83 protein-coding genes and 2 pseudogenes (1 of these 85 only partly in view) are annotated in these 90919 nt (G+C 66.2%); 37 read left to right on the top strand and 48 right to left on the bottom strand.

Going from position 1 to position 90919, the window contains the following annotated elements; all coding sequences use genetic code 11:
* Both dtd and tyrS read right to left on the bottom strand, forming a co-directional pair.
* Nucleotides 1-78 carry the 5' end (the start) of a D-aminoacyl-tRNA deacylase gene (gene dtd / locus LCI23_RS09620; RefSeq protein WP_224946238.1) on the bottom strand. Its footprint begins 390 nt before the window's first position, so the window shows 78 of its 468 coding nt (coding positions 1-78); it begins with the start codon at nucleotides 76-78; the stop codon falls past the left edge of the window.
* On the bottom strand, nucleotides 75-1337 hold the full coding sequence (gene tyrS / locus LCI23_RS09625; RefSeq protein WP_224946239.1) for a tyrosine--tRNA ligase: 1263 nt from the start codon (nucleotides 1335-1337) through the stop codon (nucleotides 75-77). The genes dtd and tyrS overlap by 4 nt, the downstream gene beginning before the upstream one ends.
* Nucleotides 1338-1484: 147 nt before the next feature.
* Between tyrS and LCI23_RS09630 the strand changes: the two genes are divergently transcribed.
* The 3 genes from LCI23_RS09630 (at nucleotide 1485) to LCI23_RS09640 (ending at nucleotide 5431) form a co-directional block, all read left to right on the top strand.
* The gene (locus LCI23_RS09630) at nucleotides 1485-2849 is read left to right on the top strand and encodes a peptidoglycan DD-metalloendopeptidase family protein (RefSeq protein WP_224946240.1); all 1365 of its coding nucleotides are present in this window, start codon (nucleotides 1485-1487) and stop codon (nucleotides 2847-2849) included.
* A gap of 178 nt (nucleotides 2850-3027) precedes the next feature.
* Nucleotides 3028-4203 (top strand): dienelactone hydrolase family protein, encoded by a 1176-nt coding sequence (locus LCI23_RS09635; RefSeq protein ID WP_224946241.1) that lies wholly within the window; start codon nucleotides 3028-3030, stop codon nucleotides 4201-4203.
* A gap of 130 nt (nucleotides 4204-4333) precedes the next feature.
* Nucleotides 4334-5431 (top strand): anhydro-N-acetylmuramic acid kinase, encoded by a 1098-nt coding sequence (locus LCI23_RS09640; protein WP_224946242.1) that lies wholly within the window; start codon nucleotides 4334-4336, stop codon nucleotides 5429-5431.
* Nucleotides 5432-5565: 134 nt separating this feature from the next.
* On the opposite strand, the gene erpA is transcribed toward LCI23_RS09640, so the two are convergent.
* Nucleotides 5566-5934: an iron-sulfur cluster insertion protein ErpA gene (erpA, locus tag LCI23_RS09645; protein WP_224946243.1), complete on the bottom strand. Its 369-nt coding sequence runs from the start codon at nucleotides 5932-5934 to the stop codon at nucleotides 5566-5568.
* 211 nt (nucleotides 5935-6145) lie between these two features.
* Entirely contained in the window at nucleotides 6146-7183 is a 1038-nt protein-coding gene (argC, locus tag LCI23_RS09650) for an N-acetyl-gamma-glutamyl-phosphate reductase (RefSeq protein WP_224946244.1), read from the bottom strand.
* Between the two features lie 164 nt (nucleotides 7184-7347).
* Here argC and LCI23_RS09655 point away from each other — a divergent pair, with 164 nt between their 5' ends.
* Nucleotides 7348-7728 carry a MerR family transcriptional regulator gene (locus tag LCI23_RS09655; protein WP_224946245.1) on the top strand — a complete coding sequence of 127 codons (381 nt, stop codon included), beginning with the start codon at nucleotides 7348-7350 and terminating at the stop codon, nucleotides 7726-7728.
* On the opposite strand, the gene LCI23_RS09660 is transcribed toward LCI23_RS09655, so the two are convergent.
* The 5 genes from LCI23_RS09660 to rplM all read right to left on the bottom strand — a co-directional run bounded on the left by LCI23_RS09660 (nucleotide 7725) and on the right by rplM (nucleotide 10957).
* Nucleotides 7725-8285 (bottom strand): hypothetical protein, encoded by a 561-nt coding sequence (locus tag LCI23_RS09660; protein ID WP_224946246.1) that lies wholly within the window; start codon nucleotides 8283-8285, stop codon nucleotides 7725-7727. The two genes, LCI23_RS09655 and LCI23_RS09660, sit on opposite strands and share 4 nt — an antisense overlap.
* 130 nt (nucleotides 8286-8415) lie before the next feature.
* Entirely contained in the window at nucleotides 8416-9150 is a 735-nt protein-coding gene (locus LCI23_RS09665; protein WP_224946247.1) for a hypothetical protein, read from the bottom strand.
* A 16-nt stretch (nucleotides 9151-9166) separates the two neighbouring features.
* The gene (locus LCI23_RS09670) at nucleotides 9167-9916 is read right to left on the bottom strand and encodes a helix-turn-helix domain-containing protein (protein ID WP_224946248.1); all 750 of its coding nucleotides are present in this window, start codon (nucleotides 9914-9916) and stop codon (nucleotides 9167-9169) included.
* Nucleotides 9917-10126: 210 nt separating this feature from the next.
* On the bottom strand, nucleotides 10127-10519 hold the full coding sequence (gene rpsI, locus LCI23_RS09675; protein WP_027865814.1) for a 30S ribosomal protein S9: 393 nt from the start codon (nucleotides 10517-10519) through the stop codon (nucleotides 10127-10129).
* Between the two features lie 9 nt (nucleotides 10520-10528).
* Nucleotides 10529-10957, bottom strand: coding sequence for a 50S ribosomal protein L13 (gene rplM, locus LCI23_RS09680; protein ID WP_224946249.1), 429 nt, complete (start codon nucleotides 10955-10957; stop codon nucleotides 10529-10531).
* A 296-nt stretch (nucleotides 10958-11253) separates the two neighbouring features.
* Between rplM and LCI23_RS09685 the strand changes: the two genes are divergently transcribed.
* The 4 genes from LCI23_RS09685 (at nucleotide 11254) to LCI23_RS09700 (ending at nucleotide 15131) form a co-directional block, all read left to right on the top strand.
* Nucleotides 11254-12687: an alpha/beta fold hydrolase gene (locus LCI23_RS09685; protein ID WP_224946250.1), complete on the top strand. Its 1434-nt coding sequence runs from the start codon at nucleotides 11254-11256 to the stop codon at nucleotides 12685-12687.
* Between the two features lie 10 nt (nucleotides 12688-12697).
* Complete coding sequence (locus LCI23_RS09690) at nucleotides 12698-13429, top strand: ATP-binding cassette domain-containing protein (RefSeq protein ID WP_224946251.1); 732 nt, start codon at nucleotides 12698-12700, stop codon at nucleotides 13427-13429.
* Nucleotides 13426-14610, top strand: coding sequence for an ABC transporter permease (locus tag LCI23_RS09695; protein ID WP_224946252.1), 1185 nt, complete (start codon nucleotides 13426-13428; stop codon nucleotides 14608-14610). Before LCI23_RS09690 ends, LCI23_RS09695 begins: the two co-directional genes overlap by 4 nt.
* 98 nt (nucleotides 14611-14708) lie before the next feature.
* Nucleotides 14709-15131, top strand: a complete 423-nt coding sequence (locus tag LCI23_RS09700; RefSeq protein ID WP_224946253.1) for an OsmC family protein — start codon at nucleotides 14709-14711, stop codon at nucleotides 15129-15131.
* A gap of 27 nt (nucleotides 15132-15158) precedes the next feature.
* Here LCI23_RS09700 and coq7 read toward each other — a convergent pair whose 3' ends face one another.
* Both coq7 and LCI23_RS09710 read right to left on the bottom strand, forming a co-directional pair.
* A complete protein-coding gene (gene coq7, locus LCI23_RS09705) occupies nucleotides 15159-15803 on the bottom strand; it encodes a 2-polyprenyl-3-methyl-6-methoxy-1,4-benzoquinone monooxygenase (protein ID WP_224946254.1) in 645 nt (214 codons plus the stop codon).
* 52 nt (nucleotides 15804-15855) lie between these two features.
* Entirely contained in the window at nucleotides 15856-16287 is a 432-nt protein-coding gene (locus tag LCI23_RS09710) for a hypothetical protein (RefSeq protein WP_224946255.1), read from the bottom strand.
* A gap of 206 nt (nucleotides 16288-16493) precedes the next feature.
* On the opposite strand from LCI23_RS09710, the gene LCI23_RS09715 reads away from it, so the two are divergent.
* The 4 genes from LCI23_RS09715 (at nucleotide 16494) to LCI23_RS09730 (ending at nucleotide 22541) form a co-directional block, all read left to right on the top strand.
* Nucleotides 16494-17387 (top strand): ABC transporter ATP-binding protein, encoded by an 894-nt coding sequence (locus LCI23_RS09715; RefSeq protein WP_224946256.1) that lies wholly within the window; start codon nucleotides 16494-16496, stop codon nucleotides 17385-17387.
* Between the two features lies 1 nt (nucleotide 17388).
* On the top strand, nucleotides 17389-20979 hold the full coding sequence (locus tag LCI23_RS09720; protein WP_224946257.1) for a M1 family aminopeptidase: 3591 nt from the start codon (nucleotides 17389-17391) through the stop codon (nucleotides 20977-20979).
* A gap of 41 nt (nucleotides 20980-21020) precedes the next feature.
* Nucleotides 21021-21227, top strand: a complete 207-nt coding sequence (locus LCI23_RS09725; RefSeq protein WP_224946258.1) for an addiction module protein — start codon at nucleotides 21021-21023, stop codon at nucleotides 21225-21227.
* Between the two features lie 84 nt (nucleotides 21228-21311).
* Nucleotides 21312-22541 (top strand): serine hydrolase, encoded by a 1230-nt coding sequence (locus LCI23_RS09730; RefSeq protein ID WP_224946259.1) that lies wholly within the window; start codon nucleotides 21312-21314, stop codon nucleotides 22539-22541.
* Here the strand turns inward: LCI23_RS09730 and LCI23_RS09735 are convergent.
* From LCI23_RS09735 to LCI23_RS09750, 4 genes are all read right to left on the bottom strand, one after another.
* A complete protein-coding gene (locus LCI23_RS09735) occupies nucleotides 22492-23043 on the bottom strand; it encodes a hypothetical protein (protein WP_224946260.1) in 552 nt (183 codons plus the stop codon). The two genes, LCI23_RS09730 and LCI23_RS09735, sit on opposite strands and share 50 nt — an antisense overlap.
* Nucleotides 23040-23357 (bottom strand): Dabb family protein, encoded by a 318-nt coding sequence (locus LCI23_RS09740; protein WP_224946261.1) that lies wholly within the window; start codon nucleotides 23355-23357, stop codon nucleotides 23040-23042. The genes LCI23_RS09735 and LCI23_RS09740 overlap by 4 nt, the downstream gene beginning before the upstream one ends.
* A 124-nt stretch (nucleotides 23358-23481) precedes the next feature.
* Nucleotides 23482-25194, bottom strand: a complete 1713-nt coding sequence (locus LCI23_RS09745; RefSeq protein ID WP_224946262.1) for a methyl-accepting chemotaxis protein — start codon at nucleotides 25192-25194, stop codon at nucleotides 23482-23484.
* 241 nt (nucleotides 25195-25435) lie between these two features.
* Nucleotides 25436-28117, bottom strand: a complete 2682-nt coding sequence (locus tag LCI23_RS09750) for a DNA topoisomerase III (protein ID WP_224946263.1) — start codon at nucleotides 28115-28117, stop codon at nucleotides 25436-25438.
* A 283-nt stretch (nucleotides 28118-28400) separates the two neighbouring features.
* On the opposite strand from LCI23_RS09750, the gene LCI23_RS09755 reads away from it, so the two are divergent.
* Entirely contained in the window at nucleotides 28401-29954 is a 1554-nt protein-coding gene (locus LCI23_RS09755) for a dienelactone hydrolase family protein (RefSeq protein ID WP_224946264.1), read from the top strand.
* A gap of 66 nt (nucleotides 29955-30020) precedes the next feature.
* Here LCI23_RS09755 and LCI23_RS09760 read toward each other — a convergent pair whose 3' ends face one another.
* The 3 genes from LCI23_RS09760 to LCI23_RS09770 all read right to left on the bottom strand — a co-directional run bounded on the left by LCI23_RS09760 (nucleotide 30021) and on the right by LCI23_RS09770 (nucleotide 32994).
* Nucleotides 30021-30479, bottom strand: coding sequence for a DUF494 family protein (locus tag LCI23_RS09760; RefSeq protein WP_224946265.1), 459 nt, complete (start codon nucleotides 30477-30479; stop codon nucleotides 30021-30023).
* 259 nt (nucleotides 30480-30738) lie between these two features.
* The gene (dprA, locus tag LCI23_RS09765; protein ID WP_224946266.1) at nucleotides 30739-31878 is read right to left on the bottom strand and encodes a DNA-processing protein DprA; all 1140 of its coding nucleotides are present in this window, start codon (nucleotides 31876-31878) and stop codon (nucleotides 30739-30741) included.
* 12 nt (nucleotides 31879-31890) lie between these two features.
* On the bottom strand, nucleotides 31891-32994 hold the full coding sequence (locus LCI23_RS09770; protein WP_224946267.1) for a LysM peptidoglycan-binding domain-containing protein: 1104 nt from the start codon (nucleotides 32992-32994) through the stop codon (nucleotides 31891-31893).
* Nucleotides 32995-33269: 275 nt separating this feature from the next.
* Here LCI23_RS09770 and def point away from each other — a divergent pair, with 275 nt between their 5' ends.
* Nucleotides 33270-33809 (top strand): peptide deformylase, encoded by a 540-nt coding sequence (gene def, locus LCI23_RS09775; protein WP_224946268.1) that lies wholly within the window; start codon nucleotides 33270-33272, stop codon nucleotides 33807-33809.
* A 10-nt stretch (nucleotides 33810-33819) separates the two neighbouring features.
* On the top strand, nucleotides 33820-34767 hold the full coding sequence (gene fmt / locus LCI23_RS09780; protein ID WP_224946269.1) for a methionyl-tRNA formyltransferase: 948 nt from the start codon (nucleotides 33820-33822) through the stop codon (nucleotides 34765-34767).
* Between the two features lie 92 nt (nucleotides 34768-34859).
* On the opposite strand, the gene LCI23_RS09785 is transcribed toward fmt, so the two are convergent.
* Nucleotides 34860-35090, bottom strand: a complete 231-nt coding sequence (locus LCI23_RS09785) for a BrnA antitoxin family protein (protein ID WP_224946270.1) — start codon at nucleotides 35088-35090, stop codon at nucleotides 34860-34862.
* 254 nt (nucleotides 35091-35344) lie between these two features.
* Between LCI23_RS09785 and metH the strand changes: the two genes are divergently transcribed.
* Nucleotides 35345-39115, top strand: a complete 3771-nt coding sequence (gene metH / locus LCI23_RS09790; protein WP_224946271.1) for a methionine synthase — start codon at nucleotides 35345-35347, stop codon at nucleotides 39113-39115.
* A 159-nt stretch (nucleotides 39116-39274) separates the two neighbouring features.
* On the opposite strand, the gene LCI23_RS09795 is transcribed toward metH, so the two are convergent.
* From LCI23_RS09795 to rsmB, 8 genes are all read right to left on the bottom strand, one after another.
* A complete protein-coding gene (locus LCI23_RS09795; RefSeq protein ID WP_224946272.1) occupies nucleotides 39275-40573 on the bottom strand; it encodes an EAL and HDOD domain-containing protein in 1299 nt (432 codons plus the stop codon).
* Nucleotides 40574-40670: 97 nt separating this feature from the next.
* The gene (locus LCI23_RS09800) at nucleotides 40671-41438 is read right to left on the bottom strand and encodes a class II glutamine amidotransferase (protein WP_224946273.1); all 768 of its coding nucleotides are present in this window, start codon (nucleotides 41436-41438) and stop codon (nucleotides 40671-40673) included.
* 93 nt (nucleotides 41439-41531) lie between these two features.
* Complete coding sequence (locus LCI23_RS09805; RefSeq protein WP_027865841.1) at nucleotides 41532-41789, bottom strand: DUF3567 domain-containing protein; 258 nt, start codon at nucleotides 41787-41789, stop codon at nucleotides 41532-41534.
* A gap of 125 nt (nucleotides 41790-41914) precedes the next feature.
* Nucleotides 41915-42301 (bottom strand): GTPase, encoded by a 387-nt coding sequence (locus tag LCI23_RS09810; RefSeq protein ID WP_224946274.1) that lies wholly within the window; start codon nucleotides 42299-42301, stop codon nucleotides 41915-41917.
* Nucleotides 42302-43039: a response regulator gene (locus LCI23_RS09815; RefSeq protein WP_224946275.1), complete on the bottom strand. Its 738-nt coding sequence runs from the start codon at nucleotides 43037-43039 to the stop codon at nucleotides 42302-42304.
* Between the two features lie 63 nt (nucleotides 43040-43102).
* Nucleotides 43103-45424: an ATP-binding protein gene (locus LCI23_RS09820; protein WP_224946276.1), complete on the bottom strand. Its 2322-nt coding sequence runs from the start codon at nucleotides 45422-45424 to the stop codon at nucleotides 43103-43105.
* 5 nt (nucleotides 45425-45429) lie between these two features.
* The gene (locus LCI23_RS09825) at nucleotides 45430-45990 is read right to left on the bottom strand and encodes a DUF4390 domain-containing protein (protein ID WP_224946277.1); all 561 of its coding nucleotides are present in this window, start codon (nucleotides 45988-45990) and stop codon (nucleotides 45430-45432) included.
* A gap of 52 nt (nucleotides 45991-46042) precedes the next feature.
* Nucleotides 46043-47626, bottom strand: a complete 1584-nt coding sequence (gene rsmB / locus LCI23_RS09830) for a 16S rRNA (cytosine(967)-C(5))-methyltransferase RsmB (RefSeq protein WP_224946278.1) — start codon at nucleotides 47624-47626, stop codon at nucleotides 46043-46045.
* Between the two features lie 176 nt (nucleotides 47627-47802).
* Between rsmB and argS the strand changes: the two genes are divergently transcribed.
* The 7 genes from argS to LCI23_RS09865 are packed head-to-tail and all read left to right on the top strand — an operon-like array spanning nucleotide 47803 to nucleotide 53986.
* Nucleotides 47803-49554, top strand: coding sequence for an arginine--tRNA ligase (gene argS / locus LCI23_RS09835; protein WP_224946279.1), 1752 nt, complete (start codon nucleotides 47803-47805; stop codon nucleotides 49552-49554).
* Between the two features lie 7 nt (nucleotides 49555-49561).
* On the top strand, nucleotides 49562-50260 hold the full coding sequence (locus LCI23_RS09840) for an SPOR domain-containing protein (protein ID WP_224946280.1): 699 nt from the start codon (nucleotides 49562-49564) through the stop codon (nucleotides 50258-50260).
* A 25-nt stretch (nucleotides 50261-50285) separates the two neighbouring features.
* Nucleotides 50286-50951 (top strand): thiol:disulfide interchange protein DsbA/DsbL, encoded by a 666-nt coding sequence (locus LCI23_RS09845; RefSeq protein WP_224946281.1) that lies wholly within the window; start codon nucleotides 50286-50288, stop codon nucleotides 50949-50951.
* Nucleotides 50948-51754 carry an SDR family oxidoreductase gene (locus tag LCI23_RS09850; RefSeq protein ID WP_224946282.1) on the top strand — a complete coding sequence of 269 codons (807 nt, stop codon included), beginning with the start codon at nucleotides 50948-50950 and terminating at the stop codon, nucleotides 51752-51754. The genes LCI23_RS09845 and LCI23_RS09850 overlap by 4 nt, the downstream gene beginning before the upstream one ends.
* Entirely contained in the window at nucleotides 51751-52524 is a 774-nt protein-coding gene (locus LCI23_RS09855; RefSeq protein ID WP_224946283.1) for a biotin--[acetyl-CoA-carboxylase] ligase, read from the top strand. Before LCI23_RS09850 ends, LCI23_RS09855 begins: the two co-directional genes overlap by 4 nt.
* Nucleotides 52525-52527: 3 nt before the next feature.
* A complete protein-coding gene (locus LCI23_RS09860; protein WP_224946284.1) occupies nucleotides 52528-53253 on the top strand; it encodes a type III pantothenate kinase in 726 nt (241 codons plus the stop codon).
* Between the two features lie 13 nt (nucleotides 53254-53266).
* Nucleotides 53267-53986 (top strand): SPOR domain-containing protein, encoded by a 720-nt coding sequence (locus LCI23_RS09865; protein WP_224946285.1) that lies wholly within the window; start codon nucleotides 53267-53269, stop codon nucleotides 53984-53986.
* Between the two features lie 35 nt (nucleotides 53987-54021).
* Here LCI23_RS09865 and LCI23_RS09870 read toward each other — a convergent pair whose 3' ends face one another.
* The 6 genes from LCI23_RS09870 to LCI23_RS09895 form a co-directional block, all read right to left on the bottom strand.
* Nucleotides 54022-55032 carry a septal ring lytic transglycosylase RlpA family protein gene (locus LCI23_RS09870; RefSeq protein ID WP_224946286.1) on the bottom strand — a complete coding sequence of 337 codons (1011 nt, stop codon included), beginning with the start codon at nucleotides 55030-55032 and terminating at the stop codon, nucleotides 54022-54024.
* Nucleotides 55033-55049: 17 nt separating this feature from the next.
* Nucleotides 55050-56165 (bottom strand): rod shape-determining protein RodA, encoded by a 1116-nt coding sequence (gene rodA, locus LCI23_RS09875; RefSeq protein ID WP_224946287.1) that lies wholly within the window; start codon nucleotides 56163-56165, stop codon nucleotides 55050-55052.
* Nucleotides 56166-56168: 3 nt separating this feature from the next.
* On the bottom strand, nucleotides 56169-58163 hold the full coding sequence (mrdA, locus tag LCI23_RS09880; protein WP_224946288.1) for a penicillin-binding protein 2: 1995 nt from the start codon (nucleotides 58161-58163) through the stop codon (nucleotides 56169-56171).
* A gap of 25 nt (nucleotides 58164-58188) precedes the next feature.
* Nucleotides 58189-58707 (bottom strand): rod shape-determining protein MreD, encoded by a 519-nt coding sequence (gene mreD / locus LCI23_RS09885; protein ID WP_224946289.1) that lies wholly within the window; start codon nucleotides 58705-58707, stop codon nucleotides 58189-58191.
* Nucleotides 58697-59857, bottom strand: a complete 1161-nt coding sequence (gene mreC / locus LCI23_RS09890; protein WP_224946290.1) for a rod shape-determining protein MreC — start codon at nucleotides 59855-59857, stop codon at nucleotides 58697-58699. Before mreC ends, mreD begins: the two co-directional genes overlap by 11 nt.
* A gap of 120 nt (nucleotides 59858-59977) precedes the next feature.
* Nucleotides 59978-61021 carry a rod shape-determining protein gene (locus LCI23_RS09895; RefSeq protein WP_027865858.1) on the bottom strand — a complete coding sequence of 348 codons (1044 nt, stop codon included), beginning with the start codon at nucleotides 61019-61021 and terminating at the stop codon, nucleotides 59978-59980.
* A 311-nt stretch (nucleotides 61022-61332) separates the two neighbouring features.
* Between LCI23_RS09895 and gatC the strand changes: the two genes are divergently transcribed.
* From gatC to LCI23_RS09915, 4 genes are all read left to right on the top strand, one after another.
* Nucleotides 61333-61632, top strand: a complete 300-nt coding sequence (gene gatC / locus LCI23_RS09900; RefSeq protein WP_224946291.1) for an Asp-tRNA(Asn)/Glu-tRNA(Gln) amidotransferase subunit GatC — start codon at nucleotides 61333-61335, stop codon at nucleotides 61630-61632.
* 50 nt (nucleotides 61633-61682) lie between these two features.
* On the top strand, nucleotides 61683-63158 hold the full coding sequence (gene gatA / locus LCI23_RS09905; RefSeq protein ID WP_224946292.1) for an Asp-tRNA(Asn)/Glu-tRNA(Gln) amidotransferase subunit GatA: 1476 nt from the start codon (nucleotides 61683-61685) through the stop codon (nucleotides 63156-63158).
* A gap of 101 nt (nucleotides 63159-63259) precedes the next feature.
* Nucleotides 63260-64720 carry an Asp-tRNA(Asn)/Glu-tRNA(Gln) amidotransferase subunit GatB gene (gatB, locus tag LCI23_RS09910; protein WP_224946293.1) on the top strand — a complete coding sequence of 487 codons (1461 nt, stop codon included), beginning with the start codon at nucleotides 63260-63262 and terminating at the stop codon, nucleotides 64718-64720.
* A gap of 378 nt (nucleotides 64721-65098) precedes the next feature.
* Entirely contained in the window at nucleotides 65099-66070 is a 972-nt protein-coding gene (locus LCI23_RS09915) for a transposase (protein ID WP_224946294.1), read from the top strand.
* Nucleotides 66071-66099: 29 nt separating this feature from the next.
* Here the strand turns inward: LCI23_RS09915 and pyrE are convergent, their stop codons facing one another.
* Entirely contained in the window at nucleotides 66100-66759 is a 660-nt protein-coding gene (gene pyrE / locus LCI23_RS09920; protein ID WP_224946295.1) for an orotate phosphoribosyltransferase, read from the bottom strand.
* Nucleotides 66760-66917: 158 nt separating this feature from the next.
* Between pyrE and LCI23_RS09925 the strand changes: the two genes are divergently transcribed.
* On the top strand, nucleotides 66918-67688 hold the full coding sequence (locus tag LCI23_RS09925; RefSeq protein ID WP_224946296.1) for an exodeoxyribonuclease III: 771 nt from the start codon (nucleotides 66918-66920) through the stop codon (nucleotides 67686-67688).
* 3 nt (nucleotides 67689-67691) lie between these two features.
* On the opposite strand, the gene LCI23_RS09930 is transcribed toward LCI23_RS09925, so the two are convergent.
* From LCI23_RS09930 to gshA, 9 genes are all read right to left on the bottom strand, one after another.
* Nucleotides 67692-68666, bottom strand: a complete 975-nt coding sequence (locus LCI23_RS09930) for a pseudouridine synthase (RefSeq protein WP_224946297.1) — start codon at nucleotides 68664-68666, stop codon at nucleotides 67692-67694.
* Between the two features lie 3 nt (nucleotides 68667-68669).
* Complete coding sequence (locus LCI23_RS09935) at nucleotides 68670-69569, bottom strand: M48 family metallopeptidase (protein WP_224946298.1); 900 nt, start codon at nucleotides 69567-69569, stop codon at nucleotides 68670-68672.
* A gap of 141 nt (nucleotides 69570-69710) precedes the next feature.
* On the bottom strand, nucleotides 69711-70334 hold the full coding sequence (gene metW / locus LCI23_RS09940) for a methionine biosynthesis protein MetW (protein ID WP_224946299.1): 624 nt from the start codon (nucleotides 70332-70334) through the stop codon (nucleotides 69711-69713).
* Entirely contained in the window at nucleotides 70331-71500 is a 1170-nt protein-coding gene (locus LCI23_RS09945) for a homoserine O-acetyltransferase (RefSeq protein ID WP_224946300.1), read from the bottom strand. Before LCI23_RS09945 ends, metW begins: the two co-directional genes overlap by 4 nt.
* 49 nt (nucleotides 71501-71549) lie before the next feature.
* Nucleotides 71550-73325, bottom strand: a complete 1776-nt coding sequence (gene ptsP / locus LCI23_RS09950; protein WP_224946301.1) for a phosphoenolpyruvate--protein phosphotransferase — start codon at nucleotides 73323-73325, stop codon at nucleotides 71550-71552.
* 41 nt (nucleotides 73326-73366) lie between these two features.
* A complete protein-coding gene (locus LCI23_RS09955) occupies nucleotides 73367-73636 on the bottom strand; it encodes an HPr family phosphocarrier protein (RefSeq protein ID WP_224946302.1) in 270 nt (89 codons plus the stop codon).
* 59 nt (nucleotides 73637-73695) lie between these two features.
* Nucleotides 73696-74103 (bottom strand): PTS sugar transporter subunit IIA, encoded by a 408-nt coding sequence (locus LCI23_RS09960; RefSeq protein ID WP_224946303.1) that lies wholly within the window; start codon nucleotides 74101-74103, stop codon nucleotides 73696-73698.
* Between the two features lies 1 nt (nucleotide 74104).
* Entirely contained in the window at nucleotides 74105-75055 is a 951-nt protein-coding gene (gshB, locus tag LCI23_RS09965; protein ID WP_224946304.1) for a glutathione synthase, read from the bottom strand.
* Between the two features lie 96 nt (nucleotides 75056-75151).
* Nucleotides 75152-76453 (bottom strand): glutamate--cysteine ligase, encoded by a 1302-nt coding sequence (gene gshA, locus LCI23_RS09970; RefSeq protein WP_224946305.1) that lies wholly within the window; start codon nucleotides 76451-76453, stop codon nucleotides 75152-75154.
* A 240-nt stretch (nucleotides 76454-76693) separates the two neighbouring features.
* Here gshA and LCI23_RS09975 point away from each other — a divergent pair, with 240 nt between their 5' ends.
* Nucleotides 76694-77404, top strand: coding sequence for a LysR substrate-binding domain-containing protein (locus LCI23_RS09975; RefSeq protein WP_224946306.1), 711 nt, complete (start codon nucleotides 76694-76696; stop codon nucleotides 77402-77404).
* Here the strand turns inward: LCI23_RS09975 and amt are convergent.
* From amt to LCI23_RS09990, 3 genes are read right to left on the bottom strand one after another with little or no spacing between them, the layout of a single operon-like run.
* Nucleotides 77370-78770 carry an ammonium transporter gene (amt, locus tag LCI23_RS09980; protein ID WP_224946307.1) on the bottom strand — a complete coding sequence of 467 codons (1401 nt, stop codon included), beginning with the start codon at nucleotides 78768-78770 and terminating at the stop codon, nucleotides 77370-77372. The genes LCI23_RS09975 and amt overlap by 35 nt on opposite strands.
* Before the next feature lie 10 nt (nucleotides 78771-78780).
* A complete protein-coding gene (gene glnK / locus LCI23_RS09985) occupies nucleotides 78781-79119 on the bottom strand; it encodes a P-II family nitrogen regulator (RefSeq protein WP_224946308.1) in 339 nt (112 codons plus the stop codon).
* A 23-nt stretch (nucleotides 79120-79142) separates the two neighbouring features.
* Nucleotides 79143-79883 carry a TorF family putative porin gene (locus LCI23_RS09990; protein WP_224946309.1) on the bottom strand — a complete coding sequence of 247 codons (741 nt, stop codon included), beginning with the start codon at nucleotides 79881-79883 and terminating at the stop codon, nucleotides 79143-79145.
* A gap of 261 nt (nucleotides 79884-80144) precedes the next feature.
* Between LCI23_RS09990 and LCI23_RS09995 the strand changes: the two are divergent.
* The 3 genes and pseudogenes from LCI23_RS09995 to LCI23_RS10005 all read left to right on the top strand — a co-directional run.
* A pseudogene (locus LCI23_RS09995) lies at nucleotides 80145-80372 on the top strand (accessory factor UbiK family protein); the annotation flags it as partial.
* A 129-nt stretch (nucleotides 80373-80501) separates the two neighbouring features.
* Nucleotides 80502-82997, top strand: coding sequence for an adenosylcobalamin-dependent ribonucleoside-diphosphate reductase (locus tag LCI23_RS10000; RefSeq protein WP_224946311.1), 2496 nt, complete (start codon nucleotides 80502-80504; stop codon nucleotides 82995-82997).
* A 37-nt stretch (nucleotides 82998-83034) separates the two neighbouring features.
* Nucleotides 83035-83415, top strand: a complete 381-nt coding sequence (locus LCI23_RS10005; protein ID WP_224946312.1) for a SirB2 family protein — start codon at nucleotides 83035-83037, stop codon at nucleotides 83413-83415.
* A gap of 43 nt (nucleotides 83416-83458) precedes the next feature.
* Here LCI23_RS10005 and LCI23_RS10010 read toward each other — a convergent pair whose 3' ends face one another.
* Together LCI23_RS10010 and LCI23_RS10015 are read right to left on the bottom strand one after the other, a co-directional pair.
* Nucleotides 83459-87040, bottom strand: coding sequence for a M1 family aminopeptidase (locus tag LCI23_RS10010; RefSeq protein WP_224946313.1), 3582 nt, complete (start codon nucleotides 87038-87040; stop codon nucleotides 83459-83461).
* A gap of 9 nt (nucleotides 87041-87049) precedes the next feature.
* Nucleotides 87050-87982, bottom strand: a complete 933-nt coding sequence (locus LCI23_RS10015) for an ABC transporter ATP-binding protein (RefSeq protein ID WP_224946314.1) — start codon at nucleotides 87980-87982, stop codon at nucleotides 87050-87052.
* Nucleotides 87983-88262: 280 nt separating this feature from the next.
* On the opposite strand from LCI23_RS10015, the gene LCI23_RS10020 reads away from it, so the two are divergent.
* From LCI23_RS10020 to LCI23_RS10040, 5 genes and pseudogenes are all read left to right on the top strand, one after another.
* On the top strand, nucleotides 88263-88775 hold the full coding sequence (locus LCI23_RS10020) for an adenine phosphoribosyltransferase (RefSeq protein ID WP_224946315.1): 513 nt from the start codon (nucleotides 88263-88265) through the stop codon (nucleotides 88773-88775).
* Nucleotides 88776-89019: 244 nt separating this feature from the next.
* Nucleotides 89020-89553: a GNAT family N-acetyltransferase gene (locus tag LCI23_RS10025; protein WP_224946316.1), complete on the top strand. Its 534-nt coding sequence runs from the start codon at nucleotides 89020-89022 to the stop codon at nucleotides 89551-89553.
* A 93-nt stretch (nucleotides 89554-89646) separates the two neighbouring features.
* Entirely contained in the window at nucleotides 89647-89961 is a 315-nt protein-coding gene (locus LCI23_RS20675; protein ID WP_224946317.1) for an antibiotic biosynthesis monooxygenase family protein, read from the top strand.
* Nucleotides 89962-90244: 283 nt separating this feature from the next.
* A pseudogene (locus LCI23_RS10035) lies at nucleotides 90245-90349 on the top strand (magnesium chelatase); the annotation flags it as partial.
* Between the two features lie 111 nt (nucleotides 90350-90460).
* On the top strand, nucleotides 90461-90919 hold a 459-nt coding region (locus tag LCI23_RS10040), incomplete at its 3' end, for a hypothetical protein (RefSeq protein ID WP_224946318.1).

Genomic DNA, 90919 nt, shown 5'->3' on the forward strand with positions numbered 1-90919 from the left:
CCCGGCCCCGATCGCGCCGACGGTGTCGCCGTCGACGCGCACGCTGGCCTCGCTGACGCGCTGCAACAGGGCAATCATGCCAGCGTCACGCGCGCGAACTTGCGCTTGCCCACCTGTATGACGAAGCTGCCGGCCGCGACCTGCAAGCCCTTGTCGCCCACCACGGCGCCGTCGATGCGCACGCCGCCCTGGTCGACCATGCGCATGGCTTCCGAGGTCGAGGCGCACAGGCCGGCGGCCTTCAGCAGCTGGGCCACGCCCAGCGGCGCGCCGGACAGGCTGACTTCCGGCACGTCGTCCGGAATGCCGCCCTTCGCGCGGTTGACGAAGTCGGCCAGCGCATCCTCGGCGGCTTGCGCCGAATGGAAGCGCGCGACGATTTCCTTGCCCAGTGCAACTTTCGCATCGCGCGGATTGGCGCCGCCGGCCACTTCCGCCTTGACCTGCGCGATCTCGCCGATCGATCGGAAGGACAGCAGGTCGTAGTACTTCCACATCATCTCGTCCGAGATGCTCATCAGCTTGGCGAACATGGTGTTCGGCGCTTCCGTGATGCCAATATAGTTGTTCTTCGACTTGGACATCTTCTCGACGCCATCCAGGCCTTCGAGCAGGGGCATGGTCAGGATACACTGCTGCTCCTGGCCATAATCCTTTTGCAGCTCGCGGCCGACCAGCAGGTTGAATTTTTGATCCGTTCCACCCAGCTCAAGGTCCGCGTGCAGGGCGACGGAATCATAGCCTTGCATGAGCGGATACAGGAACTCATGGACCGCAATCGGGGTCCCACTCTTGTAGCGCTTGGTGAAGTCGTCGCGTTCCATCATCCGGGCCACGGTATAGCGCGAGGCCAGCTGGATCAAGCCGCGCGCGCCCAGCGGGTCGCACCATTCGGAGTTGTAGCGGATTTCCGTGCGCGCGGCATCCAGCACCAGCGATGCTTGGCGGAAATACGTCATGGCATTTTCCTCGACCTGCTCGCGGGTCAGCGGCGGGCGGGTGGCATTGCGGCCCGACGGGTCGCCAATCATCGAGGTGAAGTCGCCGATCAGGAAAATCACCTGGTGACCCAGGTCTTGTAGCTGGCGCATCTTGTTCAGCACCACGGTGTGGCCAAGGTGCAGGTCGGGCGCGGTCGGGTCCAGGCCCAGCTTGATGCGCAGCGGCTTGCCGCTCTGTTCGGAACGGGCCAGTTTCTGGGCGAATTCGCTTTCGATCAGCAGTTCATCGACACCGCGCTTGGCGATGGCCAGTGCTTCCTGCACCTTGTCGGTCAATGGCATAGGGGCGGAAGACGTCACCGGGGCGCCCTTACCGGACGAGGCAATGGAAGTCATAAATTCGTGTAGGAAATAAGCTAAAACGGTTGTAGGACCAGATCTTTTGGTATAATTCACGATCGTTTTTATGTTTCCTGCAGAAAACTTTGCAGACACATAAAAGATTCGGTCGTGGAAGTTCAGCCGCAAATTTTAACTGATTGCATGAACCCTATACAGAAAATCACCCGTCAAAGCCTGCTCCAGCTGGTGCCGCGGACCCGCAAGGCGCGTATCCTCAGCGCCGGCGCCGCGCTCCTGAGCGTGTGCGCCTTCGGTGCCGTCGCAGTGGCCCCGATCGCTCCCGACGTGGCGGATATGCCGGTCAGGTCGATCGAGCAATCCCTGGAACTGCCGAACCTGGCAGACCAGATCGCCGCCCTCCAGCAAGACGAGCAGCAATTCATCCGTGAAGAGCGTATCCGCCCCGGCGATTCGCTCGGTTCCCTGTTCACCCGCCTTGGCGTCGATGACGCCGATGCCCAGAAATTCGTCCGTACCAACAAGACCGCCCGCCGCCTGCTGTCGCTCAAGACCGGCAAGCGCATCCAGGCCGAGACCGATGAGAATGGCCTGCTGCTGTCGCTGCGCGCCGTGATCGCCGACGGCAAGGCTGGCGAAGCGCGCCAGGTGGAAGTCGAACGCCAGGGCGACCGCTTCGTCGCCACCGATGCGCCAGCCAAGCTGGAACGCCGCGTCGAGATGCGTTCGCGCGTCATCGCCAGCTCGCTGTACTCGGCCACCGACTCGAATGTCGATGGCGGCAGCATGCCGGACTCGGTGGTCAGCCAGATGATCGAGATGTTCTCGACCAACATCGACTTCCGTTCCGACATCAAGCGCGGCGACAGGTTCAATGTGGTGTACGAGACCTTCTGGCTCGATGGCGAACTGGTCAAGACCGGCCGCATCCTGGCAGGCGAGTTCGTCAACCGTGGCGTCGCCTACCAGTCGGTCTGGTACGAAGACCCGGTCACCAAGCAGGGCGGCTACTACAGCCTGGACGGCAAGGCGCTGAAGAAGGCCTTCCTCAAGTCCCCGCTGGAATTCTCGCGCATCTCTTCCGGCTTCTCGATGCGCGTGCATCCGCTATCGGGCAAGTGGAAGGCGCACAAGGGCGTCGACTACGCCGCCGCGCAAGGCACCCCGATCCGCGCTTCGGCCGACGGCACCGTCGACTTCGCCGGCAACAGCGGCGGCTACGGCAACCAGGTCGTCCTCAAGCACTGGTCGAGCTACAGCACCGCCTACGCCCACATGAGCCGCATCGCGCCGGGCATGCGCAAGGGCGCCAAGGTCAGCCAGGGACAAGTGATCGGCTACGTCGGCTCGACCGGCTGGTCGACCGGCCCGCACCTGCACTACGAGTTCCGCGTAGCCGGCCAGGCCCAGGATCCGGGCAAGCTGAAGTCGCTGGTCCAGCAGCCGCTGAACCAGGCCGAAGCGGCCCGTTTCCGCATGGCCGCCGCCGACATGAAGCACCGCTTCTCGCTGCTCGCACCGAGCGGCAATGCGATGGCTGCCCACTAAGCGCTTTCGCTTCATTCAACGCCCCGCCGCATCGAGCATGCCGCGGGGCGTTTTGTTAAGGGGTCGATAAGCCCTTCCATGCAATAGCAATTATTTTGCTATTGCATGGAATTTTTGTTACTTGGCATTGTCCTTCAATGCTAGAGTAAGAAAAGACCAACACTATTGGAGGCTTACCGTGCTCAGGCTCATCGGCATCATCCTGCTCGTTCTCATCGGCGCACCATCCCATGCCCAGCAGGCTTTTCCCTTCCATGACAAGCCGGGCAGCTTCGCGGTGGGCTTCCGCGTGCTCGGGCAGGTGGATCCGAGTCGCAGCTATCCTGCGGGCGCGCCGGCCGGTGCACGCAAGCCACGCCCGATCCAGACCGCCATCTGGTATCCGGCGGTCAAAGGCGGGCAGGCGATGCGCTATGACGATTATCTCCAGTTGCTGGGCTGGGACGACGATTTCGACCGCTCCCCTGCCGAGCGGGACAAGGTGCTCGCGGAATGGCTGAGGATCGTCACCGAAGGTCGATCCACTGAACAGATCGCTGCGGAGCGCAGGCACGTGCGCTGGGCCGTGCGCGAGGCGAAGGCGCTGCCGGGCAAGTACCCGGTAGTGATCTATTCGCCTAGCCTGAGCAGCAATGTGTTCGAGAATGCCGAGATGATGGAACTCCTGGCCAGCCACGGCTATGTCGTGATTGCCAGCCCGGCACTGGGCGTGGACGGGCGCTGGCAGAAGGACGACCTGGCACATGCCGAGACCCAGGCGGCCGACATCCGTTTCCTGGTCGGCTATGCCCAGTCGCTGCCCCAGGCCGACACCAGCCGCCTGGCGGTCGCCGGCTTTTCCTGGGGCGGCATGGCCAATGTGCTGGCCGCGGCCCAGGACGAGCGCATCAAGGCTTTGGTCTGCCTGGACGGCACGGTGCGCTACCGCCATGCCATGCTGGAGAAAGTACCCTACCTGAAGCCGGCGCAGCTGCGCACACCCCTGCTTTACCTGGCCCAGCGCCCGCCGCCCTTCGAGCGCGGCCTGAAGCACAAGCCTGACCACTCCGGCAGCATCCTGCAGAAGATGACGGGCGCCGACGTCTACCTGCTGACGATGTACGCGATGGAACACGTGTATTTCGGCAGCAGCTACCTGCGCCTCGATCCGCTCGACTTCGGCGATTACACCCGTGATGAAGTGGCCCAATCCTATGCGCAGAGTGCGCGCTATGTCCTTCACTTCCTGAACGGCGCCCTGAAGGGCGACCGGGAAGGCTTCGCCTATCTGATGCAGAAGCCCGAACAGCTCGGCATGCCCCGGCACAGCGTCCACAGCCAGTTTTTCGCGGCGCGTCCATGGTTGCCTCCGTGAGCGGATGGGCAAATCCACCGATCCTCGCAGCGCCCCGCCGCTTTCCCTTTCGGGCTCGACCGTTTAGACTGCATGACCGGTCAGCCTTGACCTCAGCTGAGCCAAGCTGCCAATTCAATGTGAGAAGAACATGAGCGAGACCTCTTCCCTGATCATCGGCCTGATGTCCGGCACCAGCCTGGACGGCGTGGACGGCGTGCTGGCCGATTTCGAGGGCGGCGCCATCCGCAGCGTCGCCGCCGCGTTCACGCCCTTCCCGGCCGCCCTGCGCAGCGAACTGATGGCGCTGCAGGCCGCGAGCGAGAATGAACTCGAGCGCGAAGCGCTGGCCGCCAACGGCCTGGCCCTGTGCTACGCCGATTGCGTGCGCCAGCTGCTGCCGGCGGCCGGCGGCCCGGTGGCGGCGGTAGCCGTGCATGGCCAGACCATCCGCCACCGTCCAGAACTGGGTTTCACCCGCCAGACCAACAACCCCGCCCTGCTGGCCGAACTGAGCGGAATCGACGTGATCGCCGACTTCCGCAGCCGCGACATCGCCGCCGGCGGCCAGGGCGCGCCGCTGGTGCCGGCCTTCCACGCGGCCGCCTTCGGCAAGCCGGGGCTGGCGCGGGTGGTGGTCAACATCGGCGGGATCGGCAACATCAGCATCCTGCATGGCGACGGCCGCGTCAGCGGTTTCGATACGGGCCCGGGCAATGTCTTGATGGACTTGTGGATCGGCCGTCACCTGGGCAAAGCCTATGACGAGGATGGCGCCTGGGCCGCCAGCGGCACCGTGCACCAGCCCTTGCTGCAGGCATTGCTGGACGAGCCGTATTTCCGCCAGCCCGCCCCCAAGAGCACCGGCCGCGACCTGTTCCACGATGGATGGCTGGATGCAAAGCTGCAGGGCTTCGCCGCCCTGCCGCCCCAGGACGTGATGGCGACCCTGACACGCCTGACGGCGGTGACGATCGCCGACGCCATCCGTGCCGCGCATGCGGGAATCGACGCCGTCCATGTCTGCGGCGGCGGCGCCTACAATGCGACCCTGCTGCGCGAACTCGGCGCGGCGCTCGATGGCGCCAGCGTGGCATCGACCGCAGCGCTCGGCATCGCACCGAACCGGGTCGAGGCGCTCGCCTTCGCCTGGCTCGGCCATCGCTTCCTGCAACGCCAGCCAGGCAACCTGCCGGCCGTTACCGGAGCGCGCGGCCCACGCATCCTCGGGGCCCTGTATCCAGCCTAAGTGGCGAAAACAGATGTGCAAAAGCAAGGGCCCGGCGAAACCGGGCCCTTGCATGGAAACGGCCCGGACGCACCGGGCCGTTGACTGCCCGGCGTACCGGGCTGCCTGGGGGGATGACTACCGAACAGCGAACATCACGCGGAGAACGACGAACCGCAGCCGCAAGTCGACTGGGCGTTCGGGTTCTTGATCACGAACTGGGCGCCTTCGAGGTCGTCCTTGTAGTCGATCTCGGCGCCGACCAGGTACTGGTAGCTCATCGAATCGATCAGCAGCTGGACGCCGTTCTTTTCCATCGTGGTGTCGTCTTCGTTGACGATTTCGTCAAAGGTAAAGCCGTACTGGAAGCCGGAGCAACCGCCACCCTGCACGAAGACGCGCAGCTTGAGGTCGGGATTGCCCTCTTCCTCGATCAGCTGGGCAACTTTCTCTGCGGCGCTGTCGGTGAAGTTGATCGGGACAGGGATCGTGTCGTGCTCTTGCACTTCGGCGACTGCGGTCATGAATTACTCCTGGTGAAATACGTGAATTACGCTATAGCGGCCATTATAGACCCTTGGCGGAACTCATGCTGCCGGCCGGATGCCCCGGCGCGTGCGGCGTCGGATGGATGAGACACCGGGGCGGGCGTCCTGCCGCCTGCGCGTGATGATCCCATGATGCGGCCGGTCGGCCGCAATTCAAGGCGTCGCCTGCGTTGCCGCGCAGGTGACATCAGGGCAGGAGCGCGATCTGCTTCAGGCCGGTCGCTTCGTCGAGGCCAAACATCAGGTTCATGCACTGCACGGCCTGGCCCGATGCGCCCTTGACCAGGTTGTCCTGCACCACCAGGATCACCACCGTATCGCCGCCTTCCGGACGGTGCAACGCCAGGCGCAGCATGTTCGAGCCGCGCGTCGAGCGGGTTTCCGGATGCGAGCCGAACGGCATCACGTCGACGAACTGGCTGTCCTTGTAAGTCTCCTCGAACAGGGCCTGCAGGGCCGCGTCGTCGATCTCCTTCGTCAGGCGCGCGTACAGGGTCGCGTGCATGCCGCGGATCATCGGCACCAGGTGCGGGGTGAAGATCAGGCCGACCTTCTGCTCCGTGTAGCGCGCCAGCTGGGCCGCCGTTTCCGGGGTGTGACGGTGGCCATGCACGCCATAGGCCTTGAAGTTGTCGCTCGATTCCGAGAACAGGGTGCCGATCTCGGCCTTGCGGCCGGCGCCCGAGACCCCCGACTTGCAGTCGGCGATCAGGTGCGAGGCGTCGATCAGGCCGGCCTTGAGCAGCGGCACGAAGCCGAGCTGCATGGTGGTCGGGTAGCAGCCCGGATTGGCGATCAGGCGCGCTTTGGCGATATCCTCGCGGTTCAGTTCCGGCAGGCCGTAGACGGCTTCCGCGATCAGTTCCGGCGCCGTGTGCGGGATCTTGTACCACTTTTCGAAGGTGGCCTGGTCCTTCAGGCGGAAATCGGCCGCCAGGTCGATCACCTTGACGCCGGCCGCCAGCAGCGCCGGGGCCTGGGCCATGGCGACGCCGTGCGGGGTGGCGAAGAACACCACGTCGCACTGGCTCAGGTCGGCCTTGTCCGGACTCGAGAAGGCCAGGTCGACGACCCCGCGCAGCGAGGGGAACATGTCGGCCACCGGCAGGCCGTCTTCCTTGCGCGAAGTGATCGCGGTCAGCTGCACGTCGGGATGCACGGCCAACAGCCGCAGCAATTCCACGCCCGTGTATCCGGTTCCGCCAACGATGCCAACTTTGATCATGTCTGTTCCTTCGATAAGGGTAATGAGGTTCCTTCGGCATATCCTCCGGGACGAGGCTGCAATTTTAACAGCCTTGCGCCGGGTGGGCTGCGCAGCGCCCGGCCCGGTCGCCAGCCCAGACACTATAATTTCCTGAAGAAAATGATCACACGAGGAGCGTGACGATGCTATCGATCGGTGAACTGGCAAAACAGAGCGGCGCCAGCGTGCGTGCACTACGCCACTATGAACAGTCCGGCCTGCTGGCGTCGCAGCGGGGCGAAAACGGTTACCGGCGCTTCGCGCCCTCGGCGGTCGGCTTCGTCGAGCGCATCCGCACCCTGCTGCGCAACGGCTTCACGCTGGAAGAGATCCGGCCGGTGGTATCGATGCTTGGACCACAGCCGGCCGACCTGCGCAGCATTTGCCCGGAAGTGATTGCCCTCTATCACAGCAAGCTGGATGAACTCGACGGGCGCATCGAAGCGCTGCAGCAAATCCGCGCAAGCGCCGCCGCGCGCCTGGCCTTCCTCGAGGAACAGCGCCGCGATGGCGGGCCAGACTAGCTGCCCGGGCGGTCGAGGGCGGCCGGGATCGGGTGCGCGGCGGTTTCCGCATCCCAGGTAATCGACAGCAAGCACCAGCGCGTGCCGTCGTGCAGCATTTGCAGGCTGTTGACACCGCGCACCCGCACCGGACCGTCTGGCCGGTCGCGCGTTTCATAGCTGCTGTAGACGTGGGCAATGTGGCCGAAGCGGTGCACCTGCTGCGCGACCTCGCGCTCGAAGAAGCCGCGCTGGCCGAGCAGGCGCTCGTTCAGGGCGGCGAACTGGCGCGGCGTTTGCGGCGCGGCCAGGAAACCGTCCGCTTGATGGCTGGTGGGTGTCACCAGCGCGCCCGGCGCGAACAGCCGGTACATCCGTTCCCAGTCCTTCTTGGCGCCGGCCGGTCCGGACACGATGTCGTACAGTGCCTGCACCACGTCCTGCGGCGAGCGGCCGTCGGCCAGGTCCTGCACCGGGCCGCAGGCGGGGCTGACGCCGAGTGGATTGTCCTGGGCCTGGACGGGCAAGGCGAGCGCAAGCAGGATGGATGCGGCGGCGCGGGTCGGATAGCGGAGCATGATGTTTCCTTTTCAAAAAGCGCGATACGCGCGGAAACAGCATGCTCGGGGCTGACGCTAGCGGCAGGGTCAAGCATATTTGCATGCAAATATTCCCTGGATATCGCGCCGCCCAGGCGCGCATCCCGGCTCAGTCCTTCGACTCCGGCGTGATGGACTTGCTGACCTTGCCCTGCTCGTCGAGCATCTGGATTTCCGCCTTGCCATCGGCAGAGACCATCAGCATCATGCGCGTGCGTCCCTTGGCATCCTTCAGCTGCAGGGTCGAGTTCTTGCTGCCAGTGTTGCCAAGCCAGATACGGTTCTGGCTCAGGCGGCCTTCCTCCGCCAGCTTTTTCCAGTAAGCGCGCTGCTCCGCCTCGGGAAGCTTGCCCGCTTCCGCCCCAAAACGCGTCATGTCCGCCATCGAGGTAAGCGAATAATGCGGCACATCGTTGATGCGGATCGCCGTCATCTGGTGGCTCGCGCCGTCGGTGCTGATCAATTGCAGGGCCTGGTCCTGGCGGAAGCGGTCGAAGGAGAGCGCGAGCCCGGCGTCGATCTTGCCGTCGGCGCCGATGCTCCCCTTCTGGATCAGCCCGCCGTTCTCCGTACCTTCCTCGTTGATGAATAACATGCCTGCAAAACTGTTCCGGTCGGGACGCGGGCGCTCCTTGCCCTGCTGGAAGTCGCCCGGAAACTGGGCCTTGTTGGAAATGATGATGCGCCTCGTGCCGTCCGGCTCGACGATGTTGATGCGCCCGACGGTGATTTCGTCGAAGCTGGCGCGGCGTGCCGGATCGCTGGCGCCACTCAAGGTCGTGATGGCGGCGAGAAGCGCGGCCATGGTGGTGGCGCCGGCGAAGAAGGTGCGGATGTGCGACATGGGGTCTCCTTGTTAGTTATTTTGCAAGTTTCGTTTTGAGGCGGCGCAGGCGCCACTCGATGAACAGGCCCACAAAGCCGCAGGCAAACACGATCGCGCCCAGGTATTGCAGGATGCGGTTGCCCGGGAGCTTGACGTGGGTGGTGTCGGCCAGTTCGAAGCGGCGCCGGCCGTTTTCCACTGCTTCGTAATAGCCGGTGCCGCGGTTTTCCGGCGACTCCACCGTGAGCGGCTGCAGCCGGCGCTCGTAGAAGTCCGCCAGCGCCTTCGTCATCTCCTCGTAGGTAATGAGCTTGGCCTGCATCCTGAGCTCCAGGATCTGGCGCTGGTCGCGAAACACGTTCTCGGCCTCGCCGGGCCGGATCACGCCCTGCGACGTGTATTTATAGAGCTTGTTCGGGAAGAAGATACCGTCGTTCGCCGCCAGCATCATGGCGAAGCCGAGCATCCATGCGGCCGCCGAGCCGAACAGCCAGCGCTTCGTATGCTGCACTTGCTGCATCACAGCCTGCGCCTTGAACTGTGTGACCGAGGGTATGTGGCGCAGGGTCGTGTCGATCACCTCGCGGTCGACTTCCTGCAGGAAGGTCGCGGCATCCATCCCGAGGGCGGACACGATGGTATCGAACATCTCGGCCGAGGGCACCGACTTGTCGTTTTCCAGCTTCGACAGGTAGGACTGCTCGATCCCCGCCATCTCCGCGAACTGCGGCTGGGTCAAGCCTTTGCCGGTCCTGATCTGCTTGAGTCTTTCACCAAAATTCATAGCGACCTTTCCTGAACGTCAATGGAATGGCCGTATTCTTGGCGATTCATGCAAGACTTGGAAGATGAATATTCGCGAATAACGATGAATCTGGCAAGTCAGGACGCATGGAAGCACCAATATCCAGGCCCGCAATGCAAAAAGCCGCCCACCTTGCGGAGGACGGCTTTCGCGACAGCGCCCGGAGGCGCTGCCAGGCAGCGAGGCGAATTAACGCTTCGAGAACTGCTTTGCGCGGCGTGCTTTACGCAGGCCGACTTTCTTACGCTCGACTTCACGGGCGTCACGGGTGACGAAACCGGCACGTGCCAGGTCGCCCTTGAGGCCTGCGTCGTAGTCGATCAGTGCGCGGGTGATGCCGTGACGGACGGCGCCAGCCTGGCCCGATTCGCCACCGCCGTGCACGTTGACCTTGATGTCGAAACGCTCGACGTTGCCGGTCAGTTCCAGCGGCTGACGGATGACCATCAGGCCGGTTTCGCGCGAGAAGTATTCGTTCGCAGGCTTGCCGTTCACGACGATCAGGCCGGTGCCGGCTTTGATGAACACGCGAGCGACTGCACTCTTGCGACGGCCGGTGCCGTAGTTGTAGTTACCGATCATGTCAGTTCCTTAGAGGGTCAGTGCTTGTGGTTGCTGTGCTGCGTGCGGGTGCGAACCTTCCGCGTACACTTTCAGCTTCTTGATCATTGCATAGCCCAGCGGGCCCTTCGGCAGCATGCCTTTGACAGCCTTTTCCAGGGCACGGCCCGGGAAGCGCTGTTGCATTTTCAGGAAGTTGGTTTCGTAGATACCGCCCGGGTAGCCCGAGTGACGGTAGTAGGTCTTCTGGGTGGCCTTGGTGCCGGTCACGCGCAGCTTGCCTGCATTGACGACGATGATGTAGTCGCCGGTATCGACGTGCGGAGTGAACTCCGGCTTGTGCTTGCCGCGCAGTCGGAGTGCCACTTCGCTGGCAACACGTCCGAGGACCAAGTCCGTCGCGTCAATCACCAACCAGTCGCGCTGGACTTCATGGCCCTTAGCGGAAAAAGTTTTCATGATGACTTCCTAAATAGGTTAAATGCTCACTGTGGTGGTTCCGCCCTTGCTGCAGCGGACTCTGCCTTATTATCTTCCCCGAGCAAAGGGAAAGCCCACGATGATAGCCGAACAGGGCCATGCCCGTCAATGCGGACAAGGTCCTGCTGTCGCATTTTCCCTGCCCCGGCCATGCCCGCCGCGCATTCCCTCGGCCAGCCCGCCCGTTCCGCATAAATTCATGCGAGTGCGCAACTAATTCGTTGACCGCCAAAACGATGCCACTCTACTATGCAGGCGTCCTTTGAGGAGATTGTGTGAAGACAAGATCGTTACTCCCGCTCGCCGCCTTCTGGCTGGCAGCCTCCACGGCCGGTGCGGCGCCCGCCGCCGGTGCCGGCGCCGTTCGCAACTGCCACCTGCCCGGCGTCACCGCGACCCTGCGCTGCGTCGGCATCGACGTGCCGCTCGACCATGCCAAGCCGACCGGTCCCAAGCTGAAGCTGCACGTCACGATCGCACCGGCGCATCGCCAGGGCGTGCGCGGCGACCCGCTGTTCGTGCTGGCCGGCGGCCCCGGCGAGGCGGGCAGCGACGTCGCGCCCCTGCTGGGCACCGCCTTCAGCCGGGTGCGCGCCACCCGCGACATCGTGTTCATCGACCAGCGCGGCACCGGCCGCTCGGGCAAGCTCGACTGCAAGAGCAAGCCGGAACACGAGCGCATGAGTGAAGACCAGCTGGAAGCGGAACTGCTTGCCTGCATCGCGGCCGCGAAAGTGCCGTTCGGCGCCTATACCACCGAGGCCGCCGCGCGCGACCTGGAACTGGTGCGCCAGGCGCTCGGCTACCGCACGGTCAACGTGTTCGGCGGCTCCTACGGCACCCGCCTCGGCCAGGCCTATGCGCGCCTGTATCCGTCCAGCGTGCGTTCGCTGGTGCTGGACGGCGTGGCCGCGCCCGACCAGGTCATCCCGGCCGGCGCGCGCGACGGCCAGGCCGCTCTCGACAAGATGTTCGCCCAGTGCGCCCAGGACGCCGGCTGCAGCAAGGCCTTCCCCAAACTGCGCGCCGAATTCGACGGCCTGGTGGCCAAGCTCGAAGCGGCACCCCTGAAACTGTCGCTGCCCGATCCGCGCACCGCGCAGCCGGCCGAGTACACCATGACCGCCGCCCGCTTCCTCGGCACCGTGCACGGCATCCTGTATTCGCCGGCCGACGCGCGCCGCCTGCCCTTCCTGATCCACAATGCCGCGCAGGGACAATGGCGCCCCTTCGTCGCGCGCCAGAACCTGGCGGGCGACTTCGGCGGCGAAGGCCATATCGCGACGCTGCTGCATTTCGCGGTCGTGTGCGCCGAGGACGTGCCGCGCATGACGCCCGAGCTCCTCGCGGCCGACGCCGGCAAGCTGACCAAGACCCTGGCCGACAAGATGCCGGCCCTGTGCAAGTCGATGAACGTGCCCGCCGTGCCCTACAAGGAGCCATCGCGGATCGAGGCTCCTGCCCTGCTGCTGTCCGGCGCGCTCGATCCGGTCACCCCGCCGCGCCGCGCCGAACGCGCCGCCAGCTACATGGCCCGCGCCCAGCACGTGGTGGTGGACAACGTCGGCCACGGCGTCTCGCAGCTCGGCTGCGCGCCGCGCCTGCTGCGCGCTTTCCTGGACAAGCCGCAGGACAAGCTGGACGCCAGCTGCCTGAAACAGATTCCGCCCCCGACCTTCCAGCTCGGCAGCGCCGGCCCGCAACCATAAGGCAACGACCATGATCGAAGTTCACGATGTACGCAAGAAGTTCGGCGCCGTCCAGGCGCTGGGTGGTGTCAGTTTCACCGCGCGCGATGGCCAGATCACCGCGCTGCTCGGCCCGAATGGCGCCGGCAAGACCACCCTGCTGCGCACCCTGGTCGGCCTGCTCAAGCGCGACGAAGGCACGATCTCGATCGACGGCGTCGATCCGGAAAAGGACCCGATGGAGGTACGCCGCAACATCGGCTTCCTCACCGACCAGTTCGGGCTGTACGAGCGCCTCAGCACGCGCGAATACCTCGTCTATTTCGGCGAGCTGAACGGCATGAAGCGCGCCGCGCTCGACCAGCGCATCGAGGAAGTGTCGGCGCTGCTCGGCATGGAAGAGATCCTGGAACGCCGCACCAAGGGCTTCTCGCAGGGCCAGCGCATCAAGGTCGCACTGGCGCGCACCCTGCTGCACCGGCCGCGCCACCTGCTGCTCGATGAACCGAGCCGCGGCCTGGACGTGATGAGCACGCGCGCGCTGCGCACCGCCCTGCACTCGCTGCGCGCGGATGGCTGCTGCGTGATCATGGCGACCCACGTGATGCAGGAAGTCACCGCCCTGTGCGAAGACGTGATCGTGATCGCGGGCGGCCACACGGTGGCGCAGGGCTCGCCCGAAGAACTGTGCCGGCGCACCGGCATCGCCAACCTGGAAGACGCCTTCGTCAGCCTGGTCGGCACCGAGGAAGGAATCGCATGAAGACCAAGCTGTGGGTCATCTACTGGAAAGAGCTGCGCGAGACCCTGCGCGACAAGCGTTCGCTTGGCATGCTCGCCATGTTCACCCTGTTCTACCCGCTGATGATCGGCTTCATGCTGCACACGGGGATCGCGAAGAGCACCAAGACCGAGCGCGAAGGCATCGAGCTGGCCGTGATCGGCGGCGCCAGGGCGCCGACCCTGATGTCGCAGCTGGCGCAGAAGAACATCACGGCGAAGGAAACCGCGCCGATGGACGAAGAGGCCATCGGCGAACTGCTGCGCTCCAAGAAGATGGCGGCCGTGCTGCGCCTGCCGGAGGACTTCACCGAGAACTACCAGGCCATGCGCCCTGCGCGCCTCGAGATCTGGTATGACTCGGCCTCGGACCGCGACCGCCAGCGCAAGGATGTGGAAGACGTGCTGGAAGCCTACGGCGCCAACGTCGCCAACGCGCGCCTGCTGGCGCACGGCGTGTCGCCGGCCGCGCTGACCCCGATCCTGGTGCAGCGCTACGACACCGGCACCAATGCTTCGCGCTCGGCGGTCCTGATCGGCAGCATCATCGGCATCCTGTTCTTCCCGGCCTTCATGCTGAGCATGTCGGCGGCGGTCGACAGCACCGCCGGCGAACGCGAACGGCGCTCGCTGGAAGTGCTGATGGCGCAGCCGGCCCGGACCTGGGAACTGGTGTGCGGCAAGTGGCTCGCCGCCAGCACCCTGGCCATCGTCGGCGTCACGCTCGAACTGATCCTGGCGCACCTGATCCTGGGCTGGCTGCCGCTGGAGGAACTGGGCATGACCTGGAGCCTGGGCTGGGGCCAGCTGCTGCTGGTGTGCGCGGTGACGGTGCCGCTGGCGCTGCTGGGCGGCGCCCTGCACGTGACCCTGGCGATGAATTCCAAGTCGTTCAAGGAAGCGCAGACCATGATCAGCTTCGTGCTGCTGGTGCCGATCATCCCGGGCCTGGTGGTGTCCTTCATGGAGCTCAAGACCGCGCAGTGGATGTACCTGGTGCCGATGCTGTCGAACCAGACCCTGGTGACGGAAATGTCGAAGGCCGGCGGCATCGGCGCCCTGCCCTTCGTGCTGACCTTCCTGTGCTCGGCCATCCCGGCCGTCCTGATCATCGCCTTCGCCAGCTGGCGCATGAAGAGCGAGCGCTACGTGCTGGCAGTGTAAGCACGCAGCACCGGGCAGCGAAGCGAAGGGGGCGCCAAACACGGCGCCCCCTTCTGCCTTACAATGCCCCGCACAGCATCCTCAGCGGAGAACGATCAATGGAAGTCAAAGTCAGCTGGAACGGCCCGTCGGGCATGAGTTTTCGCGCCGAGACCGGCAGCGGCCACATGGTGGCGATGGACGGCGCGCCGGAAGGCGGTGGCCACAACCTGGCGCCGCGCCCGATGGAGATGGTGCTGGCCGGCACCGGCGGCTGCACCGCCTACGATGTCGTGCTGATCCTCAAGCGCGGGCGCGAAGACGTGCGCGGCTGCGAGGTGACGCTGCAGGCGCAGCGGGCCGAGACCGAGCCCAAGGTGTTTACCAAAATTAATTTCCACTTCACGGTCAGCGGGCGCAAGCTGAAACCGGCGGCCGTCGAGCGCGCCGTCACCCTGTCGCACGAGAAGTACTGCTCGGCCTCGATCATGCTGGCCAAGACCGCCGAGATCACGCACACGGTCGAGATCGTCGAGGTGTGAGCCGGCCGCGGGCCGGCCGCCTGCGGGTCAGATGCGGTAGGCGGTGGTGGTCATCACCTTCGACATCGCCGTCATCAGGATGCGCACCGGCAGCGGCGTCTCGGCCGCGCCCAGCGCCTGGGCCGCGGCGCCGTGCGCGATCTCGTCCACCCGCATCTGCTCGACGATGGCGCGCGATTTCGCGTCCTGCGGCGGCAGGGTGTCGAGGTGGCGGTTCAGGTGGGCTTCGACCTGGCGCTCGGTCTCGACCACGAAACCCAGGCTGTGCGGGTCGCCCAGCTTGGCGGCGATCCCGCCCAGCACGTAGGAGCCGGCATACCACAGCGGATTGAGCAGGCTCGGCTGCGAACCCAGCTCCGCCAGGCGCTCGGCCGTCCAGGCCAGGTGGTCTTCTTCCTCGCGCGCCGATTTCTCGAACTGGGCACGGATCGCCGGGCTCTTGCCGAAGCGCGCCTGGGAATCGTACAGCGCCTGGGCGCACACTTCCCCCACATGGTTCACGCGCATCAGGCCGGCGCTGTGGCGGCGCTCGTCGTCGCTCAGCTCGCAATCGGTGGCATGCATGCCGGGGTTGGCGCGGGAAGCGGAAGCGACGCCGCCGACCACGCGCAGGGCCTTGTCGAAACCGGTGATCAGGCGGTCGAGGGAAGAACTGGAACGGTATGCACTCATGATGTCGTCGATGCGAATGGCGAAAACGCCATTATAGGCCCAGCGCCCGGGCTCAGGCGCCCGCCGCCGGCGCCTCGCCCTTGCGGCGCCCGATCCAGTCGGCCAGCGGGCCGGCCGGCGCCAGGCCGGACAGGTTCTTCGCCACCCCCAGGTTCAGCTCGAGCAGGAAGGGAATCGAGGCCACCGGCACTTCCGGGCAATGGCGCTGGAAGGCGTCCATGAAACGCGCCGATTCGACGGTCGGCATCACCTTCGCGCCGCTCATGTACTGCAGCACGCTGGTGATGGTGTGGCCCCGGCCCAGCGTGTGATAGATGAAACGGTTGAAGGCGCGGTCGACCTTCCTGAAATCGATGGTCTCGTCGGTCATCAGGGCCGCGAGGTAGAACAGGCCGAGCGCGACCCGGAACCAGTCGGTCGATTCGGCGCGGTCGCGGCCTTCGCGCATCAGCGCCAGCAGCTTGTCCTGGATGGCCTTGTTCATGCGCCCATTATCCACTTTTCCATCGGGAATGCGTACGGTATTTATCTATAGAAACTAAACATGCGCAGCGTCATGCATCCTGTCATCCGATAATGCAGTCTGGACCACGGAAGGGCCGGTGCGTCGCAGAGATACCACGACCGGCCGGACAATTTAATACAATGCAAGTGTTGAAAAAGCCGTCAGGCAAGCTGGGAGAGCAAGGCATGGAATTGAAAATCCGCAATTTGTCGAAGACCTACGCCAATGGCGTGGTCGCGCTCGACCGCGTCACGCTGACCATCCCGGCCGGGATGTTCGGCCTGCTCGGTCCGAACGGCGCCGGCAAATCGACGCTGATGCGGATCCTGGCGACGCTGCAGGAATGCGATTCCGGCTCGGTCTTCCTGGACGATATCGACGTCCTCGACGAGAAGGACGCGGTGCGCCGCATGCTCGGCTACCTGCCCCAGGATTTCGGCGTCTACCCGAAAGTGACCGCTTACGAACTGCTCGATCATTTTGCCCAGCTCAAGGGCCTGTCGCACAAGGGCCGGCGGCGCGAGGTGGTCGATGGCCTGCTCCAGCAGGTGAACCTGTGGGAGGTGCGCAACCAGCGCCTGGGCGGCTTCTCGGGCGGCATGCGCCAGCGCTTCGGCATCGCCCAGGCCCTGCTGGGCGACCCGCGCCTGATCATCGTCGACGAGCCCACCGCCGGCCTCGACCCGCAGGAGCGGGTACGCTTCCATAACCTGCTGTCGGACATCGGCGAAGACAAGACCGTGATCCTGTCGACCCACATCGTGTCCGACGTGGCCGACCTGTGCGCCAACATGGCGATCATCCACAAGGGCCACGTGCTGCTGTGCGGCGATCCGCAGGAACTGACCTACGAGATCGAAGACTACATCTGGGCGCGCATCGTGACCAAGCAGGAACTGCCGATGTTCCAGAAGCGCCACCAGGTGATTTCCACCCGCCTGCTCACCGGGCGCACCCTGATCCACGTGTACAGCGAGAGCGACCCGGGCGACGGCTTCGAGCCGGCCCGCGCCAGCCTGGAAGACGTCTACTTCGCCACCATCGCGGGCCGTTTCAACGCCGCCGCCGGGGACTGCTAGCATGGCGCCGCTGTTCGCCATCGCCCGCTTCGAGGCGCGCCAGCGCCTCAAGCTGCTGTCGACCTGGATCTATTTCGGCATGTTCCTGGCGCTGGCGATGCTGTGGATGGCGGCCGCCGGCGGCGCCTTCAAGGATGCCCTGGTCACCTTCGGCGGGCGGGTCCTGATCAACGCGCCGCGCCAGATCGCGCTGACCGCGTCCTTCCTCGGCTGCTTCGGCGTGATCGTGGTGGCGGCCGTGATGGGCCGCTCGGTGCAGCAGGACTTCGAATACGAGATGCAGCACTTCTTCTTCAGCGCGCCGATCCGCAAGGCGGACTACGTGCTGGGACGCTTCATCGGCGCCTTCGTCACGCTGGCCGTGATCCTGTCCAGCATCGTGCTGGGCGCCTGGCTGGGCAGCTTCATCCCCGGCATCGAACCCGACCGCCTGGGCCCGAACCTGGTGGCAAGCTACCTGCTGCCCTACGTGTTCACGCTGCTGCCCAACACCTTCATCTTCGGCTCGCTGTTCTTCGTGCTGGCCGCGCTGTCGCGCCGCATGCTGCCGGTCTACGTGGCCAGCATCGTCATGATGATCGGCTACATCGTCGCGCCCTCGCTGGCGCGCGACCTCGACTACAAGACCCTGGCCGCCCTGATCGATCCGTTCGGCACCACGGCCCTGATCCGCCTCACCGAATACTGGCCGATCGCCGAGCGCAACACGCGCCCCGTCACGCTCGAGGGCGTGTACCTGGTGAACCGCGCGATCTGGGCCGGCTTCGGTCTGCTGGTGCTGGTGCTTGGCTACTGGCGCTTCCATACGGTGGGCAGCATCGACCCGCGCCACCGCAAGGGCGCGCAGCTGGCCGAGGTGACGGATGCGCTGGCGCCGCCGCTGTCGGGCACCGCGGCCGATACCCGCGAGGCGCCCGACTTCCAGCAGCGCAGCCTGGCCATCCTGCTCGGCAAATCGGTGCTGTACAACCTGCGCGAATCGAGCAAGAACGTGTACTTCCTGGCGCTGACCGTGGCCGGCGCGCTGATCCTGGCCGCCAGCTCGCTCGACCTCGGTTCGATCTACGGCACCACGACCTATCCGGTCACCTACATAGTGGTGGAACTGATACGCGACGTGTTCCAGCTCTACATGCTGGTGGTGACCACCCTGTTCGCCGGCGAGATGGTGTGGCGCGAGCGCGAGGCGCGCATGTCGCAGATGCTCGATGCGATGCCGGCGCCGAGCTGGCTGCCGCTGGTCGGCAAGACCCTGGCCCTGGTCGGCCTGCAGGCCCTGCTGCTGCTGATGGCGATGGCGGTCGGCATGCTGATCCAGCTGTTCAAGGGCTACTTCGGCCTCGAACCGGGCCTCTACCTGCGCTACCTGTTCACGGTGCTGCTGCCGCAGTACGCGCTGCTGGCGGTGGCGGCGGTGGCGGTGCAGGTGATCGTCAACAACCGCTACCTGGCCTACTTCATCCTGATTACGCTTTACCTGACGCTCGGCACTGCCCAGGGCTACGGCTATGACCACCCGATGCTGGTGTACGGCAGCACCCCGGCCTTCACCTATTCGGCGATGAACGGTTTCGGCCATTATCTGCTGCGCGAGCACCTGTTCCAGCTGTACTGGGGCGGCATGGCCCTCATGCTGATGGTGGCGGCGCGCGTGCTGTGGACGCGCGGCGTCGACAGCGGCTGGCGCGAGCGCCTGCGCCTGGCGCGCCGCAACCTGTCGCTGCCGGTGCTGGCCGGCTTCGGCGCCGGATTGCTGGTGTTCGCCGGCAGCGGCGTCCTGCTGGCCTACGAGCTGCATGCCGGCGGCTACCGCACCACGGCCCACCAGGAACGCGACCGCGCCGAATACGAGCTGCGCTACCACCGCTACGCCCGCCTGGCGCAGCCGCGCATCGCCGACGTGCGGCTGCAGGCCGACCTGCGCCCCGAGGGGCGCAGCATGGCCGTGCAGGGCAGCTACCTGCTCGAGAACCGCAGCGGCCAGCCGCTGTCGGACGTGGTCCTGTACCAGCAGCGCGGCGCCCGGTTCGAGGCCAGCTTCTCGGCCCCGGCCCAGCTGCGCCTGGCCGATCCCGAGCGCGGCTTCTATCACTACCGCCTGGCGCGGCCCCTGCCACCTGGCGGGCGCATCAGCTTCGACTTTCGCGTCAGCTACCAGCCGGGCGGCCTGCTGGGCCTGGGCCAGGATACCCCGGTGGTCGGCAATGGCACCTTCTTCACCAACGAGGTGCTGCCACGCATCGGCTACCAGAACGCGGTTGAACTGACGGACGACCGCGACCGCAAGCGGCGCGGCCTGCCGCCCAAGGACCCGATGCCCGCGCGCGACGACCCGGCCGCACGCGCCAACAACGGCCTCGGCGTGGACGCCGACTGGATCGGCTTCGACGCGGTGGTTTCCACCAGCCCGGACCAGGTCGCGATCGCGCCCGGCACGCTGGAGAAGGAATGGATGGACAAGGGACGGCGCTACTTCCACTACCGGGTGGACAAGCCGATCCTGAACTTCTACGCGGTCCAGTCGGCGCGCTACGAGGTGCGGCACGACCGCTGGCAGGACGTGACCATCGACGTGTACTACCACCCGGGCCACGGCTACAACGTGGAGCGCATGATCCGTGGCGCCCAGGCCGGCCTGGATTACGCGTCGCGCCGCTTCGGTCCCTATCAGTTCCGCGAACTGCGCATCGTCGAGTTCCCGCGCTATGGCCACTACGGACAAGCCTTCCCGGGCACCATCCCGCTCTCGGAAAGCATGGGCTTCATCGCCCGCATCGACGCCGATTCGCCCAAGGACATCGACTATCCGTTCTACGTGAGCGCGCACGAAGTCGCGCACCAGTGGTGGGGCCACCAGCTGGTGGGCGCCAACGCGCGCGGCGCGACCGTGCTGTCGGAGAGCCTGTCGGAGTACACGGCGCTGATGGTGATGAAGCGCGCCGTGGGCGGCGACAAGATGCGCCGCTTCCTGCGCTACAACCTGGACGCCTACCTGATGGGCCGCGCCACCGAGCGCCGCAAAGAACTGCCGCTGGCCCAGAACGAGAACCAGGACTACGTCCATTACCGCAAGGGCAGCCTGGCGCTCTACCTGCTGGCCGACCTGCTGGGCGAGGACACGGTCAACGGTGTCCTGCGCAGCCTGCTGCAGCAGCATGCGTTCAAGGGCGCGCCCTACCCCACCGTACTGGCCCTGGTGGACGCGCTGCGCGCCGTGACGCCGCCCGACAAGGCCTACCTGATCGACGACCTGTTCGAGCACATCGTCCTGTACGAGAACCGCGCCGACAGCGCCAGCGCGCGCCAGCGCCCGGACGGCAAGTACGAGGTCACCATCAAGGCCCATGCCGGCAAGGTGCGTGCCGGCGAGCTGGGTGACGAGAAAGCGGCGCCGCTGAAGGACTACATCGAATTCGGCGTCGACGACCGCAACGGCAATCCACTGGTACGCGAGCGGCGCCTGGTCGACCGGGCCGAGCAGAACGTCACGCTGGTGGTCGGCGCGCGTCCCGCACGCGCCGGGATCGATCCCGACAACAAGCTGATCGATCGAAAACCAACAGATAACATGGTCGCCGTCGACAAGCGCTGAAACAATAGTTACTATTACCAAATATTTCCCAGAGGTGAATCATGTCGAACCTGGTTGCCGAGATCGCAGAGAAGATCAAGCTGCTCAGCACGGACGAGCAACACGCGCTGCTTCGGATGCTCCTCCAGGACACCGAGGTCGCGGACGAGGATGCCGACCAGGCCTGGCGCGACGAGGTGGTACGCCGTGTAAAGGCGATCCGCAGCGGCGAAGCCGCCCTGCGCGCCCTGCAGGAATGGCAGGACTGAGCGCCTGCTCCGTATCTGTTCCCGGAAACCGCGGCATGGCCGCGGTTTTGCATTTCCGGCCGCTTGCGGCGAAGGATCCTGCCGATGAAACGACTGTTCGCCCTGCTTTCCCTCTCCATGGCCGCGCTGTGCGCCCAGGCGGCGCCGCCTGCCCATGCCACCCATGCCTCCCTGGATGCCCGCCTGGCCAGCCTGCATCAGGCCTCGAGGCTGCCCGGCTTCGCGGTGGCCGTGGTGTCGGACAAGGACGTGCTCTACCAGCGCGGCTTTGGCTACGCCGACCTGCAGGCCCGGCGCCCGTATACGGTGGATACCGTGCAGAACGTCGGCTCGGTCAGCAAGACCGTGATCGGGGTGGCGCTGGTCAAGGCGATCGAACTCGGCTACTTCGGCCTGGACACCGAGATCGACAGCATCCTGCCGTTCAAGGTGCGGCATCCGCATACCGGCCTGCCCATCACGGTACGCCACCTGGTGACGCACACCTCAGGCATCCTGGATGACGACGAGGTATACGGTCACTCCTATATCGTGCTGCCGGGCTCCGGCCAAACGAGTCCGCTGCGGGAGCAATTCGCGCGCACATTCACCGTACCGGGCCGCGCCGACCCCGGCCTGGGCGCCTTTCTGAAGGATTACCTGGCCGTGGGCGGACGCCACTACAAGCCGGGCAACTTCGCAAAGCCTGCTCCCGGCAGCGCCTACCACTACTCGAACATCGGCTCCGCCCTGGCGGCCTACCTGGTGGAGCTCAGGAGCGGCGAGCGCTTCGACGAGTTCACCCGGCGCACGATCTTCGCACCGCTGCAGATGCGCGCCACCTCCTGGCGCGCCGATCCGGCGCATGCCGGACGCCAGGCCCTGGCCTACAACCGCCGCCACCAGCCCTATCCACCGTATGCGCTGATCACCTATCCGGATGGCGGCCTGACCACGTCCGCCGCCGACCTGACGCGCTTCCTGATGGCGATGGTGAAGGGTTACAAGGGTGGCGAGGGGGTGCTGAGCAAGGCTGGTTTCACGCTGCTGTTCGACCCGCAGTTCGCGCCTGACGCCCTGCCCGCCGGCAGTCCGGCCGGGGAGCCGAACAGCGGGGTATTCTGGCGCATCCGGCGCAATGGCCAGGTCGGGCATACCGGCAGCGATCCGGGCGTGACCGCCTTCATGTTCATCGATCCGGCCAGCAGCACCGGCCGCCTCTTGATCACGAACACGGAATTCAGCGGCCCCGGCGAAGAGGACGATCCGAAGCTGGTGCGCCAGTTCAGGGAAGTCTGGCAGACACTGGGGGAGGTGCGGGGCGAAGTGCGCTAGCCTTGCCCGCATGGGCGCGCAGCGCGATCCGCATCTCGTCGATGATGCCGGCCATGTTCGCGTCCATCGGCGCGCTGCGCTGCTTCAGGAGCAGTGTGCCGTGGCCGGGCGTGGTGCAATGCAGGACCGCGTCCACGGCCTGGTAGCGGCAGCGCGTCGTCGGCCCCGTGTCGTCCGGATTGCCCGGATTGAAAGGCAGGACCACCAGCGTGCCCTCTTCCAGCCGCGCGCGGAACGGCAGGCCCATCGTGATCCGTCCTACCGGCTTGCCCTTGTCCGGACCCGCCGTGAAGACGCCCGGTGGCGAGGAACCGATCAGCAGGCCGAAACCGTCCGCCTCCAGATAGAGCTCGGCTTGCGCGGTGGTGCCGGCGTCCAGCGATTCGGCCGTGCCCCAGACACCGGTCAGGTGGGCCGGCACCGTCTCGCCGGCCATGACCGGCAGCGACCATGCCGATGCCAGCGCCAGCGCCAGTGCCAGCCGCGGCGGCGCGGGCTTCATGCGCGCGTCCAGTAGTCGAGCACCAGTGAGCGCGCCAGGCAGCCGCCCAGCGTGGCGACGAAGTCCTGGTGCGCGGGATGCGCCAGGTAGGCGTCGCGTCCGGCCTCGCTGGTGAAACTCAGGGTGAAACAATGGGTGAACCCATCGTTCAGGCCTTCCGGGCTGACGTTGGTGCCCCACTCATAGGCGGCAATGTCGGCAATCGCGGCGGGCAGCCGGGCGAAATCGGCGACGACGGTATCGATCGCATCCTGGCCGGCTTCGGGCTTGAATGCGAACAGCACCACGTGGCGCAGGAAGGCATTGGGTGGCATCGGGCTGCTCCTTTCGCGTGGGGTTGGTCGCGTGGTGCGGCCGTTTCAGCGCCACGGCAACCGGCCTCGATGCTACACGGACGCGCCGCCGCGGCGCGCCCGCCAGCGCCGGCCCCGGTAGACCTCAGTGGGCCACGTCTGCCTCGGCCACCGCAGCCGCCTGGGCGGGCTTGGCTGCGCGCCGGGCGCTCCCGGCGCGGGCCACGCGCGCCGGCTGGCCACCGCCTGCCAGCGCCGCCCGCGCCGGCTTGCGCGGCAGGGCCTGGACTGGCGCCTGGGACGGTGCCCCCTCGGCCAGGCGGAAGGTGTCGACCAGCTGTGCCAGCCCATCCGCCTGTTCGCGCATCGCGATCGCCGCCGCCGCGGCCTGCTCGACCAGGGCCGCGTTCTGCTGGGTCACGTGGTCCATCTGCACGATCGCGTGGTTCACCTGCTCGATGCCTTCGCGCTGCTCGTCGCTGGCGGCCGCGATCTCGCCGATGATGTCCGAGACCCGCTTCACGCTCGACACCACTTCGTCCATCGTGCGGCCGGCCTGGTCCACCAGGCGCGAGCCGGTCTCGACCCGCGATACCGAGTCGCCGATCAGGTCCTTGATTTCGCGCGCCGCCGCGGCCGAGCGCTGCGCCAGGTTGCGCACCTCGCCCGCCACGACCGCGAAGCCGCGCCCCTGCTCGCCGGCGCGTGCCGCTTCCACCGCCGCGTTCAGGGCCAGGATATTGGTCTGGAAGGCGATGCCGTCGATGACGCTGATGATGTCGGCGATCTTGCGCGATGCCTCGTTGATCGAGCCCATCGTCACCACCACCTCGGCCACCACTTCGCCGCCGCGCGCGGCGGTGTCGGCGGCGCTGGCGGCCAGCTGGTTGGCCTGGCGCGCATTGTCGGCATTCTGCTTGACGGTCGAGGTCAGCTCTTCCATCGATGAGGCAGTCTCTTCCAGCGTGCTGGCCTGCTGTTCGGTGCGGCTCGACAGGTCCTGGTTGCCGGCCGAGATCTCGCCGGCCGCGCTGGCGATGGTGCCGGTACCGGCGCGCACCTGGGCCACGATCGACCCCAGCGAGGTATTCATGTCCTTCAGTGCGGCCATCAGCTCGCCCGCCTCGTCATTGGTACGCACCTTGACCTCGGTGCTCAGGTCGCCCTGCGCCACCTTGCGCGCCAGCTGGACCGCACGGCGCAGCGGCACGCTGATGTTGCGGCCCAGCTGGTAGGCCATGAATACCGCGAGGATGGCGCCGACCAGGCCGCCCCCAACCAGGGTGCGGCGCATGGCCGACTGCAGGGATGCGATTTCCGCCGCCTGCTCGGCCAGCTCCGCCGTTTCGTCCGCCTTCAGCTGGGCGATCACGACCCGCATGGCATCCATGCCGGCCTTGCCCTTGCCTTCGTGTTCGGCCCCGACCACGGCCGCCAGGTCGGCATCGCCGGCGCCGCGGCGCAGCGCGATGGCAGGATCGACCACCTGCGCCAGCCAGTCACGCTGGTGCCGGGCCAGCTGCTGCAGGCGGCCGCGCTGCGCCTCGTCGCCGGCGGTCAGCTCGAGCGACCTGGCAAGGTGGCGCTGGAAGGCGGTCTTGCCGGCGGTGTAGGGTTCCAGCGATGCCTCCTTGCCGGTCAGCGCATAGCCTCGCTGGCCGGTCTCGATGTTCACCAGCGCCAGCAGGGCCGCGTCGATTTCGGCCAGGGTCGCATGGTCGCGCAGGTTGGTCTCGTTGGCGGCGACCAGGGCGGTGAAATTGCCGTAGGCGAGGGCCACCACGATACTGGTGACGCCGACCAGGATGCCATAGCCGAGATAGAGGCGGGTCGCGATTTTCAGGTCAGAGAGCTTCATGGATGTCAGGCAGGTCTGTCTTGTTGGAGTAATGCCTGCAGGCAGGCGACCAGGAAAGAAACTTCAGGTTTGAAACATTCGCTCGATTATTACCGGAACATCGGATTAATGAAAAGCAAATTCTTGTGGTGGTGGGAAATGGAGACAGACGCTATGCAAGATGGCTGACGCAGACGCGCCCCGAGCAAAAAAAAACGCGAACCCGTGGGTTCGCGTTCCTGTGATCGGCGGGGCGGTTTGCTTATTTCTTCGCCGCCGATGCGATCTTCTTGGCCGCCGGCTTGCGCGCCGCGGTCTTGGCAGCCGCCTTGGCGGCCGGCTTGGCGGCCGGCTTGGCCGCGCTCTTGGCCGGTGCTTTCCTGGCCGCCTTCACGGCTGGTGCTGCCGTGCCCTCGGCGCCGGCTTCAGCGCCGCCCTCGGCGGCCGGCGCCTTGCCCTTGGCGGCCGGCTTGGCCTTGCGCTCCTCGAACTCGAAGCTGATCTTGCCATCCTTGCCGCGCACGAGGAAGGCCTTGAAAGGCCGGCGGGTACGCTGCGAGATAAAGCCCGGCAGCAGGTCGGTCTTGCCTTCGTTGAGGAGCTTGGCCATCTGCTCCGGGAGGATCTCCTGCTGCAGGATGATGCGGCCGCTGCGGAAGTCGCAGCCTTTCGGCTTGGCGACCGTCTTCTCGCACACGTAGGCCAGGCCCATCTCGTACACGGAGCCAGCGCATTTCGGGCAGGGGCCGAGGGCGGTCTGGCCGGTGAAATCGACGCCTTCACCGTCTTCGCCGTCGTCCTGGTCCTGGCCGAAGTCGAATTCAAGCTTGAAGTTGTTGATGTCCTCGTCGCGCACGATGCGCAGGATCGCCGCGAACGGACGGCCCATCTTCGAGCGGAAGCCCTGCAGCGGGCCGATGGTGCGCTTCTCGAGCAGTTCCTCGACCTCGTTGATCTCGAACTGGCGGCTGCCCGGTGTCTTCGACATCGAGAAGTCGCACTTGGTGCAGGCGAAGCGGCGGTAGTTTTCCTTGACCACGCCGGCGCAGTTCGGGCACGGGGTGCTCAAGGTCGCATAGTCGCCGGGAATCGTCTCGTTGTCGTATTCCTTGGCGCGCTTGACGATAATCTGCGTCATCTGCGCGATCTCGCGCATGAATTCCTCGCGCGAGATCTTGCCCTTCTCCATTTGCGAGAGCTTGAATTCCCACTCGCCGGTCAGCTCGGGTGCGGTCAGTTCGTTCACGCCCAGGCCGCGCAGCAGCGTCATGAGCTGCGACGCCTTCGCGGTCGGGATCAGTTCGCGCCCTTCGCGCACCAGGTATTTTTCGGTCAAGAGGCCTTCGATGATGGCCGCGCGCGTGGCCGGCGTGCCCAAACCCTTGCCGGCCATGGCGTCGCGCAGCTCGTCGGAGTCGACCAGCTTGCCCGCGCCTTCCATCGCCGACAGCAGCGTCGCTTCGGAATAGCGTGCGGGCGGTTTCGTCACCAGGCCGTTCGGCGTGACCTTGTCGGCCAGGACCTTTTCCCCTTTTTGCACCGGCACCAGGTTGGCGCCGTCCTTGTCGTCGCCCGTGGTGTCCTTGCCATATACGGCCAGCCAGCCGGGGCTGGTCATGACCTTGCCCTCGGTCTTGAACTGGTGGCCCGAGACTTCGGTGAAGCGGGTCGTGACCAGGAACTCGGCCGCGGGGAAGAACACCGCCAGGAAGCGGCGGGTAACCAGGTCGTACAGCTTCTGTTCCGGCTCGCTCAGGTTCTTCGGGATCACGCCGGTCGGGATGATGGCGAAGTGGTCCGAGATCTTGGCGTTGTCGAAGATGCGCTTGTTCGGCTTGACCCAGCCCTTGTCCAGCACCTGCTTGGCGAACTGGTGGTAGTTGTTCATCTCGCCCAGCGCACCCATCGTGTTCTTGACGGTGGCGACGTAGTCTTCCGGCAGGTGGCGAGAATCGGTACGCGGGTAGGTCAGCACCTTGTGCTTCTCGTACAGCGCCTGGGCCAGGCCGAGCGTGTTCTTGGCCGAGAAGCCGAAGCGGCCGTTGGCCTCGCGCTGCAGCGAAGTCAGGTCGAACAGGGCCGGCGCCATCGAGGTGGTCGGCTTCGATTCCTCGGTGACCACGCCCTGCTTGCCGCGGCAGGCGGCGACGATCGAATCGGCGGCCGCGCGGCTCCACAGGCGCTCGGCGCGCTTTTCCGGATCGGTCTCGTCCTTCTTGAAGTTCTGGTCCAGCCAGCGGCCTTCGTAGACGCCGGCGGCGCACACGAACTCGGCGCGCACTTCCCAGTAGTCGCGCGGAACGAACTTCTTGATCTTTTCTTCGCGCTCGACCACGATCGACAGGGTCGGGGTCTGCACCCGGCCTACGGTGGTCAGGTAGAACCCGCCCTCTTTCGAGTTGAAAGCGGTCATGGCGCGGGTGCCGTTGATGCCGATCAGCCAGTCGGCTTCCGAACGGCAACGCGCGGCGTCGGCCAGCGGCAGCATCTCTTCGTCGCTGCGCAGGTGGGCGAAGCCGTCGCGGATCGCGTTCGGCGTCATCGACTGCAGCCACAGGCGCTTGACCGGCTGCTTGGCCTTCGCGTTCTGGGCGATCAGGCGGAAGATGAGTTCTCCTTCGCGGCCCGCGTCACATGCGTTGATCAGGGTGGTGACGTCCTTGCGCTTGATCAGCTTGTTCAGCACCTTGAGGCGCGACTCGGTCTTGGCGATCGGGTTCAGCGCGAAGTACGGCGGAATCACCGGCAGGTGCGTAAAGCTCCATTTGCCGCGCTTGACGTCGTACTCCTCGGGCACCGTGATCTCGAGCAGGTGGCCGACGGCGGACGACAGGATGTATTCGTCGGATTCGAAGTACTCATCGTGCTTGGTGAAGCCGCCCAGCGTCTTCGCGATGTCGTTCGCGACCGACGGCTTCTCGGCGATGATGAGGGATTTGGTCATAGTGTTTCTCGGGTGCTCTATATATAAGTGGCTTTTGCCCGCGCATCATACATGCTCCCGGGCGAGACGGTTGTGAAAGCCGTAGTGTCTGAATAGTAACAGTCTCGATGGAGCGGCCAATGATAAGCGCGATCTCGCGCCTCCTGCAAGTGCGCACGGGCGCGCGGGCCAGCATGCCGCGGCCCTGCAGCCCCGCCACGGCCATGCTTGCGCGTGACAATGTGTGAGAATTCGGTGACGTCCGCACGCTAGACTGGACAACCTTCACCCTACCGGCTCCCCGATGAAGCAATTCCTGATCGCATTCCTGTATTGCCTGGCCGCGGCGGCGCAGGCCGCCGACGAGTTCAGCTTTTCCACGCCGCCCGGTCGCCATGGCGTCGGCCTCAGGATCGTGCAGCAGTACGACCACACGCGCCAGTACAAGCCGCGGGTGGACATGCGCACCGGCGAGCCGGTCTCGGGCGAGCGTGCCCGCCCGGTCCAGGCGCTGGTCTGGTATCCGGCCGCGCGCGGCGGCACGCCGCTGAACTTCCGGAATTACATGGAGACCGTCCCCACCGAAGACGACTTCACGACCAGCGCGGCCGAGATCAAGCGCGTGACCGATGCACGCATCGACGGCTTCGCCGGCAAGCGCCGCGCCGCGCTGCTGCGCGAACTGGCCAGGCCGATGCTGGCGGTGCGCGATGCCCGGCCGGCGAGCGGCAGCTTCCCGGTCGTGATCTATGCGCCAGGCTTTTCCGCCAGCGCCATGGAAAACAGCGACCTGTGCGAACTGCTGGCCAGCCATGGCTACGTGGTGCTCGCCGCCGCCTCGATGGGCGCCCATACCCGCTCGATGACGGATGACCTGGAAGGCCTCGAGGCGCAGGTTGCCGACATCGCCTGGCTGATCGGCCATGCACGCACCCTGCCGGGGGCGGACACGAACCAGGTGGCGGTGGTCGGCTTCAGCTGGGGCGGCCTGGCGAATGTGCTGGCCGCGGCCAGGGACGACCGCATCAAGGCCATCGTCAGCCTGGACGGCTCGGTGCGCGGCACCCGTGAATGGGTCGACGGCGGCAAGGACGCGGCGAAGTACGTGACGCCGGCGCGGGTGGCGATCCCGATGCTGTTCGTGGGCCGCCGCCCGCCCACGATCGAAGAACTGAACCGCGCCGAGGTCGACACACGTTTTTCCTTCCTGAACGAGATGCGCTGGTCCGACGTCTATATCACGACCATGCTGCCGATGAAACACATGGACTTCTCGTCCTACAGCGTGCGCGTGGGGCGCGAAGGCAGCTTTGGCGACTACACGCGCGCCGGGATCGCGCTCGCGCACAGCTGGGCCGCGCGCTACGCCCTGCGCTTCCTCGACGCTTACATCAAGGGCGACGCCAGCGCCCTGGCGTTCATGAACAATACCCCGGCCGCGAATGGCGCGCCGCCGCACATGATCCTCACCGATGTGCGGCGCAATGGCGGCAAGACCGCGCCGACGCGCGAGAACTTCGTGGCGCGACTGGGTAGCGAAGGCTTCGAGCACGCGATTGCCCTGCACCGGCAGTTCGCCGCGCAGGGGGCCGGCTTCACGCTCGGTGCGAACGAGATCCATGGCTGGGGCTCGGCGCTGGCGGCGCGCGAGCGCTACGCGCAGGCGCGCGAGATCTTCCGTCTCGGCACCCACCTGTATCCGGACGAACCCTTCCTGCACCAGGGCCTGGCCGAGATGCAGGCGGAGTCGGGCCAGACGGCGGACGCCTTGCGCAGCTACCGGCGCGTGCTCGAACTCGCTCCGCAGCATGCTGCGGCGGCCGCGTTCGTACAGGCGCATGCCAGTATCCCGCCTTGAGGCCGGGCCACACGGAAAAGCAAACGGGGCCTTGCGGCCCCGTCGATGTGTCGGTGGTTCGTGTGCTCAGTGCAGCAGGCGCGGTTCCTGGTCGTCGTCGTCGCCGAACAGGTCGTCGAACATCAGCGCATCGGGCTCCTTGCCCTGGCTCCACAGGACCATCAGCACGATGATCTTGAGCTTGCCCAGCGCCACCGGCGACTCGTCGCAGGCCAGCGCGCGTTCGATGACGATCTCGCGCTGGGTGGGGGTCAGCACCTTGGCGCTCTCGAGGAACTGGATGAAGCCGATCGCGGCCCTGCCCAGTTCGATGTACTCCTCATCCACGTAGTAGCGGATGCCGGTGCAGGCATCGATGGCGTCGGAAACTGCCGCTTCGGTCAGCCCGGACAGCCAGTCCAGCGCCTCGGAAATCTCGATGTCATCGAAACCGACGGCGGACAGCTTGCGTGCCAGGGCCGCCGGCTCGGGGCAGGCGTCAGGACGATAGTACGTCTCGTAGAGGTAGACCAGGATGTCGAACATAGTGACGCTACTGTAGCAGCTAAGCTCGCCGAGGCACAAGCCTGACACGTCCGGCCGTGCGCCAGGGATGGAAAACGTTGTTTCGTGGCCTTATTCGTTCATTCAGTTTTACCGTGATTTAACAAAATAGAGACTGCGCATTTCACAAAAATAACTCAGGAAGAATACTCTTTTTCGCATCTGCCCATGCGCATCGCATACGCTAGCATAGGTATGCTTCGGCCAGGCAGCGCCGCATGAGGCCGTATTGGCGCCTTGCTCAGCAAGGACCGGCAGCGCGGGCACGGACCACCCGCTGCACGCGCCCGTCGGGCAGCCGCTCGAGCAGCCCGGCTAGCTCGAGCGCCAGCAGCTCGCCGGCGAGCCGGCCGGCATCGGCGCCGATCCGTCCCAGCAAGGCATCGGGTTCGACCGGATCGTGGCCCAGCGCCGCCAGCAGCCGGTCATGGCCGGCCGCGGGCGGCGGCGCGGCGGCACGCGCCAGGGGCGAGCAGCGCAGCGCCGCCAGCACCTCGTCCACCGTCTCGACCAGCTGCGCCCCTTCGCGGATCAGCTGGTGGCAGCCCTTGGCCAGCGCTGAATGGATCGAGCCTGGCAGCGCGAACACCTCGCGCCCCTGCTCCGCCGCCATCTGCGCCGTGATCAATGAGCCGGACTGTGCCGCCGCCTCGACCACCAGCACGCCGGCCGCCATGCCACTGATGATGCGGTTACGGCGCGGGAAATTGCCCGCGGCCGGAGGCGTGCCGAGCGGGTATTCGCTGACGATGCAGCCTCCCTCGGCAATGCGGTGCGCCAGGGCGCGGTTGCGCGCCGGGTAGACCCGGTCGGCCCCGGTGCCGATCACGGCGATGGTCGAACCGGGACCGCGCAGTGCGCCTTCGTGGGCCGCCGTATCGATGCCGAGCGCCATGCCGGACACCACGCACAGGCCGGCGTGCGACAGCGCTTCGGCAAAGCCTTCCGCATTCGCCCTGCCCTGCGCGCTGGCGTTGCGGCTGCCGACCACGGCGATCATTGGTTCGCCCAGGCGTTCACGCTGGCCGTTTATATGGAGCAGCAGGGGCGGATCGGGAATGTGGCGCAGGGCCGCAGGATAATCGGCGTCGTCCAGCGTGAGCAGGTGGTGCCCGGGCGCAGCCAGCCAGTCCAGCGTGCGCGCGATGCGCTCCGTGAGCGCGGGTGGGGATGGCGCGCACAGGGCGGCGGCCTGGGCCGCCGGCACGTGGGCAGCAAGGGCCGCCTGGCCGGCCCTGAAGATCGCGGCGGGCGAGCCGAAGGCGGCCAGCAGCTTGCGCGCGCCGCGCACGCCCACCCCTTCCGTGCCTTCCAGCCTGATCCAGTCGGCGAAGGCTTGATGGTCCGCGGGGCTGGAGGGAGGGAAGGCCGTGTCTTGCACGCTAGGCTGGTTTCATTCAGGTGATTTGGCCACGTCGCCGACTTCGACCGGCGCCGACACTTGCATGATCAGACCATACGAGACATTGCTGAACACGCGGAAGATGAACAGGCTGCCATATTGCTCGTCGGGCAGCTTGATCTGCTTCCTGCCCATGCCGAGCACGCCCTTGCTGTCCGGGTCCGGCACCGTTCTTCCGAGATGATAAAGCTGCAGCACCGAGCCGACATCGAGTCCGTCAAGGGAACCGCGGTTGACCGTGACGACCTGGCTCTGGCCGGCATAGGTCACGCCGGCATAGATCGACATCACGCGCCCATCGACCGGCTGCGCCGGCGCATGCGGCATGTAGTTGCGCACTGGCGCCGGCGGCATCGGCAGCAGCAGGTCGCCCACGCCCATTTCCTGGCGCGTCTCGGCGACCCGGAAGCTGTGCGCATCCACGCCCGGCGCGGCTTCGCGGTCGAGCGTGACGCTGCCGAGGTAGGCCGCTTCGTGCGCCAGCACCTTGCCGGTCTGCGGATCCTTCAGCGGACCGCTGGGACGGAACACCTGGAAGGTCCGGCCACCGCCCAGCGCGCCCTTGACGTAGACGCGGTCGCCCGTGCCCAGGTACACCCGGCCTTCCTGCGACGCCACGATGCGCGGCGCACTGGCCAGGGCGCCGGCTTCCACCAGCAGCGGCTGGGTCAGGTAGGGTTCGATGCTGCCGGCCCGGATCGACTGCACGGCATCGCGTTCGAGCGGCTCGGTGCGCACCTGCGGCGACAGCTTCAGCAGCGGCGGCTGCCCTGTCCCGTCGCTGCCCGGACGGCTCAGCGACAGGCGTCCGCGCGCGCGGTCGAAATAAATGATTTGGCCCGGGTAGATCCAGTGCGGGTTGCGGATCTCGTCGCGGTTCATGCCCCATACCTGGGGCCAGCACCAGGGATTCTGCAGGAAGGTGCCGGAGATGTCCCACAGGGTATCGCCCTTGACGACCAGGTGCTGGTCGGGAGCGTTCGGGCGGAAGCTGCATGCACTTGCCGGCGTAACAGCCTGGACCGGACTAGCCACGGCAAGCGCGGCCAGCGCCGTGGCAGCAGCGCGGGTCACGACTGTGCTAAAATTTTTCATTGCTTACGTCCGTCATGTGTCCGTGGATTGCGGCTTTGACACCGGATGGCTGGCGGCGCACGCCTTGGCGCTGATCGTCCCGCTGAAATGCAGCGCGGCGCTCCACTGTGATCGATAAAGTTTGCGTGCTAAAGGTTGCCGTACTGAATCAAATTCTGCACATAAATCCCTGAACTAGCAAGACAAACCGCGTCCTGCCGCGGCGCCAGTGTGTTGCATTTCCGTACGCGTGCGCGAACCTTATTGAACTGATATTTCCTCTTGATTTCTTGACCATGGCCCTACTGAAGATCCTCCGCTACCCCGATCCACGCCTGCACAAGGTGGCCAAGCCCGTGACCGAATTCGGCACCGAACGCCTGCGCCAGCTGGTCAAGGACATGGCCGAGACCATGTACGATGCACCGGGCGTCGGCCTGGCCGCCACCCAGGTCGACGTGCACGAGCGCGTGCTCGTCATCGACGTGAGCGAAACCACCGACCAGCTGATGGTCTTCGTCAACCCGGACATCACCTGGGCCAGCGAAGAAAAGCAGGTCTACGACGAAGGCTGCCTGTCGGTGCCTGGCATTTACGACGGCGTCGAGCGTCCTGCGCGCGTGAAAGTCAAGGCCTATGACGTCGAAGGCAAGGAGTTCGAACTCGAGGCCGACGGCCTGCTGGCGGTGTGCATCCAGCACGAGATGGACCACCTGATGGGCAAGGTCTTCGTCGAATACCTGTCGCCGCTCAAGCGCAACCGCATCAAGGCCAAGCTGCAGAAGGAAGAGCGCGGCATGGAGCGCGACGCCCAGCGCGCCGGCGCCCGCCGCTGACAGGGTGCCGATGAAAGTCGTCTTCGCCGGCACGCCCGAGTTCGCCGCCTGCGCCCTGCGCGCCCTGCACGAGGCGGGCTTCGAGATTCCCCTGGTCCTGACCCAGCCCGACCGGCCGGCCGGGCGCGGCATGCAGTTGCAGGCGTCCAGCGTGAAGCAGTACGCGCTGGAGCATGGCATGGAGGTGGCGCAGCCGCTGTCGCTGCGCATGGACAGCAAGGATCCGCAGCGCGCAACTGAAGCGCGCGCCGCGCACGAACGCCTGCTCGCGCTTGACTACGACGTGATGGTGGTGGCGGCCTATGGCCTGATCCTGCCGCGCAGCACGCTCCACATCAGGCCCTGCATCAACATCCACGGTTCGCTGCTGCCGCGCTGGCGTGGCGCCGCGCCGATCCACCGCGCCATCGAAGCGGGCGACTGCGAGACCGGCGTCACCATCATGGGCATGGAGGAAGGCCTGGACACCGGCCCGATGATGCTGGTGGAGCGCGTGCCGATCGCCGACACCGACACCACCGGCAGCCTGCACGACAGGCTGGCCGAACTGGGCGGGCGCATGATCGTCGACGCGCTGCGCAGGATGGAAGCGGGCGTGCTGGAGGCCGTGCCGCAGCCGGCGGACGGCGTGACCTATGCCGCCAAGATCAGCAAGGAAGAAGCGAAGCTCGATTTCAGCCTGCCGGCCGAGCTGCTGTGGCGCCGGGTGCGCGCCTTCAATCCCTTCCCCGGTGCGCACGGGATGGTCGATGGCGTGGCGGTGAAGGTATGGAATGCCGTACTGGCCGAAGGCAGCGGAGCACCGGGCGCGGTGCTGGCGGCCGACACGCAAGGTGTCGTGGTGGCCTGCGGCGGCGGTGCGTTGCGCATGACCGAACTGCAAAAGCCAGGTGGCAAGCGCCTGGCGGCGCCGGACTTCCTCAAGAGTTTCCCGCTCAGCGGAAAAATCTTCTCGTAGTACACGCTGTCGCAGCACGGCCGGCACTGGCTGGCTGGCGCTGCGACGCTCGCTTTCCCAAAAAAGAAAATCGGGGCATTCGCCCCGATCGCTCACTGCTGCTGCGATGCCGCAGCGCGCTGCGCATCCATGTATTCGCGCAGCACCTGGTTGATGCGGGTCTGGTAACCCGGGCCTGCCGACTTGAACCACTCCAGCATGTCCACGTCCAGGCGAATCGTCACGATCTGCTTGACGCCATTGACTGGCGACTTCAGGGCAACAGCCGGTTCTTCGATACGGTTCACCGGTTGCTCCCAATCCGGCTCATACTCTTTGTTCATGCAATCATCCCGTTAAAAGCTTCGCCAACAATGTGGCGACGAGTTAATTGTAGTCCGTGTATGTAACGTAAAGATTGCGGAAGCGCCAGGTTTTGTAACATTGTGTATCAATACAGCCGATACATACATAAAGATACATACACGAAACCGTTATTTGCGCGCTTTTCGGGTCAGCCTGAGCGTCGCGGCGTCCTGACGTATAATCGTTGACCGCCCAACAGTAAACGGCCTGTCAAGCCGTAGAAAGACGACCCATGAACGCCCCTCTTCGCCCCCTCTCCCCGATCGACTCCCAGCTGCGCGACATCCTGAAGCGCCGCATCATGATCCTGGACGGCGCGATGGGCACCATCATCCAGCAATACAAGCTGGACGAAGCCGCCTACCGCGGCGAGCGCTTCAAGGATTTCAGCGCGCCGGAAGGCGCAGGCCAGCGCGAGCTGTTCGTCAAGGGGAACAACGAGCTGCTCACGCTCACGCAGCCGCACATCATCCAGGAGATCCACGAGCGCTACCTCGCCGCCGGCGCCGACCTGATCGAGACGAATACCTTCGGCGCCACCCGTGTGGCGCAGGACGACTACCACATGGCGCATCTCGCCTACGAGATGAACGTGCAGGCCGCCAAGCTGGCGCGCGCCGCCTGCGACAAGTACAGCAGCCCGGACAAGCCGCGCTTCGTGGCCGGCGCCCTCGGCCCGACCCCGAAGACTGCCTCGATCTCGCCGGACGTGAACGACCCCGCCGCGCGCAACGTCAGCTTCGACCAGCTGGTCGAGAGCTATCACGAGCAGGTGCGCGGCCTGGTCGAGGGCGGCGCCGACGTGCTGCTGGTCGAAACCATCTTCGACACCCTGAACTGCAAGGCAGCGCTGTTCGCGATCGACCAGTATTTCGAAGAGCACCCGTCAGTCCCGCGCCTGCCGGTCATGATCTCGGGCACCGTCACCGACGCCTCGGGCCGCATCCTGTCGGGCCAGACCGTCGCCGCGTTCTGGAATTCGGTGCGCCACGCCAAGCCGATCACCATCGGCCTGAACTGCGCCCTCGGCGCAGCCCTGATGCGTCCGTATGCCGAAGAACTGTCGCAGATCGCCGATACGTTCGTGTGCATCTACCCGAACGCCGGCCTGCCCAACCCGATGAGCGACACCGGCTTCGACGAGCTCCCGGCCGACACCTCGGCCCTGCTGCGCGAGTTCGCCGATGCCGGCTTCGTCAACATCGCCGGCGGCTGCTGCGGCACCACGCCCGAACATATCGCGGCGATTGCGCAGATGCTCGAGGATCGTCCTCCGCGCCAGGTGCCGCAGATCCCGGTCGCGATGCGCCTGTCGGGCCTGGAGCCCTTCACCATCGACGACAGCTCGCTGTTCGTGAACGTTGGCGAGCGCACCAACGTCACCGGTTCCAAGGCGTTTGCCCGCATGATCCTGAACGAGCAGTTCGACGAAGCGCTGTCGGTGGCGCGCCAGCAGGTCGAGAACGGCGCCCAGGTCATCGACATCAACATGGACGAGGCGATGCTCGACTCGCAGGCCGCGATGACCCGCTTCCTGAACCTGATCGCTTCCGAACCGGACATCTCGCGCGTGCCGATCATGATCGACTCCTCCAAGTGGAGCGTGATCGAAGCCGGCCTGAAATGTGTGCAGGGCAAGGCCATCGTCAACTCGATCTCGATGAAGGAAGGCGAGGAAGAGTTCATCCGCCAGGCGCGCCTGTGCCGCCGCTACGGCGCCGCTGTCATCGTCATGGCCTTCGATGAACAGGGCCAGGCCGACACCTTCGCCCGCAAGACCGAGATCTGCGGCCGCGCCTACCGGGTGCTGACCGAGCAGGTGGGCTTCCCGCCGGAAGACATCATCTTCGACCCGAACATCTTCGCGATTGCCACCGGCATCGAGGAGCACAACAACTACGCGAACGACTTCATCGAAGCCACCGCCTGGATCCGCAAGAACCTGCCGCACGCGAAAGTATCGGGCGGCGTGTCGAACGTCTCGTTCAGCTTCCGCGGCAACGACCCGGCGCGCGAGGCGATCCACACCGTCTTCCTGTACCACGCGATCAAGGCCGGCATGACCATGGGGATCGTCAACGCCGGCATGATCGGCGTCTACGACGACCTCGCGCCCGAACTGCGCGAGCGTGTCGAGGATGTGGTGCTGAACCGCCGTCCGGACGCCACCGAGCGCATGATCGAGTTCGCCGGCACCCTCAAGGCCGGCGGCGGCAAGCAGGAGCAGAACCTCGAGTGGCGCGCGGCGCCCGTGGAAAAACGCCTGGCGCACGCGCTGGTGCACGGCATCACGCAGTGGATCGTCGAGGACACCGAAGAGATGCGCCAGCAGGTCCTGGCGTCTAGCGGGCGCCCGATCCATGTGATCGAAGGCCCGCTGATGGACGGCATGAACATCGTCGGCGACCTGTTCGGACAGGGCAAGATGTTCCTGCCGCAGGTGGTCAAGTCGGCGCGCGTCATGAAGCAGGCCGTGGCCCACCTGGTGCCCTTCATCGAAGAGGAAAAGGCGGAGGAAGAGCGCCGCACCGGCGTCAATGCCAAGCCGAAGGGCAAGATGGTCATCGCCACCGTCAAGGGCGACGTGCACGACATCGGCAAGAACATCGTCTCGGTGGTCCTGCAGTGCAATAACTTCGAGATCGTGAACATGGGCGTGATGGTGCCGTGCTCCGACATCCTGGCCAAGGCCAAGGAAGAGAACGCCGACATGGTTGGCCTGTCAGGCCTGATCACCCCGTCGCTGGAAGAGATGGCCCACGTGGCGCGCGAGATGCAGCGCGATCCCTACTTCCGCGAAAAGAAGATCCCGCTCTTGATCGGCGGCGCCACCACCAGCCGCGCCCACACCGCCGTCAAGATCGCGCCGCACTACGAAGGCCCGGTGGTCTACGTGCCGGACGCCTCGCGCTCGGTGTCGGTGGGCCAGTCGCTGCTGACCGAGGACACGCGCGAGACCTATATCATCGAACTGGCCCAGGACTACGAACGCATCCGCGTGCAGCACGCCGGCAAGAAGGCGCTGCCGATGCTCTCGCTCGAACAGGCGCGCGCCAACAAGGCACGCCTGGACTACGCCCCGGTCAAGCCGAAGTTCATCGGCCGCCGCCTCTTCAGGAACGTCGAGCTGGGCGAACTGGCGCGCTACATCGACTGGGGTCCGTTCTTCCAGACCTGGGACCTGGCCGGCCCCTACCCTGCCATCCTCAGCGACGAGGTGGTGGGCGAGGCCGCCACCAAGGTGTTCGCGGAAGCCCAGGCGATGCTCAAGAAGATCATCGATGGCCGCTGGCTCACCGCCAACGGCGCCATCGCGCTGCTGCCGGCGAACTCGGTGAACGACGACGACATCGAAATCTACACGGACGAAACGCGCCAGCAGGTCGCCTTCACCTGGTATGGCCTGCGCCAGCAGGGCGTCAAGCCGGTCGTGGACGGCGAGCAGCGCCCGAACCAGTGCCTGGCCGACTTCGTCGCACCGAAGGACTCTGGCATTCCTGATTACATCGGCATGTTCGCGGTCACGGCGGGCCTGGGCATCGAGAAGCACGAGCAGCGCTTCGAAGCGGCCCTGGACGACTACTCCTCGATCATGCTCAAGGCCCTGGCCGACCGCCTGGCCGAAGCCTTCGCCGAGTACCTGCACGAGCGCGTGCGTACCGATTTGTGGGGGTATGCGGCGGGCGAAGACCTGTCGAACGAGGCGCTGATCAAGGAGTCCTACCAGGGCATCCGCCCGGCGCCAGGCTACCCGGCCTGCCCGGAACACACGGTCAAGGCCGAGCTGTTCCGCACACTGCAGGCCGGGGAAATCGGGATGGAGCTGACCGAGTCGTTCGCGATGTATCCGGGGGCCGCGGTGTCGGGCTTCTACTTTGCGCACCCGGAATCGAAGTACTTCGTGGTCGGCAAGATCGGCGGCGACCAGCTCGAGGACATGGCGCGCCGCCGTGGCATGGACAAGGCGGAACTGGAACGCCACCTGGCGCCGAACCTGTCCTGACTTCAGCCGCCGCTGTATGCCAGTCAGTGAAGGGCCATCGTAGGGTGGGCGGGTAAGGCGCCCACGCGGTGATCGTTGTGATGTGAACCGTCGCACGAGCTGCTGTACCGTCATTCGACCGCGTGGGCGGCACGCCGCCCACCCTACGGACCCGGTAGCTCAGATCGCGTAGCGAACGACCTTGTCGCTCCACTCGAAGGCCGACACCTCGAGCTCGGCCAGGTCATCCCCGTCCATCGACAGTTCGTGGAGCGCCGGCGTCACCTCGTCCTGGGCGCCGTCGATGCGCTCGAGCGATTCCGCCAGGCGCAGCAGTTCACCGAAGAAGCCGCGCCGCACCAGCAGCGCGTGGCGCACTTCGTCGATCACCGGAATCTGTTCGACGATGTCCTGCATCGAAATGCAGAACAGGGTATCCATCAGCGACATCATGCCCACCGTGAAAGCGATGTCGGCGACATTGCGCTGTCCCGGGCGCAGGCGCTGGGCCAGCAGTTCCATCAGGCGCGCGCGCGTGGTGGCCAGCATCAGGAGCGGGCTCGCGTTGTGGCCGCGCGTGCCCGGCTCCGCATACAGCAGGATCTGCAGCCAGCGCTGCAGCTGGCGCCGGCCCAGCAGGATCACGGCCTGGCTGACCGACTCGATGCGCCTTCCCGCGCCCGCCGCCGGCGTGTTCACCAGACGCAGCAGGTTCAGGCCGAGCGTGACGTCCTGCTTCACGGCGCGCTCGATCGCGGCATTGTCGGCATCCGACACCACCAGGTGCAGCAGGTCCATCACGGCGGCCTGCGAAGGCGAGAGCTTGCGCCCGGCGATCACGGTCGGCTTGGCAAAATAATAGCCCTGGAAGTAGTCGAAACCGAGGTCGAGGCAGGTGCGGTATTCGCTGTGGCTCTCGACCTTCTCGGCCACCAGGCGCTTGCCGGTGCCGCGCAGGCGCGGCGCCAGCGACAGCAGGCTCACCACGGGCAGTTCGCGCAGGTCCATCTTGACGAAGTCGACCACCGGCAGCAGGCGCGCCAGGCCCGGTCCATGGGCCGAGGCCTCGGCCGCGAAACGGAAACCGTGGGCCGACAGTGCGGTCATGCGCCGGATCACGGCATCGTCCGGCACCACCGAACGCACGATCTCGAGCACCGTCCGTTCACGCGGCAGGAAGGCGAACATGTCGCTCATGAGGACGTCGGTGTCGACGTTCAGGAAGGCGGTGGCGTCGCCGATCGCGCGCGCCAGCCCGAGCTGGGAAGCATGGTGCAGCACGCCGGCGCTGGCCGATAGTCCCGAGTCGATCTGCGCCGGTCCCTGGGCGCTGCCACGGAACAGCAGTTCATAGCCGAACAGCGCCTGGTTGCGGTCGAGCACCGGCTGGCGCCCGAGATAGAAATTGCGCAAGGGCTGTGAAGCAGACTGGAAAGCAGGCTGTGAAGCCCCCTCAGGGCTGGCGGCGGTATCGGTCATGTCGTGTGGTTGGGCTCGCGAACATCCCTACTTTACCGTATCCGTCAGATTTAGTGGCTTTTTGGCATTAATTTATTGCCGCGACGATAAGCCCCTGTCATGACTGTGGCATGCCATCCACGAACAACTTCAATTCGCCGGGGGCGAAAGGAATCCAGGTCTCGTTCTTGGTCAGCGGCTCGGTCACGATGATGGCCACCCTGTCGTTCGGCGTGGTGACTTCGGAAAAGTCCACCGACAGGTCTTCGTCGGCCAGGTGGGCGGCGGCGAAAGGATACTGGCGCACGATGTAGCACAGCTTGGTCGAGCAGTGGGTGAACAGCGCGGTGCCGTCCGACAGCATCATGTTGAAGGTGCCATGCGCGGCCACTTGCGGCACCAGCCGTTCCAGCGCGGCGCGCAGCGCGGGCAGTGCGGGCGCGACGTCGCCGAACTGCGCGTGCAGGTTCTGCATCAGCCAGCAAAAGGCCAGTTCGCTGTCGGTCGTGCCCACCGGGCGGAACGGGCCGGACAGCTGTGGCGCGAATTCCTTCAGGTCGCCGTTGTGGGCGAACACCCAGTAGCGGCCCCACAGTTCGCGCACGAAGGGGTGGCAGTTCTCGAGGGCGATACTCCCCTGCGTGGCCTTGCGGATATGGGCAATGACGTTGGTGGACTTGATCGGGTAGCGCTTGATCAGTTCGGCGATCGGCGAGGCGATGGCGGCCTGGTGGTCGACGAAGTGGCGTACTCCCCTGCCCTCGAAGAAGGCGATGCCCCAGCCGTCGTGATGGGTGTCGGTGCGTCCGCCGCGATGGGCGAAGCCGGTGAAGGAAAAGACGATGTCCGTGGGGACGTTGCAGTTCATTCCGAGGAGTTGGCACATGCGCGCAGCTTACCACGCCAGAGGTGCCGGTGACACGGATTGGCACCGTGCCGCCACCACCGCGCCTCGAAACCGCGGTGGTGGATGTGAAGCTCAGTGCAGCACGACCGGCTGGCTCATCAGGGTATCGTAGGACCCCAGGAAGTCGTCGATTTCTTCCATGGTCGGCTCGCTGGCGATGAGGTTGTTCACATCGCGGCGGAAAGACTGAGCCAGTTTGCCGCCGATGAACGCTTCGCGCCGGCCGGCTTTGTCGACGATCTCGTACCCGCCGAAGCGCAGCGCTTCGAGGTCGCGATCAACGCCAAATTCCACGACGCTGTACTGTTCGCTGTTATAGATCATGTTCATGATGACTCCTTCTCTCGATCAGAGTAATTGTGCAGTCCAGGCGCCTGGCGGCGGGCGCTTGACTGATCACTTCGCTTAAGAGGTGGGGCTCGCTGGACCGATTTCAAGTACGTCACGACACAGCGTCAGGTGCGTAGGTCCGGCTCCAGTGCCAACAGCTGATCGTATGGCGCTTGCTGCAGCCACGATCGCAACTGATCAAGGTGTTCGCTGTTCGCCACACCGATGAACAGGCGTTCAGGGCCTTGGCGTAACAGTCGATTTAATGTTACACGCAAAACCAGGTTCCCGGCACAGCACATGCACCCGGGTGCGAGTCGGACAAGTCTGACAGGAGGGAGTTCGGGGATCGGGCTGCTGCCTGAGGCGAGCCCTTCGAGGATGACGGCGATCCTGCCTTCGGCCGCTGCGGCCTGTTCCGGCAGCAGCGCCGCGAGCCGCTTCGCGATGGCCGCTTCGCGCGCCGCCGCGGAAGCACCCGTGACCAGGGTGGTCGCGACGCGTCCGCGCAATCAGACGCCTTTCTTGGCGAGCTTGCCCGGCTCGACGCCGAGCTGCTTGAGCTTGCGGTACAGGTGGGTGCGTTCGAGGCCGGTCTTCTCGGCCACGCGTGTCATGCTGCCGCCTTCGCGGCCCAGGTGGTGTTCGAAGTACATGCGCTCGAAGGCATCGCGCGCCTCGCGCAGCGGCAGATCGAAGGACAGCGTGTAGCCGGTGCCCTCGCCCTGCGAGGTCGCATGCACCATGCGCGAGCCGTTGGCCGCCGGCGGGGCTGGCGGCGCGAACATCGGCGCGGCCGCCGCGGCGCTCGGAACGCCGGCATCCGGCACCGGGATCGCGGTCGGCACCGGGCGCGGCGGCGCCAGCGGCGCGCGCGCCACTTCCTGGGCGCGGCTCAGGCCCTGCTGCACGGCTTTCAGCAGCTTCTGCAGGGCGATCGGTTTTTCGAGGAAATTCAGGGCGCCGATGCGGGTGGCTTCGACCGCGGTGTCGATGGTGGCGTGGCCGGACATCATGATGACCGGCATCGTGAGCAGGCCGTCGCGCTGCCACTCCTTGAGCAGGGTGACGCCGTCGGTGTCCGGCATCCAGATGTCCAGCAGCACCAGGTCGGGAGCGCCGGCGCCTCGTGCCTCGCGCGCCTGCTGCGCATTTTCCGCCAGTGTGATGGCATGGCCTTCATCGCCCAGGATTTCCGAAAGTAATTCCCGGATGCCCATTTCATCATCAACTACGAGTATGTTCGCCATCTGTCCGCCTTCCTGATCTCTTGCCCGCTATCGCCAACTACCCAGTGAGATTTTAAGCGTCTTTTAAGTTTCGGCCAAGTTCGCCTCGGGGGCTAACTTTAACAGCAAAATGAATACCGCCGCGCCAGATCCATCGGGACGGTTCCCGATGTCGATACGGCCGCCATGTTCATCGATGATCTTCTTGACCATCGGCAGCCCGAGGCCGGTGCCGCGCGCCTTGGAGGTGACGTAGGGTTCGAAGGCGCGCGCCAGGATGCGCGGCGAGAAGCCGGGGCCGTTGTCCGTGATCGCCAGGCGCACCGCGGTACCGTCGGCGCCGTCCGCGCCCTCGTAGTGGATCGCCTCGGTGGTGACTTCCACCCGTGGAGGCGGCGCGCCGGGGCCGCGGTCGGCCAGCGCGTCCTGCGCGTTCTGCACCAGGTTGTGGATCACCTGGCGCAGCTGGGTCGGGTCGCCCATCACCAGCGGCAGGCCGGGCGCCAGGTCGGCATGGATGATGTCGGAGCCGTCCCCGGTCAGGTACAGCTGCAGGATCTCGTCGATCAGGCCGTTCAGGTCGAGCGGTTCGAGCACCGCCGGCGGCGTGCGCGCGTAGTCGCGGAAGTCGTCCACCATGCGCTTCATGGCGTCGACCTGGTTGACGATGGTGGTGGTGCTCTTCTTGAGCAGTTCCGCTTCCGGCGGCGGCAGGCTCGCTTCCAGCTTCATCTGCAGGCGTTCGGCTGACAGCTGGATCGGGGTCAGCGGGTTCTTGATCTCGTGCGCCAGGCGGCGCGCCACCTCGCCCCAGGCCACCGAGCGCTGGGCCGAGATCACGTCCGAGATATCGTCGAACACCACGATGAAGCCGCTGCCGGTACCGACCGGCAGGCGCGAGCCGCGCGCCAGCAGGGTGATGTCGTGGTCCTGCTCGTGGTCTTGTCCATCCTGGCTGCCGCGGCGCGGGATCTCGATCTGCTGCTGCCAGTGGGCGCGCCGGCGCCGGTCGCCGCCGGCAGGCGCGCCGGCCGCGCTCTGCGCGCTCTGCGCCGAGATCGCGCGCGTGACGCAGTTGTAGAAGGTCTCCAGGCCCGCGATGCTGCCCAGCGGGCCGCTCAGCGCGCCCGGTTCCACCTGCAGGATGCGGTAGGCGGCATCGTTCGAGTTCACCACCCGCCCTTCGGCGTCGAGCACGATCACGCCGGCCGACATATTCGCCAGCACCGACTCCAGGTGGGCCTTGGCGTTCTGTAGCGCCGTGCGGTTGCGCTCGACGGCGCTCCTGGCCTCGAACAGCTGGCCGGTCATGGCGTTGAAGGAGCGCGTCAGGGTGCCCAGTTCGTCGTTGGTCTCGACCGTCGGCCGCGGTGACAGGTCGCCCTCGGCCACCGCCTGCGTGCCCTCGGCCAGCACCAGCAGCGGCTGCGCCAGGTTGCCGGCGATGAGCACCGCGCTGCCGATGGCGCCGAAGATCGCCAGCAGCAGGGTCAGGGTGAGCGTCTCGATGTACATCTTGCGCAGGCCGGTGCGCTCCTGGAAGCGCGACTGGTATTCGTCGCGCGCGCTGCGCAGCACCACCGCGTTCGAGGCCAGGTTCACCGGCACCGACTGCAGCAGCTGCAGGTAGCGCGGCTCCATCCCGAGCGCCTCCGGGACCGCCAGCACCACGCGCAGGCGCAGGCCGGTGGCGGCGTCGAGCGCGTTCGGCTCTTCCCCGGCCTCGCCTCCGGCCCCGGTACCCTCGGGGCTGGCATAGCCGCCCGGCAGCGCCGCCGACTTGAGCATCACCGGCGTCGGGCGGTCGCGCTCCAGGTCGAGCATGCGGTCCTGCGAACCGGAGGCCAGCACGGTGCCGTCAGCCGCCAGCAGCATCGCGCTTTGCAGGCCGCTGACGTCGTCCACCAGGCGCGTGAGGATGCCCTGCACCGCGACCGCGTCCTGGCCGGCCAGGGTGGCGGCCGCGGTCTGGCCGGTGGCACCGAGTTCGGCCACGGCTTCGTCCAGCGCGGCGCGGCCGAGGTTGATGCCGGACTCGATCGCGGCCTCGATCTTGACGTCGAACCAGCTCTCGATCGAGTGCGACACGAACTGCACCGAGACCATGAAGATGACCAGGCCCGGCAGGATGCCGATGCCGGCGAACAGCAGCACCAGCCTCGCCACCAGGCGCGAGCCGAACTTGCCGGCCTTGTAGCGCGCGTACAGGCGCGCCAGCGCCACGATCACCAGCACCAGCAGCAGCGCCGCCATGCCGGCGTTCAGGCCCAGCAGCCAGGTGTAGTAGCGGTCGAAGAAGCCGGAATTGTCGGAAGCCGAGGCAAGCAGGAACAGCAGGATCGAGACGATGGCGCCGCCCACCACCAGCGCGTAGCGCAGCGCCTGGTTCACCGACTTACCGCGCATGCCTGCTACTCCGCACGGTAGGTGAAGGTCTTGCGGTTGGAAGCCAGGCGCCAGCTCGAATCGTTGATGGCGTTGACCTGCAGCGGCTTGGACAGGAAGTCCCGGTCCATGAACATGCGCAGCGAGACGTTATAGGTCTCGCCGCGCTTGAGCGCGTCGCGCGGCGCGATCAGCCAGCGCGCCGGGCGCCGGATCAGCGACAGCGCATCGTCGAGGGTATTGAAGGGTTGCGGCACGCTGCCGTTGCTGGCCACGATGTACTGGCGCGTGAGCACGTCGTAGGAGATGCCGATGGTACGCCGCGCCAGCACCGCCTTCTCGTCGCGCCACCACCAGCGCGGGCGCGTCATCTCGATCTCGGTGGTGAAGTGCAGCTTGACGCCGTTCTGCACGGCGTCCTGCAGCTCGTGGTTCAGGTCGAAGGCGAAGGCCGTATTGAGACGGTAGCCTTCCTCGGTGGCCTGGATTTCCGCCTTGGTGATGTCGACATCGGCCGCCCGCGCCTGCGTGCACGCGAAGACCAGCAGCAGCTGGCAAGCGAGTAGGCAGAAAAATCGTAACGTCACGGGTGCGCCGGAGCCTTATCTGAAGCCGAAGCCTATTCTGTCGGGATGAGCATTACGCCGCTTTTTTCTGGAACAGGGCGTAAAACAAGCCGTCATGATCCTGCCCGGCACCGCTGGATGGCAGCAGCTGGCCCGGCGCGTCGAGGCGGAGGGCGTCATGGCGCGCCGCGAACGCGGCTGCCTGCGCCTCCGATTCCTGGGGCCAGAGCGAACATGTCACAAACAACAATTTACCATTGGGCAGTAACATCTGCCAAAGGTTGTCGAGTATTTTGCTGGAAAGTGTTGCAAGTTGGAGCGTGTCGGACTTGCGGCGCAACCAGCGGATATCCGGATGGCGGCGCACGATGCCGGACGCGGTACACGGCACGTCGGCCAGGATGCGATCGAAGGGGCGGCCGTCCCACCAGCCGCCCTCCTGGGCCTCGGCGGCGAGCAGGGTCGCGGCGAGCCCGAGGCGGCCGAGATTGTCACGGACGCGCGCCAGGCGCGCCGGGTCGGCGTCCACCGAGGTCAGCTCGACCTCGGCCGTTTCCAGGATGTGGCCGCTCTTGCCGCCCGGCGCCGCGCAGGCGTCCAGCACGCGCATGCCGTCGGCCAGGTCGAGCAGCGGCGCGGCCAGCTGGGCACCGGCGTCCTGCACCGACACCAGGCCGTCATGGAAACCGGGGATCTGGCTGACGTTGACGGCCTGCGCCAGGCGCACCGCGCTCGGGCCGACCTGGGCGGCGTCGAAGCCGGCCGCGCGCAGCATCTCCAGGTAAGCCGCGACCTCGAGCCGGCGCCGGTTCACGCGCAGGGTCAGCGGCGGATGCGCGTTGCCGGCGGTGAGGATGGCTTCCCAGTCCTGCGGATAGGCGCTGCGGGTGCTGTCGATCCACCACTGCGGATAGTTCCAGCGCGCCAGCGGCTGCTTCAGCGCTTGCTCGACCAGGGCTTCGCGCTCGCGCAGGAAGCGGCGCAGCACGGCATTGACCATGGCCTTGGCGTGGGCAAAATCGGGATGGCTGGCGGCCGCGGTGACGGCCTGGTCGACCACGGTGAAGGCCTCGTAGGGCGGCTGCCCGCCCTGCGGCGGATCGAGCAGGGCCAGCGCGGCGCACAGCAGGCCGTCCAGCATCGGCGGTTCGGGCGCCTTGCTGGTCATCAGGCCGAGCAGGGTCTCGCTGCGGCCCAGCTGGCGCATCGTGCGGTAGGCGATGTCCTGGATCGCGCCGCGCGCCTGCGGCGTCACTTCGTAGGCGCCGAATACGGCGCTCAAGGCCTGCGGCAGCGCGCTGCCGCCGCGCACCCGGGCCACGGCATTCGCCGCGCCCAGCAGGCTCAGGGCCAGCGAGTCGGCCTTCAGGTCGGGCCGGTAGTCGCGCTGGGGGGCCACCTTGACCTCATGGCTCGGCCGCAGGCGCGCAGTGTCACGCAGCGGCGCCGGCGGCGCAGGTGGCGCGGAGGGGGCCGCGGCGCGCTCGGCGGACGGGCGGTAGCTCGGCTTCGGCGCGGTCGCCTGGGCCGGCTTGCGGGCCTCGGCCTGCGCCGGCGCAGCGGCCGGACGCGGCGGCTTGCCCCCACCCTGCGACGCAGCGCTACGCGCCGGCTTGGCTTTCGGTTTCAGGGTGAGCGTCGGGCGCTTGTCGGTCATGGCAGGTCGATACGGTGAAAAGGCTTCATTGTAACGGGTCAGGCTTTGGCGCCGCTTAAGTGTTTGCTGCATTGCAAATGCCAGCCTGATCGTATTGCATCATGCGCCAAACCAGTATAATGGGCGCTGTTTGCCTGTCCGCAGGCCCGCCTCACTATACAGACCGAAACACTCCCATGCTCGTCCAACAAAAACAACAAATCGTTGCCCTGTTCCAGGCCGCACTCGCGCCGATCGTCGCCGGCACCGACCTCACCCCCAACGTGGTGCTCGAACGTCCGCGCGACCCGAGCCATGGCGACATCGCCTGCAACATCGCGATGCAGCTGGCCAAGCCGCTGAAGACCAATCCACGCGAACTGGCCACCCGCCTGGTCGCCGCCCTGCTGGCCGAGCCTGGTGCCGCCGGCCTGGTCGAGTCGGCCGAGGTGGCCGGTCCCGGCTTCATCAACCTGCGCGTGGCTGCTGGCGCCAAGCAGTCGGTCGTGCGCACCGTGCTCGAGCAGGGCGCGGCCTTCGGCCGCGGCACGTCCGGCCAGGGCCACCACGCGATCATCGAATTCGTCTCGGCCAATCCGACCGGTCCGCTGCACGTCGGCCACGGCCGCCAGGCCGCGCTGGGCGATGCCCTGTCCTCGCTGTTCGAAGCGCAGGGCCACGACGTCACCCGCGAGTTCTACTACAACGACGCGGGCGTGCAGATCGCCACCCTCGCCACCTCGGTGCAGGCGCGCGCGCGCGGCTTCAAGCCTGGCGACGCCGAGTGGCCGGAAGCGGCCTACAACGGCGACTACATCGCCGAGATCGCGGCCGATTTCCTGGCGAAGAAGACCGTCTCGGCCAGCGATGGCGAGCCCGCCACCGCTTCGGGTGACGTCAACGACATCGAGTCGATCCGCCGGTTCGCCGTGACCTACCTGCGCAACGAGCAGGACCAGGACCTGCAGGCCTTCGGCGTCAAGTTCGACAACTACTACCTCGAGTCCTCGCTGTACGCGGACGGCAAGGTGGAAGCGGCCGTGCAGGCCCTGGTCGACGCCGGCGTCACCTACGAGCAGGAAGGCGCGCTGTGGCTCAAGACCACCGACTACGGCGACGACAAGGACCGCGTGATGCGCAAGTCCGACGGCACCTACACCTATTTCGTGCCGGACGTGGCCTACCACATCCAGAAATTCCGCCGTGGCTTCGACCAGGCCATCAATGTGCAGGGCAGCGACCACCACGGCACCATCGCGCGCGTGCGCGCCGGCCTGCAGGCGGTCAATATCGGCATCCCGAAGGGTTACCCCGACTACGTGTTGCACAAGATGGTCACCGTGATGAAGAACGGCGAAGAGGTCAAGATCTCCAAGCGCGCCGGTTCCTACGTGACGGTGCGCGACCTGATCGAATGGTCGGGCAACGGCGACATCACGCGCGGCCGCGATGCGGTGCGCTTCTTCCTCATCTCGCGCAAGGCCGACACCGAGTTCGTGTTCGACGTCGACGTCGCGCTGAAGACCTCGGACGAGAACCCGGTGTACTACGTGCAGTACGCCCATGCGCGCATCTGCTCGGCGCTGGCCAACTGGGGTGGCGATGAAGCGCAGCTGGCCAGTGCCGACCTGTCGCTGCTTACCGAACCGCACGAAGCGAGCCTGCTGGCCAAGCTGTCGGCCTACCCGGAAATGCTGGAGCGCGCCAAACTCGAGCTGAGCCCGCACCACGTCGCCTTCTACCTGCGCGAACTGGCTGGCGAGCTGCATAGCTACTACTTCGCCCACAAGTGGCTGCTGGACGATAACGCGCCATTGAAGCTGGCGCGCCTGGCCCTGGCCCTGGCCACCCGCCAGGTGCTGCGCAACGGCCTGGCCCTGATCGGCGTATCGGCCCCGGCCAAGATGGAACGCGCATTGGCGGACACCCCGACCGAAACCCAAGAGTAATCGCAACATGACCGCCATCCGACATCTCTCCCCGCTGCGCCAGCGCGGCAGCACCCTGACCGGGATCATCATCGGCCTGATCATCGGCCTGGGGATCGCGGTGGCAGTCGCGCTCGTGATCACCAAGGGCCAGTCGCCGTTCACCGACCGCTCCACCAAGATGGGACGGCCGGCCGATCTCGAGCCGAGCCAGGCGAATGATCCGAACAAGCCGCTGTACGGCAAGCGCGACGCCGCGCGCGAGGCGAACCGCGAGCTCGCCGAGCGCGCCAACCGCCCGGCTCCCGATGCCGCCCCGGCCCCGGCGCCGGCCGATGCCGACCCGCTGGGCCAGGCGATCGCCGGCATGCAGGCAACGGCGCCGGCCGCTTCTTCGGCAACTGCGCCGGCAGCGGCACCGGCCGCACCCGCCGCGCCCGCCCCGGCAGCCGCCGCTCCGGCAGCCCCGGTCCCCGCGAATGGCGGCGACGGCTACATCTACTACCTGCAGGCCGGTGCCTTCCGCGAGATGTCGGACGCCGAGAACACCCGCGCCAAGCTGGCCCTGCTTGGCTTCGAAGCGACGATCAGCGACCGCAGCACCGACAGCGGCGTGCTGCACCGCGTGCGGGTCGGCCCCTACGGCGGGCCGGAGGCCATGAACAAGGCGCGCGCCAAACTGCTCGATAGCGGCGTCGACGTGGCCATCGTCCGCAACCAGCGCTGATCCTTTTCGCCTTCCAGGGAACCGCATGAACCCGCTTCGCCGCCTGATCTGCTGCTCCGCCCTGGCCGCCGCCATGCCGGGCTTCGCCGCCGCCTCCCCCGCTTCGCCGAAGGAGGGCACCGAATACCTGACGCTGCCCGAAGCCCAGCCGACCGACAGCGGCCGCAGGATCGAGGTACTGGAGTTCTTTGCCTATTACTGCCCGCACTGCTACGCGCTCGAGCCGCAGCTGGCCAACTGGGTCAGAAGGCAGGGCGAGAACATCGCCTTGCGCCGCGTGCATGTGCCGGCCGGGGCCGCGGTGATGCCGCAGCAGCGCCTGTTCTTCACGCTCGAGTCGCTCGGCCTGCTCGAGCAGTACCACGGCCAGGTGTTCAACGCGATGCACGTCGAGCGCCAGCGGTTTGCCCAGGACGAGCAGGTGTTCGACTGGGCCAGCCGCGCCGGCATCGACCGCGCCCGCTTCATCGACGCCTACCGCTCCTTCGGCGTGCAGGCCAAGCTGCGCCGCGCCCAGGCCATGATGGAAGCCTACCGCATCACCCACTGGCCGATGATCGCGGTCGACGGCCGCTTCCTCACCTCGCCCGGCATGCTGGCGGAAGCCGGTGCTGCGGGCGACGCGGCGCTGGCCGGCACGCTGCAGGTGATGGACGGACTGGTCGCGCGGGCGAAAGCGGCCCGCACATGAACGCTGCGCCGGTGCGCGCGGAACGGGTCTTCATCACCGGCGCCTCGAGCGGCATCGGGGCCGCGCTGGCGCGCGAATACGCGGCGCGCGGCGCCCGCCTCGGCCTGCTGGCGCGCCGCCGCGAACGGCTGGAAGAACTGGCCGCATCCCTGCCCCATCCGGAACGCCATCGCCTGTACGCGGCGGACGTGACCGACCGTGCGGCGCTGGCGGCGGCCGCCGCCGACTTCCTGGCCGCCAGTGGCGGCGCCGACATCGTCATCGCCAGCGCCGGCGTCTCGCACGGCACCCTCACCGAGCGCCCCGCCGACCTGGCGGTCTTCGACGCCGTGTTCGCCACCAACGTGAATGCCACGGTCGCCACCTTCGCCCCCTTCATCGCTGCGATGAAGCAGCAGGATGGCGCGCGCCGCCTGGTCGGCATCGGCAGCGTGGCCGGCATCCGCGGCATGCGCGGCGCCGGCGCCTACTGCGCCTCGAAAGCGGCCGTGCACAGCTACTGCGAATCGCTGCGCGTGGAGCTGCGCGGCAGCGGCATCGAGGTGGTGACCATCGCTCCCGGCTACATCGACACCCCCATGACCCGTAACAACCGCTTCCCCATGCCCTTCCTGATGCCCGCCGAACGCTTCGCCGCCCAGGCGGTGAACGTGATCGCGCGCGGCGCCAGCTACCGCGTGCTGCCCTGGCAGATGGGCGTCGTCGCCAAGCTGCTGCGCCTGCTGCCGAACGCCCTGTTCGACCGCCTGTTCGCGCGCGCCCCGACCAAGCAGCGCGCCGCAGCCGGTCAGGAGCGGCCATGAACGCCGAGCGTATCGCCGCGCTGTCGCGTGCCGGGGTGCGCGTGGAGGTGGTGCCGGAGACCGGCTCCACCAATGCCGACCTGCTGGCGCGCGCGGCCCTGCTCAGCGACGCCCTGCTGCTGGTGGCCGAGCACCAGACCGCCGGCCGTGGCCGCGCCGGGCGCAGCTGGCTGTCTTCCAGCGAGCACTCGCTGACCTTCTCGCTGGCCTGGAAGTTCGACGGCGGCCCGCAGGTGCTGGCCGGGCTGCCGCTCGCGGTCGGCGTGGCCCTGGGCGAGGCGCTGGCGGCACTGGGCGTGCAGGTCCAGCTCAAATGGCCGAACGACGTGCTCAAGGACGGCGCCAAGCTGGCCGGGATCCTGATCGAGACCCAGTCCGCGCCACCCGCGCAGGGCGGCGGCACCTGGGCCGTGATCGGCATCGGGCTGAACCTGGTGATGCCGGACGAGGTGGAAGCGCGCCTCGGCCGCAGCGCCGCCGGCGCGCCCTGGCTGGCGCGCATGGAGCGCGACGTCCTGATGGCCGCCCTGCTCGACGCGCTGGCCAAGGCGCTGCGCCTGTTCGCGCGCCAGGGCTTCGCGCCTTTCTGCGCGCGCTGGAACCTGCGCCACGCCTGGCAGGGCCAGACCGTGGTCATCCTCGACCATGGCCAGGTAGTGCAGGAGGGCCTGGCCGCCGGCGTCGACGATAGCGGCCGCCTGCTGCTCGATACGGCCCACGGCCGCAGCACGGTGCTGGCGGGCGACGTGTCGCTGCGCGTGAAGGAGTAGGCCATGCTGCTGCTGATCGACGCCGGCAATACGCGCATCAAGTGGGCCCTGGCCGCCCCTGGCGCCGCGCTGGGCGCCTGGACCCGCCTCGAGGCGCTCCCGCACGCCGCCCTCGACGATGCCGCCGGCGCCTGGCGCGCGGCCGGGGTGACGCGCGCGATCGTGGCCAACGTGGCCGGGACGGCACTGCGCGAGCGTATCGCACATGCCCTGCCGGCAGGCGTGCCGGTCGAGTGGTTCGCCGCCACGGAACAACGCGCGGGCCTGCGCAACGGCTACCGCAATCCCGGCCAGCTTGGCTGCGACCGCTTCGCCGCCGCCATCGGGGCGCGCGCGCTGGCGCCTGGCAAGGACCTGGTCGTGGCCACCTGCGGCACCGCGACCACGGTCGATGCCATCACCGCGGACGGCCGTTTCATCGGCGGCATGATCCTGCCCGGCCTGGCGCTGATGGCCAGCGCGCTGGCGCGCAACACGGCCCAGCTGCCGCAGGTGGTGCCGGGCGGCGCGCCGCCGCCGGTCTTCGGCGACAACACCGACGACGCCATCGTGTCGGGCCTGCTCTCGGCCCAGGCCGGCGCGATCGAGCGCGCCTGCGCGGCGCACGGCGCCAGCACCTGCATCCTCTCCGGCGGTGCGGCGCCCTACATCGCTCCCGTCCTCAAGTTCGGGCACCAGGTGGTCGATAACATCGTGCTGGTCGGCCTGCACGCTGCAGCCGCCGCATGAACGGAGAAGCCACTTGTTGAAATTCGTATTCTGGGCGCTGCTGGCATTGAATGCCGGGCTGTTCGCCCATGCCGAGGGCTACCTCGGCCGGCTCGAGGACGGCGAGCGCGAGCCGCAGCGCCTGAAGAACCAGCTGGCGCCCGAGCGCATGGTGGTGCTGACGGCGAGCGAGGCGCGCGCGGTGGCCGATGCGGCAACCGCCGCGGCCGCGCAGGCCGACGCACCGCCGGCGCAGCCCCTTCCCGTGGCCGCCGCCGCGCCGGTGGAAACCATCGCCTGCACCCAGGCCGGCGCCTTCGCCGCCGGCGACGCGCGCCGTTTCGACACCCGCATCGCCCGCCTCGGCCTCGGCCAGCGCGCCAGCCGCATCAGCGTGCCCTTCCAGGAAGTCAGCAGCCACCTGGTCTACCTGCCGCCCGGCGGCGGCAAGGAAGGCGCCGAGCGGCGCGTGGCCGAACTGAAGGAACGCGGGATCGAGAACTTCTTCGTGATGCAGGGCGATTCGCCGCTCAGGTGGGCGGTGTCGCTGGGCGTGTTCAAGAGCGAGGCGGCGGCGCAAGGCCTGGTCGCTTCGCTGGCACGCCAGGGCGTACGCGGTGCGCGCGTGCTGCCGCGTGGGCCGCAGGGCACGCGCGCGGCCTGGCAATTCCGCGATCTGACGCAGGACGAACGCAAGCGGCTTGCCGGCATCGCTGACGATTTCGCCGGGGTCCAGCTGCGCGCCTGCCAGTAAGACCACGGGCCGCTGGCTGACGCTGGCCTGCCGCCTCAGCGCTTGACGACGATCGGCTTCAGCCCGAACGAATCCGGCACCGCGCGCGCGGCCTCGGCCGCATCCTCGCGGCGCTCGAAGGGGCCGCCGAACAGGCGGTTCACCGATCCCGCCTTGACCACTTCCAGCTTGCCGACTTCGACGCCGGCCTGCTGCAGGCGCGCGCCCATGGCTTCGGCGGTGCCGGCGCGGCCATAGGCGCCGAGCTGCACGTAGTAGCTGCCGCGCGGGACCAGCTTGGGCACGACCTGGGCCAGCGCCGCGCTGTCGGTGCGCACCCGGTCTTCCAGCATCAGGGCGACGATCTCGGGCGGCGCCGACTGCGCTTCCGAGGCGGCGCTGCGGCGCTCGGAGGCAAGGCGGATCGGGTCGTCCGGGAACAGGCGTTCGAGCTCGACCTGGTGGCTGCCCTTGCCCAGCAGGCCGAGCTTGAGGGCCGCCGTATACGACACGTCCACGATGCGGCTGGCGTGGAAGGGGCCGCGGTCATTGATGCGCACCACCACCGACTTGCCGGTTTCGACGCTGGTGATGCGCGCATAGGAGGGAATCGGCAGCGTCGGATGGGCCGCGGTCATCTTGTACATGTCGTACAGCTCGCCGGACGAGGTCTTCTGGCCGTGGAATTTCACCCCATACCAGCTGGCCACGCCACGCTGCACGAAAGGGTCGTTGTGCAGCATCGGGGTATAGGTCTGGCCGAACACCGCGTACGGACGGTTGGCCCACTTGGCATAGGGCTCGGCCTTGACCACCGCATCGGGCAGGTCCATCAGGCCGGGTGGTGGATTGGCGCCGGGCCCGTCGTCCTTGTAGTAACCGCCGCGGCCCGAATTCGGCGGCGGCAGCTTCGGCGCATCGCCATGCCTGGCGGCGGGATGCTTCCAGGGCAGCGGAATCAGGGGCTTGTGCTCGCCGGTGGAACTAGTGCTGCACCCGGTTGCCAGGATTGCCAGGGTGATGACCGTGCCGATGGTCGTAGCAAGTTGTTTTCTTGGAACGGCCATGCGCGGTCCTTGTTAAATTACGTCTGCACTAGTTTACGATGTCTTTGAATACTCATCAATATACCTGCGCCAAGACCTAGCGTAATAAATGCGGTGCCCCCGTAGCTCATGAAGGGCAAGGGCACGCCGACCACCGGCAGGATGCCGCTCACCATGCCCATGTTGACGAACGCATACGTGAAGAAAATCATCGTGATCGCGCCGGCCAGCAGGCGCGTAAACGTGTTCGGCGCGTTCGCCGCGATCATCAGGCCGCGGCCGATCAGCATCAGGTAGACGACCAGCAGGAAGCAGTTGCCGACCAGTCCGAACTCTTCCGAGAACACCGCGAACACGAAGTCGGTGGTCTGTTCCGGTACGAATTCCAGCGCGCCCTGGGTCCCCTTGGCGTAGCCCTTGCCGAGCAGGCCGCCGGAACCGATGGCGATCTCGGACTGGATGATGTGGAAGCCCTTGCCGAGCGGGTCGGAGGTGGGATCGATCAGCGTCATCACGCGCTCGCGCTGGTAGTCGTGCAGCATCGACCAGGCGATCGGCAGCGCGGCGCCGCCGGCCAGGCCGAGGCCGAGCAGCGCCTTCCACGGCAGGCCGGCCAGGAAGATCACGTAGAAGCCCGAGGCGCCCACCATCAGCGCGGTGCCGAGGTCGGGCTGCTTGGCGATCAGGGTGAAGGGCACCAGCAGCAGCGCCGCCGCGACCAGGAAGTTCTTCCAGTTGGCGGCGTTCGCGCGCTGCTGGAAGTACCAGGCCAGCATCAGCGGCGTGGCAATCTTCAGGATCTCGGAGGGCTGGATGTCCACTCCCACGTACAGCCAGCGCCGCGCGCCCTTCTTGATGATGCCGAACATGGCCACCGCGATCAGCAGCGCGACGCCGATCGTATAGATCGGCACGGCCAGGCGCATCAGGGTCTGGGGCGGCACGTTGGCGGCGACCCACATCACGCCGAAGGCCAGCAGGAAGTTGCGGATCTGGTGCTCGACGCGGTCGGGGAACTCGGCACCGGCCGAGGTCATGGTGATCACGCTGGTCATCATCAGCACGAACAGCACCAGGCCAAGCGGCCAGTCGAAGACCGTGAAGTACGGACGCAGGCGGCGCCGCAGCGAGCGGCGTTCTGGAATGTGCGCCATGGCTTATTCCTTTCGAGTGGCTGGAACGCCCGGCGTTGCCGGCGCAGCAGCCTGGATGACCGGTGCGGCAGGCGGCGCGGCCTTCGGCGCGGCGCCGGCGGGCAGGCTGGCGCCCACCCCATCCTTGGGCTTCGGCGGCGGCGGGCGCTTGCCCAGCAGGTAGTAGTCGAGCGCCTTGCGCGCGATCGGCGCGGCGGACGCGGCGCCGAAGCCGGCGTTCTCCACGATCAGCGCCAGCGCGATTGTCGGCTTGTCGGCCGGGGCGAAGGCGACATACAGCGCGTTGTCGCGGTGGCGCTCGTCGATGGCGTTGGCGTTGTATTTGCCGCCGCGCAGGCCGATCACCTGCGCGGTGCCGGTCTTGCCGGCCGAGACGTAACCGGCGTTGGCAAAGGCGCGGAAACCGGTGCCGTAGGATTCCTGGGTCACCCCCACCATGGTGCGCTTGATGAAATCGAGGTTCTCCTGCTTGAGCGGAATGCGCCGGCTTTCCTTCGGCACCGTCTGGGTGCGCTGCTTGGTGGCGCCGTCCTCGATCAGCTTGACCAGGTGCGGCTTCATCACGATGCCGTCGTTAGCCAGGGTCGAGACCGCGTGCGCAAGCTGGATCATGGTGTAGTTGTTGTAGCCCTGCCCGATCGAGATCGAGATGGTGTCGCCGCCGTGCCATTTCTGGGCCGCACGGTTCTTGCTGAAGCGCTTGGCCTTCCACTCCTTGGACGGGCGCACGCCGGTCTTCTCGTGTTCGAGGTCGATGCCGGTCAGTTCGCCGAAGCCGAACTGCTTCATGAAGTCCGACATCCGGTCGATCCCCATCTCGTTGCCGAGCTGGTAATAATAAGTGTCGCAGGATTCGACCACCGACTTGTACATGTCGACCACGCCGTGCCCGCCCGGCTTGTCGTCGCGGAAGCGGTGCCCGCCCAGGATGTAGAAACCGGGGTCGCGGATCGCGTCGGACGGCTTGCGCAAGCCGAGTTCCAGGGCGGCCAGTGACATGAAGGGCTTGAAGGTCGATCCCGGCGGATAGGTGCCGGACAGCGGGCGGTTCATCAGCGGGCGGTCGAGCGAGGTGTTCAGCTCGTTCCAGTTCTGGCTGTCGATGCCGTCCACGAACAAATTGGGGTCGAAGCCCGGACGCGACACGTAGGCCAGCACGTCGCCGGTGCTTGGCTCGATCGCCACCAGCGCGCCGCGCTGCTCGCCGAAGGCCTCCTCGATCACCTTCTGCAGTTCGATGTCGATCGACAGGATCAGGTTGCTGCCCGGTGTCGGCGCGGTGCGCGACAGGGTACGGATGGCGCGCCCGCCGGCGGTGCGCTCGACCTGCTCGTAGCCGGTGGTGCCGTGCAGGTAGCTCTCGTACTTCTTCTCGACGCCTTCCTTGCCGATATGCTCGGTGCCGTTGTAGTTGGCGTCGATGCCGTCCTCTTCCAGCTTCGCCGCCTCTTTCTGGTTGATGCGGCCGATGTAGCCGATCACGTGCGAGGCGGTCTCGCCCAGCGGGTACTGGCGAAACAGGCGCGCCTGCACCTCCACGCCCGGGAAGCGGAAGCGCTGCGCCGTGAAACGCGCCACTTCGTCGTCGGTCAGGCGGGTGCGCAGCGGCACACTGGCGAAGCTGCGCGATTCTTCCAGCAGGCGCTTGAAGCGGCGGCGGTCGCGCGCGTCGATCTCGACCAGCTTGGACAGCTCGTTGATGGTGGACTCCATGTTGGCCTGCAGCTTGGACGGCGTGACCTCGAGCGTATACGCCGAGTAGTTGCGCGCCAGGACCACGCCGTTACGGTCGACGATCAGGCCGCGGTTGGGCACGATGGGCACCAGGGCGATGCGGTTGCCCTCGGCCTGCAGCGCGAACTGGTCGTGGCGCAGCACCTGCAGCCAGACGAAGCGCGCCACCAGCAGGCCGAAGCAGATGAAGACGAGCGCCACCAGCGCCGTGAGGCGCATGCGGAACAGGTGGATCTCGCGGTCGTTGTCCTTGAATTCGGTCACAGCGGAGAAACTCGGCTCAGGTGGTTCAGATCGGGCGCGTATGGTCGCGGTCGACGGCGCGGCGCTGGGGCGCCAGCAGCAGCCAGGTGATCACCGGCCACAGCGCGACCGCGACCACGCTCTCGGCGAAGTGCAGCAAGCCCGGGAAGCGCCCGGAGGCCGTGAAGTGGACGAAGGCCTGCACCGTCTGCGCCAGCAGCAGCAGCGGGAACACGTGCATGGCCTGGGTCATCAGGCGGAACCAGAGCACGCGGCGGTGGATCATGATGGCGAGATAGGACAGCAGCGTGTAGGCGAGCGCGTTCTCGCCCAGCAGGCTGGCGTCATGCACATCCATCAAAAGACCCATGACGAAGGCCACGCCGATGCCGACCTTGCGCGGCTGGTGGATGCCCCAGAACACTAGCACCAGCGCGACGAAGTCGGGCGCACCCACCCAACGGCCCAGCGGCAGCAGGTTGAGCATGAAGGCGCAGACCAGGCTGAAGGTGATGAACAGCGGGCTGACGGGCAGCAGGATATAGTGCGGGCGGTTACCTGGCATTCGGCGTGCTTCCCTGTGGAACGGTGGTCATGGCGCGTTGCGGCTGCTGCTGCGTCTCTGGCCTTGCGGCGGCGGTCGCAGGCGCTGGCGCGGGCGCGGCCGGCTGCGGCGCCGGGCGGGACGGCAGGCCGCCGACGCCGCCGACGCCATTGACCGGCGCGGCGCCCTGCCCCGCACCGGGCGCACCGGCCGGGACGCCCTGCGCCGGCAGCGGCGACGGCGCCAGCGGCGGCGGCGGCACCGGCGCCATGTCGGGCAGCTTGCGGCGCGCGGTGGTCGCCGCCGGCCTGGCCTCCGCCTGCGGGCGTGGCGGCAGGTCCGACTGCGACATGATGATCAGGAGCTGGCGGTTGCGGTCGATGCCGGCCAGCGGCTGGCACACCACGCGGCCGAAGGCACCGGCCGCGACGTTCTCGACCTGCACCACCTTGGCCACCGCCAGGCCGGCCGGGTACATGCCGTCCAGGCCCGACGTCACCAGCACGTCGCCCACCTGGATGTCGGCATTGGCCACCACGAAGCGCAGGTCGAGCAGGCCGGACTGGCCGCGGCCGTAGGCGATGCTGCGCAGGCCGCTGCGCAGCACCTGCACCGGAATCGCCTGGTCGCGGTCGGTGAGCAGCGTGACTTCGGACGTAAACGGGAACACGCGGGTCACCTGGCCCACCACGCCCGCATGGTCGATCACCGGCAGCCCGGGCACGACCTTGTCGCGCGCGCCGCGGTCGATCACGATGCGGCGCGTGGAAGGATCGCGCGCGTCGTACAGGATCTCGGTCATCTGGGCCTGCACCGGCAGGTGCTGCCTGGCATCCATCAGGCGCCGCAGCTGGGCGTTTTCCGCCATCTGGAGCTGGGCCTGCTGCAGCACGCGCGCCTGCGCCAGCTGCTGGGTCTTGAGCTCGCGCACCTCCCTTTGCAGCGTGGAGATCGAGGAAAAATAGCCGGCCATGTTGCCGAGCGCTTCGCGCGGCATCAGGGCGGCCATCTGCAGCGGATAGAGGACGGTGGCGGCCACCTGGCGCACCGCGCCGAGGGTGTGGTAGCGCGCATCGACGACCAGCAGCATCACCGAAATCAGGGCGAACACGATCGCCTTGACCCGGGCCGGGGCACCCTGTTTGAAAAGCGGCGGCGGACTGTATTCCATGTCCTGGTTGGCGTCCTGTCTGGACCGTGCGGCCGGCCAAGGTCAAGGCGGGCAGACGCGCGCGGTACCGCCGCACGTCCTGCCCGCCAGCACGCTCATCGCGCCGCCAGTCCTGCTTTCTTATTCGTAGGAGAAGATCGAGCCCAGCTTGTCCATGCGCTCGAGCGCCATGCCCGAACCGCGCACCACGCAGGTCAGCGGATCCTCGGCCACCAGCACCGGCAGGCCGGTTTCTTCCATCAAGAGGCGATCGAGGTCGCGCAGCAGCGCGCCGCCGCCGGTCAGCATCATGCCCTTCTCGGCGATGTCGGCGCCCAGTTCCGGCGGCGCCTGCTCCAGGCCGTTCTTGACGGCAGAGACGATGTTGTTGAGCGGGTCGGTCAGGGCTTCCAGGATCTCGTTCGACGAAATCGTGAACGAGCGCGGGATGCCTTCCGACAGGTTGCGGCCCTTGACTTCCATTTCCTTGACTTCGGAACCGGGGAAAGCCGACCCTATGGCCTTCTTGATCGCTTCGGCGGTCTGTTCGCCGATCAGCATGCCGTAGTTGCGGCGGATGTAGTTGACGATGGCTTCGTCGAACTTGTCGCCGCCCACGCGCACCGAGCCCTTGTAGACCATGCCGCCCAGCGAGATGATGCCGACCTCGGTGGTGCCGCCGCCGATGTCGACCACCATCGAGCCGGTGGCGTCCGACACCGGCAGGCCGGCGCCGATCGCGGCCGCCATCGGCTCTTCGATCAGGTAAACCTGCGAAGCGCCGGCGCCGAGCGCCGATTCGCGGATCGCGCGGCGCTCGACCTGGGTCGAGCCGCAGGGCACGCAGATGATGATGCGTGGCGACGGGCGGAAGAATTTCGAGTCGTGCACCATGCGGATGAACTGCTTGAGCATCTGCTCGGTGACGGTGAAGTCGGCGATCACGCCGTCCTTCATCGGGCGGATGGCCTCGATGTTGCCCGGCACCTTGCCCAGCATCTGCTTGGCTTCCTTGCCCACCGCCTGGATGGTTTTCTTGCCGTTCGGGCCGCCTTCCTGGCGGATGGCGACGACCGACGGTTCGTCCAGCACGATGCCCAGGCCGCGCACGTAGATCAGCGTGTTGGCGGTGCCGAGGTCGATCGCCAGGTCATTCGAGAAGTAGCTGCGTAAAGAACCAAACATGGGTGTCCTGATGCGCGACTGGGCGCGCGTGAATATTGGTCGGGTTGTCCTTGCCGCGCGCATCCGGGCAGCGCGGTCTTTTCCTGCGGCGGGCGGTCTCGCAGCCCGACAGCGCATTAGCCCGCCATTCTACCTTATAATTTGTCGATTACATGCTGAAAAGGGGGCGTTTTCGGCCCCATTTCCAAGGCGAGATCGACGGTGTTTCCAAGGTTTTATCGGACGTAGCGCGCCGTTTGCTGACCGTCTGCCAACATTCATTATTAGCCCACTCACATTTTTGCGCGCGGCCCGCGCCGCGCCCTTTTGCCATGTCCCTGACACTTTCAGACGTAAAACGCATCGCCAACCTGGCCCAGCTCGAAATGGATGAGGCCCATGCGGAAACCGCGCTGGCCGAGCTGAACGGCATCTTCGCGCTGGCCGAGCAGATGCAGGCGGTGGACACCAGCGGCGTCGCGCCGCTGTCACAGCCGCTGTCCGCCATCATGGCGCTGCCGCTGCGCCTGCGCGACGACGTGGTGACCGAGGAGAACCGCCGCGAGGATTACCAGGCCCCGGCGCCGAAGGCCCAGGACGGCCTGTACCTGGTCCCGAAAGTCATCGAGTAAGCCTGATTTCGCCTCCGCCTCCGCCTCCGTCTTCACGAACCGACACGCACATGCATAACAAGACCATCAAAGAGCTGTCCGCGCTCCTGCAATCGAAGCAGGTATCGAGCGTCGAACTGGCCAGCCACTACCTCGACCGCATCGAAGCGAGCAGCCACAATGCCTTCCTGCACCTGGACCGCGCACGTTCGCTGGCCCAGGCAGCCGAGGCCGACGCCCGCATCGCCGCCGGCAACGCCGGTCCGCTGACCGGCGTGCCGATCGCGCACAAGGACATCTTCGTGACCCGCGGCTGGCGCACCACGGCCGGCTCGAAGATGCTGGCCAATTACGAGAGCCCGTTCGACGCCACCGTGGTCGAGCGTTTCGGCCGCGCCGGCATGGTCACCCTGGGCAAGGTCAACCTCGATGAATTCGCGATGGGCTCGGCCAACGAGAATTCGGCCTTCGGTCCGGTGAAGAACCCCTGGGATCCGCTGGCGGTGCCGGGCGGCTCCTCGGGCGGCTCGGCCGCCGCGATCGCCGCGCGCCTGGCGCCGGCCGCCACCGCCACCGACACCGGCGGCTCGATCCGCCAGCCCGCCGCCTTCTGCGGCGTCACCGGCATCAAGCCGACCTACGGCCGCGTGTCGCGCTTCGGCATGATCGCCTTCGCCTCCTCGCTCGACCAGGGCGGCCCGATCGCCCAGACCGCCGAGGACTGCGCCCTGCTGCTCAACGAAATGATCGGTTTTGATGAGCGCGATTCGACCAGCCTGACGGTCGAACAGGGCAACGTCGCCGAAGACTATACCCGCGACCTGAACCAGCCCTTGAATGGCCTGCGCATCGGCGTGCCGAAGGAATACTTCGGCGAAGGCCTGGCAAGCGACGTGGAGGCCGCGGTACGTGGCGCACTGGACGAATTCGTCAAGCTGGGCGCGACCCTGGTCGAGATCTCGCTGCCGAAGACCGCGCTGTCGATCCCGACCTACTACATCATCGCCCCGGCCGAGGCCTCGTCGAACCTGTCGCGCTTCGACGGCGTGCGCTACGGCCACCGCGCCAGCGAGTACAAGGATTTGCAGGACATGTACCGCAAAACCCGCGCCGAAGGCTTCGGACGCGAGGTCCAGCGCCGCATCATGGTCGGCACCTATGTGCTGTGCCATGGCTACTACGACGCCTATTACGTGCAGGCGCAGAAGATCCGCCGCCTGATCGCGGACGACTTCCAGGCCGCCTTCAAGGACAAGTGCGACGTGATCATGGGCCCGGTGGCCCCGACCGTGGCCTGGGACCTGGGTTCGAAAGCCAACGATCCGGTGGCGAACTACCTGGCCGACATCTTCACGCTGTCGACCAGCCTGGCGGGCCTGCCGGGCATGTCGATCCCGGTCGGTTTCGGCCAGGGCGACAAGAATGCCAAGCGCCCGGTCGGCCTGCAAATCATCGGCAATTATTTTGCCGAAGCGAAGCTGCTGAACATCGCGCACCAGTACCAGCAAGTCACCGACTGGCACCAGCGCGCTCCAGAGGGCGTTTAAGCCCTAGGGTGGGCGGGGTAAATCAGGCCAGTGGCCTGATTTACAAACGCCCACGCGTTCAAATTACGCCAGCGCGGCCACAGAATAAAGAGAGAACAACTATGCAATGGGAAGTCGTCATCGGTCTTGAGAACCACGTGCAGCTCACGACCAACTCCAAAATCTTCAGCGGCAGCTCGATCCGCTTCGGCGCCGAGCCGAACACCCAGGCCAGCCCGGTGGACCTGGCGCTGCCGGGCGTGCTGCCGGTGTTGAACCGTGGCGCCGTCGAGCGCGCGATCCGCTTCGGCCTGGCCGTGGGCGCTAGAATCGCGCCGCAGTCGGTGTTCGCGCGCAAGAACTACTTTTATCCGGACCTGCCCAAGGGCTACCAGATCAGCCAGTTCGAGGACCCGGTGGTCCAGGGCGGCACCATCAGCTTCGCCTTTGAAAAGGACGGCAAGCTGGAAACGAAGACCGTCAACCTGACCCGCGCGCACCTGGAAGAAGACGCCGGCAAGTCGCTGCACGAAGACTACGCCGGCATGAGCGGCATCGACCTGAACCGCGCCGGCACGCCGCTGCTCGAGATCGTGTCCGAGCCGGAAATGCGCAGCGCGGCCGAAGCCGTGGCCTATGCCAAGGCCCTGCACTCGCTGGTGGTATGGCTGGGCGTCTGCGACGGCAACATGCAGGAAGGCTCCTTCCGCTGCGACGTCAACGTCTCGGTGCGCCCGATGGGCCAGAAGGAATTCGGCACCCGCTGCGAGATCAAGAACCTGAACTCCTTCCGCTTCATGGAAGAAGCGATCCACTACGAAGTGCGGCGCCAGATCGAGCTGATCGAAGACGGCGGCAAGGTGATCCAGGCCACCCGCCTGTGGGATCCGGACAAGAAGGAAACCCGCTCCATGCGCACCAAGGAAGACGCGCAGGACTACCGCTATTTCCCCGACCCGGACCTGCCGCCACTGGTCATCAAGCAGGACTGGATCGAGCGCGTGAAGGCCGACATGCCCGAGCTGCCGGGCGCCCTGCGCGCGCGCTTCACCGGCGACTACGGCCTGCCGGAATACGACAGCCTGGTGCTGACCTCCTCCAAGGCGATGGCGACCTACTACGAGGCCGTGGTGGCCACGGCCGGCAAGGAAAACGCCAAGGCCGCCGCCAACTGGATGATGGGCGATGTTTCCTCGACCCTGAACCGCGAAGGCGTGGAGCTCGAGCAAGCGCCGGTGTCCGCCGCCCAGCTGGCCCTGCTGCTCAAGCGCATCGCCGACGGCACCATCTCGAACAAGGCCGGCAAGGAAGTGTTTGCAGCCATGTGGGAAGCCGGGTCGGATGACGTGAACCTGGCCGACACCGTGATCGAACAGAAGGGCCTGAAGCAGATCTCGGACACGGGCGCCTTGGCGGCGATCGTTGACGAGGTGCTCGCCGCCAATGCCAAGTCGGTGGAACAGTACCGCGCCGGCAAGGAAGCCGCGATCAACGCCCTGATCGGCCAGACCATGAAGGCCTCGAAGGGCAAGGCCAATCCGGCCCAGGTGACCGAGCTGCTGAAGCAGAAGCTGGCCGGCTGATGTAGGGTGGGCGGCTCCACCCGGCATGCTGGTCGGCCCCAGGCCTTGAGGCCGCCCACGCGGTGATCGTTGGCGGCTCCGCTCGCGCGCCGGATGATCTTGCCGCCAACGCTCACCGCGTGGGCGGCGCATGCACCGGCGTGATGCAAGGCGACGGGTGCAGCCGCCCACCCTTGTATCTTGTTCTCATTGGTGGTTAGCTACTGCCAATTGAGGTGAAGACCAGCTTGGGCCCACCCTTAAGGCTCGACCTTGGAAGGTAGATCAAGCCCTTCACCTCGTTCGCACACCATACCAAACACTGGACGGTAGCCAAGGGCTATGACCCTGTATGCACAAGGAGAGTGGGTGTGATGATCGAGAACACAAGGAGAGACTATGTTTTACCTGGGCGTAGATGTCGCCAAAGCCAAGCTTGACTGCATGCTGCTCGATACCACGAGTGGCAAACTGAAATCGAAGTCGCTGGCAAATACACCGGCCGGCTTTACCCAGCTGCTCGAATGGCTGGACAAACAGAAGGCGCTCAAGCCCCATGTAGTGATGGAACCGACCGGGATGTATCACGAGAACGCCGCACTGGCGTTAGCCGATGCAGGGCTGGTGGTATCGCTCATCAATCCAGCCCAACTGCGCGCATTTGCTCAAGGTTTGGGTGTCAAAACCAAGACCGACAAGGCAGATAGCGCCGTTCTGGCGCGCTTTGGCGCGGCTCAGAATCCCGCACCATGGCAGCCACCGTCACAGTCAGCGCGCCGGCTCAAGGCGCTGCTGACGCGACGAGATGCTGTCGCTGACGATTTACAGCGCGAACGAAACCGCCAGGAAGCAAATGATTTCAGCCCAGCTCCTGAAGCAGTTGGAGAATCGATCGCCCAATCGATCGTCTTCCACGAAGCTGAACTTAAACGACTGGAGAAAATGATTGCCGAGCATATCGACAACGATCCAGACCTGCGAAACAAAAAGGAACTTCTTGAGACCATTCCAGGTGTCGGTCCGCGCGTCTCGGGTCATATGACAGCCCTGTTTGCAGGGCGAACATTTGACCGTGCCGAGCAGCTCGCCGCTTACCTTGGCCTGGTACCTGTAGAGTGGCAATCTGGCTCGTCTGTACGTGGTCGACCGCGCATGTCCAAAGCTGGCCCTGCTTATTTGCGCAAGGTGCTGTACATGCCTGCCGTTGTTGCACGACGCTGTAACCCACACATCAAGGCACTCAACGACCGTCTGCTTACAAAAGGTAAGTCAAAGATGGCGGCCATTGGCGCCGCGATGCGTAAGCTCGCTCACCTCTGCTTCGGGGTCATCCACAGCGGTAAGCCCTACGATCCGAAATTTGCGATGTAGGGCTTGACCGCCAAGACGGTATCTACGCGTCAGACGCCGTAGCGGCTGCGGTAGGCGGCCACGGCCTCCTTGTGCGCGCCCAGCTCGGCGCCGGCATCGTTCGACAGGTAGGTGAACAGGTCGTCCAGGTTGGCGATCGAAATCACCGGGATGCCGAATTCCTGCGACACCTGCTGCACCGCCGAGTGCGCCGACAGCGCGTCGTCCTTGCCCGAACGCTCCATGCGGTCGAGCGCGATCAGCACGGCGGCCGGTTCGGCGCCGGCGGCGCGGATCATGTCGACCGATTCGCGCACCGAGGTGCCGGCCGAGATCACGTCGTCGATGATCACGACCTTGCCCGCCAGTTTGGCGCCGACGATGGTGCCGCCTTCGCCATGGTCCTTGGCTTCCTTGCGGTTGTAGGCAAACGAGGTGTTGCGGCCCTTGGCGGCCAGCGCCACCGCGGTTGCGCTGGCCAGCGTGATGCCCTTGTACGCGGGTCCGAACAGCATGTCGAATGCGACGCCTGAATCGAGCAGGGTCTGGGCGTAGAACTGCGCCAGCCGGCCCAGCGTCGCGCCATCGTGGAACAGGCCGGCGTTGAAGAAGTACGGCGACTGGCGCCCCGCCTTGGTCGTGAAGTTACCGAACTTCAATACCTCGGCCCCCACCGAAAATGCAATAAATTCCTGGCGCAAGTCGCTCACGTGCTTCTCCTGAATGGTCGAAAGCGCGTATTGTAAACCGCCCACTTCGCGGGAGCGAAGCCGCGCCCGGCCGGGACCGTTCCGAAGAGCATCGAAACAGGCTACACTATCGGCCCGGTGCCACGTGCCGGCCCCTGCTTTCCTTCACCTCGAATCCCATGCCACGAATTATTTCCGCGAACCTGAACGGCATCCGTTCCGCCCACAAAAAAGGCTTCTTCAACTGGCTCGCCACCCAGTCCGCCGATTTCATCTGCGTGCAGGAACTGAAGGCGCAGCAGGCCGACATGAGCGAGGAATTCCTCGCGCCGCACGGCTACCATGGCCATTTCCACTACGCCGAGAAGAAGGGCTATTCCGGCACCGGCGTGTACAGCCGCAGCGCGCCGGACAACAGGCGCATCGGCTTCGGCTGTACCGAATTCGACGCCGAAGGCCGCTACACCCGCTGCGACTTCGGCAACCTGACGGTGATTTCGGTGTACTGCCCGTCCGGCTCCTCGTCGCCGGAGCGCCAGCTGGCCAAGTTCCGTTTCATGGAAGTCTTCCTGCCGCACCTGCAGGAACTGAAGGCCGAGGGACGCGAAGTGGTGATCTGCGGCGACTGGAACATCGCCCACAAGGAAATCGACCTGAAGAACTGGAAGAGCAACCAGAAGAATTCGGGCTTCCTGCCGGAAGAACGGGCCTGGATGAGCCGCATCTTCGACGAGATCGGCCTGGTGGACGTGCACCGCAAGCTGGCGCCGGACGCCGCCGACTACACCTGGTGGAGCAACCGCGGCCAGGCCTACGCCAAGAACGTGGGCTGGCGCATCGACTACCACGTGGCCACCCCGGGCATCGCGGCGTGCGCGACATCGGTATCGGTCTACAAGGACGAGCGCTTCAGCGACCACGCGCCGCTCATCATTGATTACGATCTCTGATAGTCAAGCCGTATTCAGAAGCTTGTCTTCTGAATACGCGTCCACCGGCCATGCCAGCCGGAAGCGGCTATCGAAACGCCGTGTCTCCCCCGTCAGCGGATCGTCGAAGCTGATCGCGCGCGCCAGCAACTGCAGCGGCGCGTTGAAATCATCCCCCTTGCAGGGCAGCGCGACCGGATAGAAAGCGTCGTTCAGGATCGGCGCGCCCAGCGCCGCCAGGTGCAGGCGCAGCTGGTGCTTGCGTCCGGTATGCGGATGCAGCCGGTAGTGCGCCAGCGCGCCGCGCCGCTCGATCAGCTCGACCACGGTCTCGGAATTCGGCTCGCCCGGCACTTCCGCGCTCACAAAAAACTGCTCCGCATCCTGCATGCGGCTGCGATAGGTGAAGGGGAACTCCCTGCCCTCGATCGGGCCGGCCAGGGCCTCGTACACCTTCTTCACCACCCGCTTCTGGAACATCGACTGGTAGGCCCCGCGCGAATCCGGGTTGTGCGAGAAGATCACCACGCCCGCGGTCTCGCGGTCGAGCCGGTGGATCGGGGTCAGGTGCGGCAGGCCGTAGCGCTTCTTCAGGCGCACCAGCAGCGTCTCGTGCAGGAAGCGCCCGGTCGGGATGGTGGGCAGGAAGTGCGGCTTGTCGGCCACCAGCAGGTGCTCGTCCTGGTGCAGCACCGTCTCCTGGAACGGAATCGGGGTTTCCGGTGTTTCCAGCTCGCGGTAGTACCAGATGCGCATGCCCTGGCGCACCGGGCTGTCGGCGCGCAGCGGCGCGCCCTGCGCATCGACGATTTCGCCGCGCGCCAGGCGGCTCGCCCATGCGCCTTCGGACACGTCGGGAAAGCGTTCGGCCAGGAAGCGCAGCATGCCGCCGGCGCGCGTTTCGGTCAGCCACAGGTAGCTGGGCGCGACGCCGTCGCGGATGGGCAGCGGCACGTAGGCATTGGCTTCGGCCTGGTGGCCCTTGCGGCTGCTGCCCATCGCCTAGCGCAGGGCGACGTTGCTGCGGTAGGGCGGCAGCTTCGCGGCGGTGGTCCCCTTGGTGCGCGCATACACCGGCAGCAGCACGTTCATGTGCGCCTGCATGTCGTTGATGCGGCTTTCCCCGCCCGGGTGGGTCGAGAGCAGCTCGATCGGCGCGCGCTGGCTCAGGGCCGCCATCTTGCGCCACAGGGCGATGCCGGCGCGCGGGTCGTAGCCGGCGCGGGCGGCGATGTCGAGGCCGACCAGGTCGGCCTCGCGCTCGTCGTTGCGCGAGAACTTCAGCCCGACCAGCTGGGCGCCGGCGTTGGTGACCATGCCGGTGATGTTCGGATCGACGCCGAAAAAGGCCGATGCCGCCAGGCCGGTGAGGCGCGCGCCGATGTTGGTCAGGCCCTGCTTGGCCATCTTTTCGCGGCTATGCTCGCGCAGCGCGTGGGCGATCTCGTGTCCCATCACGGCCGCCACCTCGTCGTCGGTCAGCTTCAGCGAGGTGAGGATGCCGGTAAAGAAGCCGATCCGGCCGCCCGGCATGCAGAAGGCGTTCACGTCCTTCGAATCGATGACGTTGACCTGCCACTGCCAGCGGCTCGCTTCCTGGTTCCAGCGCGTGCTGTGCGGAATGATGCGCCGGGCGATGGCGCGCAGGCGCTGCACTTCCGGATGCGAGGGCGGCAGCAGCACACCTTTCTGCTGGGCCTGGCTCATCATCTGCGTGTACTGCTGCGCCGCCGCCTGGTTCACCGTTTCCGCCGGGACCACCTTGCTAAAACGCGACAGGGGCCGTACCTCGATGCCGTCCTGGACCGTGGTGTTGCGGTCGTCCTGTGCCGCCGCGCCACCGGCCACGCCAAAGGCGGCGCACAGCGCGAGGCCGCCCGCCAGATGCTTGAATGTTTTCATGTCGTCAGCGATAGGCTGTTCTTAGCAGCACTATCTCCCAAGAAATAAGCTGAATGGATCCATCAGCGCCGATCATCGCGGATCACGGGCGGCCCGACAAGCCGCCACCGCACATAAGCGCCGGGTTGCCAGGCCAATCACTCACGCCGGTCCGCTGACGCCGGAGCGTTTGCGCAGGCGAAACACCGCCAGGCTGCCGCGCAGATTCGGCAGGAAGCGCACCACCTTCCCCTCGGCCAGCGCCACGTACTCCAGCACTTCCAGCCCGCACTTCTCGGCCAGGTCCTGGAAGTCGTGGATGGTTGCGTAGCGCACGTTGGGCGTGTCGAACCATTGGTAAGGCAAGGTGCGCGACACCGGCATGCGGCCGCAGATCAATGCCACGCGGTGCGGCCAGTAGGCGAAGTTGGGGAAGGACACGATGGCTTCCTGGCCGACCCGCACGATGTCGCGCAGGCGCGCCTCGACATGCTGCATCATCTGCAGCGAGGACAGGCACAGCACCATGTCGAAGCTGTTGTCGCGGAACAGGTCCAGGCCCTCTTCCATGTCGTGCTGGATCACGCTGATGCCGCGCTGGGTGCTCTCCAGCACCTTGTCGTCGGCGATCTCGACGCCGTAGCCGGTGCAGTGCTTGCCCAGTTCCAGGTAGCGCAGCATGGCGCCGTCGCCGCAGCCGACGTCGAGCACGTGCGACCCCTCGCGCACCCAGTCGGCGATGAAGGCCAGGTCGGGACGCAGCGCGTCCAGTTCGCGGGCGTTCATGCCGCCTCCCTTGCCGCGGCGCGGTGTTCGCCGAGTTCGGCGGCGATGCGGTCGTAGTAGGCGCGCACCACCGCCATGTAGCGCGGGTCTTCCAGCAGGAAGGCGTCGTGGCCGTGCGGCGCGTCGATCTCGGCATAGCTCACCTTGCGCCGGTTCGACAGCAGGGCCTCGACGATCTCGCGGCTGCGCTCCGGCGAAAAGCGCCAGTCGGTGCTGAAAGAGGCGATCAGGAACTGCGCCTTGGTGGCAGCCAGCGCCTTGGCCAGGTCGCCGCCGTGGGCGCGCGCCGGGTCGAAGTAGTCGAGCGCCTTGGTGATGATCAGGTAGGTGTTGGCGTCGAAGTATTCCGAGAACTTGTCGCCCTGGTAGCGCAGGTAGGATTCGATCTCGAAATCGACGCCGAAATCGAAAGCGTAGTCGTCGCTCTCGGCGGCATTGCGCAGCTTGCGGCCGAATTTTTCCGCCATGTCGTCGTTCGACAGGTAGGTGATGTGGCCGACCATGCGCGCCACCTTCAGGCCGTTCCTGGGCACCACGCCGTGCTCGTAGAAGTCGCCGCCATGGTAGTCGGGATCGGTGAGGATGGCCTGGCGCGCCACGTCGTTGAAGGCGATGTTCTGGGCCGACAGCTTGGGGGTGGAAGCGATCACGATGCAGTGGCGCAGGCGGTCCGGGTACAGGATGCTCCAGGACAGGGCCTGCATGCCGCCCAGCGAACCGCCCATCACGGCGGCGAAGCAGTCGATGCCGAGGCGGTCGGCCAGGCGCGCCTGGGCCGCCACCCAGTCTTCCACGGTCAGCAGCGGAAAGGCCGCGCCATACGGCTTGCCGGTGGCCGGATTCGTGTGCATCGGACCGGTCGAGCCGAAGCAGGAGCCGAGGTTGTTGACGCCGATGACGAAGAAGCGGTCGGTGTCGACCGGCTTGCCCGGCCCCACCATGTTGTCCCACCAGCCCTGGCTCTTGGGCTTGCCGGCGTAGGTGCCGGCCACGTGGTGCGAGGCGTTCAGCGCGTGGCAGACCAGCACCGCGTTCGAGCGCTCGGCGTTCAGCGAGCCATAGGTCTCATACATCAGCGTGTAGTCGCCCAGCTGGGCGCCGCTTTGCAGCGGCAGGGGTTCGGCGAAATGCATCGCCTGCGGTGTGACGTTTCCTATCGATGCCATGGGGGTTGCGTGTGCTTCTTCATGTGTTTCGTGTTGCCGCGCGCCCCGGTCATCCGAGGTTCTGCAGCTGTTCGACGGCGGCGGCGATCTCGTCCGGCTCGACCGCGCGCAGGATGCGCCGGGTGCGGGTGGTGATCGCGGCCAGGTCGCTATTCAGGATTTCCTGCTTCACCGCCAGCAGCTGGGCCGGATGCATCGAGAATTCGCGCAGGCCCATGCCGAGCAGCAGGCGGGTGAGCTTGGGGTCGCCCGCCATCTCGCCGCATACGGCCACGTCCAGCCCGGCCTTGTGGCCGGTGGCGATGGTATGGGCGATCAGGTTCAGGACCGCCGGGTGCAGCGGGTTGTACAGGTGCGCCACTTCGTAGTCGACGCGGTCGATCGCCAGCAGGTACTGGATCAGGTCATTGGTCCCGATCGACAGGAACTGCATGCGCTTGACGAACATCGGCAGCGCCAGCGCGGCCGCGGGAATCTCGATCATGGCGCCCACTTCCACGCCCGGGTCGTACTTGACGCCCTCTGCGCGCAGCTGGGCCTTGGCCTGCTCGATCATGGCGAGCGTCTGGTCGATCTCGAAGGCATGCGCCAGCATCGGGATCAGGATCCGTACTTTTCCATAGGCGGAGGCGCGCAGGATGGCGCGCAGCTGGGTCAGGAACAGCTGCGGTTCGGCCAGGCAGTAGCGGATCGCGCGCAGGCCCAGGGCCGGGTTCAGGGCGGTATGCTCGGTGGGGTCGAGCGGCTTGTCGGCGCCGACGTCGAGCGTGCGGATCGTCACCGGACGGCCCTTCATCGCCACCACCGCCTTGCGGTACTGCTCGAACTGCTCGTCCTCGCCGGGCACCTTCAGGCCGTTGGGGCCGCGGCCCATGAACAGGAATTCGGAGCGGAACAGGCCGACGCCCATCGCGCCCGCCTCCAGCGCGCCCGGGCAGTCGTCCGGCAGCTCGATGTTGGCCAGCAGCGTGATTGCGGTGCCGTCCTTCGTCACCGCCGGCGTCTTCTTGAGCTTGAGCAGGCGCTTGCGCGCCTTGATGAGCGCAGCCTGGCGCGCACGGTACTGTTCCAGCACCAGCTGGCTCGGGTTGCAGATCACCACGCCGGCGTCGCCGTCGATGATCACCCAGTCGTCCTGCTCGATCAGGCGCGAGGCCTGGCTCAGGCCGACCACGGCCGGGATGTCGAGCGAGCGTGCGACGATCGCGGTGTGCGAGTTCTGGCCGCCGACGTCGGTGACGAAGCCGATGAAGGAACGGTTCTCGCCATCGCGGTCGCGGAAGGCCAGCATGTCGGCCGGCGAGATATCGTGCGCCACCACGATCATCGAAGGCGGCGCATGGTCCTCGCCCGCCGGGAACGACGGCGGCATCGCGCTGGCGCTGCCCATCAGGACTTTCAGCACGCGCTCGGCCACCTGCTGGATGTCGTGCTTGCGCTCGCGCAGGTACTCGTCCTCGATCTCGTCGAACTGGCTCGACAGCTCGTCGATCTGGGTCACCAGCGCCCATTCGGCGTTGTAGTGGCGGGTACGGATGATGTCGAGCGGCGCTTCCGAGATCATCGGGTCGGACAGGATCAGCGCGTGCACGTCGATGAAGGCGCCCAGTTCGGTCGGGGCGTCCTTGGGGAGCTCGGTCCACAGGGCCTGCAGCCCACGGTGCACCTCGGCGATCGCGTCCTGCAGGCGCGCGACCTCGGCCTCGACCTGCTCTTCCGGCACCAGGTAGTGCTTGACGTCGAGCGCGGCCGGCGTGAGCAGGTGCGCGCGGCCGATCGAGATGCCGCGCGATACCGGAATGCCGTGGAGCGTGAACGATGCCATCGATGGTCCCGTGTGGCGGGTAGGAACCGCTTCGCGCGGCATTATTCGCCTTCGCCGAACTTGTCGTTGACCAGGCCTGCCAGCGCCGCGACGCAGGCTTCCTCGTCCGGGCCGTCCGCCTCGAGCAGCACTTTGGCGCCCTTGCCGGCGGCCAGCATCATGACGCCCATGATCGACTTGGCGTTGATGCGGCGGCCGTTGCGGGTAAGCCAGACGTCGCTCTTGAACTTGGCGGCCAGCTGGGTGAACTTGGCGGAGGCGCGGGCGTGCAGGCCCAGCTTGTTGATGATTTCCAGTTCCTGTTGAATCATGTTCTCGTTATGTGCCCGTGGCCAAATGGTAGGAAGGGGTGAAGTTCAGTTCGATCCGATCAGCTCGATCCGACGCGGATCCGGTTGTCGACCCGCACCGCGCCGTTCTGGGCGCCGGCCAGGGCCATCTCGACCACCACATCGAGGCTGTCGCGGCGGTAGGTGATCGCGCGCAGCAGCATCGGCAGGCTGATGCCGGCGATGACTTCCACATGGCCGGCGTCCTGCAGCGAAGTGCAGCAATTCGAGGGCGTACCGCCCTTGATGTCGGTGATGACCAGCACGCCGTCGCCTTCGTCGAGGCGCGCGATCGCTTCCCTGGCCAGGCAGTTCACCTGGTGCAGGTCCTGGTCGGCGCTGACGTCGATCGCCTCGAAGCGCTCGGTGGGACCGCGGAACACGTGCGCCACCGCGGCGATGAAGGCCTGGCCCAGCGGCGCGTGGGTCAGCAGGAGGATGCCTACCATGTCAGTTCGCTTTCGATACTTGTTGTTCGACCGCGTCGATGAACATCGCGGCCACGTCGAATCCGGTCTGGTCGGCGATTTCCTGGAAGCAGGTCGGGCTAGTGACGTTGACTTCGGTCAGGTACTCGCCAATCACATCCAATCCTACCAGCAACAAACCACGCGCGGCCAGGACCGGGCCGATGGCCTCGGCGATCTCGCGCTCGCGCTCGGTGATCGGCATGGCCACGCCCAGGCCGCCGGCGGCCAGGTTGCCGCGCACTTCATTGCCCTGCGGGATGCGCGCCAGCGTGAACGGCACCGGCTTGCCGCCGATGACCAGCACGCGCTTGTCGCCCTGCGTGATGGCAGGGATGAATTTCTGGGCCATGATCGAATGCCGGCCGTTGTCGGTGAGCGATTCGATCACCGAGCCCAGGTTCATGCCATCCGCCTTGACGCGGAAGATGCCGGCGCCGCCCATGCCGTCCAGCGGCTTGAAGATCACGTCGCCGTGCTTGTCGTGGAAGGCGCGCAGGCGGGCCGGGTTCGAGCTCACCAGGGTTGGCGAGGTGTACCCGCTGAACTGGCCGATGGTGAGCTTTTCGTTGTGGTCGCGGATCGCGCCGGGACGGTTGAACACGCGCGCGCCCTGGCGTTCGGCCAGTTCCAGCAGGTAGGTGCCGTACACGTACTCCATGTCGAAAGGCGGGTCCTTGCGCTCGATGACGGCGTCGAACACCGACAGGGCCACGATCTCCGGGGCATCGGCGCGGTACCAGGCATCCGGCTCGCCGGTCAGGTGGATGCGCCTGACCTCGGCCGTGACCGCGCCCTCTTCCAGCACCATGTCGCGCTGCTCGAAGGCGTACACGGCGTGGCCGCGGCGCGCCGCTTCGCGCATCATCGCAAAGGTCGAATCCTTGTAGATCTTGAAGGAAGAGAGCGGGTCGGCGAGGAAGGCGATGTTCATGGCGCGGGCAATGGAGGGGAATGCCTGATTTTAGCCGGAAATGCGATTTCTCGCGGGCAGTGCCCGCTTCCAGCCACTCCCCGCCCCCGGCGCCACTCAGTACACTTCCGGATTCGGGTCGGTGCGCTCGAGTTCCAGCGAGGCCGCCAGCAGCCCCAGGCGCGCCACCACGCCGTACACGTAGAAGCGGTTCGGCGCGGCCGTGCCCGGCTTGGCCTTGAGGTCGGGCACCGCATGCTGCTGGGCAAACGCCAGCGGCACGTATTGCGAGCCCGGCGCGTTCAAATTCTGGTCGATGCCGCGCTCGGCGTGCACGCGGTAGAAGCCGCCCACCACGTAACGGTCGATCATGTACACCACCGGCTCGGCCACGGCATCGTTGATCGACTCGAAGGTCGGCACGCCTTCCTGCACGATCATGTCGGTGATGGCGACCCCATCCTTGATGACCGTCATCCGGTTGCGCTGGGCACGGCTCAGGTCGCGCACTTCGCTCGCGTCCTTGATGGTCATGACGCCCATGCCGTAGGTACCGGCATCCGGCTTGACGATCACGAAGGGCTTTTGCTCCTTCATGCCGTATTCCTTGTACTTCTTCTTGATCTTGGACAGCAGCGCCGAAACGGCGTCGGCCAGCTGCTCGGTGCCGACGTCGTCCTGCAGGTCGATCTCGCCGACCTTGCTGTGCAGCGGGTTGACCAGCCACGGATCGATCTCGATCAGCTTGCCGAACTTCTTGGCCACTTCGTCGAAGGCCTTGAAGTGGTTGCTCTTGCGCCGCATGGCCCAGCCAGCGTGCAGCGGCGGCAGCAGCGACTGCTCGTGGATGTTTTCCAGGATGGACGGGATGCCCGCGGACAGGTCGTTGTTGAGCAGGATGGTGCAGGGGTCGAAGTCGGCCAGCCCGACCCGGCGGCCGTTGGGCGAGCGCACCAGGGGTTCGACCACCAGCATGTTCCCGTCCGGTAGCGCCAGCGGGGTCGGCTGGGTGACTTCCGGCGACAGCGAGCCGAGGCGCACGTGCAGGCCGGTCTGGCGGAAGATCTGCATCAGGCGCGCCACGTTCTGCAGGTACATCGGGTTGCGCGTGTGCACTTCCGGGATCATCAGGAGGTTGCGCGCATCCGGGCAGTACTTGTCGATCGCGGCCATGGCCGCCTGCACGGCCAGCGGCAGCATCTCGGTGGACAGGTTGTTGAATCCGCCCGGGAACAGGTTGGTATCGACCGGGGCCAGCTTGTAGCCGGCGTTGCGCAGGTCGACCGAGCAGTAGAAAGGCGGGGTATGCTCCTGCCACTCGAGGCGGAACCAGCGCTCGATGGCGGGCGTGGCTTCGAGGATTTTCTTTTCCAGGTCCAGGAGAGGACCGGTCAGGGCGGTGGCGAGGTGCGGAACCATGGTGTGGACGTCCTAGTGATGGCTTATTCGAATTATATCGGTACGCTCATATAGGGACGAACAAGCCGTTTTAAAGGCGCGATTGCACGGCGAGCAATTCCCGGGCACCGGTTCGCCCATCCTGTCATCCCAGCAGGGCGACAGCGGCCCAGGCATAGACCGGAATACCCAGCAGGATGTTCAGGGGGAAGGTCACGCCCGAGGGCGGCGGGCGAGGCGCTGGCGCACACGGCGCGCGCCATGATGGACGAGTGGTCGGCGTTCGAACAGCAGGTGGACGGCATCCGGGGCATGACCCGCGGCCGGCTGCGGCTGTCGGTGGTCAGTACCGCGAAGTATTTCGTGCCGCGTTTGCTCGGCAGCTTCTGCGCCGCCTTTCCGGACATCGACATCGCGCTCGAAGTGCTCAACCGCGACGGGGTGCTGAGGCGCCTGCGCGACAACCTCGACGACCTCTACATCATGTCGATGCCGCCCGAGGACCTGGAACTCGAGCGCCATGCCTTCCTGGGCAACCCGCTCGACGTGGTGGCCTCGGCGGCGCACCCGCTGGTCGGGCGCGCGCGCATCGCCCTGGCCGAACTGGCGCCGCTGCGCTTCATCCTGCGCGAAAAAGGGTCCGGCACCCGGCTCGCCTGCGACAAGCATTTCAAGGCGCTCGGCTTCCGGCCCGATGTGCGGATGGAGCTGGGCAGCAACGAAGCGATCAAGCAGGCGGTGGCGGCCAGCCTGGGCCTCGGTGTCATCTCACGCCACGCGCTGGGCGAGCGCCCGGAAGACGAGCACCTGGCCGTGCTCTCGGTCGCAGGGTTCCCCGTGCAGTCGAACTGGTGGACCCTGTACCGGAAAGGGAAGAAACTGTCGCCGGTCGCAACGGCCTTCCTGCAGCATCTCGAGCATACCGGCGAACGGGCTGTCACAAGTGGTACGCCGACTCCCCGTGGCTGGTGATGTCCAGCCCCTCGCGCTCCTGGTCCGCCGGCACGCGCAGGCCCACCAGCACATCCACCAGCTTGAAGGCGGCGAAGGCGACCACTGCCGACCACACGATGGTGACGCCCACCGCTTCGGCCTGCACCAGTAATTGTCCCGCGATCGAATAGTCCGGCGAGGCCTTGTTGGCGACGTAGTCCCACACGCCCTGCCCGCCCAGGGAGGGTGCGGCGAACACGCCGGTCAGCAGCGCGCCCAGGATCCCGCCCACGCCGTGCACGCCGAACACGTCGAGCGAGTCGTCGGCGCCCAGCAGGCGCTTCAGGCCGGTCACGCCCCACAGGCACACCACGCCCGCCAGCAGCCCCATCACCAGCGCACCCATCGGGCCGACAAAGCCGGCGCCCGGGGTGATCGCCACCAGGCCCGAGACCGCGCCCGACACCGCGCCCAGCAGCGAGGGCTGGCGCTTGAAAGCCCACTCGCCGAACATCCAGGCCACGGCCGCGGCCGCGGTGGCCAGCAGGGTGTTGATGAAGGCCAGCGCGGCCACGTCGCCCGCTTCCAGCGCCGAGCCGGCATTGAAGCCGAACCAGCCCACCCACAGCAGCGAGGCACCGATCATGGTCATGGTCAGCGAATGCGGGGCCATCGCCTCGCGGCCCAGGCCGATGCGCTTGCCGATCACATAGGCGCCGACCAGGCCGGCCACCGCCGCGTTGATGTGGACCACGGTGCCGCCCGCGAAATCGAGGGCGCCGTGCTGCCACAGGAAGCCCGCGTTCCCGGTGACGGTCGCCAGCGTGGCGGCGTCCGAAATCGCGTCCGGACCGGCCCAGAACCAGACCATGTGGGCCACCGGCAGGTAGCCGAAGGTAAACCACAGCACCATGAACAGCAGTACCGCGCCGAAGCGCACGCGCTCGGCGAAAGCACCCACGATCAGGCCGCAGGTGATGGCGGCGAAGGTTCCCTGGAAGGCGACGAAGATGAACTCGGGGATCATGGTCTCCTTGCTGAAGGTGGCGGCCTGGCTGAAGCTGCCGGTGCTGGCGTCGTAGATGCCGCTCAGGAAGGCACGGTCGAAGCCGCCGATGAAGGCGTTGTTCTCGGTGAAGGCCAGCGAGTAGCCGTACAGGCACCACAGCACGATGATCAGGCAGAACACCATGAACACCTGCATCAGCACCGACAGCATGTTCTTGGCGCGCACCAGGCCGCCGTAGAACAGGGCCAGGCCGGGAATCGACATCATGATGACCAGCAGCGTGGCCACGAACATCCAGGCGGTGTCGCCCTTGTTGATGGTGGGCGCGGCCAGGGCCGGCAGCGCCAGGCCGGCGGCGGCCAGGCCGCCCAGGATCTTGCCAATGGTGAGCTTCATCGAATTCCCCTTACAGTGCGTCGTTGCCGGTCTCGCCGGTACGGATACGGATGACCTGGTTGAGGTCGGCCACGAAGATCTTGCCGTCGCCGATCTTGCCGGTGCGGGCCGCGCCCGAGATGGCGTCGATGACCTGGTCGACCACGGCATCGTCCACCGCGGCCTCGATCTTGATCTTCGGGAGGAAATCGACCACGTACTCGGCGCCTCGGTAGAGTTCGGTGTGACCCTTCTGGCGGCCAAAGCCTTTGACTTCGGTCACGGTCATGCCCTGTACATTGATCTCGGACAGCGCTTCGCGCACCTCGTCGAGCTTGAAGGGTTTGATGATGGCGGTAATCATTTTCATGTCTTGCCTCTTTTTATTTGCTTCTAGAAAGTCTTCGACAGGCTCAGGACCGCGCCCGACTTGCCGAGGTTCCTGCCCTGCGGACTCAGGTAGGCCTCGGTGTTCGCCTTGACCCAGGCCAGCGACAGGGTTGCCCCGCCGATCTCCTTGCTCAGGCCGACCTTGTAGTCGGCATACGAATAGGCGCTGTTGTGGGCTACCCGTTGGTGCCCCGCATGCAGGTTCAGCACGAAGCCCTTGCCGACATCAAGGTCGGCGCCGACGTCCACATAGCCGCTGCCCTTGCTGTCGGCGGTACCGAACAGGTTGGTGGTCGCATGCGAGTACTTGACGTAGGCTGGCCCGAAGCCCAGGCGCGCATACAGCTCGAAGGTATTGGCGCGCGGCTGCAGGCCGTTCGACGGATACCAGTAGTACAGGCCGCCGATGTCGTAGGTGGTGGACTCTCCCAGAGTGCCGCGCTTGCCGGCGTACAGGTCCCATTCGATGTTGCCGTCGCCGCCGAGATCCTTGGTCCATTTGATGGTGGACAGCCAGGTGCCCACGTACAGGCCGGTCGGGCCATGCACGTAGTCGGCGCCGCCCTGCAGCGCCGGGTCGAACCGGGTTTGCGACAGCCCGCGGTAACGGTAGTCGCTGGTGATGGCGGCGTTGTAGCTGACTGCGTGCTCCGGTGCGCCTGCCGGTGCGGACTCCTGTGCGAACGCTGGCGCTCCCGACAGGGCCAGCACGGCCCAGATTGCTGCACTTGTGTTGCGCTTCATGACATTCCCCTTATATTCAACAGCCCTGCCGTGACGGCGGCCGTTGCGGTTTACAATCCTGTTTGCTACACGCCTGACAACTCTTTAGCAGGATGCGTGCCAGCCGAAAAAGCGCAATGCGGCGCTTGTTTTCTCAGCCATCCGCCCCATTTGCGTTTCGAACAACCCGGGCAACCCCTGCGCCGGCCATCCGGCAACGAACGGCGCACCAAAGCGGAAGCCGACGCACCATGGCGGTGCATTGCTTCGTAAAACTAGGAAATGGATATGAATACTTTCTTCAACGACTTGCAGGGCAAGATCAACCAGGCGCTGGAGAGCTCGCCGGCCAAGGACATCGAACGCAACGTCAAGGCCATCATGACCCAGGGCTTCTCGAAGCTCGATCTCGTCACCCGCGAAGAGTTCGACATCCAGGCCCAGGTGCTGGCGAAAACCCGCGCCAAGCTGGAAGCGCTGGAGCTGCGCGTGGTGGAACTGGAAGCGCGCCTGTCCGGCCAGGCCGGCGGATCGACCACCGCTACACCTGCGGCCTCGGCTGCGGCGTCCGGCCCACTGGAAGGCGCCACCGACCCGGCCGCGCCGCACATCATCATCGACAAGTCTTGACTGCCTGACATGCAGGCAAGCGACCTGGCCCACGGGCTGCTCGCACCGCAGGAAGTCTCGCTCGACGTCCTGCGCGAAAAATACGCCAGGGGCGATGAGAGCGGCATCGGCGATGTGCGCCGGCGCGTGGCGCGCGCCCTCGCCGCAGCCGCCTACCCCGAGGAGGCGGACGAGGCGGAGGAGTCGGCCACCCGGCGCGCCGAACTCGAAGCGCGCTTCCTCTGGGCCCAGGAACAGGGCTTCGTTCCGGCCGGACGCATCAACTCGGCCGCCGGCCTGGATTCGCAGGCCACCCTCATCAACTGCTTCGTCCAGCCGGTAGGCGACTCCATCTCCGGCAGCGAGGACGGCCTGCCCGGCATCTACACCGCCCTGGCCGAAGCGGCCGAGACCATGCGCCGCGGCGGCGGTGTCGGCTACGACTTCAGCGCCATCCGTCCGCTGGGCAGCAAGGTACACGGCACCCGCTCGCGCGCTTCCGGCCCGGTCTCGTACATGGAAGTGTTCGACGCCTCGTGCCGCACGGTGGAATCCGCCGGCGCCCGGCGCGGCGCCCAGATGGGCGTGCTGCGCATCGACCACCCGGACATCGAGCGCTTCATCGCCGCCAAGGACGCAGGAGGCCTGACCAACTTCAACATCTCGGTCGGGGTCACCGACGCCTTCATGCACGCGGTCGAAGCCGATGAGATGTTCGCGCTGGTGCACCGTGCCGAACCGGGCGAGGAAGACATGGCCACGGCGCGCCGCCTGGACGATGGCCGCTGGGTCTACCGCGACGTGCGCGCGCGCGCACTCTGGGACCGCATCATCGCCTCCACCTACGACCACGCCGAACCGGGCGTGCTGTTCGTGGACCGGATGAACGCCGAGAACAACCTGTGGTACGCCGAGTGCCTGCGCGCCACCAACCCCTGCGGCGAGCAGCCCCTGCCCGACTACGGCTGCTGCGACCTCGGTTCGCTCAACCTCACTGCCTTCGTGCGCGACCCGTTCGGCGCCGATCCGCAGTTCGACTTCGAACGCTTCTGCGAAGTGGCCGCAGTGGCGGTGGAAATGCTCGACCTGGTGCTGGACGCCACCGAATGGCCGCTGCCGCAGCAGGCGCTCGAGGCGCGCGCCAAGCGCCGCATCGGGCTCGGCTTCCTGGGCCTGGGCAGCGCCCTGGCGATGCTGGGCCTGCGCTACGATTCCGACGCCGGCCGTGCGATGGCGGCGCGCATCGCCGAGACGCTGCGCGACGCCGCCTACGCCACTTCGGTCGCGCTGGCGCGCGAGTACGGCGCTTTCCCGCTGTTCGATGCCGAGCGTTACCTGGAAGGCCGCTTCACGGCGCGCCTGCCGGACTGGCTGCGCGAGGCGATCCGCCGCTACGGCATCCGCAACTCGCACCTGCTGTCGATCGCGCCCACCGGCACCATCTCGCTGGCGTTCGCCGACAACGCCTCGAACGGCATCGAGCCGCCCTATGCCTGGAGCTACCAGCGCCGCAAGCGCACGGCCGACGGCGGCTGGCGCAGCTACGCCGTCGAGGACCACGCCTGGCGCCTGTACCGCCAGCTCGGACACGACGGCGCCGTGCTGCCACCCGCTTTCGTCACCGCGCTCGAGATGCGCGCGCTCGACCACCTGCGCATGGTGCAGGCGGTGCAGCCCTATATCGACACGGCGATCTCGAAGACCGTCAACGTGCCCGAGGACTATCCCTACGAGGATTTCCGCGCCCTGTATACCCAGGCCTGGCAGGCCGGCCTGAAGGGGCTGTCCACCTACCGTCCCAACACGGTGCTGGGCAGCGTGTTGTCCACCGGCGAACCGCAGCCGGCGGCCGCCGACCTGCCCGACGAGGACCCGCTGCGCAAGCGCTTCGACCGCCGGCCGCTGGGCGAACTGGAATCGGTGACTTCGAAGATCGCGTACTCGACCCAGGAAGGGCGCAAGACGGCCTACATTACCGTGAGCTTCATCCGCACCGAGGGCGTGCACGAGGGCCGTCCGGTGACGATCGAGCGGCCTTTCGAGTTCTTCATGCCATCCAGCCAGCGCACCGGCGGGCAGCAGTGGATCACCGCGTCGATGCGCCTGCTGTCGATGGTGGCGCGCGCCGGCGGTCCGATTGCGCGGGCGCTGGCCGACATGCGCGAGGTGGTATGGGAGAAAGGCCCGGTACGCTGCGGCATGCTCACCCGCGAGGACGGCACCCAGGTGCCGGTCTACCACGACTCGGAAGTGGCGGCGATCGCCTTCATGCTGCAGCGCGTGCTGATCCGGCGCGGCTTCCTCGACGCCTGGGGCAACCAGGCAGGGGTGCCGGAAATGGCGCGCCGCCTGGCCGAACGCAGCCAGGGCACGGCGCCGGACGCCGGGCCGCAGGCGCCCACCAGCGCCGGCGCCCTGCCCACCGCCAGCGGCGCCAAGTGCCCGGAATGCGGCGCCCGCGCGCTGCGCAAGGTGGACGGCTGTACCCGCTGCGACGAATGCCACTATGTCGGGGAGTGCGGCTGAGGCATACTGAGCGGGTCTTTCACTACCCTGCCCCGTCATGTCCTACATCGCTCTCAAGCACCTGCACATGAACCTTGCCGCGCTCAGCGGCCTGCTGTTCCTGGTCCGCGGCATCTGGATGCTGTCCGACTCCAGCCGCCTGCAGGCGCGCTGGGTGAAGATCGTCCCCCACCTGGTCGACACGCTGCTGCTGGCCAGCGCCATCGGCCTGGCGGTCTGGAGCCGGCAGTATCCGGGACAGTTTCCCTGGCTGACGGCCAAGGTGGCGGCGCTGCTGGCCTACATCGTCCTCGGCAGCATCGCGCTCAAGCGCGGGCGCACGCGCGCAGTGCGCATTGCCGCGTTCGTTGCGGCGCTGGCCTGCTTCGCCTACATCGTGGCGGTGGCGCTGACCAGGAATCCGCTGGTGCTGTTCTAGGCCGGGAAGCCTTGCGCCTCCCGGCCCATCCCCGTCACTCCCGTCACTCGACGGTGACGTTCTTGCGGTTGTCGCGCGAGACGCGGTCGATCATCTTGTTGTAGGGATCGACACCGACTTCGAAAGGCTTGTCCTTGACCGTGATGGTCAGGACCGGCTTGTCGCCGGTGAGCACGCGCTTCTCGAGGAACAGCACGCGCTCGTCCTTTTCCTTGGCGCCGTCGGCGCGTGCGAAGATGCCGATTTCCACCGGCTCGTCGTAGGCGCGGGCCGATTCCTTGCCGTGGCCGTCGGCCTCCATCTTGGCCAGGTGCAGCTTCATCGTCACATCCCACTGGCCGTCGCTGCGCTTGCTGGCCTTCGCCTCGGTCACGCGGTTATCGTAGAAGACGATCTTCTCGAACAGGTCGGCGATCAGGGCGTGCTTGTCGGCCGGCGCCTCGGCGCGGATGTAGTCAAGCAGCTCGCTGGAGGTCGTGAATGGCGACTCCTGGTAGCCCTTGTCCTGCAGGAAGCGTTTCAGGGCGCGGTTGAGCGGCGCCTCGCCGATCTCGTCGCGCAGGCGGTAGAACACCAGGCTGCCCTTGCGGTAGTGGATGTAGTCCTGGTTCTCCACGCGGTACAGCGGCAGTTCCTCGATCCGTTCGCTGCCGCGCGAGCGCAGGTAGCGGTCAAGCTCGTAGCGCAGGAAGCGGCGCATCTGGTGGCGGCCGTATTCCTTTTCCATCACCATCAGCGCCGAGTACTGCGACAGCGATTCGATCAGCATGCTCGCGCCCTGCACGTTGGCGGCCGTGACCTGGTGGCCCCACCACTGGTGCGCCATTTCGTGCGCCGTCACGTAGAACACGTAGTCGATGGCTTCCTTGTCGCGCAGGTCGGCGATGAAGCCGATCGATTCCGAGAACGGGATCGTGTTGGCGAAGGACTGGGCGAAGGACTGGTAGTTCGGGAACTCCAGGATTCGCACCTGCTTGTGCTGGTAGGGCGTGAAATTGGCACTGAAGTAGTCGAGCGCCTTCTGGGTTCCCGCGATCATCCGGTCCACGTTGTAGGCGTGCTTCGGGTCGTGGTACACCTCGATCGGGATGCCGCGCCACGCGCCTTTCCTCACCTGCCAGTCGGCCGACAGGTAGGCGAAGAACGGCATCATCTTCTGGTCCATCCTGTACTGGAAGTAGTTGCGGCCGTTTTCCTTCCACGACTTCTGCAGGTAGCCCGGCGCCAGCGCGACCTGGTCGCCGCTGGTCGAGACCGTGGTCTCGAAGCTGATCCAGTCCGCTTCCGGCCCGAACATCGAGTGCTGGCGCGCGGCCGTGTCTTCCAGCCTGGCCATGCGCTGTGGTTCGCCCAGGCCGCGCTTGCGGCGCTCGTTGCGGTCCTGCAGTTCGAAGCCCGGCTGGTAACCCAGTTGCGGGAAGAACTCGCGGTTGTTGAAGAAGGTGCCGTTCAGGTTGATGGTGTCGGCCCGCCCCCCGTTCGAGAAGCCCGGACGGCGCACGTCGACCACGAATTCCAGCGGCAGGCGCGCGCCTGGCGCCATTGGCTGCGCCAGCTTCAGGACGCTGAAGCCGGACTCCTTGTCCGCCACCACGACCTGGTGCGCGGGTAGTCCCTTCCAGGTGGTCTGGACATCGGCGTTGACCTGCAGTGGCAGCATGTCGAGCGGCTTGCCGGTCTTGTTCTCCAGCACGTAGCTGCCGCGGATCAGCAGCCGGCGCTCGTCCGGATAGATGTCCACCGCGGCGCGCACGTCGGTCACCTTGGCATGTGGCATGTCCTTGTACTTGCGGTAGGCCTTCTCGTACTGCGCCTGCTTGTCCATGGCGACGTTGCCCGCCTCGTAGCCGGCCAGCGTGTTCGTGTTGTGGAAGATCCAGGCGCCGGTGGCGGCGAAGGCGATGGTGCACACCGCCAGGGCAACGCCCGGCGCGCCTTTCAGGCGCCGACCGGCTTCGCGTACCCGGTCACGCCAGGCGAAGGACAGGCCGCGCACCCAGAAGGCCTGGGCCACGATCAGCGCGCCCAGCATGAACAGGCTCCAGTAGGCCACGAACCAGCCCCACCCTTGCAGGAAGTGACCGAAGCCGTTCATGTCGGAGTACGGCGTGCGCGGCAGGCCGGCGATGTTGTACAGGTTGTGGTCGAAGTGCAGGATGCCGGCAACGATCTGCGACACCATGAACAGGATCATCAGGAGGTAGCCGATGAACTTGTTGTTGGTGACGACCTGCAGCACCACGGCGAACAGTCCCATCAGGATGAAGGGAGCGGCGCTGACCAGCATGCTGGAGAGATAGACCATCGGTTCGGGCGCCGCGCCACCCTTGACCAGCTGGATGACGATCGCCGCCAGCACGCCGGTGAACAGGAAGGCCACGATCACGCCCACCAGGGCCAGGCTCTTGGCCACCAAAGGCGCCCAGTTCGGCATCGGCATGGCGTCGGTGACGTCGGCGATGCGGGCCTGGCGCTCCTTGAAGATCAGTTCACCGGCATAGAAGGTGACGATGATGAGCAGCATGAAGGTGAAGCTGCCATTGAGCAGTTCGACCATCAGGTGGGTGCGCGGATAGACGGTGGTGCCGAAGATCTCGCCCATCTGCACCGAGCTGCCGACCAGGTTCAGCACGCTGAACAGCAGCATCACGAGGAAGGGCACGCTCCTGAACACGGCGGTGGCGTCGAAGGCGAGGATGTGCCAGCACTGGATCCAGCGGGTGGACGCCTTGAAGTGCGGTTCGGTGCGCGGCAGCTTGAGCTGGGCCGGCGCGGCCGCAGCCGCGACCGGCGCCTTGGCCTTGCCGAACAGGCGCTTGCCGGTACCGGCGCGCTGCGGCTTGAACAGGACCAGCGTCAGGCCGAACAGCACCAGCGCGACGGCCGACCACAGCAGGCGGTTGGCCAGCAGGTAGCCCTGGACGTCCGGCAGGCCGGCGTTCGATTCGGCGGCGGAGAAGTAGCGTGTGGCGCGTCCCAGTGCGCGCACGCCGAAGGGATCGGACAGCACGGCGATCCACTCGTTGTCGATGTCCGAGGTGAAGGTGCCGGCCACGATCCACAGGATGAAGAAAGCCAGCACGCCGACGTACACCAGCATGATCGAGCGGGTGGTCGCGGCCAGCAGCATCAGCAGCGCGCCGATCAGCAGCAGGTTCGGCAGCACCAGTACGGCCATCCCCCAGGCATAGGCGGCGCCCGCGAACGGACCGACGCGCTGGGCGTCGACCCAGGGCATCAGGGGGCCGAGCATCATGCCGACCATGATGGCGCCGAAGATCACCAGACAGGCCAGCAGACCGGCCGCGAAGCGCCCGACCAGGTAGTCGCGCTTCTTCATCGGGGTGGCGAACAGCATGTCGGAGATGCCGACTTCGCTATCGCGCAGCACGGTGCCGGCGATGAAGATGGTCACCACGAACATCGACATCAGGCTGAACACGCCGAGCATCTGGGCGACCACCACCGGCGCGTTGCGGTTGACGTTGCCGATGCTGCCGCCGACCTGCACCGCGTCGGTGGTGGAAGCGCCAAAGGCCAGCGCGCCGAAGATCAGCGCGCACACCCAGAGCAGTGGCTGGCGCAGCTGCGTCGCCAGTTCGAACTTGAAGAATTCCCTCAACATGGCCACTCCTTATGCTGCGACCGTGGGCGCTGCGGCGCTGGCGGCGCAGGCTGCGGCCGGCGCTGCCGTGGCGCGGCCGGCGTTGCGCACCTGCAGGAAGTAGACGTCTTCCAGGTCCGGCTCGACGCTGACGAAGCCGCCGTCGGGCTGGGACTCGGCATACACGTTGATCTGCGGCCGGCCCGCCACCAGGCGGGTGGACAGCACATTGAAGCGCGCCTGGTAGTCCGCCAGTTCGTCCTGGCCGACCGTGCGGCGCCAGACGCGGTTCTTCAGCGTGTCGATCGCCGCCTGCGGCTCGCCCTGCAGCAGCACGGTGCCGCGCGCGATCATCGCCATGCGCGGGCACAGGTCGGTCACGTCCTCGACGATGTGGGTGGACAGGATCACCACCACCTGCTCGCCGATCTTGGCCAGCAGGTTCAGGAAGCGGTTGCGCTCGTCCGGATCGAGGCCGGCGGTTGGTTCGTCGACGATCACCAGGCGCGGCGCGCCGAGCAGGGCCTGGGCGATGCCGAAGCGCTGGCGCATGCCGCCCGAATAGGTGCCGAGGGCGCGTTTGCGTGCTTCCCACAGGTTGGTTTGCTGCAGCAGGGCCTCCACGGCCTCCTTGCGCTCGCCCTTGCCGGTCAGGCCCTTGAGGATGGCGAAGTGGTTCAGCAGGCGCTCCGCGCTCACCTTCGGGTACACGCCGAAATCCTGCGGCAGGTAGCCGAGCTGGCGCCGCAGTGCCTCCTTGTCGTGCAGGACGTCGAGGCCGTGGAAATGGATGCTGCCGCTATCGGGATCCTGCAGCGTGGCGATGGTGCGCATCAGCGAGGACTTGCCGGCGCCATTCGGGCCCAGCAGGCCGAACATCCCGTTCGGGATCTCGAGGCTGACATCGTTGATGGCCTTCACGCCATTCGCGTAGGTCTTGTTGAGCTGCTTGATCGATAGCATCTGCTGTTCTCCATATTCTGTTGAATGATTCGCTGCCTGGTCACTGCATCAGCGAATGCAGGCATATATTGCCGTGCAGATAATGTACCGATAACCCAGGGTAATGCCAGATTTTTTGCGACCAGAAGCGGGAATTCGGGAATGAACGACGTTTTTTTACCAAACGTGCAGGCAACATGGGGGTTGATGTGTGGCGAACAGGCACCGGAGAGCAGCCTGCGCCCGAACCGGCGATAATTCGTTCATTCACCATTCGCTGGCCCGCAGGGCATACACGCACATGAACGATTTCAACAGCGTTCCTCTGGAATTTTTCCAGGACTACCCGGAACCGGGCGTCAATTTCATCGACGTTGGCTGCATCTTCGATCAGCCTGAACACTGGCGACTTGCCATTGACACCCTGCACGCAAAGACCGATCACTTGCACTTCGACTTCATCCTGGCCATGGACGCGCGCGGCTTCATGATTGCCGGCGCGCTTGCACTGGAACACAAGGTCGGCTTCGCCATGGCGCGCAAGGCCGGTAAATTGCCGGGTGCATCGATCAGCATCGATTACCAGCGCGAATACGGCAGCGCGACCATCGAGATCCAGCCGGAGCGTATCAAAGGCCAGCGTGTGCTGATCGTCGACGACGTGCTGGCCACCGGCGGCACCATCGAAGCGGCGGCCGCCCTCCTGCGGCAGATCGGAAAGGAAGTGGTCGGCGCGGCGGCCCTGTTCGATATTGTTTTCTTCAGGGACAAGCGTGCGTTGACCATGCCTGTCGTGACCCTGCGCGATATCTGAAGTTCGCCTGTCAAAAACCCATTTTCTGCCACGCGAGCAGGAAAGTCGTACACTGAGCCGTTCCGACCGTCCACTGCTGGAATCCAGTGCCAGGAAAGCACCAACCCGAGAAGGCAATCCGATGCACTGCCTGATGGTCGATGGGACGTTACCTGGAACATGCCCGTGACGCTCAAAGCGGCCAGTTCTGCCAAGCGTGCATATCGAAACGCGTTGTCTGACATCATCGATAAGTGGAGGCACAATGAATGTCGTGTTGCGGGAATACGCCCCTTCAGACCGCAATAGTGTCAATGCGGTCGCGCTGGCGGCATTTGCCCAGTACGAGCATGATTACGACGACTGGGCAAGCTTTCGCGACGGAATTGGGTGTATGGCGGACCTGGCGGGTGACGCCGACTTGATCATTGCCGAGCGCGAAACGATCGTGGGTGCGGTAGTGCATGTCGGTCCAGGCAGACCCCGGAATCGCATTTTCCCCGACGATTGGTCGATTATTCGCATGCTCGTGGTCGCTCCTCAACATCGCGGTCAAGGGATAGGCAAACGACTGGTTGCAGCCTCCCTTGCGCGTGCATACGACATTGGCGCGCCCGTGGTCGGACTCCATACGAGTCCAATCATGGCAAACGCGCTCTCGTTGTACCTCGCTCTTGGCTTCAAGCGCGACTGTGATCTGCCTCCCATTAAAGGGGTTCCGTATTCGCGTTACGTTTTGCCTGATACTGCAATCCCGGCGGCCCTGGACCTGTTAAATCACGCTGAAAGACGTTGCTGAGGGCCTGTTCCGCGGCGACGGTCGGTGAATGTTTTCCTGGGCAGGCGATATGGACTCGAACGGCCGAAATTGGCAACAACCCGACAGGATGCCATGCACGCGATTTACTTTAGATGGAAAGTAACCTCTGGTCATGAGCGAGACTTCGAGCGCGCCTGGCTCGAACTCACCGAACTTGTACGCGATGAGCGAGGCGGTCTAGGGTCGCGTTTGCATCGGTGTACCGACGGCCATTATTTTGCGTATGCCCAATGGCCATCCCAACTCCTCTGGGCTACACAACCCGAACCTACTGCACGCATGGTCGAACTACGAAACCAGATGCGTGAATTCGCCGAACTTGTAGATGGTCCACTTCGGGGCGACGTCGTTGCCGACCTCCTGATATCGGCGGCTCCCGACAAGTAACCGGCCATTGAATACGCTGTTATGGCATGGTACGGTCGCCGATGCCGAGAGCCGGCATCAACTTGTGGATCGCGGGGCCTTAGCGGACGTACGCAGGCTCTGCCAGGGCGCAGACATGGCGTCCGTGCGGCCTGCCCCAATCCTGCTTGTCCTCAAGACTGGAATATCGTGGGAGTACCTGCCGCGCGAATGCTAACTGAAAAAGCACACGCTTGGGTGCGCTCAACGAGCCTGCCGCCAGGCGATGCCGCCATCCTGCGAGTCCCACCTCGTCAGGATCTCCATGAGTCTCGCCGTGTTACGAAGCCACGCCCTCGCCGGCGTGGGCGCGCCCGCGGTCAATGTCGAAGTCCACCTGGCCAATGGCCTGTCAGCCTTCATCATCGTCGAACCGTTATTGCCCCCATGCCCAAGCGTTTAGCAATACGAACGTTCGATGACGTTGACTTCTCCCCTGTCTTAGTACACACTTTTTCTTTCAAAACAATCAACATCCAGAATGAAAAACCTGGTGAAATCCTTTTTGCGTACTGTCACAGTCGTGCTGCTGATGGCCGCTTCTTTCAGCCGCGCCGAAGTGCAGGAGAGCGCCAATGATGCTCGCCCGGGCCTTCTCCGAGCGCTTGACGGGAACTGGGTAATGTCGGGGGACGTGAAGGGAAAGCCAGTGACCTATACGATGGTCGCTGCGCCTGCCTTGCAAGGGACGTTTACCGAAATGCGTATGAAGGATGTCCAGGTACCGGCAAATTACGAAGCTACAGTCTTCATTGGCTATGACGGAGCAAGCCAGACAATTCTTGTGCATTGGATGGATAGCCATGGGCCAAAGTATTCCATTCCCCACGGAACGGGTCACATTGCTGGCAATATCATGCAATTTATTTTTCCCTACAAGACAGGGGAGTTCCGGAACACCATGACCTACACCCCCGAAACCTCGACCTGGCAATTTAAG

It is taken from the genome of Massilia sp. MS-15 (assembly GCF_020176695.1).
Taxonomy (GTDB): Bacteria; Pseudomonadota; Gammaproteobacteria; order Burkholderiales; family Burkholderiaceae_D; genus Telluria; species Telluria hydrophila.

Coding starts and splice junctions, on each gene's coding strand:
- tyrS (WP_224946239.1), bottom strand. CDS start 1,337: ATGACTTCCATTGCCTCGTCCGGTAAGGGCGCCCCGGTGACGTCTTCC.
- LCI23_RS09630 (WP_224946240.1), top strand. CDS start 1,485: ATGAACCCTATACAGAAAATCACCCGTCAAAGCCTGCTCCAGCTGGTG.
- LCI23_RS09640 (WP_224946242.1), top strand. CDS start 4,334: ATGAGCGAGACCTCTTCCCTGATCATCGGCCTGATGTCCGGCACCAGC.
- erpA (WP_224946243.1), bottom strand. CDS start 5,934: ATGACCGCAGTCGCCGAAGTGCAAGAGCACGACACGATCCCTGTCCCG.
- argC (WP_224946244.1), bottom strand. CDS start 7,183: ATGATCAAAGTTGGCATCGTTGGCGGAACCGGATACACGGGCGTGGAA.
- LCI23_RS09655 (WP_224946245.1), top strand. CDS start 7,348: ATGCTATCGATCGGTGAACTGGCAAAACAGAGCGGCGCCAGCGTGCGT.
- LCI23_RS09660 (WP_224946246.1), bottom strand. CDS start 8,285: ATGCTCCGCTATCCGACCCGCGCCGCCGCATCCATCCTGCTTGCGCTC.
- LCI23_RS09665 (WP_224946247.1), bottom strand. CDS start 9,150: ATGTCGCACATCCGCACCTTCTTCGCCGGCGCCACCACCATGGCCGCG.
- LCI23_RS09670 (WP_224946248.1), bottom strand. CDS start 9,916: ATGAATTTTGGTGAAAGACTCAAGCAGATCAGGACCGGCAAAGGCTTG.
- rpsI (WP_027865814.1), bottom strand. CDS start 10,519: ATGATCGGTAACTACAACTACGGCACCGGCCGTCGCAAGAGTGCAGTC.
- rplM (WP_224946249.1), bottom strand. CDS start 10,957: ATGAAAACTTTTTCCGCTAAGGGCCATGAAGTCCAGCGCGACTGGTTG.
- LCI23_RS09690 (WP_224946251.1), top strand. CDS start 12,698: ATGATCGAAGTTCACGATGTACGCAAGAAGTTCGGCGCCGTCCAGGCG.
- LCI23_RS09695 (WP_224946252.1), top strand. CDS start 13,426: ATGAAGACCAAGCTGTGGGTCATCTACTGGAAAGAGCTGCGCGAGACC.
- LCI23_RS09700 (WP_224946253.1), top strand. CDS start 14,709: ATGGAAGTCAAAGTCAGCTGGAACGGCCCGTCGGGCATGAGTTTTCGC.
- coq7 (WP_224946254.1), bottom strand. CDS start 15,803: ATGAGTGCATACCGTTCCAGTTCTTCCCTCGACCGCCTGATCACCGGT.
- LCI23_RS09710 (WP_224946255.1), bottom strand. CDS start 16,287: ATGAACAAGGCCATCCAGGACAAGCTGCTGGCGCTGATGCGCGAAGGC.
- LCI23_RS09715 (WP_224946256.1), top strand. CDS start 16,494: ATGGAATTGAAAATCCGCAATTTGTCGAAGACCTACGCCAATGGCGTG.
- LCI23_RS09720 (WP_224946257.1), top strand. CDS start 17,389: ATGGCGCCGCTGTTCGCCATCGCCCGCTTCGAGGCGCGCCAGCGCCTC.
- LCI23_RS09725 (WP_224946258.1), top strand. CDS start 21,021: ATGTCGAACCTGGTTGCCGAGATCGCAGAGAAGATCAAGCTGCTCAGC.
- LCI23_RS09730 (WP_224946259.1), top strand. CDS start 21,312: ATGAAACGACTGTTCGCCCTGCTTTCCCTCTCCATGGCCGCGCTGTGC.
- LCI23_RS09735 (WP_224946260.1), bottom strand. CDS start 23,043: ATGAAGCCCGCGCCGCCGCGGCTGGCACTGGCGCTGGCGCTGGCATCG.
- LCI23_RS09740 (WP_224946261.1), bottom strand. CDS start 23,357: ATGCCACCCAATGCCTTCCTGCGCCACGTGGTGCTGTTCGCATTCAAG.
- LCI23_RS09745 (WP_224946262.1), bottom strand. CDS start 25,194: ATGAAGCTCTCTGACCTGAAAATCGCGACCCGCCTCTATCTCGGCTAT.
- LCI23_RS09750 (WP_224946263.1), bottom strand. CDS start 28,117: ATGACCAAATCCCTCATCATCGCCGAGAAGCCGTCGGTCGCGAACGAC.
- LCI23_RS09755 (WP_224946264.1), top strand. CDS start 28,401: ATGAAGCAATTCCTGATCGCATTCCTGTATTGCCTGGCCGCGGCGGCG.
- LCI23_RS09760 (WP_224946265.1), bottom strand. CDS start 30,479: ATGTTCGACATCCTGGTCTACCTCTACGAGACGTACTATCGTCCTGAC.
- LCI23_RS09770 (WP_224946267.1), bottom strand. CDS start 32,994: ATGAAAAATTTTAGCACAGTCGTGACCCGCGCTGCTGCCACGGCGCTG.
- def (WP_224946268.1), top strand. CDS start 33,270: ATGGCCCTACTGAAGATCCTCCGCTACCCCGATCCACGCCTGCACAAG.
- fmt (WP_224946269.1), top strand. CDS start 33,820: ATGAAAGTCGTCTTCGCCGGCACGCCCGAGTTCGCCGCCTGCGCCCTG.
- LCI23_RS09785 (WP_224946270.1), bottom strand. CDS start 35,090: ATGAACAAAGAGTATGAGCCGGATTGGGAGCAACCGGTGAACCGTATC.
- metH (WP_224946271.1), top strand. CDS start 35,345: ATGAACGCCCCTCTTCGCCCCCTCTCCCCGATCGACTCCCAGCTGCGC.
- LCI23_RS09795 (WP_224946272.1), bottom strand. CDS start 40,573: ATGACCGATACCGCCGCCAGCCCTGAGGGGGCTTCACAGCCTGCTTTC.
- LCI23_RS09800 (WP_224946273.1), bottom strand. CDS start 41,438: ATGTGCCAACTCCTCGGAATGAACTGCAACGTCCCCACGGACATCGTC.
- LCI23_RS09805 (WP_027865841.1), bottom strand. CDS start 41,789: ATGAACATGATCTATAACAGCGAACAGTACAGCGTCGTGGAATTTGGC.
- LCI23_RS09815 (WP_224946275.1), bottom strand. CDS start 43,039: ATGGCGAACATACTCGTAGTTGATGATGAAATGGGCATCCGGGAATTA.
- LCI23_RS09820 (WP_224946276.1), bottom strand. CDS start 45,424: ATGCGCGGTAAGTCGGTGAACCAGGCGCTGCGCTACGCGCTGGTGGTG.
- rsmB (WP_224946278.1), bottom strand. CDS start 47,626: ATGACCGACAAGCGCCCGACGCTCACCCTGAAACCGAAAGCCAAGCCG.
- argS (WP_224946279.1), top strand. CDS start 47,803: ATGCTCGTCCAACAAAAACAACAAATCGTTGCCCTGTTCCAGGCCGCA.
- LCI23_RS09840 (WP_224946280.1), top strand. CDS start 49,562: ATGACCGCCATCCGACATCTCTCCCCGCTGCGCCAGCGCGGCAGCACC.
- LCI23_RS09845 (WP_224946281.1), top strand. CDS start 50,286: ATGAACCCGCTTCGCCGCCTGATCTGCTGCTCCGCCCTGGCCGCCGCC.
- LCI23_RS09850 (WP_224946282.1), top strand. CDS start 50,948: ATGAACGCTGCGCCGGTGCGCGCGGAACGGGTCTTCATCACCGGCGCC.
- LCI23_RS09855 (WP_224946283.1), top strand. CDS start 51,751: ATGAACGCCGAGCGTATCGCCGCGCTGTCGCGTGCCGGGGTGCGCGTG.
- LCI23_RS09860 (WP_224946284.1), top strand. CDS start 52,528: ATGCTGCTGCTGATCGACGCCGGCAATACGCGCATCAAGTGGGCCCTG.
- LCI23_RS09870 (WP_224946286.1), bottom strand. CDS start 55,032: ATGGCCGTTCCAAGAAAACAACTTGCTACGACCATCGGCACGGTCATC.
- rodA (WP_224946287.1), bottom strand. CDS start 56,165: ATGGCGCACATTCCAGAACGCCGCTCGCTGCGGCGCCGCCTGCGTCCG.
- mreD (WP_224946289.1), bottom strand. CDS start 58,707: ATGCCAGGTAACCGCCCGCACTATATCCTGCTGCCCGTCAGCCCGCTG.
- mreC (WP_224946290.1), bottom strand. CDS start 59,857: ATGGAATACAGTCCGCCGCCGCTTTTCAAACAGGGTGCCCCGGCCCGG.
- LCI23_RS09895 (WP_027865858.1), bottom strand. CDS start 61,021: ATGTTTGGTTCTTTACGCAGCTACTTCTCGAATGACCTGGCGATCGAC.
- gatC (WP_224946291.1), top strand. CDS start 61,333: ATGTCCCTGACACTTTCAGACGTAAAACGCATCGCCAACCTGGCCCAG.
- gatA (WP_224946292.1), top strand. CDS start 61,683: ATGCATAACAAGACCATCAAAGAGCTGTCCGCGCTCCTGCAATCGAAG.
- gatB (WP_224946293.1), top strand. CDS start 63,260: ATGCAATGGGAAGTCGTCATCGGTCTTGAGAACCACGTGCAGCTCACG.
- LCI23_RS09915 (WP_224946294.1), top strand. CDS start 65,099: ATGTTTTACCTGGGCGTAGATGTCGCCAAAGCCAAGCTTGACTGCATG.
- LCI23_RS09925 (WP_224946296.1), top strand. CDS start 66,918: ATGCCACGAATTATTTCCGCGAACCTGAACGGCATCCGTTCCGCCCAC.
- LCI23_RS09930 (WP_224946297.1), bottom strand. CDS start 68,666: ATGGGCAGCAGCCGCAAGGGCCACCAGGCCGAAGCCAATGCCTACGTG.
- LCI23_RS09935 (WP_224946298.1), bottom strand. CDS start 69,569: ATGAAAACATTCAAGCATCTGGCGGGCGGCCTCGCGCTGTGCGCCGCC.
- metW (WP_224946299.1), bottom strand. CDS start 70,334: ATGAACGCCCGCGAACTGGACGCGCTGCGTCCCGACCTGGCCTTCATC.
- LCI23_RS09945 (WP_224946300.1), bottom strand. CDS start 71,500: ATGGCATCGATAGGAAACGTCACACCGCAGGCGATGCATTTCGCCGAA.
- ptsP (WP_224946301.1), bottom strand. CDS start 73,325: ATGGCATCGTTCACGCTCCACGGCATTCCGGTATCGCGCGGCATCTCG.
- LCI23_RS09955 (WP_224946302.1), bottom strand. CDS start 73,636: ATGATTCAACAGGAACTGGAAATCATCAACAAGCTGGGCCTGCACGCC.
- LCI23_RS09960 (WP_224946303.1), bottom strand. CDS start 74,103: ATGGTAGGCATCCTCCTGCTGACCCACGCGCCGCTGGGCCAGGCCTTC.
- gshB (WP_224946304.1), bottom strand. CDS start 75,055: ATGAACATCGCCTTCCTCGCCGACCCGCTCTCTTCCTTCAAGATCTAC.
- gshA (WP_224946305.1), bottom strand. CDS start 76,453: ATGGTTCCGCACCTCGCCACCGCCCTGACCGGTCCTCTCCTGGACCTG.
- LCI23_RS09975 (WP_224946306.1), top strand. CDS start 76,694: ATGATGGACGAGTGGTCGGCGTTCGAACAGCAGGTGGACGGCATCCGG.
- amt (WP_224946307.1), bottom strand. CDS start 78,770: ATGAAGCTCACCATTGGCAAGATCCTGGGCGGCCTGGCCGCCGCCGGC.
- glnK (WP_224946308.1), bottom strand. CDS start 79,119: ATGAAAATGATTACCGCCATCATCAAACCCTTCAAGCTCGACGAGGTG.
- LCI23_RS09990 (WP_224946309.1), bottom strand. CDS start 79,883: ATGAAGCGCAACACAAGTGCAGCAATCTGGGCCGTGCTGGCCCTGTCG.
- LCI23_RS10000 (WP_224946311.1), top strand. CDS start 80,502: ATGCAGGCAAGCGACCTGGCCCACGGGCTGCTCGCACCGCAGGAAGTC.
- LCI23_RS10005 (WP_224946312.1), top strand. CDS start 83,035: ATGTCCTACATCGCTCTCAAGCACCTGCACATGAACCTTGCCGCGCTC.
- LCI23_RS10010 (WP_224946313.1), bottom strand. CDS start 87,040: ATGTTGAGGGAATTCTTCAAGTTCGAACTGGCGACGCAGCTGCGCCAG.
- LCI23_RS10015 (WP_224946314.1), bottom strand. CDS start 87,982: ATGCTATCGATCAAGCAGCTCAACAAGACCTACGCGAATGGCGTGAAG.
- LCI23_RS10020 (WP_224946315.1), top strand. CDS start 88,263: ATGAACGATTTCAACAGCGTTCCTCTGGAATTTTTCCAGGACTACCCG.
- LCI23_RS10025 (WP_224946316.1), top strand. CDS start 89,020: ATGAATGTCGTGTTGCGGGAATACGCCCCTTCAGACCGCAATAGTGTC.
- LCI23_RS20675 (WP_224946317.1), top strand. CDS start 89,647: ATGCACGCGATTTACTTTAGATGGAAAGTAACCTCTGGTCATGAGCGA.